The sequence below is a fragment of the Seongchinamella unica genome (assembly GCF_004354085.1).
GTDB classification, from domain to species: domain Bacteria; phylum Pseudomonadota; class Gammaproteobacteria; order Pseudomonadales; family Halieaceae; genus Halioglobus; species Halioglobus unicus.
Map to the genome: position 1 here is coordinate 806,582 of NZ_SMSE01000002.1, position 114,894 is coordinate 921,475.

109 protein-coding genes, 5 tRNA genes and 1 pseudogene (2 of these 115 only partly in view) are annotated in these 114,894 nt (G+C 59.0%); 27 read left to right on the top strand and 88 right to left on the bottom strand.

All coding sequences use genetic code 11. From position 1 onward, the window contains the following. The 12 genes and pseudogenes from E2F43_RS10765 to E2F43_RS10815 all read left to right on the top strand — a co-directional run. A protein-coding gene (locus tag E2F43_RS10765) for a hypothetical protein (protein WP_133212467.1) crosses the window boundary here: on the top strand, positions 1 to 146 show its 3' portion. 73 nt of this gene lie to the left of the window's left edge; 146 of the gene's 219 nt are visible here — the last part of the coding sequence; the start codon falls outside the window, past its left edge; its stop codon occupies positions 144 to 146. Positions 147 to 386: 240 nt separating this feature from the next. Next, a pseudogene (locus E2F43_RS19535) lies at positions 387 to 569 on the top strand (primase-helicase zinc-binding domain-containing protein); the annotation flags it as partial. Positions 570 to 632: 63 nt separating this feature from the next. After that, positions 633 to 1,193, top strand: a complete 561-nt coding sequence (locus tag E2F43_RS10770) for a primase/helicase family protein (protein WP_238946853.1) — start codon at positions 633 to 635, stop codon at positions 1,191 to 1,193. Further along, positions 1,190 to 2,356, top strand: a complete 1,167-nt coding sequence (locus tag E2F43_RS10775) for a helicase RepA family protein (protein ID WP_133212469.1) — start codon at positions 1,190 to 1,192, stop codon at positions 2,354 to 2,356. The genes E2F43_RS10770 and E2F43_RS10775 overlap by 4 nt, the downstream gene beginning before the upstream one ends. A 131-nt stretch (positions 2,357 to 2,487) precedes the next feature. Further along, positions 2,488 to 2,862, top strand: a complete 375-nt coding sequence (locus E2F43_RS10780) for a hypothetical protein (protein WP_133212471.1) — start codon at positions 2,488 to 2,490, stop codon at positions 2,860 to 2,862. A gap of 341 nt (positions 2,863 to 3,203) precedes the next feature. Beyond that, the gene (locus E2F43_RS10785; protein ID WP_133212473.1) at positions 3,204 to 3,548 is read left to right on the top strand and encodes a hypothetical protein; all 345 of its coding nucleotides are present in this window, start codon (positions 3,204 to 3,206) and stop codon (positions 3,546 to 3,548) included. Next, a complete protein-coding gene (locus tag E2F43_RS10790) occupies positions 3,548 to 4,777 on the top strand; it encodes a hypothetical protein (RefSeq protein WP_133212475.1) in 1,230 nt (409 codons plus the stop codon). Before E2F43_RS10785 ends, E2F43_RS10790 begins: the two co-directional genes overlap by 1 nt. Next, a complete protein-coding gene (locus tag E2F43_RS10795; RefSeq protein WP_133212477.1) occupies positions 4,767 to 6,617 on the top strand; it encodes a hypothetical protein in 1,851 nt (616 codons plus the stop codon). The genes E2F43_RS10790 and E2F43_RS10795 overlap by 11 nt, the downstream gene beginning before the upstream one ends. Before the next feature lie 10 nt (positions 6,618 to 6,627). Next, complete coding sequence (locus tag E2F43_RS10800) at positions 6,628 to 7,086, top strand: hypothetical protein (protein ID WP_133212479.1); 459 nt, start codon at positions 6,628 to 6,630, stop codon at positions 7,084 to 7,086. 225 nt (positions 7,087 to 7,311) lie between these two features. After that, positions 7,312 to 7,584: a hypothetical protein gene (locus E2F43_RS10805; protein ID WP_133212481.1), complete on the top strand. Its 273-nt coding sequence runs from the start codon at positions 7,312 to 7,314 to the stop codon at positions 7,582 to 7,584. After that, positions 7,574 to 7,870, top strand: a complete 297-nt coding sequence (locus tag E2F43_RS10810) for a hypothetical protein (RefSeq protein WP_133212483.1) — start codon at positions 7,574 to 7,576, stop codon at positions 7,868 to 7,870. Before E2F43_RS10805 ends, E2F43_RS10810 begins: the two co-directional genes overlap by 11 nt. Continuing rightward, on the top strand, positions 7,867 to 9,318 hold the full coding sequence (locus tag E2F43_RS10815) for a phage terminase large subunit (protein WP_133212485.1): 1,452 nt from the start codon (positions 7,867 to 7,869) through the stop codon (positions 9,316 to 9,318). The genes E2F43_RS10810 and E2F43_RS10815 overlap by 4 nt, the downstream gene beginning before the upstream one ends. 470 nt (positions 9,319 to 9,788) lie before the next feature. Here E2F43_RS10815 and E2F43_RS10820 read toward each other — a convergent pair whose 3' ends face one another. Continuing rightward, positions 9,789 to 9,977: a hypothetical protein gene (locus E2F43_RS10820; RefSeq protein ID WP_133212487.1), complete on the bottom strand. Its 189-nt coding sequence runs from the start codon at positions 9,975 to 9,977 to the stop codon at positions 9,789 to 9,791. 147 nt (positions 9,978 to 10,124) lie between these two features. After that, positions 10,125 to 10,212 (bottom strand) — tRNA-Leu (locus E2F43_RS10825). A gap of 145 nt (positions 10,213 to 10,357) precedes the next feature. Here E2F43_RS10825 and E2F43_RS10830 point away from each other — a divergent pair. Continuing rightward, positions 10,358 to 13,555, top strand: coding sequence for an AsmA family protein (locus E2F43_RS10830; RefSeq protein ID WP_133212489.1), 3,198 nt, complete (start codon positions 10,358 to 10,360; stop codon positions 13,553 to 13,555). Positions 13,556 to 13,619: 64 nt separating this feature from the next. Next, a complete protein-coding gene (locus E2F43_RS10835) occupies positions 13,620 to 14,972 on the top strand; it encodes a sodium-dependent transporter (RefSeq protein WP_133212491.1) in 1,353 nt (450 codons plus the stop codon). A gap of 3 nt (positions 14,973 to 14,975) precedes the next feature. Here the strand turns inward: E2F43_RS10835 and E2F43_RS10840 are convergent, their stop codons facing one another. The 3 genes from E2F43_RS10840 to E2F43_RS10845 form a co-directional block, all read right to left on the bottom strand. Then, positions 14,976 to 15,434 carry an LEA/WHy family protein gene (locus E2F43_RS10840; RefSeq protein WP_133212493.1) on the bottom strand — a complete coding sequence of 153 codons (459 nt, stop codon included), beginning with the start codon at positions 15,432 to 15,434 and terminating at the stop codon, positions 14,976 to 14,978. Next, positions 15,431 to 15,589, bottom strand: a complete 159-nt coding sequence (locus E2F43_RS19060; protein ID WP_165954271.1) for a hypothetical protein — start codon at positions 15,587 to 15,589, stop codon at positions 15,431 to 15,433. Before E2F43_RS19060 ends, E2F43_RS10840 begins: the two co-directional genes overlap by 4 nt. A gap of 85 nt (positions 15,590 to 15,674) precedes the next feature. Continuing rightward, a complete protein-coding gene (locus tag E2F43_RS10845; protein ID WP_238946854.1) occupies positions 15,675 to 16,664 on the bottom strand; it encodes a MerR family transcriptional regulator in 990 nt (329 codons plus the stop codon). A 61-nt stretch (positions 16,665 to 16,725) separates the two neighbouring features. Between E2F43_RS10845 and E2F43_RS10850 the strand changes: the two genes are divergently transcribed. Continuing rightward, positions 16,726 to 17,772 carry a YbgA family protein gene (locus tag E2F43_RS10850; RefSeq protein ID WP_238946855.1) on the top strand — a complete coding sequence of 349 codons (1,047 nt, stop codon included), beginning with the start codon at positions 16,726 to 16,728 and terminating at the stop codon, positions 17,770 to 17,772. Here E2F43_RS10850 and E2F43_RS10855 read toward each other — a convergent pair. Then, positions 17,769 to 18,659, bottom strand: coding sequence for a TIGR01777 family oxidoreductase (locus E2F43_RS10855; RefSeq protein ID WP_133212495.1), 891 nt, complete (start codon positions 18,657 to 18,659; stop codon positions 17,769 to 17,771). The two genes, E2F43_RS10850 and E2F43_RS10855, sit on opposite strands and share 4 nt — an antisense overlap. An 86-nt stretch (positions 18,660 to 18,745) precedes the next feature. Here E2F43_RS10855 and E2F43_RS10860 point away from each other — a divergent pair, with 86 nt between their 5' ends. Beyond that, positions 18,746 to 19,618: an NAD-dependent protein deacetylase gene (locus E2F43_RS10860; protein ID WP_133212497.1), complete on the top strand. Its 873-nt coding sequence runs from the start codon at positions 18,746 to 18,748 to the stop codon at positions 19,616 to 19,618. Here E2F43_RS10860 and E2F43_RS10865 read toward each other — a convergent pair. The 17 genes from E2F43_RS10865 to E2F43_RS10945 form a co-directional block, all read right to left on the bottom strand. Continuing rightward, a complete protein-coding gene (locus E2F43_RS10865; protein WP_133212499.1) occupies positions 19,566 to 20,024 on the bottom strand; it encodes a pyridoxamine 5'-phosphate oxidase family protein in 459 nt (152 codons plus the stop codon). The genes E2F43_RS10860 and E2F43_RS10865 overlap by 53 nt on opposite strands. A 64-nt stretch (positions 20,025 to 20,088) precedes the next feature. Beyond that, entirely contained in the window at positions 20,089 to 20,910 is an 822-nt protein-coding gene (locus tag E2F43_RS10870; protein WP_133212501.1) for an HAD-IIB family hydrolase, read from the bottom strand. 18 nt (positions 20,911 to 20,928) lie between these two features. Beyond that, a complete protein-coding gene (locus tag E2F43_RS10875) occupies positions 20,929 to 22,887 on the bottom strand; it encodes an amylosucrase (RefSeq protein WP_133212503.1) in 1,959 nt (652 codons plus the stop codon). 12 nt (positions 22,888 to 22,899) lie between these two features. Beyond that, on the bottom strand, positions 22,900 to 23,769 hold the full coding sequence (locus E2F43_RS10880; RefSeq protein WP_133212505.1) for a carbohydrate kinase family protein: 870 nt from the start codon (positions 23,767 to 23,769) through the stop codon (positions 22,900 to 22,902). Positions 23,770 to 23,789: 20 nt separating this feature from the next. Then, positions 23,790 to 25,919, bottom strand: a complete 2,130-nt coding sequence (locus E2F43_RS10885) for an HAD-IIB family hydrolase (RefSeq protein WP_133212507.1) — start codon at positions 25,917 to 25,919, stop codon at positions 23,790 to 23,792. A 269-nt stretch (positions 25,920 to 26,188) separates the two neighbouring features. Further along, positions 26,189 to 26,262 (bottom strand) — tRNA-Cys (locus E2F43_RS10890). Between the two features lie 111 nt (positions 26,263 to 26,373). After that, positions 26,374 to 26,449 (bottom strand) — tRNA-Gly (locus E2F43_RS10895). A gap of 161 nt (positions 26,450 to 26,610) precedes the next feature. Beyond that, on the bottom strand, positions 26,611 to 27,183 hold the full coding sequence (gene pgsA / locus E2F43_RS10900; RefSeq protein WP_238946856.1) for a CDP-diacylglycerol--glycerol-3-phosphate 3-phosphatidyltransferase: 573 nt from the start codon (positions 27,181 to 27,183) through the stop codon (positions 26,611 to 26,613). Positions 27,184 to 27,187: 4 nt separating this feature from the next. Next, entirely contained in the window at positions 27,188 to 29,026 is a 1,839-nt protein-coding gene (gene uvrC, locus E2F43_RS10905; protein WP_133212511.1) for an excinuclease ABC subunit UvrC, read from the bottom strand. A gap of 1 nt (position 29,027) precedes the next feature. Continuing rightward, entirely contained in the window at positions 29,028 to 30,050 is a 1,023-nt protein-coding gene (gene murB, locus E2F43_RS10910; protein ID WP_133212513.1) for a UDP-N-acetylmuramate dehydrogenase, read from the bottom strand. Then, entirely contained in the window at positions 30,031 to 30,525 is a 495-nt protein-coding gene (locus tag E2F43_RS10915; protein WP_133212515.1) for a low molecular weight protein-tyrosine-phosphatase, read from the bottom strand. The genes murB and E2F43_RS10915 overlap by 20 nt, the downstream gene beginning before the upstream one ends. Continuing rightward, the gene (gene kdsB, locus E2F43_RS10920) at positions 30,518 to 31,282 is read right to left on the bottom strand and encodes a 3-deoxy-manno-octulosonate cytidylyltransferase (protein WP_133212517.1); all 765 of its coding nucleotides are present in this window, start codon (positions 31,280 to 31,282) and stop codon (positions 30,518 to 30,520) included. The genes E2F43_RS10915 and kdsB overlap by 8 nt, the downstream gene beginning before the upstream one ends. A 20-nt stretch (positions 31,283 to 31,302) precedes the next feature. Continuing rightward, positions 31,303 to 32,283 carry a tetraacyldisaccharide 4'-kinase gene (lpxK, locus tag E2F43_RS10925; protein ID WP_133212519.1) on the bottom strand — a complete coding sequence of 327 codons (981 nt, stop codon included), beginning with the start codon at positions 32,281 to 32,283 and terminating at the stop codon, positions 31,303 to 31,305. Further along, on the bottom strand, positions 32,283 to 34,124 hold the full coding sequence (gene msbA / locus E2F43_RS10930) for a lipid A export permease/ATP-binding protein MsbA (protein ID WP_133212521.1): 1,842 nt from the start codon (positions 34,122 to 34,124) through the stop codon (positions 32,283 to 32,285). Before msbA ends, lpxK begins: the two co-directional genes overlap by 1 nt. Continuing rightward, the gene (locus tag E2F43_RS10935) at positions 34,117 to 34,548 is read right to left on the bottom strand and encodes an ExbD/TolR family protein (protein ID WP_133212523.1); all 432 of its coding nucleotides are present in this window, start codon (positions 34,546 to 34,548) and stop codon (positions 34,117 to 34,119) included. Before E2F43_RS10935 ends, msbA begins: the two co-directional genes overlap by 8 nt. Then, the gene (locus E2F43_RS10940) at positions 34,545 to 35,168 is read right to left on the bottom strand and encodes a MotA/TolQ/ExbB proton channel family protein (RefSeq protein ID WP_165954272.1); all 624 of its coding nucleotides are present in this window, start codon (positions 35,166 to 35,168) and stop codon (positions 34,545 to 34,547) included. The genes E2F43_RS10935 and E2F43_RS10940 overlap by 4 nt, the downstream gene beginning before the upstream one ends. Positions 35,169 to 35,243: 75 nt before the next feature. Then, a complete protein-coding gene (locus E2F43_RS10945) occupies positions 35,244 to 37,499 on the bottom strand; it encodes a DNA internalization-related competence protein ComEC/Rec2 (RefSeq protein ID WP_165954273.1) in 2,256 nt (751 codons plus the stop codon). A 144-nt stretch (positions 37,500 to 37,643) separates the two neighbouring features. On the opposite strand from E2F43_RS10945, the gene E2F43_RS10950 reads away from it, so the two are divergent. Further along, positions 37,644 to 38,228, top strand: coding sequence for a DUF2062 domain-containing protein (locus E2F43_RS10950; protein ID WP_133212529.1), 585 nt, complete (start codon positions 37,644 to 37,646; stop codon positions 38,226 to 38,228). Here E2F43_RS10950 and E2F43_RS10955 read toward each other — a convergent pair. The 12 genes from E2F43_RS10955 to E2F43_RS11010 form a co-directional block, all read right to left on the bottom strand. Continuing rightward, positions 38,212 to 39,453, bottom strand: coding sequence for a lipoprotein-releasing ABC transporter permease subunit (locus E2F43_RS10955; RefSeq protein ID WP_133212531.1), 1,242 nt, complete (start codon positions 39,451 to 39,453; stop codon positions 38,212 to 38,214). The two genes, E2F43_RS10950 and E2F43_RS10955, sit on opposite strands and share 17 nt — an antisense overlap. Next, positions 39,450 to 40,130, bottom strand: a complete 681-nt coding sequence (locus E2F43_RS10960; protein ID WP_133212533.1) for an ABC transporter ATP-binding protein — start codon at positions 40,128 to 40,130, stop codon at positions 39,450 to 39,452. Before E2F43_RS10960 ends, E2F43_RS10955 begins: the two co-directional genes overlap by 4 nt. Then, entirely contained in the window at positions 40,123 to 41,382 is a 1,260-nt protein-coding gene (locus tag E2F43_RS10965; protein ID WP_133212535.1) for a lipoprotein-releasing ABC transporter permease subunit, read from the bottom strand. The genes E2F43_RS10960 and E2F43_RS10965 overlap by 8 nt, the downstream gene beginning before the upstream one ends. 15 nt (positions 41,383 to 41,397) lie before the next feature. After that, entirely contained in the window at positions 41,398 to 41,634 is a 237-nt protein-coding gene (gene nqrM / locus E2F43_RS10970) for a (Na+)-NQR maturation NqrM (RefSeq protein ID WP_133212537.1), read from the bottom strand. Positions 41,635 to 41,657: 23 nt separating this feature from the next. After that, positions 41,658 to 42,737 (bottom strand): FAD:protein FMN transferase, encoded by a 1,080-nt coding sequence (locus E2F43_RS10975; protein ID WP_133212539.1) that lies wholly within the window; start codon positions 42,735 to 42,737, stop codon positions 41,658 to 41,660. Next, the gene (nqrF, locus tag E2F43_RS10980) at positions 42,737 to 43,960 is read right to left on the bottom strand and encodes an NADH:ubiquinone reductase (Na(+)-transporting) subunit F (RefSeq protein ID WP_133212541.1); all 1,224 of its coding nucleotides are present in this window, start codon (positions 43,958 to 43,960) and stop codon (positions 42,737 to 42,739) included. The genes E2F43_RS10975 and nqrF overlap by 1 nt, the downstream gene beginning before the upstream one ends. Before the next feature lie 16 nt (positions 43,961 to 43,976). Continuing rightward, entirely contained in the window at positions 43,977 to 44,585 is a 609-nt protein-coding gene (gene nqrE, locus E2F43_RS10985) for an NADH:ubiquinone reductase (Na(+)-transporting) subunit E (RefSeq protein ID WP_133212543.1), read from the bottom strand. 1 nt (position 44,586) lies between these two features. After that, complete coding sequence (locus E2F43_RS10990) at positions 44,587 to 45,249, bottom strand: NADH:ubiquinone reductase (Na(+)-transporting) subunit D (protein WP_133212545.1); 663 nt, start codon at positions 45,247 to 45,249, stop codon at positions 44,587 to 44,589. Between the two features lie 2 nt (positions 45,250 to 45,251). Further along, positions 45,252 to 46,025 carry a Na(+)-translocating NADH-quinone reductase subunit C gene (locus E2F43_RS10995; RefSeq protein ID WP_133212547.1) on the bottom strand — a complete coding sequence of 258 codons (774 nt, stop codon included), beginning with the start codon at positions 46,023 to 46,025 and terminating at the stop codon, positions 45,252 to 45,254. Next, positions 46,015 to 47,211 carry an NADH:ubiquinone reductase (Na(+)-transporting) subunit B gene (locus E2F43_RS11000; RefSeq protein ID WP_133212549.1) on the bottom strand — a complete coding sequence of 399 codons (1,197 nt, stop codon included), beginning with the start codon at positions 47,209 to 47,211 and terminating at the stop codon, positions 46,015 to 46,017. Before E2F43_RS11000 ends, E2F43_RS10995 begins: the two co-directional genes overlap by 11 nt. Before the next feature lie 3 nt (positions 47,212 to 47,214). Further along, positions 47,215 to 48,558, bottom strand: coding sequence for a Na(+)-translocating NADH-quinone reductase subunit A (locus tag E2F43_RS11005; RefSeq protein ID WP_133212551.1), 1,344 nt, complete (start codon positions 48,556 to 48,558; stop codon positions 47,215 to 47,217). 375 nt (positions 48,559 to 48,933) lie between these two features. Further along, a complete protein-coding gene (locus tag E2F43_RS11010; protein ID WP_133212553.1) occupies positions 48,934 to 50,406 on the bottom strand; it encodes a glyceraldehyde-3-phosphate dehydrogenase in 1,473 nt (490 codons plus the stop codon). A gap of 168 nt (positions 50,407 to 50,574) precedes the next feature. On the opposite strand from E2F43_RS11010, the gene mfd reads away from it, so the two are divergent. Continuing rightward, on the top strand, positions 50,575 to 54,039 hold the full coding sequence (mfd, locus tag E2F43_RS11015) for a transcription-repair coupling factor (RefSeq protein WP_133212555.1): 3,465 nt from the start codon (positions 50,575 to 50,577) through the stop codon (positions 54,037 to 54,039). Continuing rightward, a complete protein-coding gene (locus E2F43_RS11020; RefSeq protein ID WP_133212557.1) occupies positions 54,039 to 55,082 on the top strand; it encodes a CsiV family protein in 1,044 nt (347 codons plus the stop codon). The genes mfd and E2F43_RS11020 overlap by 1 nt, the downstream gene beginning before the upstream one ends. Here E2F43_RS11020 and E2F43_RS11025 read toward each other — a convergent pair. Next, entirely contained in the window at positions 55,079 to 55,840 is a 762-nt protein-coding gene (locus tag E2F43_RS11025) for an S-methyl-5'-thioinosine phosphorylase (protein WP_133212559.1), read from the bottom strand. The genes E2F43_RS11020 and E2F43_RS11025 overlap by 4 nt on opposite strands. Further along, entirely contained in the window at positions 55,837 to 56,928 is a 1,092-nt protein-coding gene (locus E2F43_RS11030) for a mechanosensitive ion channel family protein (RefSeq protein WP_133213037.1), read from the bottom strand. Before E2F43_RS11030 ends, E2F43_RS11025 begins: the two co-directional genes overlap by 4 nt. Positions 56,929 to 57,214: 286 nt before the next feature. Between E2F43_RS11030 and E2F43_RS11035 the strand changes: the two genes are divergently transcribed. Both E2F43_RS11035 and lexA read left to right on the top strand, forming a co-directional pair. Then, positions 57,215 to 57,532, top strand: coding sequence for a DUF6763 family protein (locus E2F43_RS11035; RefSeq protein ID WP_133212561.1), 318 nt, complete (start codon positions 57,215 to 57,217; stop codon positions 57,530 to 57,532). 144 nt (positions 57,533 to 57,676) lie between these two features. After that, positions 57,677 to 58,279 carry a transcriptional repressor LexA gene (gene lexA, locus E2F43_RS11040; RefSeq protein WP_133212563.1) on the top strand — a complete coding sequence of 201 codons (603 nt, stop codon included), beginning with the start codon at positions 57,677 to 57,679 and terminating at the stop codon, positions 58,277 to 58,279. Positions 58,280 to 58,387: 108 nt separating this feature from the next. Here the strand turns inward: lexA and E2F43_RS11045 are convergent, their stop codons facing one another. The 10 genes from E2F43_RS11045 to E2F43_RS11090 form a co-directional block, all read right to left on the bottom strand. Beyond that, complete coding sequence (locus E2F43_RS11045) at positions 58,388 to 58,636, bottom strand: hypothetical protein (protein WP_133212565.1); 249 nt, start codon at positions 58,634 to 58,636, stop codon at positions 58,388 to 58,390. Positions 58,637 to 58,760: 124 nt separating this feature from the next. Next, a complete protein-coding gene (locus tag E2F43_RS11050; protein ID WP_133212567.1) occupies positions 58,761 to 59,273 on the bottom strand; it encodes a DUF1285 domain-containing protein in 513 nt (170 codons plus the stop codon). 23 nt (positions 59,274 to 59,296) lie between these two features. Continuing rightward, positions 59,297 to 60,481 carry a phosphoglycerate dehydrogenase gene (locus E2F43_RS11055; RefSeq protein WP_133212569.1) on the bottom strand — a complete coding sequence of 395 codons (1,185 nt, stop codon included), beginning with the start codon at positions 60,479 to 60,481 and terminating at the stop codon, positions 59,297 to 59,299. A 16-nt stretch (positions 60,482 to 60,497) separates the two neighbouring features. Next, positions 60,498 to 62,378: a SurA N-terminal domain-containing protein gene (locus E2F43_RS11060; RefSeq protein ID WP_133212571.1), complete on the bottom strand. Its 1,881-nt coding sequence runs from the start codon at positions 62,376 to 62,378 to the stop codon at positions 60,498 to 60,500. 113 nt (positions 62,379 to 62,491) lie between these two features. After that, complete coding sequence (locus tag E2F43_RS11065) at positions 62,492 to 62,767, bottom strand: HU family DNA-binding protein (protein WP_117953033.1); 276 nt, start codon at positions 62,765 to 62,767, stop codon at positions 62,492 to 62,494. Between the two features lie 187 nt (positions 62,768 to 62,954). Next, positions 62,955 to 65,366 carry an endopeptidase La gene (gene lon / locus E2F43_RS11070; protein ID WP_133212573.1) on the bottom strand — a complete coding sequence of 804 codons (2,412 nt, stop codon included), beginning with the start codon at positions 65,364 to 65,366 and terminating at the stop codon, positions 62,955 to 62,957. A gap of 128 nt (positions 65,367 to 65,494) precedes the next feature. Next, complete coding sequence (clpX, locus tag E2F43_RS11075) at positions 65,495 to 66,787, bottom strand: ATP-dependent Clp protease ATP-binding subunit ClpX (protein WP_133212575.1); 1,293 nt, start codon at positions 66,785 to 66,787, stop codon at positions 65,495 to 65,497. Between the two features lie 111 nt (positions 66,788 to 66,898). Continuing rightward, on the bottom strand, positions 66,899 to 67,540 hold the full coding sequence (clpP, locus tag E2F43_RS11080; RefSeq protein WP_133212577.1) for an ATP-dependent Clp endopeptidase proteolytic subunit ClpP: 642 nt from the start codon (positions 67,538 to 67,540) through the stop codon (positions 66,899 to 66,901). 73 nt (positions 67,541 to 67,613) lie between these two features. Continuing rightward, complete coding sequence (gene tig / locus E2F43_RS11085) at positions 67,614 to 68,939, bottom strand: trigger factor (protein ID WP_133212579.1); 1,326 nt, start codon at positions 68,937 to 68,939, stop codon at positions 67,614 to 67,616. 509 nt (positions 68,940 to 69,448) lie between these two features. Then, complete coding sequence (locus E2F43_RS11090; RefSeq protein WP_133212581.1) at positions 69,449 to 70,003, bottom strand: hypothetical protein; 555 nt, start codon at positions 70,001 to 70,003, stop codon at positions 69,449 to 69,451. Between the two features lie 93 nt (positions 70,004 to 70,096). Between E2F43_RS11090 and E2F43_RS11095 the strand changes: the two genes are divergently transcribed. After that, a complete protein-coding gene (locus E2F43_RS11095; RefSeq protein WP_133212583.1) occupies positions 70,097 to 70,930 on the top strand; it encodes a sterol desaturase family protein in 834 nt (277 codons plus the stop codon). Between the two features lie 165 nt (positions 70,931 to 71,095). On the opposite strand, the gene E2F43_RS11100 is transcribed toward E2F43_RS11095, so the two are convergent. From E2F43_RS11100 to E2F43_RS11160, 13 genes are all read right to left on the bottom strand, one after another. Then, positions 71,096 to 71,180, bottom strand: a tRNA-Leu gene (locus tag E2F43_RS11100). A gap of 154 nt (positions 71,181 to 71,334) precedes the next feature. Further along, complete coding sequence (locus E2F43_RS11105) at positions 71,335 to 72,642, bottom strand: hypothetical protein (RefSeq protein WP_133212585.1); 1,308 nt, start codon at positions 72,640 to 72,642, stop codon at positions 71,335 to 71,337. Between the two features lie 325 nt (positions 72,643 to 72,967). Continuing rightward, on the bottom strand, positions 72,968 to 73,321 hold the full coding sequence (locus E2F43_RS11110) for a PilZ domain-containing protein (RefSeq protein WP_133212587.1): 354 nt from the start codon (positions 73,319 to 73,321) through the stop codon (positions 72,968 to 72,970). 17 nt (positions 73,322 to 73,338) lie between these two features. After that, positions 73,339 to 74,328 carry a DNA polymerase III subunit delta' gene (gene holB, locus E2F43_RS11115; RefSeq protein ID WP_238946889.1) on the bottom strand — a complete coding sequence of 330 codons (990 nt, stop codon included), beginning with the start codon at positions 74,326 to 74,328 and terminating at the stop codon, positions 73,339 to 73,341. After that, on the bottom strand, positions 74,328 to 74,975 hold the full coding sequence (gene tmk / locus E2F43_RS11120) for a dTMP kinase (RefSeq protein WP_133212591.1): 648 nt from the start codon (positions 74,973 to 74,975) through the stop codon (positions 74,328 to 74,330). The genes holB and tmk overlap by 1 nt, the downstream gene beginning before the upstream one ends. Positions 74,976 to 74,983: 8 nt before the next feature. Next, positions 74,984 to 76,012 (bottom strand): endolytic transglycosylase MltG, encoded by a 1,029-nt coding sequence (gene mltG, locus E2F43_RS11125; protein ID WP_133212593.1) that lies wholly within the window; start codon positions 76,010 to 76,012, stop codon positions 74,984 to 74,986. Further along, positions 76,006 to 76,842, bottom strand: a complete 837-nt coding sequence (gene pabC / locus E2F43_RS11130) for an aminodeoxychorismate lyase (protein WP_165954274.1) — start codon at positions 76,840 to 76,842, stop codon at positions 76,006 to 76,008. The genes mltG and pabC overlap by 7 nt, the downstream gene beginning before the upstream one ends. A gap of 11 nt (positions 76,843 to 76,853) precedes the next feature. After that, complete coding sequence (fabF, locus tag E2F43_RS11135) at positions 76,854 to 78,095, bottom strand: beta-ketoacyl-ACP synthase II (RefSeq protein WP_133212597.1); 1,242 nt, start codon at positions 78,093 to 78,095, stop codon at positions 76,854 to 76,856. A gap of 97 nt (positions 78,096 to 78,192) precedes the next feature. After that, positions 78,193 to 78,429 (bottom strand): acyl carrier protein, encoded by a 237-nt coding sequence (acpP, locus tag E2F43_RS11140; protein ID WP_066056577.1) that lies wholly within the window; start codon positions 78,427 to 78,429, stop codon positions 78,193 to 78,195. Between the two features lie 145 nt (positions 78,430 to 78,574). Further along, positions 78,575 to 79,318, bottom strand: coding sequence for a 3-oxoacyl-ACP reductase FabG (gene fabG / locus E2F43_RS11145; protein WP_133212599.1), 744 nt, complete (start codon positions 79,316 to 79,318; stop codon positions 78,575 to 78,577). Between the two features lie 26 nt (positions 79,319 to 79,344). After that, positions 79,345 to 80,280 (bottom strand): ACP S-malonyltransferase, encoded by a 936-nt coding sequence (gene fabD / locus E2F43_RS11150; protein ID WP_133212601.1) that lies wholly within the window; start codon positions 80,278 to 80,280, stop codon positions 79,345 to 79,347. Between the two features lie 210 nt (positions 80,281 to 80,490). Beyond that, positions 80,491 to 80,673 carry a 50S ribosomal protein L32 gene (gene rpmF, locus E2F43_RS11155; RefSeq protein WP_133212603.1) on the bottom strand — a complete coding sequence of 61 codons (183 nt, stop codon included), beginning with the start codon at positions 80,671 to 80,673 and terminating at the stop codon, positions 80,491 to 80,493. 14 nt (positions 80,674 to 80,687) lie between these two features. Next, a complete protein-coding gene (locus E2F43_RS11160; protein WP_133212605.1) occupies positions 80,688 to 81,215 on the bottom strand; it encodes a YceD family protein in 528 nt (175 codons plus the stop codon). Positions 81,216 to 81,311: 96 nt separating this feature from the next. Between E2F43_RS11160 and E2F43_RS11165 the strand changes: the two genes are divergently transcribed. After that, positions 81,312 to 81,887, top strand: coding sequence for a Maf family protein (locus E2F43_RS11165; RefSeq protein ID WP_133212607.1), 576 nt, complete (start codon positions 81,312 to 81,314; stop codon positions 81,885 to 81,887). Here E2F43_RS11165 and E2F43_RS11170 read toward each other — a convergent pair. Both E2F43_RS11170 and rluC read right to left on the bottom strand, forming a co-directional pair. After that, the gene (locus tag E2F43_RS11170) at positions 81,884 to 82,534 is read right to left on the bottom strand and encodes an HAD-IA family hydrolase (protein ID WP_133212609.1); all 651 of its coding nucleotides are present in this window, start codon (positions 82,532 to 82,534) and stop codon (positions 81,884 to 81,886) included. The genes E2F43_RS11165 and E2F43_RS11170 overlap by 4 nt on opposite strands. 9 nt (positions 82,535 to 82,543) lie before the next feature. Further along, a complete protein-coding gene (gene rluC / locus E2F43_RS11175) occupies positions 82,544 to 83,494 on the bottom strand; it encodes a 23S rRNA pseudouridine(955/2504/2580) synthase RluC (protein WP_133212611.1) in 951 nt (316 codons plus the stop codon). A gap of 527 nt (positions 83,495 to 84,021) precedes the next feature. Here rluC and rne point away from each other — a divergent pair. After that, positions 84,022 to 86,766: a ribonuclease E gene (rne, locus tag E2F43_RS11180; protein ID WP_133212613.1), complete on the top strand. Its 2,745-nt coding sequence runs from the start codon at positions 84,022 to 84,024 to the stop codon at positions 86,764 to 86,766. Positions 86,767 to 86,878: 112 nt separating this feature from the next. After that, positions 86,879 to 86,968: transfer RNA gene (locus E2F43_RS11185), tRNA-Ser, on the top strand. Between the two features lie 339 nt (positions 86,969 to 87,307). Here the strand turns inward: E2F43_RS11185 and E2F43_RS11190 are convergent. From E2F43_RS11190 to E2F43_RS11255, 14 genes are all read right to left on the bottom strand, one after another. Beyond that, the gene (locus E2F43_RS11190) at positions 87,308 to 87,868 is read right to left on the bottom strand and encodes a putative antibiotic biosynthesis monooxygenase (protein WP_133212615.1); all 561 of its coding nucleotides are present in this window, start codon (positions 87,866 to 87,868) and stop codon (positions 87,308 to 87,310) included. Between the two features lie 54 nt (positions 87,869 to 87,922). After that, entirely contained in the window at positions 87,923 to 88,954 is a 1,032-nt protein-coding gene (gene dmpG / locus E2F43_RS11195; RefSeq protein WP_133212617.1) for a 4-hydroxy-2-oxovalerate aldolase, read from the bottom strand. 151 nt (positions 88,955 to 89,105) lie between these two features. Continuing rightward, a complete protein-coding gene (locus tag E2F43_RS11200) occupies positions 89,106 to 90,014 on the bottom strand; it encodes an acetaldehyde dehydrogenase (acetylating) (RefSeq protein ID WP_133212619.1) in 909 nt (302 codons plus the stop codon). A gap of 74 nt (positions 90,015 to 90,088) precedes the next feature. After that, a complete protein-coding gene (locus E2F43_RS11205) occupies positions 90,089 to 90,880 on the bottom strand; it encodes a fumarylacetoacetate hydrolase family protein (protein WP_133212621.1) in 792 nt (263 codons plus the stop codon). A 98-nt stretch (positions 90,881 to 90,978) separates the two neighbouring features. Beyond that, positions 90,979 to 91,605, bottom strand: a complete 627-nt coding sequence (locus E2F43_RS11210; RefSeq protein ID WP_133212623.1) for a glutathione S-transferase family protein — start codon at positions 91,603 to 91,605, stop codon at positions 90,979 to 90,981. A 3-nt stretch (positions 91,606 to 91,608) separates the two neighbouring features. Then, positions 91,609 to 92,397, bottom strand: coding sequence for a glutathione S-transferase family protein (locus E2F43_RS11215; protein ID WP_133212625.1), 789 nt, complete (start codon positions 92,395 to 92,397; stop codon positions 91,609 to 91,611). A 4-nt stretch (positions 92,398 to 92,401) separates the two neighbouring features. Then, positions 92,402 to 92,995 carry a 2-hydroxychromene-2-carboxylate isomerase gene (locus E2F43_RS11220; RefSeq protein ID WP_133212627.1) on the bottom strand — a complete coding sequence of 198 codons (594 nt, stop codon included), beginning with the start codon at positions 92,993 to 92,995 and terminating at the stop codon, positions 92,402 to 92,404. Positions 92,996 to 93,067: 72 nt separating this feature from the next. After that, positions 93,068 to 94,372 (bottom strand): DUF1329 domain-containing protein, encoded by a 1,305-nt coding sequence (locus tag E2F43_RS11225; RefSeq protein WP_133212629.1) that lies wholly within the window; start codon positions 94,370 to 94,372, stop codon positions 93,068 to 93,070. Positions 94,373 to 94,396: 24 nt separating this feature from the next. Beyond that, complete coding sequence (locus tag E2F43_RS11230) at positions 94,397 to 96,355, bottom strand: DUF1302 family protein (RefSeq protein ID WP_133212631.1); 1,959 nt, start codon at positions 96,353 to 96,355, stop codon at positions 94,397 to 94,399. Positions 96,356 to 96,405: 50 nt separating this feature from the next. Beyond that, positions 96,406 to 98,826, bottom strand: a complete 2,421-nt coding sequence (locus tag E2F43_RS11235; protein ID WP_133212633.1) for an efflux RND transporter permease subunit — start codon at positions 98,824 to 98,826, stop codon at positions 96,406 to 96,408. Between the two features lie 7 nt (positions 98,827 to 98,833). Beyond that, a complete protein-coding gene (locus tag E2F43_RS11240) occupies positions 98,834 to 99,838 on the bottom strand; it encodes a WD40/YVTN/BNR-like repeat-containing protein (protein ID WP_133212635.1) in 1,005 nt (334 codons plus the stop codon). A gap of 36 nt (positions 99,839 to 99,874) precedes the next feature. Further along, positions 99,875 to 100,666, bottom strand: coding sequence for a 2-oxo-3-hexenedioate decarboxylase (dmpH, locus tag E2F43_RS11245; protein WP_133212637.1), 792 nt, complete (start codon positions 100,664 to 100,666; stop codon positions 99,875 to 99,877). 21 nt (positions 100,667 to 100,687) lie between these two features. Then, positions 100,688 to 102,148 carry a 2-hydroxymuconic semialdehyde dehydrogenase gene (locus E2F43_RS11250; protein WP_133212639.1) on the bottom strand — a complete coding sequence of 487 codons (1,461 nt, stop codon included), beginning with the start codon at positions 102,146 to 102,148 and terminating at the stop codon, positions 100,688 to 100,690. A 110-nt stretch (positions 102,149 to 102,258) separates the two neighbouring features. Continuing rightward, entirely contained in the window at positions 102,259 to 103,188 is a 930-nt protein-coding gene (locus E2F43_RS11255; RefSeq protein ID WP_133212641.1) for a catechol 2,3-dioxygenase, read from the bottom strand. A 256-nt stretch (positions 103,189 to 103,444) separates the two neighbouring features. On the opposite strand from E2F43_RS11255, the gene E2F43_RS11260 reads away from it, so the two are divergent. Then, a complete protein-coding gene (locus tag E2F43_RS11260; RefSeq protein WP_133212643.1) occupies positions 103,445 to 104,104 on the top strand; it encodes a GntR family transcriptional regulator in 660 nt (219 codons plus the stop codon). A gap of 126 nt (positions 104,105 to 104,230) precedes the next feature. Here the strand turns inward: E2F43_RS11260 and E2F43_RS11265 are convergent, their stop codons facing one another. The 11 genes from E2F43_RS11265 to E2F43_RS11315 form a co-directional block, all read right to left on the bottom strand. Beyond that, complete coding sequence (locus E2F43_RS11265) at positions 104,231 to 104,617, bottom strand: GlcG/HbpS family heme-binding protein (RefSeq protein ID WP_133212645.1); 387 nt, start codon at positions 104,615 to 104,617, stop codon at positions 104,231 to 104,233. A gap of 49 nt (positions 104,618 to 104,666) precedes the next feature. Further along, on the bottom strand, positions 104,667 to 105,959 hold the full coding sequence (locus E2F43_RS11270) for a DUF1329 domain-containing protein (protein WP_133212647.1): 1,293 nt from the start codon (positions 105,957 to 105,959) through the stop codon (positions 104,667 to 104,669). A 6-nt stretch (positions 105,960 to 105,965) separates the two neighbouring features. Beyond that, positions 105,966 to 106,289: a 2Fe-2S iron-sulfur cluster binding domain-containing protein gene (locus E2F43_RS11275; protein WP_133212649.1), complete on the bottom strand. Its 324-nt coding sequence runs from the start codon at positions 106,287 to 106,289 to the stop codon at positions 105,966 to 105,968. A gap of 9 nt (positions 106,290 to 106,298) precedes the next feature. Then, positions 106,299 to 107,357 (bottom strand): NADH:ubiquinone reductase (Na(+)-transporting) subunit F, encoded by a 1,059-nt coding sequence (locus E2F43_RS11280; RefSeq protein WP_238946857.1) that lies wholly within the window; start codon positions 107,355 to 107,357, stop codon positions 106,299 to 106,301. Between the two features lie 16 nt (positions 107,358 to 107,373). Further along, a complete protein-coding gene (locus tag E2F43_RS11285) occupies positions 107,374 to 107,736 on the bottom strand; it encodes a phenol hydroxylase subunit P4 (RefSeq protein ID WP_133212653.1) in 363 nt (120 codons plus the stop codon). 111 nt (positions 107,737 to 107,847) lie between these two features. Continuing rightward, the gene (locus tag E2F43_RS11290) at positions 107,848 to 109,380 is read right to left on the bottom strand and encodes an aromatic/alkene/methane monooxygenase hydroxylase/oxygenase subunit alpha (protein ID WP_133212655.1); all 1,533 of its coding nucleotides are present in this window, start codon (positions 109,378 to 109,380) and stop codon (positions 107,848 to 107,850) included. A gap of 13 nt (positions 109,381 to 109,393) precedes the next feature. Next, on the bottom strand, positions 109,394 to 109,663 hold the full coding sequence (locus E2F43_RS11295) for an MmoB/DmpM family protein (RefSeq protein WP_133212657.1): 270 nt from the start codon (positions 109,661 to 109,663) through the stop codon (positions 109,394 to 109,396). 12 nt (positions 109,664 to 109,675) lie between these two features. Continuing rightward, complete coding sequence (locus tag E2F43_RS11300) at positions 109,676 to 110,656, bottom strand: aromatic/alkene monooxygenase hydroxylase subunit beta (RefSeq protein WP_133212659.1); 981 nt, start codon at positions 110,654 to 110,656, stop codon at positions 109,676 to 109,678. A gap of 23 nt (positions 110,657 to 110,679) precedes the next feature. After that, positions 110,680 to 110,952, bottom strand: a complete 273-nt coding sequence (locus tag E2F43_RS11305; RefSeq protein WP_133212661.1) for a phenol hydroxylase subunit — start codon at positions 110,950 to 110,952, stop codon at positions 110,680 to 110,682. 178 nt (positions 110,953 to 111,130) lie between these two features. Next, positions 111,131 to 112,807 carry a sigma-54-dependent Fis family transcriptional regulator gene (locus E2F43_RS11310; RefSeq protein WP_133212663.1) on the bottom strand — a complete coding sequence of 559 codons (1,677 nt, stop codon included), beginning with the start codon at positions 112,805 to 112,807 and terminating at the stop codon, positions 111,131 to 111,133. A gap of 235 nt (positions 112,808 to 113,042) precedes the next feature. Further along, positions 113,043 to 114,020: a hypothetical protein gene (locus tag E2F43_RS11315; protein WP_133212665.1), complete on the bottom strand. Its 978-nt coding sequence runs from the start codon at positions 114,018 to 114,020 to the stop codon at positions 113,043 to 113,045. 223 nt (positions 114,021 to 114,243) lie between these two features. Between E2F43_RS11315 and E2F43_RS11320 the strand changes: the two genes are divergently transcribed. Beyond that, positions 114,244 to 114,687 (top strand): hypothetical protein, encoded by a 444-nt coding sequence (locus tag E2F43_RS11320; RefSeq protein ID WP_238946858.1) that lies wholly within the window; start codon positions 114,244 to 114,246, stop codon positions 114,685 to 114,687. 7 nt (positions 114,688 to 114,694) lie between these two features. On the opposite strand, the gene E2F43_RS11325 is transcribed toward E2F43_RS11320, so the two are convergent. Beyond that, positions 114,695 to 114,894 carry the end of a transglutaminase-like domain-containing protein gene (locus E2F43_RS11325; RefSeq protein ID WP_133212667.1) on the bottom strand. The gene runs 502 nt beyond the window's last position, so 200 of the gene's 702 nt are visible here — the last part of the coding sequence; its start codon lies beyond the right edge, outside the window — the gene reads right to left on this strand; the stop codon is at positions 114,695 to 114,697.

The window sequence follows — 114,894 nt, forward strand, 5'->3', positions numbered from 1 at the left end:
TCCTCGGCTATTCCAAACCCAATTACCTGAGCGCTGCCCTTAGTCGCGGCGATCTCAGGTTGTCTCGCTATAGGCTGGGCAAGTACACCTACCTGGATAGAGACGAGATTCTAGAGGTCATCAAGAGCCGCCGGATACCGGCCTGATGTTCGTCTACCGCATCGTTCTGGCAGATGGCCGGTCTAGTACCTGTCTGTCTGATGAACGCATATATGACCCCCTGTGTTACTTCAGAGAACGCTTTGGCTTTGACCAGGTAGTGACAGCCAGCGAAAGGAATGAAAGCGGGGACTGGGTGGACTCTGGGTTTCTACCCACGTGTTCAGATGAAGCGGAGTCAATAAATGAACTGGACTTCGATAATCTAGATTTTGATGGAGACTACGATGGTGCTGCGTGAACGAGCCAGGGGACGCTGGCGGGGCATCCTATCAGCAGTTGGGATTAATGATCGCTTTCTTAGGAACAGGCACGGCCCTTGCCCAGGCTGCGGTGGTCGGGACAGGTTTCGCTGGGATGACAAGGACGGCAGTGGGAGCTTCTTCTGTGGAGGCGGTGGTGACAGCCTCGCGGGAGATGGTTTCACGCTCATTCAACACGTTTTCAATAGTAATTTTGCGGAGGCAGCGACAATGGTCGAGGACGCATTAGGTGGTAAGGAAAGCCCGAGGATTCCCATACAGGCACCTCCCCCGCCGATCAGTGACACCTACTCCAAAGCACGGCGAATCTGGCTAGAGGCTAATACGGATGATGCCTTTGTAGCGTCCCATCCATACGCAAAGCTCAAGCGCATTGATAGGAGCTACGGAGCGGGCCGTGGCTTTGTTTCAGGCTCACTGCTGGGTCAACACGAGGACTGCATTATCGTGCCTCTCAAGACGCCTGGAGGCCAGTTCAAGGGCATTGAGTGCATAGGCCGCCCCGTATGGAATGCCGAAAAGAAGAAGTGGGAAACGACCAAGCAAACCTTTGGCAGCAAGGGCTGTTTGATCCTGGGTAATACCTTGGACAAGTCCCTCCCCGTTTACATCGTGGAAGGGTTTGCCGATGCCGTTTCAATGTGGCGCATGGTGGGCAATTGCGTTGCCGTGGCCGTATTTGGGCCTAAGAAGCGACAAGAGTTCTACGCCAACCTATTTGAACAGAAAAATCCAGATCGTCGATACATTATCGTTGAGGAGGCTGCGTGATCGAAACAATTCCAATAACACCCATCGAGGTGAACGGGGAAATGGTGAAAGACCCAAACGATCTTGAGAGACACGGCATTGGCTTGGAGAACAAGCAACGCCTCACCATTAGCATTGAGGAGGTTTTAAGGCAGGCAGAGGAGCCTATCCCCTGGGTGATAGAACACACCCTGATTGCCGATACGCTAACGCTGATCTATGGCCCGCCCAAGCAGTACAAGACATTCCTTGCCTTGGATATGTGCCTCTCACAAGCCACAGGACTTCCATTCCTGGGACAGTACAAAATTCTCAAAAAGGGACTGGTTGTATATGTGGCCGGTGAGGGAATTTCAGGCGTAGGACACAGGATAAGGGCGTGGTGCATAGACCGGGAGATGAACCCCAAGGAAGTCTGCTCTAGTACCACCCCTTTTAGGCGCACAACCGGCCCTGTGCTGATCGGTGACGGCGGTGCACAAGCCCTAGCTGATGAGATAGAAGAATGTGCTGCGGAAGCTGGAGTCCCTGTGGCGGGTATCTACATCGACACCCTGGCTAGGAATTTCGGTACGGGTGACGAGAACAGCACGAAAGATATGAATGTGTTTGTTACTCAGTGCGACCATCATCTACGCCAACGCTTTAAGGCCCCCGTAGTCATCGTGCACCACACAGGCCATGACAAGTCGGATCGCGCCAGGGGATCAAGTGTCCTACAAGCAGCCGTAGACGCCCAGTTTAAGGTCACGGCAGACTTTCCTGATGTGTTCTACGAACCGAACTTTATGAAGGACGCTGAAGCCCCTCCCCCGCATGTACTAGAGGCCAAGCTAGTCCCCCTTGGATTCAACGACCAGTTTGGCAACCCTGTGAAGTCGATTGTGCTGGGCATGACGGACAAGAAACTAGAGAAAGGCCCGAGGCTGACGGGTGATGCGAAACTCGCCCTGGAGCTTCTAGGACAGGAGCCTAGACCCTTCCAGATATGGCGTGATGACTTCATCTATGAGGCCGCAAAAACACCCGTTGCCAAGGGAAGAAACAAGGGTCAGAAGCGTGACAATCGCTCTTTGAGGCAGGCATGGCGCCGAGCCACAGAAAAGCTCGAAAAAGAGGGGCGCATTAGTGTCCTGCGTGACAACAACGGAGAGGCTGTAAGCGCTTGTATTACTAGGGTTTGAAGGTGTGTGACAACAATTATTGTCACGGTGTTTGTCACAGTGTGATGGCCCCTCGAACTAGGCGTGACATTCATCACAACCCCCTATAGGGGTGTGATTGTCACAGACGGTTGCAACAGACAGGAAATGAGATGACAGAAAAAGAATCCGGGAAACAACCCGCACCAGCCCGCGATGCCCGTGGCAGGTTTGTGCGAGGTAATGAGATAGCCAAGACGGGAGGCAGGCCACTGGGCAGCAAACACAAGCTGTCTGAGAGCTTCCTCAAGGACGTTGCGGTGTCTTGGCAGGAACAAGGCGGTGACGTACTCCAGAAGGTCGCACAGGACGACCCCAGCACCTACTTGAGGGTGATAGCCAGCCTGGTACCCAAGGAGCTTGTAACGCGCCTGGAGGCCGGTGACAGCGCGCAAGGGCTAGTGATTAACCTACTGGGCGTAGAGCATCCCATTGATGCCGAATGGAAGGATATTACGCCTGAAAATGACCGTTATGAAGATTCATAATCTCCCGGCATTTATTGCGGCATTACTCACGTTTAGCACTGTTTTTAAAGCGTTTTCACTCATTTTATGGTATAATACAGGGACTATATAATTAGTCCGTGCACAGCAGGTGCACAAGGAGTTGATAATAATGGGTGACCTACCTCTGTTTATGTCCTGGCCCAAGACTCAAGAGGTCGTGGACCTAGATCGCCGCACTATCAAGTCAATGATAGCCAGTGGGGACTTTCCTGCCCCAGTGCAGCTAACCCCTTGCCGTGAGAGGTTCCAAACCGATGAAGTTCTGGCTTGGCTGGTAGACCGCCTCAAGAATCATCGTGTCTCGTACCCGGAGGCCGCTTGTGCGTGAGAAGGATTACCCGGCAGTGCGCGATGAAGAGTACTTCACAAAGAACAAGGTCAGCTATCGAGTGCGGGCACCTTTCCCGCGAGAAGTCCCCGGAGCCGATCCTGACCAAGCCGTTCTAGTGGCGCGTGTGCGCCCTGGAGCTTTCATAAGACATCCCCTGCCCGATGACCTTGACCAGTATGCAAGCGCGACACAGGACGATCTGGCGGCGCTAGCGGCTTCCTCAGTCTACGCAGCAGACAGGAAGGGCAAACAGTGGCTAACCGTGGAAGATGTCCGTAAGCGCTTTGAGAAGCGCCTCAAGTCTAAGGCTCGCAAGAAAGCCCTGGAGGAATAATGAGTTACCTATTTGATGAACAGGTGCCAGTGTTTGATGGCCCTATGAGTAAGTTTTTGAACTCGCCAGGAATGGCTATGGCCGGTTCAGCTCTAAACAACATGATGGCTATGCGCCGTGGCCATGCTCCTCAGTCAAACCCCTTTCAAGTCCTACAAGAGCAACAGCGCCGAAATGCCTACCTGCAACAGCAGCGCATGGAAATGATACAGCGCCGAGAGGCTAGGAAGGAACAGGCAGAGATTCAACAGCAGCGCCTGGAGTTGCAGAAGCAACAGCAGATTATCGCCAATACCAAGCCCAACATGTTCAAGTCTGGCAACAACGTGGTCGCAGTTCATCCCCTCACTGGACAGTCCAAAGTGGTCTTTGAAGGCCCAGAGGATTGGCAGGTGCACGGTGATACCTCTACGGGATTTTGGCGCATCTCCCCGACTACAGGGAACCAGGAGCGACTGACTGGCCCCCTCTCTGAGTCTGGCTATTTCAAAGGCACATCCATGCAGTCCCAGATGTTCAACAAGCTCTTGCAGCAGGTTGACCCTGAGCGGCGGGAGGCGGTGGCTGTTGAGTTGATAACCCAAACTCTTGGGCGTCCCACGACTTACACCACGGCTGACGGTGTATCCCATACCCAACCGGGGATTGATGTTCAGGGCGCACTCGGTGGCGCTGTGGCCGGTTCTGAAATGGTCGCTCCTGAACCCACTCAAGCGGAGCGGGAGGCATATGGTTACTTCACCCGCATGGAAGACGCAGAGAAGCGGATTCAAGAGGTCTTCAGCAAATACCCCGACTTTGATCCTGCTGGTGATCTGAAGGACTACTCCAGCGGCAAGTTGTCTGATTTCCTCGGTACAGACACGTTCAAGTCAGAACCCTGGCAGCTATTTGATTCAGCCGTGAACGACTGGGTGGGCGCTAAGCTGCGTAAAGAATCGGGTGCAGTTATCGGAGAGGAAGAAAAGGCGCAAGAAATTGGCCGCTACTTTCCCCGCTTTGGTTCTTCAAAAGCCAAACGTGTTGACCTGGATCGCGCTCGAATGAAGGCGCTGTTTGCTATGGCAAGGTCTTCTGGTCGCGCAATAGATGAACACAGTGGCTCACCCTTTGTCTTTGTGCCCAGTGTCGGAATTGTCATGGAAGAAGATATCAAGCACACGATGGAAACGCACAATATGACCCGTGAGCAGGTATTGGAATCCTTGGGGGTAAGTGATGCCCCGTGACCTGATTAATGAAATAGAGAACCAGGATAGCGCTAAGCAAGAAACCCTCCTGGAAATGTACCTCAAGCAATTGAAGGGACAGGCTCTAGCCAGGTTGCAGGGCGCTACCTTTGGCATTGGTGATGAAGTTCTCGGCGCGGAAGCCGCCCTACTCTCGTATGTCGGTGACGACTATGACGATGATATGAGCTTCATTGACCGCTACAAGAATGAGCGGGACTTGATCCGGGCCGATATGGAAGCCTTCCAGCAAGAGCACCCCGTAATTTCAACTGGGAGTGAATTGTTCGGCGCTATGGGCGGTCCTGGCAAAGGGCTGGATAAATTTGTGCGTGGTGGGCAGACCCTATTATCTAAGGGCGCTCGCTTGGCCTTTGGTGGCGCTGCTGAAGGCGCTCTAGCCGGTGCAGGTTATGCCGATGAACTGGAAGATGTCCCTGTAGATGCGTCTGAGGGGGCTGTGACGGGCGCTCTCGCTGCCCCGGTCATGGCAACGGGATTGGGTATCGCTGGCAAGGCGTTATCCCCTGTGGCCTCTGGAGCCAAGAAGGTGCTGGACTATGTGACTGAAGCTCCTGAGCAGGCTGCTATACGTAACGTAATGCCATTGATCTACAAAGATGAGCTGCTAGAGCTTGGCCCCTTGGGGTCGATACCAGACGCCTCAGACGAAGCCAGACGCCTCTTGAGAGGCTTGCACGCCCAGAACCCCAACCTATCCGGTGAATTAGAAGGTGCACTCAAGCTGCGACAGCAAGGGACGGTAAATCGCATTGCAGAGGGGCTTGTCACGGATAACGAACTCCGGGCATTAGAGAACCAGATCAAGCGCTCTCGCTCCCGTATTGCCAAGAGCCAATATGCCAAAGCATACGAGTCCACTATCCCCCTGGAAGGTGACTTCAAGAAGGTGATGAACACTTCCGATATGAAAACCGCCTATCGGAGGGCTGAGGCAATCGCGCAGCGACTTGGAGAGGATATTCCATCACTGAAAGAGATAACGGACGGTGATGAAATTGAGTATCTCCCACTGAAGGCAGTGGATTATATGAAGCGCGCCCTGGATTCCAAGATTATCCGGGCATCACGGCAAGGCGGTGACGATTACCGCTCCCTGTTAGTTCTCAAGAGCCGCTTGACCGACTTAACGGATGAAGCCTCCCCAGAGTACGCCAAGGCCAGACAGTTCTACACGACTGATACACGCCTCCTGGACGCGCTAACCACTGGACGGGGTTTATACAAAGCCTCTCCCACAGACCTGAAAGAACAGCTCCGCTCAATGTCAGCTCCCGAGCAAAACATGTTCCGCAAGGGCGCACAGAACGCCATTGTAGAGCGCCTGAGAACAGGCAAGCGCATGGGCAATCCTGAGCTACGGCTTGCTGACTCAGAGGATCGCCTTGACGCCCTGAGATTGGCCTTTGAGATGGATGACGAATATCAGGACTTCCTGAAAGTCATTGACCGCGAGAGTGCATTCACGCAGACGCAACAGATGATCCGTGGCGGCAGTCCTACCGCCAGGATTGAAAATGATTTGAATGCTGTAGAGAGCGGCCTTGATTTCGCCACCGGAAATTACGGCGCTATGGCTAAACAGATTTTCAGCAATATCAAAGGCTCAGCCCAAGGCAAGCAAGCTGAGGAGATGATGTCCCTCCTGTCTAAACAGGGCTGGTCAGCGGAAGAGATTGACGACTTGCTCACTGGACAGCGTGACATTCCCGCATTCTTGCCTGAGAGCTATCACCAGGGGCTGCGCTCCATTCAACGATTTGGACGACATCTAACACCATATTCAATGGTGGGCGGTGTTGTACCCGTAATGCAATAGAGGAAAGACCATGAACGAGACACAACAAAAAGCCCACAGCGTGAAGGCGAGCGAAGTATATGACCTGCTAAAGAAGGCAGGCTACAAATCAGTAACCAAGGCGATGCTGAGTCAGATGACACCCCGGCAACTTGGCACGGCAGAACAAAAAGCCAAAAAGCTTCAGCTATGTCTGCAAAGCAAGGCGAGTACGGTGGATAGCATTTCAGATGATGTTTATGAAGCCGCTAATCTGGCCGCAGAATTGTCGCGCCTGGAGGTAATTGCCGATGGCGTATCGAGCGAACACTCTTTTGAGGTCAATACCTCAACGCAGAAAGCGAGAGCCGAGAGTGATGTCCGTCGCAAGTTGGAGGAACACGCGCAACGGATACTGGATAAGCGTGCCCGGATCGCCGCTAAAGCCAACTTCTCTGAGAAGGAAGTAGCCCAGGAAGACGCCGTTCTGGAGCAGTACGGCGCTATATGAGCGAGTTCTCAATCACTGATGCACAGAACTTGCGAGTCGATAAGCGGCGCGAGAAGGCCATTGTCTACGGGGATAAGAAATACTCTGTCAGTAAGCTGAAGACTGATATTGAAACACTTAACGAGTGGATATCGGAGCTGAACCAGGACAAAAAACCTGTGCCACGAAAGCTTCTCAGAGCGCTTATGCATAAAAAGAGGATACTGAATGATGCGGCGTAGCAACTTGAACAAGTACAAGGGGCATAGTCATCCCGACAGAGTTAGTTTTCGTGAACGACTAATGAAGAACGCTCAAAAGAAGGACTCGGAGAGCCGGGAGCGCCAGATAAGAGAAGAAGAGCGCTTGAGTGAACACTACAAAACCAAGGCACGAACAGAGATGTCCCTGACAGAGGCAAGGGCTGAACTTGAAAAGCAGCGCCCAGGGACACAGAGCTACCGGGATGCTTTTCGTAGAGAACTGGATGCGAGGCTGAGGGAAGAAGGTGCGGCATAACGACTGGCAGCGAGTAGAGCAACAACGGTGGGCAATAGAGCTGGCTTTCAAGCTCTCTGAGAGGCTCTACAAGGACGTTATAGCTTCGTCTTCAGACAATGCAGAGTTTGCTGCTGAGGTAATGTCAGAGGTGCTGCATGACTGTGCAGGCTATCTCAGGACTCTGGTGGGTGAAGATACGACAACAGATGTTGTGATGAATATCTTGCGGGAGCTGAATCAGTCCGTTGTTTCTAACCGCATTGCCCAGGAAGAAGCTGAAGACAATCAGGAAACCGTCCATTGACCGCACAAGTCCACTACATGCCGCAGGGGAACACCCTGAGGGAGTTTCACAGATCGGATAAATGGTGGAGGACAATAATTGGCCCGCTTGGATCGGGGAAGACACGCGCCTGCCTGACCGAAGTGCTCATCCAGATTAACGGACAGCGGCCAGATGAAAACGGGGTGAGGAAGTCCCGCATAGCGATTATTCGTAACTCCTACCCGGATTTAATAAATACCGTGGTCAAGGACTTCGCTGAGGTTGTCGAGGAGGCCGGTGTTGGGACGTTGAAGCAGACAGCACCTCCGACCTGGAACGCGAACTATAAACTCCCTGATGGGACGAAAGTGGATGCAGAGATACTCTTCCTGTCCTTTGACTCGCCAGCCGACGCTAAGAAAGCCAGGGGGCTTCAGTTGTCCGGCGCGTACTTCAATGAGCTGAAGGAACTCTCCAAGGAGAACGTGGATATGGTGGAAGGAAGGGTTGGCCGGTATCCGCCCAAGTCCCAGGTGAAGAATGCTCGGAGCTTCCTCATTGCTGACAGTAACGCCCCTGACCGCGATCACTGGGTGGCCAGGCAGTGTTTTGACGAGAAGCATGGAGACAGAGAATTCTTTGTTCAGCCTGGAGGGGTTATCAAGGACGGGAAGGAGTGGAAACTCAATCGCAAGGCTGAGAACGTCCACAACCTGCCGGACAGGTATTATGAGCGCCTCGCCCAGGGGAAAAAAGAAAGCTGGATCAGGCAGAACCTTGCCAATGAATTCGTCTACCACTCAGATGGCAGGCCAGTGCATCCCGACTTTAGCGAAACCATACACGTGGAGGAGATAGAGATAAGCCCTGCCCTCCCTTTGACTATCGGGATCGACTTTGGGAGAACCCCGGCAGCAGCGATCTGCCAGAAACAGGCCGATGGCCGCTGGTTTGTATTGGATGAAATTTGTACAGAGAATATGTCTGCCCTGAAGTTCGGTGAGTTGCTTAGGGATTTTCTGGCAAAGGATGATTACCGCAACCTGCCCTTTGAGGCGATAGGCGACCCCGCTGGTAATCAGATGGCGCAGACAAGGGATGAGACGCCCTTCGATATGCTCAAACAGAAAGGTATCAGGGCCGTTCCAGCGCCGACCAATGACTTCGAGGAGCGCACCACTGTCCTGGACGTTCTCCTCACCAAGCTTTCAGAGGGTGAGCCTGCAATAAAGGTCCATCCCCGCTGCAAGACCCTTATCCGTGGATTGGTAGGTGACTACCAGTTCAAGCGTCTACAGGTGGCCGGAGAGCGATATCAGGACAAGCCGCTAAAGAATGATGTCTCCCACGTGTGCGAGGCGTTGCATTACGGCCTACTTGGTGGCGGTGAAGGGATACTTACCAAGCGCAAAAGTAGAGAAGAGATTGAAGCGTTCAATGAAGAATACAGACGGATTCGAGAGAAAAGCCACGCTGTATTTGAGTAATTCAAGCTAGTATCAAAGCATTAGGGACTATGCTATTTTGTTTTCTCCATATGGAAGTGGAGGCAATATGAAGAAGCTCGCGTTAGTTCTAAGCTTGATAACACTACCTGCCTACTCCTGTGATCTCCCTCAGGGTAAATGGCACCTAATGTTTGCACGAACCTCTTGCACCCTAAATATCGATGGGGCAAAGATGAGAGGCACCTGCAAGGATTTACCTCGCCCCGCACTTGGAGAGGTTACTGTGATTACTCCGGCCAGGGGGAGCATTAAACTCCAGAAAGATTGCCGCATTACTGGGGCTTTTAGATTCACTGATCGCTGGAGTGACCAGTACAAGGCCACGATAACCCAGTCACGAACCAACGCCGCGTTGGATGTCTGGAACGGCTTGATACTGACTTCTGCTGTAGAAAATCCCACTGCTGATCAGTTTTACAGCTTCAGTGCATTGCTAGTGCAGTAAAGGATTAGTGCTTGGTCGGCTTAAAGGCTTTCTCGACAGCGGGCGTTAAAGTCCTATCAACAGCCTTCTCAAGATACTTGAACCAGGGTTCCTTCCGGGCCTCCGGGTCCAGTTCCTCAAGGCGATCCAGTGCCACATAAAGCGCACTTGCTAGGTCGCCATCTATCCAGCCTTGTTCGTCGTCGTCATTCATGGGGCAAGCATACACATAACTCGCATCTGCAAAAAAGCGATTCTTTCCCACCATTGTGCACCGGCTGTGCACCAGAAAAACAACCAAAAACAGGAAGTCACCCGAAACTAGCAGGTGTTTATTTAAATGTTATATATCAATGAGTTATGGTGCCCGGAGCCGGAATCGAACCGGCACGATCGCAATGATCGGGAGATTTTAAGTCTCCTGTGTCTACCAATTTCACCATCCGGGCGGTGAATCAGGCGCGCAGAACGCCCCGGGAAAGCGGCGGCATCATAGCATAATCGCAGTGGCTTCGGGCAAGCCCCGGGTCTGCTTTTATCCGCAATCGGCCGTGCTACACTTTCGAACTGAACTCCCCCCGGAACTCGCAGTGGATGCGTAAACTTGTCATATTGCTGACCCTGCTCGCGGTATTGCTGCTGTTACCGCTGCTACTGATGCGATCGGAAAAGGCCCTGCTTTACATCGCACACTGGGCTGTCGACACCTTCACCAATCTGCGGCTGGAATTGCAGCAACCGGTATTACAGCCATTGAAAGGGCGCGTCGCCGCCAGTGAAATTCACCTTTATCCCAAGGCCGAAGATGGCCCCCCCTTTCTCAGCGTTCTGGGCTTTGAAGGTGACACCAGCGCTGGCGATATCTATCGCGGGGACCTCGCCGGGAGTCGCCTCTCGGCGCGCCAGGTGACCATCTTTGTCTCTACCCGGGACGCCACCGCTGACCCGGCGCCGCTTGACTGGCTGCAGTACCTCGGATGGCTACCCGAGGAGCTGTCAGTGGAGCAGCTTCACGTGGTTACGACCTCACATAACACCCTGATCTTTCCTCTGGGCGAAATCAGTGGGAAACGGGGCGATGACAGGACCTTCCATGCTACCGCCATTGCCCGACAGGGCGGCGAGTCCCTTGGACTCGCGCTGGATCTCACCACTCTATATGAGCAGGAAACAGCCACCGGGATCGGGGTGGCGGCCCACATCACTGCTGCCGACAGCGGCAGCGAATTGCATCTCGACGGGGAGTTGCAGGGCACAACCGATGACTTTAATTACGATTTCCGCCTGGACGCAAATTTTCGCGAGGTGGCAAATTTACCGCCTGCCCTGAATCCACCTCAGGCACTGGAAGGTAAACTCACCTTGCGGGCGGTCATGGCGGGCAGTACCGATGGATTCACGCTCTCCGATGCCCTGTTCGTGCTCGACAACATGCCCGATTACGGATTAGAAGCCCACGGGCAGATGGACTATCGCTTCGGCGGCGAAAACACACTCCTGCTAACAAGTTCGGGGGAGCTAAGCTCTACGGAAGGGGTGCTCGACTGGCTGGAACTAGACCTGCGCCCTCTCGGACGCGCCCTTGGAAGCGCGACCATCACCGGCAGCCTGTCACACCCGGTGGTCGAGAACTTTATTCTCCGTAGTGAAAACGACAATGGCCTGACTGTTAATGTGCAGGGAAGCATTGATCCTCAACTCGGCGAGACTGAAGAGAACAGGGTTAGAGTGGACGTAAACGCCCCGGCGCTTGCAACGCTGGAGCACTGGATTGGGCCTCTACCGCATGAACCGGGAGAGTTCAGCGCCAGTGGCGTCATTGTCGAAGCGACCTCCGGGGTGCGGCTGGAAGAATTCGTCGCAGAATCCGGTTCTGAAGAGACCGTTTTACTGCGCGCGGAAGGTACCGCAACATCAGGTGACCTCAGCCAGAAGCAGGGACTGGAAGCGATTGAATCAATGGGCTTGAAACTTTCGCTCTACGCTCCCGACACCCTCTATCTCAACCCTTACCTGACTCAACCCCTGCCTCCGGGGTTTGAAGTCACAGGCAGCGTGGCGGTCAGTGGCAGCGGTCCGGAACTGCGACTGAAGGACGGTGAATTCAGGGCAGAATCCAGTGATATTGTCGCCTCGCTGACGCCCAGGTCCGGCACCTTACGCCTGCTGGAAGAACACATATTGAGCGGACTAGAGGGCGATATATCCGTTTACCTGAGTGACACCAGTGTCCTGTCGCAATTTTTTACCGCGCCGGTTCCCGTGCTCGGCGAAGTCAAAGGCAGTGCTCGGCTCGCTCAACACGGCCAACGGTTCAGCCTGGAGAATGTTCAGCTGCAAGTCGACAATGAAGAGGCTGCGTTGAAAGCAAGTGGCAGGATACAGGACCTCAACGGGCTGCAGGGATTGACGTTGCAGAACCAGTTTACCGGCATAAGGAGCCGGGACCTGTTGGAGACTGCCTTCCAGAATTTTCATTATTCAGGTGAGCTGGCCCAACTCAGCGGTAAATTCAAGCTGCTGCACAATGCGGATGGCTGGTCCGTCACTGACCTCAAGGTGGCTTCCACCCGAGACCAGACACCGCTCCAGCTCCAGGCTGAAGGGCGATTACTCAACTTCACCAGCACCCCCAGCGCCCGACTCTCAATGGACTTCCATCTGCGCGATCCCGCGCTGGTGGAGGCGATTAGCGGCCTGCGCACCAAGCCTGCCCGCGGAAGCGTCGAACTGATCTCCGATACCGGGGTCACTACAGCCGGCGGTCGTGTTCGCTTTGACCAGTCAGGATTTGGCTTCAACGGCGAGGTCGAGCACGCGGGCGGCAAGATCAACTCACTTGTCTTGATGATCGACAGTCCCAGCGTTCGCCTTGAGGATATCGGCATGCAGGCGACAATGAAACCGGGCGGCGACTACAGGCCGGCGGAGCAGCTGGAAGAACTGGAGCCGGGACAGCGCTTCGAGAAGGCACTGCGCCAGGCACCCGGATTCGATACCGACATTGCCATTGAATTCGACAAGGTAAGCGGTGACAACACCAATATAGAGGGCTTCCAGCTGCACTTCACCGGCGCGCAGAAGCGCTACACGCTGCGACAATTCTCTCTCGCCTACGACAGTTCCCTTACCGAAATTCGCGGCATTATTGACCTTAATGCCTCTCCACCCTTCGTCAGCCTGGCAGTGGATGCACTCGCAGTGCCCCTGGACACGCTGACAAAAGATCTCGGTATCGACTTCAATATATCCGGCATTGGCAACCTTAGAGGAGGTATTGCTTCCCAGGGCCTGAACCCTGAGCAACTGGTGGCCAGCATGGACGGTAACGTGGGCGTCGCGCTTGAAGATGCCATCATCGATGGTGCCGCTTACGACGTGCTGGCCACCGACCTGTTAGCCTGGTTTTATTCCGGTGCTGCGCTGGAAGAAAATACCTATGTTGACTGCACCATGGGGCAGTTTGTGCTCAAGGACGGCGTTGCCTCCAGTGACGGGCTCTATATTGAAACGGGCAAAATGGTCGCCACAGGTTCTGCCATGGTAGACCTCGGCAGGCGTTCCATGGATGTTAAATTCACCCCTCGCTCCAAGAGTCGCACACTCCAGGTGCCCTCCTCCATCCGCATACGCGGCAAATTTGATGACCCCAAGGTGAACATTTCACCGGTTGCGGCAGCCGTCGACGCCTACGCTGAAATGCTCACTCTGGTACCGCGCATCGCATGGCGAATTTTCGGCGGTGATCATCGCCGCAAAAAGCGCAGGCCCTGCGTTCCGGATAGTACCTGAGGCACTTCAGCTGGCACTTAAGCGTGATACAATCCGCCGCTTATAATAAATGACTGGACAAATTATGGCGTCTGCTCGAGGTGAATTTTCTTCCCGTTTCGGGTTTGTTATGGCCGCAGCGGGTTCCGCTGTCGGGCTGGGTAATATCTGGGGGTTTCCCACCCAGGCAGCCAGTAACGGCGGCGCCGCCTTTTTGCTGGTGTACCTGGTCCTCGCTTTTACCCTGGCCTACCCTGCACTGATGGCCGAATTGATCATCGGTCGCCATGCCCACGCCAATGCGGTCAGCGCATTGCGGCTCATCTCACCCGGCGCGCTGCTGCGCAAGCTCGCCGCCGCCACGGGCATTATCGGCTTTATTGTCGCCAGCCTGATTCTCAGTTTTTACGCCATTGTCGCCGGCTGGATGATCGCCTTCTGCCTCGCTTCGCTGGCAACTCTGCTGGGTATGGCAGAGCTGTCCAGTTGGCTGACCTCCTTCGGCCTCGGCCGTAACCTGCTGTTTATGCTGCTGTTCATGGGCCTGACCATCAGCATTATCTCAGCGGGAGTGCGAGCAGGCATAGAACGCTGGTCGGAGCGCTTAATGCCGGCCATGCTGATCAGCCTGCTGGTACTGGTGGGCTACGTGCTCACCCTCGACGGCGCGATGGAAGGGCTGCGGGTGTATCTGCTGCCAGATTTCGAGCGAGCTCTTTCACCGAAACTCATCATTGCTGCCCTCGGGGCCGCTTTCTTCTCCCTCTCGCTGGGTGTGGGGACCATGCTGATTTATGGCTCTTATATTTCCGACCGGGAAAATCTGCCGGTGCTGGGAGGCATGGTCACCGTGGTCGACATATCCATCGCCGTTCTGGCTGGCTTCCTGGTACTGCCAGCCATGTACGTAGCGCTGCACAATGGCGTGGAGATTTACAACGCCAGTGGCGCGCTGATTTCCGAGGACACACTGATCTTTACCGTGCTCCCGGAACTGTTTCGTACCATGGGGCTTACCGGCATTGTGGTGAGTATTGTCTTTTTTTTCCTGATGAGCATTGCCGCCCTCACCTCTTCCATTTCCATGCTGGAGGTGCCTGTTGCCTACACTATTGAGGAACACGGGGTCAGTCGTCACAGGGCAGTCTGGCTTCTGGGCGCTGCCATTGCGACGGTCAGCGCTGTCATTCTGCTTAATTTCGGTACGCTGTTCGGCTTTGTGATTTCCCTGACCACCCGCTACAGCCAGCCTCTGTTGGGTTTCATGCTGTGTGTTTTTGCCGGCTGGGTAATGCACCGACATACGCTGCTGGAAGAGCTGCGTAAGGGAAACCCGGACGTGGAACAGGGCTGGTTCTGGAAGATCTGGCCGTGGTATGTGAGGCTGGTATGCCCAGTCATAATCCTGGCGATATTCGCCCAGTCGCTCCTCGGCTGACAACTAGTTGAGGGTGAATGAGCCGGTTTCCTCGATCCTCTGGGTGGGGACAAAGCCGTTGAAGTCGATCTTCGCTGTCAATCGGTAATCCAGGCTGTCGGAGGCGTCCTTGCCCAGGGTCGCTAGCAGACGCAGCAGCGGCAGCAACTGCAGTCCCGCCTCCAATGTCACTATCTCCTCGGAATAGGGCTGCAGCACTGGCACTTCGTTGGTCACACCTGTGATCAGTTCCTTACCCTGTATTTCCACCCCGTAGCTGATTCCCGTGACGTCGAAGGCCTGCTTGTTGGGGTTGGCGATCCGCAAGCTGATCTCAAACCGGGGCGCTCCGCCACTGGATGGTAACGCATTGAAGCTTTCCAGGCTGACTTTCGGAGGGTCGATATCGGGACGAAGTGCGGCGCACCCGGTGGCCAGCACCAACATTGCCAACCACAGGCAATGCAGCGATGACCGTTTCACGATGGCCCCTGGCTGAAGAAAAACAGGCCGTACGCGATACTGCCCACCGCAAACACCGCAGCGACCCAGTCACCGGTTTGCAGATACATCCAGGTGCTGAAAGCGAACATAGCGGCAGTTGCCACCAGGCCAACGGTTTTGCCAACGCGGGTCACAGCTGTTTCTCCCAAGCAAGGAACCGCCCGGCGGTCCCGAAAGCCGGGATTCTATCCTGAACCGCCCCGACTGTAACCCTCAGGGTCAGGCGCTCTTCAGCATGGGGGCCTTCGCCAACTCCTCCTCATGCCCCTGCAGCACCAGATCGAGCGCTTTCTCCATCAGCCAGCGGGCCTGGCTGGTGTAGGCGTAAATGCAGGAGTGCACCGCAGCGTCGTTCCAGTTGTCCACTGAACATTCCGTAGAGTCAGCCTCAAACTCCGCCAGCTGCGAGATCAGGGAGGACAGGTGCTGGGGACACTCACACGCCACTCCGGTCTTCAGTCTCGCGGCTTTTTCCAACTGCGCTGCCGAGTGCAGTCGCGGCCTCGCTGCTACCAGTTCAGCCAGGCTATTGATGCCATCTTTGGTCGCCCGTTCTGCACTGCTGCGAGTCAGGTGAAACGCCAGCTCGGCCCGATCCGGCGGAAACTCCATGGTGGCGATACCCTCGGACGCCAGTTCTTCCACCCAGTTATCGCTCATGCCGGCCTGCATCACCAGGGTTGACGCAGGTTGGAGCATCTGGCGCAGTTCGTTCAGGTGACGAAATTGGCCGCTGCCCATCCGGTCGCAACCGACCACCAACAGGTCTACATCGTCCAGGTCGCGGAACAGGTCAAGGTCTAGGTCCTCCAGCCGCGAAGCGGCAAGCTGCGCGCTCACCCCCGAAAGGCATCCCTGGTGCTCGTCCAGCCAACTGCAAATGGATTCGCCAACAAAGATGACCTGCGGTTTGTCCGCCGCCGGACTGCGAGATCCATCGGTGCAGGCCTCGACCAGGCGTTCCAGCGTCTTGCGCTCGCTGGCCGCAATTTCTCCAATCCGGGCGCCCGACCTCACCAGCGCGGCCACCAGCTGCAGGTGCTCGAGATCTGCCTGCGTATACTGGCGCCGTCCGGTGTCGGATTTCTGACTCGCGCCGAGGTCATATCTGCGCTCCCAAACCCTCAATGTGTCCGGTTTGAGCCCCGTCAGCCTTGCCACGGTGCCAATGCCGTAGAGAGGCCTTGAGTGTAACGTTTGTTCTGCCATCTTTCGGTACCCGCTTGGTTGTTTAACCATGGTACGCAGCAAATGGCTGTCTGGATGACGCATGATCTCAACGCTGGAGACCGGCGTATCTACAGGCATACTTGTTCCACCGCGCTCCATGGAGTATTTTGACCCGATGGCGACTGACAATATCACCAGCACGAACAGGCCTGTTCTGGGCATTGGCGCATGCCTGGCCGGCAGGGAGGTCCGCTACAACGGGCAGACCAAGGCGCCCAATATTCATGTAAAACGGATCGGAAAAATCTTCGAAATGCGCCCCTTTTGCCCTGAAATGGCCGCCGGTCTCGGGGTACCCCGCCCGCCCATTCACCTGGTCGGCGACGAGAACACGGTTCGCGTCGTGGACGTGGAGACCCACCAGCACGATCACACAGACGCCATTGCCGGGCATGCACGCGAGGTACTGGACATGGCGCCCGAGCTGGCCGGTTACGTGCTGGTCAAGGCCAGTCCCAGTTGCGGCTATGAGCGGGTAAAGCGGTTCAACCAGAAAGGGAATATCGTTGCCCACGACCAGCAGGGTATCTTCGCCCGTGCACTTGCGGAGGCCGACCCGTTACTGCCGTTGGAGGACGATGGGCGTCTAAATGACCCGGGACTGCGGGAGAGTTTTGTCACCAGGGCACTGGTGTACCATCAGTGGAAGCAACTGCGCGCAGAGGGCCTGACTGCTGCCAGACTGATCGATTTTTACAGCCGCCATAAGTACCTGGTCATGGCCCACCATGTACCCAGCTACAAGCAACTGGGTCCCCTGTTGGCGGATGCGGGCAATAAAGACCTGGAAGCACTGGCCGAAACATTTATCGCCACCCTGATGAACGCCCTGACCCAGCGGGCCTCCCGGCGCAGTCACAGCAACGTGCTGTTTCACCTGTCCGGTTACCTGAAGAAGAAAATCAGCGCAGAAGAGCGCCAGCGCCTGAAAGAGCTCATAGACCAGTATCGCCTGGGACATATCCCCCTGGTCGTTCCCGTGACCATGCTCAAACATCACTTTGCCAACAATCCCAACGCCTACATTGACCAGCAGGTCTTCCTGGAGCCCTACCCGGACGAACTGCAGTTACGCAACGTGGTTTAGTCGGCCAGGATGTCCTCCAGGGCGGTTTCCAGAGAGGGATAGCGAAATTCAAAATCGGCCTGCTGCAGCCTTGCCGGCACCACCCGCTGGCCTTTGATCAGTAGCTCCTCGGCCATCTCACCCAGCATAATGCGCATCAGGGTAGCAGGCACCGGCAGGTTGACAAGGGTGCTGCGTCGGGCCGCCATCGCCTCACAGAAGCCCCGGCTGGTTACCGCGTCTGGTGCAGTCAGGTTGAACGGCCCCGCCAGGCTGTCTTCGCGCAACAGGAACAGGATGGCCCGAACCACATCCGTCCGGTGGATCCAGCTGAGCCACTGTCGGCCACTACCAATCCAGTTGCCGACGCCGAACCGGAATGGACGGGCCATCTGCACAAACGCCCCACCTCCACTGTCCAGTACCACTCCCAGCCGCAGCAGGCAGGTTCTCACGCCCTGTTCAACAGCCTGATTGGCCGCCGCTTCCCACTGCTCGCACAGGCCCTGGGCAAAACCCGGGTTGGCGCTTCCATTTTCGTCCAGAACTTCGTCCTCATGATGCCCGTAGTAGCCGATGGCGCTACCGCTGAGAAGAACGCCCGGCTTTTGATCACGGCCCGCTATCCAGCTGACAAGTGCCTGGGTGGTATCCAACCTGCTGTTGACGATCTCGCGTTTGTAGCGGCCGCTCCAGCGATGATCAGCCAGGGAGACGCCAGCGAGATTGATGACCGCGTGCACCGGCTTTTCCGCGGGTATTTCACTGAAGTCAGCAATGTAATCCACGCCATCGGTGCTATCGAGTGACTGCCGCGTCAGGATACTGAGTGTGTGTTGATCCTGCCGTAGTGCGGGGACCAGCGCGTCGCCGATAAAACCGGTGCCGCCGGTAATGAGTATGTGCATAAGTTTTGGCCCTCCCTGCTATATACGCAGCCGATGGCAAACAGATTAAAGATCCACCAGATGAGCGGCCAGCGTATACTGCGGCAATGAACACACCTGTTTCCTTTTCTGACCAGCTGGCGGCCTTTTTGATCCGCTACCCCAGACTCGTGCTTCTCACCGGCGCTGGCGTCAGTTCGGCCTCTGGCATTCCCACCTACAGAGACGGCGACGGCAAGTGGCTATACCGCAAACCTATCCAGCACCGCGACTTTATCACTGACGAGCTGACCCGCAAGCGTTACTGGAGCCGGTCCCTGCACGGCTGGCCCCGAGTCCGCGACGCCGCGCCCAACGACATCCATCTCGCGCTGGCCAGGCTGGAGGACAGCGACCAAATAGAACTGCTGATCACCCAGAACGTTGACCGCCTGCACCAGAAAGCCGGCAGCACAAAGGTCATAGACCTGCACGGCAGGCTGGACCGGGTCCGCTGCCTGGACTGCGGTAATCTGCAGGAGCGACAAGCGATCCAGGACTGGCTGCTGGCACATAACACCGTGACGGTAATCACAGACGAGAGGGCCCGTCCGGACGGCGACAGTGATGTGCCCGATGAACAGCTTCGGGGCTTTAAATTTCCTTCCTGCCCCGCCTGCAGTGGCATGTTGATTCCGGATGTGGTGTTTTTCGGGGGCACCGTTCCAGCCGCCCGCGTGGCATCCTGCCAGCTTGCCCTGGAAAGAGCCGACGCCCTGCTGGTGATTGGCAGTTCCCTGCAGGTGTATTCAGGTTACCGGTTCTGTCGTCGGGCCCGGGCCGCTGGCAAAGCCATCGCCATCATCAATCCAGGGTCGACCCGTGCCGACCCTATCGCGGACCTGAAACTCGCGACCAATGCGGCACCAGTGCTGGACGATCTTGTTGCTAATCTCGGGGGGCGACTGTCGGTTCCATGCGATCGCGGTAGTCCCAGCTAAAAAACCGTTGCGGGGTGACCCGGATCAGCACCTCTTCCTGCTCCCTGGACAGCAGCCAGTTCGCCAGTGAACTGTTGCTGTCGCCGAGGTAGCGGGCAATCACCAGACGCAAAACCTCGCCGGCGCCGTCTCCGCCCAGCGTGGCAGTTCCCTGGCCCCGCACACCGTGATACGGGGGTTCGTTCGGGGAAACCTCGAAACCAACCCTCGGTGAGGACTGCAAAAGCTTGACCAGCGAAGAGTCGCGGTGGGACACGCAGAGAAACTCACCCTCGCGGTAAAGAAACCAGACTGAGACTACCCGGGGGAAACCGTCCTGGCCGGTGCAGGCCAGGCGAATCGGCATCGCACATTCCTGCAGCCATAGCTCTACCGTGGGCAAGTCCCAGGGGCCTTTAATTTCCATCTTGTTACCTGTCACCCTGTTACCGGCCTAGTGCAAAGGATAGCAGACAAGCTGCCATTAGCACTTAAAAAGCGCCGTCATCCGTAAAAATGCCATAGTGATAGCAGCCCTCTATTACGCCGCTGGTATAGTAGCCGTTCAGGCCTTTGAATCCGCCCTGGGCGAGGTACACACGCAATTGCGGGTCAAGCCGCGCGGCTGAACTGACCTCCTGCAACAGTTGTTGGTCCGCATTCCTGACCAGAACACCGGAAAATCCCGCTTTCATAGGCAGGATATCGTTACCACTGTCGCCGCAATAAACCACGCTGTCTTTGCAGATGTCATGCTCCCGGGAGACGTACTCCAGGGCGGTCTTTTTTGTTGCACTTGCCGGCAGGATATCCAGCAGCCCCCTGTCCAGGGACGAATCGTAGCTATAGATGATCACCTCGTCGAAGCGGCCACCCAAGCGGGTTTCTACAGCCTGCAGCACCGAGGTATGCCGACCATGCTCCACATAGTAACTCTGCTTGAATTGATTGCAGTTGTCCGGTTCCTGTTTGCGCAGCCCCTGAATTGATACAAGACTCGCGTGCACGAGGTCAGCCTCCCAACGCGGGCTGCTTCGATGAAGCGTTTTTTCCCAGCCCTCGTCAAACTTCCACTGTCCGCCCGCGTAAGTACGTATTGTGCTGCCAACATCCGCACAGAGCACGTCCGGGTGGCGAATACCATACTCGCTGATAGCCTGCTCTGTCAGCGCAAGATTACGTCCCGTCACATAGACCAGCAGAATATCATTGTGCGATGTCAGTTGGTTAAACAGCGGGATTGCCTGTGGGTCAGCAGGCCAATGTCCGTTGGGTAAAAGCGTCCGATCAAGGTCCGTAGCAAGTATCCTCATCTCTCTCCCAGACACCCCTCAGGGAGAAACCACGAGCCAGTAAAACCGCAGGGGTGGAATTACCAGCTGTTCCCTAAAAACCGCAGGGGATTCACCCGTTGCCGCATCCCGTAAAGGTCCAATAGCGAATCTTCCGCGGTTTCTCAGATCAGCAAGGTTTAGCTGCTGTGAATGATCATTGAAATTCGCCACCACCAGCACAGATTCCTCTGGCGCGTCCAGATTGGCCCTGATAAATACAAACAGGTGCTCATTGCCTACTTCAATCAACTCACGATTGTTGAAATCTGCAAACGCAGAAAGTGTTTTACGCACAGCAATGAGTCGTTTTATTCCTTCAAATACCCGCTGTTCAGTTGTTCCATGCTGGTACCTTTTTTCAATCTTTTCCCAATCGTATGCAGGGCGATGGGTCCAGCGGCTATCTTTCTGGCGAGCCGGATTTGACAGGTACGTATAATCGTTCAGCATGCCCACTTCGTCGCCGTAGTACAAAAGTGGTATGCCACCAAAAGACATTATCAGGCCATGGAGCAGCAGAATTTTGTCGATACTGGTTTGTATCTGCTGCTCGTCGTTTGCCTCAATCGCAGCTTCAAGGCCCACCAGTGAAGCCAGCGTGCCGGAAATCCTGCTGTCGCCGGTTTTCTCGTTGCGGGCAAAGGGCTGGCCCCGCGCCGGCGAGCCATCGAACTCTCCGACAAAATATTCTAGCAGGAATCGACGGTGCGCCGACGGTTCATAGCCGACCGCCGCAATATCGACGTCATCGAAACCCAGGCCGATATCGTCGTGACAGCGGACATAGTTGAGCCATGTAGCGCGGTCCAGTTTGTCAGGCAGGTTCAAGATGCCCTGATTGAGAAGGCGGGCATTCTTTGTCGCGATGGCATCCCACAATAAAGCCATCAATGTGGCGTTGTAGGCAATTTCGCACTCCTTGGCAATAACCGCGTCTTCACCAAAGTATTTTGCTATCTCTACAGGTGCAACAATGGCCTCGGCAATAAACAACACACCGGGTGCTGTCACCTGACAGCAATCCTTCAGCAACTGGAGGATGATATGGGCCTCGTGCTCATTCTGGCAGGTCGTACCTATTTTCTTCCACAGAAACGCCACCGCGTCGAGCCTGACGACATCCGCGCCCTGGTTGGCCCAGAACAGGATTACGTCCATCATTTCGATAAATACGGCTGGATTGCTATAGTTCAGGTCCCACTGGTACTCATTGAATACCGTCATCACCCACTTGCCCATCTCTTCGTCAAAGGTGAAGTTGCCGGGAGCAGTCTCGGGAAAGACTTCCGGCATCGTTTCTTCGAACATATCCGGAACTTCACGATTCTCGAAAACGTAGTAGTAATCCTGGAACTCTTCGTTCCCCGCACGTGCCTTCTGCGCCCACTCGTGCTCATTGGAAGTGTGGTTCAGAACCACGTCGAGAGTTAACAGCATGTCGCGACGATGGATTTCCGACGACAGATCGCGCAGGTCCTGCAACGTGCCCACACTACGTTCGATTTTGCGAAAATTATTGACAGCGTATCCGCCGTCGCTGGCGCCCCTGGGGCACTCAAGGATGGGAAGGATGTGCACCAGGTTGACACCCAGCTCCTGAAGGTAGTGCAGTTTGCTGCTGAGACCATTCAGGTCACCAGCGAAGCCATCGAGGTATAGCGCCATTCCAACCCACTTCTGGGACAGAAACCAGGTGAAGTCAGCTTCCCGCGCAATATCACGCTGTTTAAGTTGGTCATCACGCGCCAGGTATTGGCGCGCAAGTACATTCACCAGATTTACCAGCTGTGTCTCAAAATCGTCACGCTCGCCATACAGTCGATGAAAAAGCGAATAGATAGCATAAAAATTGGCACCAAGGCGCGTGTAGAAGTGACGCAGGTCGCGCGAACGAAGCTCCGGCTCCATGCGATCCAGGGTCTGGTTGAGAAGCGTATGTGACTGCTGCTCGTACACGTGTGTTTTTCCTCAGTTTGAGAGGCCCCATTGGCCCAGAAAATCAGCGTAAAACGCGGGATCCTGAACGGTGGCGCCCCTTCTTCCAACGATACTGGCCGCAAATGCCTGTGCTCTTTGCAGGGAAATCTTCGCCGGCCACTCCAGCGCGATACCAAGCAGCATCACCGATGAGAATGCATCACCGGCACCGACAGTATCCACCAATTCTGGCGCCTCCGCTGCCGGCTCCCGCTCCTGTAGGCCATTGGCCAATACCAGCTCTGCCCCCTCTGCGCCATGCGTGACTATCAAGCCCTCCAGACCGTAGGAATCCAGAAAATCTGCGGCAGTTGCTACATCGGTGCTGGCCAACAGTTCAAGTTCGTGAACATTCAGTTTTACCCAGTTACTACCGACCAGAGTGGATTCGATCTCGCGGCGATGCCACCACGGATCACGAAGATTGACATCGATGAACACCTGCCGTGCTGTGATCCCGCGAAGGGCGCGAATCGTATCGGCAGACCGCTTTGAGCGCAGCGCAAGACTACCGTGATACAAAATGTCACAGGATTGCAGATCTGGCGGTTCGATCGCATCGTAAGCGCAGTTCTCAACGATGTCGTAACCTGGCTCACCGTCGACAAACGTCACCTGCACCTTTCCTGTCGGCAACGCCGCATCCGTTTGTAGTCCGTCGGTGTCCATGCCCCAGGAACGCATCGTTTGCCGAACCAGTTCACCCTCGGGGTCTTGCCCAGTGCGACTGACAAAGTAGGGTGACAGGCCAAATGCCTGAAGATGCCAGGCGACATTGAACGGTGCGCCGCCCATGACCCGTGAACCATCCGGAAAATGGTCGAAAAGGACTTCACCAAAAATGCAGATTCGGTTATTCATGCCTAATGATAGTAGCTCAGTCAGGATTTTGGGGCGGCTTGTTCGGGCTCACTGCAACGCCCGAAGAAATCATAATACTCAATGGCTTCGAGAATACCCGCTGCAAAATGACGCTCTGCAAAGTATATTCTGTTCACATCCTGCAGCAGTGACACTTCCTCATGATGACGGTTTGCCACTACTACGGCAAGGGTGTTGCCGCGCATCATATCCTCATCAGCACCTGAACCGCCGGCTACCAGGATCTTGTCCAGTGAAATATCCAGCTGCTGGGCGACAAAACGAAGAGCCTGCCCCTTGGAAGCTCTCGACGGCAAGGCATCAAGAAATTGACCGAAAGAAGTGACAATATTTGTAGTTAATTCGTGCTGGCGGAGTATTGTATTGATCTCGTCAACCGATGGCGCCTCATTCGGGTTCCAGAAATAAGACAATTTGGTCGGAGACTGTTCTTTCCTCGCCTGGAGGCTCAATCCCGGTATATGGCTGAGAAACTGCGCGACGCGACGTGGTGACCAGTGGTGATCTATGTGGTCCGCCCACACCTCGTCTTCTACCAGTTGTTGTCCATAATGGATCCGGGTACCGAGGCCACTAATGAGAATATCGGGTCGCGGAATACCGTGTTTTTTCATCACCGCCAGAGCTGAATCGATCTGGCGCCCGGTCGCGATGACGAAGGTCACCTGCTTCCGTCTGGATCTCACCAATTCCACGAGTTCCCGCAGCGCGGCTTCATCTCCGAGAAGGTTCTGGTCGAGATCTGTTACCAGCATGCGGTCCCGGTAGCGCAGGGCGCCGGGGACTGGTTGGGTTGGAACCTGTATGCCTCGCTCAGTCGGCAGCTGCCTGAGGCTGTCTACATAGGCCTTTGCATGTGCAGACCAGGAGTAATTTTCCCGAACGCGCGCTATGCCGTTCTGCGAAGCCTTTTTCCACCGCGCTGTGTCAGCGATAAACCCCAGAATCGCGTCACTTATCTGCTCCTTGTCCAGAGGATCAACCAACTCCCCGCACTGGCAGTTGCGGATAATATCGACTGGCCCCCCGTTCTCTGTTGCCACCAGGGGCAGTCCGCTGGCGGCAGCTTCAAGCAGGGTCAGACCGAAAGGTTCGGTAAGCGCGGGATTGACAAACACGCCGCCACTGGCGGCCGCCATGCGATAGATTGCCGGTACATCCTCCGGGGCATGATTTTTCGGCAATGCGACCTTGCCGTAAAGGTTGTAAGTGTCGACGGTGACCAGGATATTCATGAACGTATTCTGCGCACCTTCGTCCATATCGCGAATATCGTCGCGATTGCCGGCAACAATGAGCAGGTTGGCCACGTCCTGCAATTTGGCTGATTCACCGTAGGCTTCCATCAGGGTTGTAATATTCTTGCGTTCATCAGGCCGTGACAAGGCAAGAATGAGAGGTTTATCCGGTTCACAAAGGAACCGGTCAACCTGACTTTTGAATTCAATTTTCTCTTCGGGTTCATAGGGCCTGAAGTGGTCGATGTCAGTACCCGGCGGGATGACCACCATACGCTCGGGATCATAGTAATTGTAGAGACTGTATTGCTCTTCAATTTCCTGATGCGTGCTGTTCACCACCATTTCGGCGTTTGCCAGCGTCTCTTCCTCCGCGTCGATGCGGCGTTCCATGTGGTAGGTATTTTCGATGTGATCGCGAGATACGCCGCGAGCAAGCAGGCGTTTACGCTTGTCACGACCCAGCGAGTGACCGGTATGTATGAGGGGGACCGCGAGAAGATTTGACAGCCGCACTCCCACATAACCCGCATCCGCATAGTGACTATGTACAAAATCGGGGCGACGGTCCTGCTGATTGAGGAACTCGACCAGATTATCGGTGAAACTGTCGAGATGATCCCAAAGCTGTTCCTTGGCGATGTATTCCTCTGGACCACAATCGATGCGCACGATGCGGGCCCCATCGCACAGTGGCTCAAGTTGACGGGCATAATCCTGGCTGATTGAGGAATCTGTCAGGCGCCTAGTCACCAGATCTACCTGATCCACATCCGGGTGTGCAGCAAGGGCGCGTGCGAGGTCTACAACGTACTTGGTTTGACCGCCGGTATCGGCGTCTCTTCCCAGTTCCAGTCTCTGCCCGCGGATGAGCCCGTGGACACTCAACATACAAATGTACAAGCCTGGCAATTCGATACCTGCTGTGGCGGTTAATGCACTCGTTTGTTTACGAGTCGAACCAAAAGCATAGCATTTTACTGCGGGAGTCTCAGGAATCTTAGCTACAACAGTCCATAAACAGGCCTGTCGGCGAAATTCGCCTTTTGTCGTTGGTCTTTGCTGACAGGATATCCAACAATGGGGGCCCGGGCTGGAATCGATGGTACGGCATTCCGGCCGGCGTGCACGCTTCTGAGCTTGGGATGAACTTGAAATAATGGAGGCTCGGGTCGGAATCGAACCGGCGTACACGGAGTTGCAGTCCGCTGCATAACCACTCTGCCACCGAGCCATCGCGACTGAGAACCAGTCTAGGGAGATATTGGAGCGGGAAACGGCCGGGGTGGCGCACCACTTCGAACTCCAAAACCCTCAATGCATCGGTTAAATGCATCAGGGAAAGTGGAGCGGGAAACCGGGTTCGAACCGGCGACCTCAACCTTGGCAAGGTTGCGCTCTACCAACTGAGCTATTCCCGCACACATCGCGTTTATGCCCACCGCCGTGGTCACGGGAATCAATGTCGATTCCCGCTTCAAGCCGCGTCCCGCAAGGCGGTGCACGTTCAAGAGGCGCCTATTGTATGCACCCGGGGGCCGGTGTCAACACAAAATCAGAAATAATCTCGCAAGCGACTGAATTAAAACGAATTATCGCGCTCTTTCATCACCACCCAGGCGGCTTTCAGGTAGATAAACATGGACCACAGGGTGAGGACGGCGGCCACATACAGCACCACGTAGCACAGGGCCAGTAACCAGCTTTCATTGGTGGCCGGATCAATGGCCAGCAGAGCGGTTATCGCCACCATCTGGAACGCTGTTTTCACCTTGCCTACATAGGATACCGCAACCGAGGTTCGGGCTCCCAGTTCCGCCATCCACTCGCGCAGCGCGGAGATCACGATCTCCCTGCCGATGATGACGCAGGCTGCAAGGGTAAACAGGGGTGTACCGTGGCGTTCCACCAGCAACACCAGGGCGACCGCGACCATCAGCTTGTCGGCCACCGGGTCCAGGAAAGCGCCAAAGGCGGTCATCTGGCCCAGCTTGCGCGCCAGGTACCCGTCTATCCAGTCGGTGATCGCAGCGAAGCCGAACACCCCTGCAGCCACCAGCAGGTGATGTTCGAAAGGTGTGTAAAACACGATGGCCAGTACCGGGATCAGGCATATCCGCAGTAACGTCAAGGTGTTGGGTATATTGAATTGCAAGCCCCTAGTTCCTTTCCCCGTCATCACCTACATCGTGCAGGTGATCGTAAATCTGTGCTGCCATTGTGGCACTTATTCCGGAAATTTTCTTCAACTCTTCCACGCTGGCGTTGACCACGCCCTGGGCGCTGCCAAAGTGGCGCAGCAGCTCCCTGCGGCGCCTGGCTCCCACGCCGGGGATATCCTCCAGCAGGGAGCGTTGCCTGGCCTTGTCACGGCGGGCGCGGTGACCGGTGATCGCAAAGCGGTGGGCTTCATCGCGTATCTGCTGGATGAGGTGCAGGGCCGGGCTGTCTCCCGGCAATTGTGACTCACGGCCGGTGGCCCCGTCTACGAGGGTTTCGAATCCGGCCTTGCGGGTGACGCCCTTGGCCACACCAATCACCAGCACACCATTGATCTGCAACGCTTCCAGCACCGACATGGCCTGGGCCACCTGGCCCTTGCCGCCGTCGATAAACAGGATATCCGGCTGTGCGCCCTCCCCTGACTTGATCCGCCGGTAGCGACGCTCCAGGGCCTGTTGCATGGCGGCATAGTCGTCGCCACCGGTTATACCCTCGATATTAAACTTGCGGTAGTCACTTTTGCGCGGTCCGTTCTGGTCGAACACCACGCAGGAGGCGACCGTGGCCTCGCCGGAACTGTGGCTGATATCAAAACACTCCATGCGCTCGGGCATCTCCGGCAGCGACAGCAAGTCCTGCAGGGCCTGGAAACGGGCCTGTACGGTTTGTTTGCCGGCCAGGTGGGCCTGCAGGTTGGTCTCGGCGGTTTGTACCGCCAGCCGCAACCAGCGCGCCCGGGCATCCCGTACCCGACTGCGCAGTTTTACCTTGCGCTGGGCCTGCACTTCCAGCGCCTCGGCCAGCGCCGGGCTGCTCTCCGGTTCCTCGTTGACGATAATCTCACCCGGAATGGCCCGGGTGCCGTTAAGGTAGTACTGGGGAATAAATGCCGCCAGTACCTCCCCCGGTGTTTCCTGCAGTTTCAGCGGCGGGTAGTAGGTCTTGCTGCCCAACACCCGTGCCCCACGCACAAACAAGACCTGGACACAGGCCCGGCCGGCGTCCACGGCTGCCGCGAGAATATCGAGGTCACCTTTCACGCCCTCGATACCCTGACTGGCCTGCACATGTTGTAACTGGGTTAACTGGTCCCGGTAAACCGCCGCTTTCTCGTACTCCAGGTCAGCGGCCGCCTGTTCCATGTCATCCGCCAGTCGAACCATCAGTTCCTGGGATTTGCCGCGCAGGAACAGCCGGGTATTTTCTACCTGCGCGGCGTATTCTTCTTCCGACACCAGGTCCACACAGGGCGCGGTACAACGATCAATCTGGTGTTGCAGGCAGGGTCGGGACCGATTGCGGAAATAGCTGTTTTCACACTGCCTGACCTTGAACACTTTCTGCAGGAAATGCAGCGACTCGCGCACCGCACCGGCACTGGGATAGGGACCGAAATACTGCCCCTTGCCCTTCTGTGCGCCCCGGTGCAGGGAGATGCGCGGGAACCGGTCCGCCGAAACATGGATATAGGGATAGGACTTGTCGTCCTTGAGCAGGATGTTATAGGGGGGCCGGTGGTTCTTTATCAGGTTGTGTTCCAGCAACAGGGCGTCGACTTCGGTGGAGGTCACTGTCACCTGGATATCGTGAATCCGGCTGACCAGGGCCAGGGTTTTGTCGGTGAGTCCGCTGGCGCGAAAGTAACTGCCCACGCGGTTCCTCAGGTTTTTCGCCTTACCCACATAGAGCAGTTTGCCGTCCTCAGCATACATCTGGTACACACCGGGTCGCGTGGTCAGGGTCTTGAGGAATGCTTTGTGATCGAACTCAGTCACGTCAACCGCCGTAAATTCGAGGCTCGGGCTCCAGGGCAACACCAAAGCGCGCTTGCACCGAAGCGACGATTTCGTCCGCCAGGGCAAGCAACTCGGCACCGGAGTCACTGGCATAATTAACCAGCACCAGGGCGTGTCCGGGATGAACCCCCACCCCCCCGCGCCGCTGGCCCTTCCAGCCGGCCCGATCGATTAACCAGGCGGCGGGAATCTTGGCCCGGCCACCGCTTTGCGGGTACACCGGCAAATCGGGGTGCTGACGTCGCAATGCCTCCACCGCGGCAGCCTTTAGCACCGGGTTTTTGAAAAAACTGCCGACATTGGGCTCACGTGCCGGATCCGGTAGCCGCCTGCTGCGCACATCCACCACCGCGCGAAACACATCCTCTGGTCGCGGCTCGCTGATACCGGCCTGCTCCAGTTCACTGCGCAGCGCCGGATAGCCCAGTTCCGGGCGCGGTCGGCGGGACAAACGCAGATCCACGGCGGTGATGACCAGCTGGTCGCGCAACTCGCCCTTGAACACGCTGTCGCGGTAACCGAAACCACAGTCCCCGGCCGTCAGAGTCATCGCCCTGCCGTTCGCCGTTTCCAGCGCATGCACCGCCACCACAAAGCGATCCAGTTCCACCCCATAGGCGCCGATATTCTGGATGGGCGCGGCACCGGCAGTTCCGGGAATCAGCGCCAGGTTCTCCAGTCCGTAGAGTCCAGCCTCCAGGGTACGCTGGACCAGCGCGTGCCAGTCATGGCCTGCAGCGACCCGTAACAGTACCTGCTCCCCCTGCTCGCTGAGCAGTTCCATATCGCTGCCACGGTGACAGACCACCAGGGCGTCCAGATCCCCGACCAGCACCACGTTGCTGCCCGTGCCCAGCGGCACAACCGGCAAGCCCTCGGCGCGGGCCCAGTCCAGTGCCTCGGTCAGTTGCACCGGCGATGAAACCTCGACCAGCGCCGTTGCCCGGGACTCGAGACGCAACGTATTGCGGGCGCGAAGGGACTCAGCGCGCAGTATCTGCACCGCATATCTCCCTCAGCAACCCCTCGCTGGCTGCCTCGACCATATCCAGCACGCGGGCAAAACCCTCATCGCCACCGTAATAGGGGTCGGGCACCTCTTCGACACTGGCCTCGGGGTCAAAGGGCAGGAACAGGCCGAGATGGCCAGCGAAATCCGGGGGGCACATGGCCTTCAGGTCCGCCAGGTTCTGTTTATCCATGGCGAGGATGTAGTCGAAATCATCAAAGTCACTGACCTGGACCTGCCTCGCCCGCAGCGGGCTGAGGTCGTAGCCGCGGCTTGCCGCCTCGGCGGTGGCTCGCCGGTCCGGGGCGTGGCCGATATGCCAGTCGCCGGTGCCGCAGGAATCAATGCGAATCTGCTGTTCCAGCCCGCGCTCTTTTACCAGCGCTGCGAACACGCCGTGGGCGGTGGGCGAACGGCATATATTGCCGAGGCAGACGAACAGCACACGGGTAGGCCTGGATTCACTCATGACCCTGCTCCAGTCGTCGACGCACCGCTTCCAGGTCCTCGGCGGTATCCACGCCGGCGGGCACCGCCTCACAGGCCGGCGCCACATGGATACGCTCGCCGTGGTACAGGGCGCGCAGTTGTTCCAGTTGTTCCAGTTGCTCCAACGGCGCCGGTGCCCAGCCCACATAGCGGTGCAAAAATCCGGCGCGATAGGCATAAATGCCAATGTGCCGGTACCAGTCGCCGGCGGGCATGTCCACGGTCGGGTCGGCAAAGGCTTCCCGCGGCCAGGGAATCGTGGCCCGGCTGAAATAGAGAGCCATGCCGCGGGCATCGGCCACCACCTTGACCGCGTTGGGGTTGCGCAACTCCTCCAGCCCCCTTACCGGTTCGCTGAGGGTTGCGATGGCGGCGGCCGGGTTGGCCGCCAGGTTGGCCGCCACCTGGCCGATCAGCGCCGGCGGTATCAACGGTTCGTCGCCCTGCACGTTGACCACGATCTGCTCATCGTCCCAACCGCGCAGGGCAGCCACCTCCTGCAAGCGATCGGTGCCCGAGGGGTGGTCGGGGCTGGTCATACAGACCTCGGCGCCGAAATCCTGTGCCACCTGTTGAATTCGGCTGTCGTCGGTTGCCACCACCACCTGGCTGGCGCCTGCCCCCAGGGCCTGCTCCCACACCCGCTGTATCATTGGCTTGCCGACAATATCCAGAAGCGGTTTGCCGGGAAGCCGGGTAGAGCCGTAACGTGCGGGTATCACTACTGCAAAAGACATGTGTTTACCTTATCGGGTCGTCAGGATCGGGCCAGCGCGGCGATGTCATCGACCACCCCCGGTGGCAGGCTCGCATCGATTCGCAGGAACCAGGCATCCGCTCCGACCAGTGAGCGACATTTTACCGCGTCTTTTTCGGTCATGAGAATTGTCCGGCCCCGCAGTTGCTCAAATTCCTGCGCGCTGTACTGGTGGTGGTCGGGAAAGGTTCTCGCTTCGAACGCGATACCGAGGGTGCCCAGGGTGGCGTAAAACTGGTCGGGCTGGCCGATACCGGCCACGGCCACAATGCCCTCCCCGCTGGTGAACGCAGGCAGGGGACGCTCCTCACCGGAAACGAGATTGACCCAGGCCACGGGCTGGTAGCCGACACTGCTGGCGGGGTCCTGGCCACCGCGGTACAGCACCCGGTTGACGCACCGAAGCCGGGAGAGGGGTTCCCGCAGGGGACCGACCGGCAGGCAGTGGCCGTTTCCGGTGCCGCGCCGGGCGTCGAGCAGGGCCAGTTCGTAGTCACGCTGCAGCGCATAATGCTGCAGCCCGTCATCGGCGAGCACCACATCTACCGGCTGGGCTGCCAGCAGCGCCTTCACGGCTGCACTGCGGTCCGGATCGACCATGCAGGGCACCCCGGTGCGCTGGTAGATCAGCAGGGGCTCATCACCACACTGGGCGGCGGAGCTGTCTGCTGATACCTGGTGGGGAAACTCGTTGCCGCTGGCGCCGTAGCCACGGCTGACCACGCCGGGCTTCAGGCCCCTCGCCTGCAGCGCCTCGGCCAGGGCAATGATCACCGGGGTCTTGCCAGTACCGCCGACGGTGATATTGCCCACCACAACGACGGGTTTGGGGGCTCGGTAGGAAGACAACAGGCCTGAGCGGTATAACCAGCGGCGCACAGCGGCCACCGTCCGGAACAGCCCTTCAAGTGGCAGCAGTAACCAGAGCCAGGGGGCGCCGCGATACCAGGCCGTCTCCAGACCGCCAGCCCGGGCAGTCATTAATCGGTAAATTCCTGGTGATAGAGCTGGGCGTAGATCCCTTCGCCCGCCAGCAGCTCCGTGTGAGTACCCATCGCCACAATCTGGCCGGCATCCATCACCACAATACGGTCGGCTTTCTCCACCGTGGATAGCCGGTGGGCAATGATAATGGTGGTGCGATCCCGGGATATCCGGTCCAGTGACTGCTGGATACGATGCTCGGATTCGTTGTCCAGGGCCGAGGTCGCCTCGTCCAGGACAATCACCGGCGCATCCTTGAGAAAGGCCCGGGCGATGGCGATACGCTGGCGCTGGCCGCCACTCAAGCCGCCGCCGTCATCACCCAGCGGCGTGTCCATGCCCGCCGGCATAGCCTCAATGAAATCTTTTGCATAGGCTGATTCCAGGGCCTGCTCGACCGCATCCGGCCCTTTGTCAGCCAGGGTGCCATAGGCAATGTTATTGAACACCGTGTCCTGAAACAGGGTGACATTCTGGGACACCATGGCCAGTTGCTGGCGCAGCGATGACAGGCTGTACTCTTGCACCGGAATGTCATCCAGCAATATCTCACCGGCAGAGGGCTGGTAGAAGCGGGCCAGCAATTGCACCATGGTGCTCTTGCCGCTACCGGAACGCCCCACCAGGGCCACCGTCTCGCCGGGAGCAATGTCCAGCGACACATCCCGCAGGACCTCGGTGTCACTGCCCGGGTAGGCAAAGCTGACATGACGATAGGATATCGCCCCCCTGGCGCGGGTCACTTCCCTGGTACCCTGGTCAACCTCCTCTTCCTGGTCCAGCTGGGCGAAGATATCTTCCGCCGCGGCGAGGCCGCGTTGAATCACCGACTGGATACTGGACAGCTGGCGAATGGGCTTGCCCAACTGCCCCGCCGCCGTCAGGAATGCCACCAGCGAACCGGCAGAGAAATCCGCCAGCAGGCTGGGTTTGAGGGCAAACCAGACCAGGGCCGCCAGGGACAGGGCCAGCAGAGTCTGGATAACCGGCGTGCTCAGGGCATCCAGGAAGGCCAGCTTCAAGCTCTGTGCCCGGTTGTAGTCACTGGCGGAATGGAAGCGCCGCGACTGTTGTGCCTGCCCACCGAAGATACGCACCTCCCGGTAGGCGCCGATACTTTCGTTGGACACCTGGGTAACGTCGCCCATGGACGCCTGGATGCGCCGGCTGTAACGGCGAAAATGCTTACCCACCACACTCACCACGAGGGCAATCGCCGGGGCCACGGCAAGAAACACCAGGCACAGGCGCCAGTTGAGGTAGAGCATGTAACTCAATAGCGCCACCACCGTCAGCCCCTCCCTGACGATAATTTTCAGGGCCTTGGTCACCGCACCCGACACCTGCTCCACGTTAAAGGTGATCTTGGAGATCAACACGCCCTGGCTATGACTGTCGTAGTAGGCGCTGGGAGCCACCAGCATTTTGTCAAACAGTTCGCAACGCAGGGTGTGGATCAGGTTTCGCGCCACGTGGTTCATGAAATAGGTGCCGACGAAAAAACCCATGGAGCGGATAAACGCCAACACCACCAGGCTGATCGGAAACGCCAGCCGGGTGAATTCCAGCTTGTCCATGCCCTCTTCGTAAAACAGGCCATAGGCCACCCTCGATACCAGTCCCGAGTCCGCCTTGTCGGACTGATTCAGGGCATCAAGCAGGAACTGCATCATGTCTGCGAGCAAGACATTGCCCAGGGAATAGACGATGTATCCCGCCAGGCTGAGCGCAAACACCCACCAGTAGGGCACCACGTAAGCCAGCAAGCGACCGTACAGCTGCCAGTCGCTCATATGGCCGGCGCGCACGGGGTGCTGTTGGCGGGAATCCCTAGCCATCGGCCTGCCCCCGGGTGGGCTGACGCGTGGTGATACTCAGGTGAACAAAGCCCATCTGGCCCGCCGCATCCATGGCCCGCACGACATTCTCATGGGTGGCCTGGGCGTCGGCGGTAATAATCATGGGCAGGGTGGTGTCACCTGCCGAGATCTTGTAGATCGCCGCCTGCAGCGTGCGCATGCGATTGTCCACCAGTCCCTGGCCATTCACCCGGTAGCGGCCGCTCTCGTCGATCAGGATCTCGATCTCTTCGTTCTGGACCTCCCTGGGCTGCCCCTGGGCCTCGGGCAGGTCGACGCTGAGCTGGGTCTCCCGGGTAAACGTGGTGGAAACCATGAAGAATATCAACAGCAGGAACACCACATCGATCAGTGGTGTCAGGTTGATATTGACATCATCGAGGCGCTGGCGGCGAAATTTCAAAGGCTGCCTTCCACGTTCTCTTCACTGTGCAGGGCATCCACCAATTTGATCGTTTCCTGCTCCAGTTCAACCACGATGCCGTCGATCTTGCCGACGAAATAGCGGTGCATGGTCAATGCCGGAATCGCCACCGTCAGTCCGGCAGCGGTGGTGATCAGGGCCTCGGATATACCACCGGCAAGCACGCTGGCATTGCCCGTACCCTGGGACATGATCTCGGCAAATACCCGGATCATACCCACCACCGTCCCCAGCAGCCCCAACAGGGGGGCGATGGCGGCAATGGTGCCCAGGGTATTCAGGTAGCGCTCCAGGTCATGCACCACGTGCTGGGCAGCCTCCTGGATGCTCTCTTTCATCACTTCCCGGCCGTGGTAGGCATTGCTCAGCCCGGCGGCAAGTATTCGCCCCAGAGGCGAGGACTGCTTCAGGGTTTTCAGCCGGGCAGCATCCATTTCACCGGCCTTGAGCTGTTTCCACACAGTCGCCAGCAAATGGGGCGGGGCAATTTTTTTCGGGTTGAGGGTTATAAGTCGTTCAATACAGATCGCCAGCACCACGATGGAACACAGTACGATCAGTACCATCAACCATCCGCCAGCCGTCAACAATTCCAGCACAGGGACATCTCGCCAGTTTTTCTTAGAGAGCCCCATTATACGCACAGGCCAAGGAGTGACGGAACCGCGGAAAAGTCACATCCACCAGGCTTTGTATCCTGCGCGGTTAGCTGTTATTGACAGGGCGCCTGCGGGGCCGATTCTGAACTGCAGCGCTCCCTGTCCGGCGGTCTGGTAAACAACGGCACCGGAACGTTGCAAGCGGGCCAGGACCTGGGGGTGAGGATGACCGAAGCGGCTGGCATAGCCGGCAGCGATCACCGCCACCTCGGGCGCCACCCTGTTCAGCCAGGCCTGGTAGGTGGAGGTGTTACTGCCGTGATGGGCCACCAGCAATACCTCGCTGCGCAGTTCTCCCCCCCAGTAGCGGATCAGTTCCCGCTCCTGTCTTTCGCTTATGTCCCCGGGTAGCAGTATCCGTAATCCCGGCGTTACGATCTGCAGCACACAGGACGCATCGTTACCCTCCTGGGGCCCGGAAGGTGATAGAAAGCGAAACCGGGTTCCCCCGGGCCAGCTCCAGGCTGCACCCGCCAGACAGCGCCTGGCGCGCGCATCTGACGCTTCTCCCTGCCACAACCGGTCCACCGGCATGGCCGCCAGCACGCCTTTGAGGCCGGCACTGTGATCCAGATCATTGTGGCTGATGACCAGTTCATCAATTCTCTCCACGCCCGCATGACGTAACCAGGGCAAGACCACGGTCTGGGCGAGATTGGGCCCCGCCGGGTTACCCCCGCCAGTGTCGTAAAGCAGCACCCGGCCTGAGGCGCGAAATACCACCGCGGTGCCCTGGCCCACATCCAGCACGTCCAGTTGCGGCTCCACCCTGGCAGCGGGCCTGGCCAACAGCAGCGGCAGGATCATGAACAGGCCGCCGAGGCGCCAGCGCATGGTGAGTGGCATGACCAGCAATGCGGCGCCAATCAATGCCACCACTGTGGCGAGAGTGCCACCGGCGACAGGCAGGAATAATGCAGCCTGCCGGTCGATAAGTCCCGCAGCCGGCCAGAGGGTATCCAGCGGTTTTGCCGCCATCTGCCAGCAGGCTGCCGCCAACTCGCCGGCACCTGCGAGGGCCAGCGATGCGCCCAGCAGGGACAGGGGAATCACATACAGACCCAGCAGTGGAATCATCAGCAGGTTCGCCAGCGGAGACACCCAGCTGCTGCCCCCGAACCAGAGGGCGCCCATCGGTAACATTGCCAGCGCCATCGCCAGTTGCGGCAGCAACACCCGGCCCAGGCGCCCTCCCCGCTGCCAGCATCCGAGCCAGAGCAGCGTCGCCACCGCACCGAAAGACAGCCAGAAGCCGGTCCCCAGAAAGACCAGCGGGTTTATCAGCGACAAGAGCCAGGCGGCCAAAAACAGACTATTAAAGCCCGAGTTCCCCCGCCGCAGGGCGCGGGCCAGCAAAAAGCAGCCGAGCATCACCAGCGCTCGCTGGGTGGCAACCGAAAACCCGGCCAGGGCAGCGTAAGCCAGAGCCAGGGTGAAAGCCGCCACCTCGCTGACTGGATAGCGACCCTGGCCAACACCCAGGGACCCGAGGCAGGCGCTGGACACTTTTCCCAGCCAAAAGGCCAACCCGGCTACCAGGGCCACATGCAGACCGGAAATCACCAGCAGGTGGTTAATCCCGTAGTGTTGAAACAGCTGCCACAAGCGATAATCGATCCCGCTTTTGTCGGCAACGGTAATCGCAGCCAGCACCGCAGCGGCGACATCCGACAGATCGGCCTGGCCGATGGCATTGCTGACCCTGGCGCGCAGCCGGTGATGCCAGGCTGAGAGCGCCGGCCCGACGCCGGCGACAGGCGCGCCCCCGGCGCTGCGCACCGTTCCCACGGCGTCGATACCGCTCAGTGCATACCAGGCCTGCATGTTGAAAGATCCCGGATTGGATAGCCCCCAGGGCCGGCGCAGCCTGCTTTCAAATCGCCACCACTGGCCGGGCTTTATTTCCCTGTCGCCGTAGTAGGACAGCAGAACACGGCGGGGAGCGGCGCAATCCCGCGGATGGGCGCGGTCCACCAGGAATTCGAACCGCTGGCGCAGTCGCCCCTCTGCCACCGGGGAACGCCGCGGCAGGCTGGCTACCTGACCTGTCAGGGCGATGGACCGGCCGTGGCATGACACAGGCAGGCGCTGCTGCAACTCAAGCTGTCCCCGCAGTGAACAGACCAGCAGTGCGACCAGCAGCCCGGCCCAGAACAGACGTCCGCGCAGCACCAGGATCGCGACCGGCCCGCCGAGACATGGCCACAGCCACGGGGGCAACAACCAGGGGGAAAAGGCCAATAACACCGTGGCCGCGAGCCATCCGATCATCCATGAGCGCATCTAGAGAAGCCGCCCCGTTGCGGGCATAATAGCCGGCCCGGTTCACCATCCTGCTACCTGTGTGCCCGGGCCACCTGCACAGTGAATCACGATGCCGGGTAAAGCGACACACCAAAAACGGTCAGGCGGGCAATGCCAAAGAAAACCCTCAAATCCATCACCCCCAGCGTCGAGCGGATGCGCCAAATCAAGTCCCTGCGACTGCTCGGTAACTGGATCTATGCCGGGAACCTCTGGCATATCAATCGCTACTCCGCCTCCATGGCGTTCTTCGTCGGCCTCTTTATCGCCTTCATGCCGATTCCGGGTCAAATGCTGGTGGCCGCCGCACTGGCGGTCCTGTTTCGCTGCAACCTGCCACTGTCGGTGGGTCTGGTATGGATTACCAATCCGGTAACGCTGCCGCCCATTTTTTTCCTGGCCTACAAGCTGGGAGCGATGATCATCGGCGTACCCCTGCAGCCGCTGAAATTTGAACTGAGTTTCTACTGGCTGACGCACCGGCTGGAGGACGTCTGGCAACCGTTTCTGCTGGGATGCCTGCTGTGCGGCCTGTTTTTTGGCTCCCTGGGTTATTTTGTGATCAACATCCTGTGGCGCCTGCGGGTAGCGCGGATGATGCGGGAGCGCCGGCGACGGCGACGACGGGCAGGAAAGCTGTTGGCGGAGGCTGAAGCAGCGAAACAGGAGGAACCGCGGGCTAACGTTCCTGATTGAGCACCGCGGCGGGAGCCAGCCGGGCGGCCCGCCGGGCCGGGTATATCGCTGCAACCAGGCACATCGCCAGCGCCACCCCACTGACCGTCAGCACATCACGCAACAATAAGTCCACGGGAAGAAATGACACCGGGTACACATCCGTGTTCAGGAAGCGCACACCCAACAGTTGCTCCAGCCCCGCCACCATGCCGGGTACCAGCTGGCTCAACAGTGCGCCCAGCAGGCTGCCGCAAATGACGCCGACGGTGCCAATCATCGCTCCCTGCAGCACAAAGATCCAGGCGATGTCAGCGCCGGAGGCGCCCAGGGTACGAAGAATGGCGATATTGTCCTGCTTGTCGAATACCACCAGTACCAGGGACGACACGACATTGAATGCCGCTACCGCAATAATGGAAAACAACAGGATACTCACCAGGTCGCGGGACAGCTGGATTGCCGCATAGAGGTTGCCGTGAGTCATCATCCAGTTGGTGGCGTAGTGCCCCACCGGCAACTGGTTTACCACTTCCCACGCTATGCGCCTGACCTGGAATAAATCATTGCTTGCCAGCCGCAGGCCACTGACCGCGTCATCCAGGCCGGCGAGCCGGGAGGCGGTGTCCAGGTGCAACAGGGCGACCCCCTGGTCAAGCTCGGTTCCGGTCTCGACAATGCCCGCAAGATAGAGAGATTCGAAGCGCGTGGGGCCGGTATCACCGGTCAGTCCGCCACCGGGGACGATGAGGGTCAGGGTTTCCCCGACCCGGGCATTGAGGCGGCGGGCAATGCCGACCCCAAGCACCAGCGCATCTGCCCTGCGAACAAACGTCGTCCGCTCGGCAGTCGACAGCAATGCCAGCAGTGTGTCACTGCCGGGACCCGCCACCTCCACGCCGATGCCCTGTGCCGTTTCGATGTCTGTACCGCGCATAAACAACGCGTCGAACTGGGTAAACGGGCTTGCCTGCACCACCTGCGGATGCTGCTGGACTTCATCCCGGCGGGTGCGCCAGTCCGCCATTGGCTCATGGGAGTAAACACTGATGTGCGGCACCAGTGACAGAATTCGCTCGCGCATTTCCCGGTCGAAACCATTCATGACCGACAACACCACGATCAACAGCGCAATGGCCAGCACCAGGCCCAACATGGACAGGGACGACAAGAATGTCGACAAGTGCCCGTGGCCATGGGCAAACGTGTAGCGCCGTGCGACCCGCCTGCGCTCAGCCCAGTTCAACTGCGCAACTCCAGGCGCCCGTCCACCAGCTCAAGGGTGCGGTGCATATGGGCGGCAATCGCCGGATCGTGGGTAACGACCACGAATGCCGAACTGAGTTCGCCCAGTGCGTCTATCAGGGCCAGCACCTGGGCGGCGGAATGGGGATCCAGATTGCCGGTGGGTTCATCCATCAGTACACAGTCCGGCTCGGTCACCAGTGCCCTGGCAATCGCCACCCGCTGGCGCTCGCCCCCTGACAACTGCGCAGGCCGATGATCCAGACGGTGCTGCATGCCGACGTTTGCCAGCATGTCTGCCGCCAGCCCGAGGGCCTCCCGCCGCGCGTGGCCACCGATGATCAATGGCATGGCCACATTCTCCCGGGCATCAAACTCCGGCAGGAGGTGGTGAAACTGATAAACAAACCCCAGATGCCGGTTGCGCATCTGGCAGAGTTTGGCCTCATCCAGCTGCGCCAGGTCCTCCGAACAAAGCACTACCTGTCCCCGGGTCGGCTTGTCCAGTCCACCCAGTAGATTGAGCAGCGTGGACTTGCCGGAACCGGACGCACCGACTATGGCGATCTTCTCCCCGGCTTGCAGTTCCAGTTCTACGCCATTGAGCACCTCAACGGAGCGGTCGCCGTCGCGATAGCTGCGGCACAGTGAATGGCACTGCAGTACCGGCTCATTCATAGCGCAGCACCTCTGCCGGAGCCACCCGCGCAGCCCGACGGGCCGGATACACCGTAGCCAGCAGACTCAACAACAGGGATGCCGTTACCACGGCGATCACATCGGACCACATCAGCTGCGAAGGCAGTTTTGAGATAAAGTACACGGAGGGGTCGAACAATTTCACTCCCAGTAGATTTTCGACGAACACAGTAATAGCGGAAATATTCAGGGACAGGAATACCCCGAGGACTGCTCCCAGGCTGATGCCGACTGCCGCAAGTCCCAGACCATGGGCGACAAAAATCGCCATAATACCCCCTGCCCTGGCACCCATGGTACGTAACACGGCGATGTCGCGGCGCTTCTCCGCCACCGACATCACCAGCGTGGAGACGATGTTAAACGCCGCCACTGCCACCACCGAAAGCAGCAACAGGCTCACCATAATCTTTTCCATCTTAACCGCTTGAAACAGCGACCCCTGGGTCTGGCTCCAGTCCTTCACCCCAAGCTCCGGCGGTAACAGCCGGGCCACAGTAGCCATGGTTTCCGGTGCGGTGTAGAGGTTATCTGTTTTCAGCTGCAGGCCATCAACGCCGCTGGCGGGCCCCAACAGTTTCTGGCCACTGCGTAAACCGATGTAGGCCTGGTAGGAATCGGGCTGGGCGCCCACTTCAAATATGCCTGTGACTGTCAGGCGTTTGCTGCGGGGAAAAGCTCCCAGAGGGGTGAGCGTAAGCCGCGGCACGGTGACCTGCACACTGTCTCCCAGGCGGACCCCGAGCATCCGCGCCAGTGAGGCCCCCAGTACAACCGAAAAGCCCGGTTCTTCAAGGCTTTCCAGGCTGCCCTGGATCAAGGCTGCGGGAATTTTTGAAACCCGGGCCTGTAATTCCGGGTCAATAGCCGTCAGCACCGCGCCGCGCAACGTCCGCCCGCTGGCCAGGATCACCTTGTCGGAAATATAGGGGGATACGGCCAACACCGAATCCAGCGATTCAATCCTGCTCGCCAGCGACCGCCATTGCTCGATGCCCTCATCCCCACTGACAAAACCGTGGGGTACCAGTGACAGGATACGGCCTCGCAACTCACCGCCGAAGCCATTCATCACCGACAGTACCGTCAACAGGGAGGCGACCCCCAGTACCATACCCAACATGGATACCAGGGCGATTACCGAGGTAAAGCGATTGCGCTTGCGGGAAAAACTGTAGCGCAGGCCGATAAAAAGGGCGTAATTACCAGTGGCGTGGCCGCGGGCACTCAAACGGGCAGCAGTCCGCTACTTGGTATCAGCGGGATAGTAGAGCCCGGGATTATCGCGGCCGGCTTCACCGTCTCGAGTTTCCTCGTCACAGCGTTTCGGGTCGCCGCCGCAAATGTCGCAGGAGGTATCGATACCCAGCGCGCCCATGCCGCCGCAGGAGCCTTTTATGGGCCCGCGGCCCATGATGACACCCACGGCCATTGCTGCCATAACAATGCCGATAAAAACTGCGGTGATCAGAAAAAGGCTCATAGTCATCCTCCGTAAGCTCGGGCTTACTGTTGTCGGGCCGGGGCTTCCTGCAGGTAGGGCGCAAACGCCTCGCTATAACGGCTGCTGAAACCCTGTCCTTGCCGCTGAATCAAATATACCGCCAATCCCTGTGCCTGCGCTACCGTGAGCGCTTCCTGCTCGCCCAGTACCGTGAGTGCTGTGGCCCAGGCGTCGGCGAGCATGGCACTGGGGTGGACAACAGTTACCGAGACAAGTTCATGTGCCACCGGCTGGCCACTGCGCGGGTCGATACTGTGGGAATAGCGAACACCATCCACTTCAAAGAAGTTCCGGTAGTCGCCGGAGGTAGCTACCGCGACATTACCCAGGTAAATGGTGCGTGCAATCCCCATTTTCCCGACTTCGGGTTGTTCAATGGCGATACGCCAGCTATCGCCCCGTGGGCTGTGCCCGGACAGACGCATCTCCCCGCCCACTTCCACCATGTAATTGCTGATGCCCTCGCCGGTGAGATAGCGGGCGATTTCGTCAACCGCAAAACCCTTGGCGATGGAAGAGAAATCCAGGTATACGTCGGTATCCTTGCGCAGCCGTTGTCCCTCTCCGTCCACCTGCAGATAGTCCTGCCCAACCCGCGCCATAGCGGAGTTGATCGCCGCCTCCGCAGGAGGTTCGGGCGCCTCTCCGGGCGGACCAAACCCCCACAGGTTGACCAGCGGGCCCACCGTGACATCGTAGGCACCACCGGACTGCCAACCGATAGCCATGGCTGCTGACAGCACCTGGTAAAAGCCATCGGAAACAGGGAACCATTGACCGACCTCACTGCGATTGAAACGCGATATTTCAGAGTCCGCGCGGTACGTGGACATGCTGGCGTTGACCGACTCCAGCAGCGCCCCGACATCGGCCTGTATCTGCTGTTCATCCAGCGCAGAACCGGACGGCAGCAACAGGGTCACGGACCAGGTGGTGCCCATGGTCTGGCCGCCGAGTTTGAGCAGGCTGTCCTCGCGGGCACAGCCGGCAAGCGCAACCAGCAGCAATCCGAACAGACCGGCGCGGATGTAAAAAAGCCACTCGCAGGAGTGGCTTTTGGCTTGAGGAATGTTGCGCCGCATCAGCCGCCGAAATCGTCCAGCATGATGTTTTCCGGTTCGACACCGAGGTCGGTCAGCATCTGGATGACCGCCGCATTCATCATCGGCGGCCCACACATGTAGTATTCACAATCTTCAGGTGCCGGATGGTCCTTGAGGTACTCCTCGTAAAGCACATTGTGGATAAAGCCGGTCAGGCCTTCCCAGTTGTCCTCGGGCTGAGGATCAGACAGGGCAACATGCCATTCGAAGTTATCGTTTTCTGCCGCCAGCGTGTCGTAATCCTCCACGTAGAACATCTCCCGCAGTGAACGGGCACCGTACCAGAAAGAGATCTTGCGCTTGGAGTGGAGGCGCTTGAGCTGGTCGAAAATGTGTGAGCGCATGGGCGCCATACCGGCACCGCCGCCGATGAACACCATTTCGGCATCGGTGTCCTTGGCGAAAAACTCACCAAAGGGACCGTAAACGGTCACCTTGTCGCCGGGCTTGAGGCCAAACACCCAGGAGGACATCTGGCCGGGCGGGATACCTTCACTGCCGGGAGGCGGAGTGGCGATACGGATATTGAACTTGACCACGCCCTTCTCTTCGGGATAGTTGGCCATGGAGTAGGCGCGTATCACCGGTTCCTTGACGATGGATTCGTGCTTGAAGAAGTTAAAGTGCTCCCAGTCACCCCGGTACTCTTCCTCGATATCGAAGTCGGAGTACTTCACGTGGTGTGGTGGGCACTCCAGCTGCACGTAACCACCGGCGCGAAAATCGACGTTCTCTCCCTCAGGCAGACGCAGCGTCAGTTCCTTGATAAACGTGGCAACATTGGGGTTGGACTCTACCGTGCACTCCCACTGTTTCACCCCGAAGACTTCCTCAGGCACTTCGATTTTCATATCCTGCTTGACGGCAGCCTGACAGGACAGGCGCCAGCCCTCAGCAGCGTCGCGCTTGGTGAAGTGAGATTCCTCGGTGGGCAGCATGGAGCCACCGCCCTCCTTGATGATGCATTTGCACTGGGCGCAGGTACCGCCGCCACCGCAGGCGGAAGGCAGAAACAGGCCGGACTCGGACAGGGTCTGCAGCAGCTTGCCGCCAGCGGGAACGGTAATCGTTTTCTCGCCGTTGATTTCGATATTGACGTCGCCAGAGCTCACCAGGGAGGAACGGGCAACGAGAATAACCGCCACCAGTGCCAGCACGATGGCAGTGAACATCACCACGCCGAATATAATTGTCATATCCATATCAGTTCAATCCCGCTTAGATATCGATGCCGCCAAAGGACATGAAGCCCAGTGACATGAGGCCGACGATGATGAATGTAATACCCAGCCCCTGCAGGCCGTCGGGTACGTCCGAGTACTTCAACTTCTCACGAATACCGGCCAGGGCAACAATGGCCAGCGCCCAACCGACGCCGGCACCGGCGCCGAAGACAACGGACTCAGCGAAGTTGTAGTCCCGCTCGACCATGAACAGGGAGGCACCGAGAATCGCGCAATTCACCGTGATCAGCGGCAGGAATACGCCCAGCGCGTTGTAGAGCGCGGGCACGTACTTGTCGAGGAACATCTCCAGAATTTGCACCAGCGCCGCGATCACACCGATGTAGGACAGTAATCCCAGGAAGCTCAGGTCCAGGTCGGGGTATCCGGCCCAGGCCAGCGCCCCGTCTGCCAGCAGGTAGTTGTAGATCAGGTTGTTCACCGGAACCGTAATGGTCAGCACAACGACGACGGCGACACCGAGGCCAAAGGCCGCCTGGATCTTCTTGGACACCGCCAGGAAGGTACACATACCCAGGAAGAAGGCCAGCGCCATGTTCTCGATAAAGATCGAGCGAACGAACAAACTCAGCAAAGCTTCCATCTTAGACGCCCTCCCTCGCTACGGTGTGTTTGGACAGTTTGAAGTCAGGCTTCTCCACCTGATCTGTCTTGACGCTGCGCAATATCCAGATAAAACCGCCGATCAGGAAGAAGGCGCTCGGGGGCAACAGCAGCAGGCCGTTGGGAATGTACCAGCCACCCTCGGTCACCACCGGCAGGATATCAAAGCCCATCAGCTTGCCTGCACCGAACAGTTCACGGACCACCGCGACGCTGATCAACACCACCGAGTAGCCGAGACCGTTACCGATACCGTCCAGGAAACTGGGCAGCGGCGGGTTTTTCATGGCAAAGGCTTCGGCCCGGCCCATGACAATACAGTTGGTGATGATCAGCCCGACAAACACGGACAGCTGCTTGCTGATCCCGTAGGCGTAGGCTTTCAACAACTGGTCTACCACGATAACCAGGGACGCGATAATAATCATCTGCACGATGATTCGGATACTGCCCGGAATGTGCTTGCGAATCAGGGAAACGCCGAGGTTGGAAAACGCGGTTACAGAGGTCAGCGCCACGCACATCACCAGGGTGACCTGCAGCGAAGAGGTCACCGCCAGGGCGCTACAGACGCCGAGGATCTGCAGCGCAATCGGGTTATTCTTGAAAATCGGACTCGTCAGTGTCTCTCTTACAGTTTCCACGATCAGGCCTCCCCGGATTTCAGGTTGTTAAGGAATGGCTCGAAGCCGTTTTCACCCAGCCAGAACTCAACCAGGTTGGACACGCCGCGGGTGGTCAGCGTTGCGCCCGCCAGGCCATCAACCTGGTACTCGGCATTGTTGGCGCCAGGATCCACGGTACCCTTGATCACCGACAGTTCCATCTCGCCATCCTTGTAAACCTGTTTGCCTTGCCACAGGGATTTCCAGCGCGGGTTATCCACCTCGCCGCCCAGTCCGGGGGTTTCCTTGTGCTCGTAGAAACCAATACCCGCAACCGTATTGGCATCGCCTTCCAGGGCGATAAAGCCGTACAGGGTGCCCCACAGGCCGTATCCGTGAATAGGCAGGATAATCTTGTCGATATCACCGTCCGCGCCTTCAGCCAGGTAAACCAGCGCGTAGTGCTCACGGCGGAACACCTTGGCAATGTCCTCATCCGTGCTCAGCTTGTCGGACATGGATGAGTCCTTGGCGGCCGAGCGCTGGTCGTAACTGGCTGGATCCACCTCGTCGGTGAACTTACCGGTACGCAGGTCGACTACCCGGGTCGTCATCTGGGCGAACTGCTCTTCCACGCTGGCGCCCTCTTCCAGCATGCCCGCCGCCGACAGAATATTGCGCTTGCGGTCCAGGGACTGGTTGGCCTCTTGCGCAGGCTTCAGTACTACCGCGGCGGTGGATACGACGACCGAGCAGACAATGCAGAGAGAGAATGCAACGATCAGGGTCTTGGAAATGCTGTCATTACTGGACACGTGCAAGCCTCCTCTTGATATTTGCCTGAACCGCGAAATGATCCATCAACGGCGCGAACAGGTTGGCGAACAGAATAGCCAGCATGATGCCCTCCGGGAACGCCGGGTTAACGACGCGAATCAACACCGTCATCAGGCCGATAAGAATGCCGAAGGCCCACTTGCCGGCATTGGTCATCGCCGCGGATACCGGATCGGTGGCCATAAAAATCATGCCGAAGGCAAAACCGCCCGTTACCAGATGCCAGTACCAGGGCATTGCGAATGCGGGGTTGGAATCAGAACCGACCATGTTGAACAGGGTGCTCAGGGTCACCATGCCCAGGAAAACACCGAGAACAATCCGCCAGGAGGCGATCCGGGTTGCCAGCAGGATGAAGCCGCCTATCAGGATGGCCAGGGTAGAGGTTTCGCCCACTGAACCGGGAATCGTGCCCAGGAAGGCGTCAGCCCAGGAGAAGGTCGATTGCAGCGCCGCCATGCCGTCGGAAGCCACGATAGACAGCGGCGTCGCCGCCGTGTATCCATCTACCGCCACCCAAACCGTATCGCCTGAAAGCTGGGCCGGATAGGCGAAATAGAGAAAGGCGCGTCCGGTCAGTGCCGGATTGAGGAAGTTCTTGCCGGTACCACCGAAGACTTCCTTGCCGATCACGACACCGAAGCTGATACCCATGGCCACCTGCCACAGGGGAATATCCGGGGGACAGATCAGGGCGAACAGGATAGAGGTCACAAAAAAGCCCTCGTTAACCTCGTGTCCCCGTTTCATGGCGAACAGGACTTCCCAGAAACCGCCCACCACAAAAGTCACTGCATAGATGGGCACGAAGAACACCGCGCCGTACCAGAAACAGTGCCACAGGCTGCTGGCGTCGTAACCGCCGAGCAACTCGATCAACCAACCGCGCCAACCCTCCACGCTGGCACCGGCGGCCATCACGTCGGTGGCCTGGAAACCCAGGTTCCACATGCCGTAAAACATGGCGGGAAAAGCGGCCAGCCAGACGGTGATCATGATGCGCTTGAGATCAATCCCGTCGCGCACGTGGGCCGTACTTCTGGTTACCGAACCGGGAGAATAGAAGATGGTGTCCACTGCTTCATACAGTGCATACCAGTTCTGGAGCCTGCCACCCTCGGTAAAGTTGTGCTCGATACTGTCAAGAAACTTGCGCAATCCCACGTCTCAACCCTCCTTTTCGATCAGCGTCAGGTTATCCCGCAGGATAGGACCATATTCATACTTGCCGGCACACACATAGGTGCACAGGGCGAGATCTTCCTCCTCCAGTTCCAGGCAACCCAGGCTCTGGGCGGTTTCTGTATCGCCCACGATCAGCGAACGCAGCAGCTGGGTGGGGAGAATATCCAGTGGCATGATCGTCTCGTACTGACCCACCGGCACCATGGCACGTTCGGAACCGTTGGTGTTGGTCGTCATGGCCAGTGGCTTGCAGCCGAAGAAATTGCTCAGGTATATGCCCAGGCTGGAGTGCTTTTTCACGCCGGGAGACAACCAGCCCATGAACTCGCGTTCGCGGCCTTCCAGCAACACCGACACCTGGTTGTGATAACGACCGAGGTAGGCGGTACCGGTGGAGACACCGCGTCCACCGAGCACCGAGCCCGAGATAATCCGGTTGTCACCATCCTTGACCTCGCCCGCGCACAAAGCCTGCAGGTCGACACCCAGGCGCGTGCGCAGCAGACGCGGGTTGTCAACCTGGGGACCGGCCAGGGCAATGACCCGCTCGGTATACAGGCGGCCGTCCAGGAACAGGCGGCCGATGGCGATCACGTCCTGGTAGCCGATCTGCCACACTACCTTGCTGGCACTGACACCTTCCAGGAAGTGGATATGGGTTCCGGCGAGGCCTGCCGGGTGGGGCCCGTCAAACTGGGCCAGTTCCATATTGCCGGCGTTTCCGCTAGGCACGCTGGCCCCTGCCGCGGCACACACATAGACCTTGCCGCTGGTAAGTCTGGCGAGGATGTCCTGTCCGAGGGCAAATGCGTCGGCTTGTTCGGCAATAATGACGGCGGGATCGGGGGCCAGCGGATGGGTATCCATCGCGGTGACAAAAATTGCAGCGGCCTCGCTATCAATCGCCGGCACCTTGCTGAAGGGTCGGGTGCGCAGCGACGTCCACTGGCCACTCTCGATCAGCTGCGCTCGAATGGTCGCGGGGTCCAGGGCGGCGGCTTCCTGTGCGCTGTAAGTGCCGAAAGATTCCGCCTCATCACCTTCAATATCGATGACCACCGATTGCAGGACCCGTCGGGCGCCGCGGTTAATGGCCGAGACCACCCCGGAAGCGGGTGCGGTATAACCAACACCTTCGGTCTTCTTGTCGGTGAACAGTAGCTGGCCGAGCTTGACCCGGTCACCTTCCTGCACGGCCATGGTGGGCTTCATACCGACATAGTCGAATCCGACAAGCGCGACCGCGCGCGCCGCAGGTGCATCTTCAATAACTTGCTGGGGAGCTCCCTGGATAGGGATATCCATACCCCGCTTGATCTTGATCATACGATCTGCCTACAGAACTTGTGTGTGAGTGGACCGGGGACGACTTCAGGGAACAAATCTACTGAATAACAGCTGCAATGGCCACTGCCGCACTGGTGTTTTCTGCCACCGCGGGATGGCAAATGATGCCACCTGTCCCAAAACCGCGCGCATTATAGGGGAAGCGACCTTAAAAGGCCACATTCCGTCCGTCAGTTCTTTGATTTTGAACAGGTTTTAGTGCTGTTTGCCGACCTTCGACAGAGGCGCCGAACAGGGTGTACAGTCCCCCGCGTGGCGCCGGGCGGAGGCAATGGCCGCCGGACCGCCCCCGGAGGCGGGACAGGGCGACTAACGCCAGCCCCGGCGCGGACTGCCAGCGGCCCTGGAGCGGGGCTACCAGTCCTCTTTCGGGTACACCGCGTAGTGAATGCCGGCCATCTGCTCCAGAATCCGGTGTACCTGGCAGCTGTAACCGAACTCGTTGTCGTACCACAGGTACAGCACCGCCTGGTTGCCATTCACGATTGTCGCCTGGGCATCAAAAATACAGGCGTGGCGGGAGCCTACGAAGTCGGTGGACACCACCTCCGGCGAATTGGAAAAGTCGATCTGCTTGCGCAGGGGAGAGTGCAGGGCCTGGGTGCGCATAAACTCATTGACCTCTTCCGCGGTGGTTTCCCGATTCAGCGTCAGGTTGAGAATTGCCATCGACACATTGGGTGTGGGAACCCGGATCGCATTACCGGTGAGACGGCCGACCAGCTGCGGTAACACCTTGCCCACCGCCTTGGCGGCACCGGTCTCGGTCAGCACCATGTTCAGCGGTGCGGCGCGGCCACGGCGCGATGCCTTGTGGTAATTGTCGATCAGGTTCTGGTCGTTGGTGAAAGCGTGTACGGTCTCCACGTGGCCGGCGCTGATACCGAACTCGTCGTCCATGGCTTTCAGCGGGGGGGCGATGGCATTGGTGGTACAGGAGGCCGCCGAAATAATGGTATCGCTCGGTGCGATAATGTCATGGTTGATGCCATGAACCACGTTTTTCAGGTTTCCCTTGCCCGGAGCCGTCAGGATCACCTTGGACACGCCTTTACTTTTCAGGTGCAGCGACAGGCCCTCCTCATCACGCCAGACACCGGTATTATCGACCACGATAGCGTTATTGATCCCGTACTCGGTGTAATCGATGCTGTCAGGGCTGTCGGCATAGATCACCTTGACCTCGTTACCGTTGGCGACAAAGCTCTGGCGCTCCTCGTCCACGCGAATGGTGCCGTCGAATGCACCGTGAATTGAATCACGGCGCAACAGACTGGCACGCTTGACCAGGTCATTGGGGGCCTTGCCCTTACGCACCACAACCGCCCTCAGGCGCAGGGTATCGCCGCCGTCGGTCTTGTCGATGAGGATACGGGCCATCAACCGACCGATACGGCCAAAACCGTACAGCACCACGTCCTGTGGCTGTTCCAGTGGTTTGTCTTTGGAACCGATGTCGTCCGCCACTTCCCGGCGCACGTACTCCTCGATACTCAGGCCCTCACCGGCGCCCTTTTCGTAGTAGTTCACCGCCAGCCGGCCTATGTCGATATGGGCGGGCCCCAGGTCCAGCTTGCACAATTCGGTCAGGATGGGAAAGGTCTCGAACTCGGACAACTCGTTCGCTTCGACCTGGCGCACGTAGCGGTGGTCCTTCATGATCTCCAGCACGGAGCGATTGACCAGGGATTTGCCATAGATATAGCACTTGACGCTTTTTTCCCGGGCCAGGCTCCCTACCAGGGGGATCATGCCTTCAGCGAGGGCTTCGCGTTCTTTCCAGTCCTTGAAGTAATCGGCTGGACGTTCTCTCTTGCGGTCGTTCACGGTTTGTAAGTCCTTAGCGGTGGTAAGGGGCGCGTATTATCGTCTGATGGCAATGGCCACGCAAGCCGCCTGCGACCCATATCGACTATCGATAGCGGCAATAAACTGGTGGCCTTTGCAGGCGCCGCGCTACAATGCGCCCCCACGTTCAATTTCCGAAGCACTGGTATGTTCACATCCCTGGTCCAGGCGACGCCCTGGCCGCATCAATCCGGCACCCGCACCGCCCTCGGACCCTTTTACGGCGGCGCCGATGCGCGCTGTATCGCCGAACTGGCAGACCCCTCCCGGCTGCTGGTGGTCATTACCGCGGACACCAGCGCCGCCCTGGCCCTGGAGAGGGAGCTGCCCTTTTACCTGGACCGGGCGCTGGAGGTCCTGGCGTTCCCGGACTGGGAGACCCTGCCCTACGACAACTTTTCGCCCCACCAGGACATTGTTTCCGAGCGACTGAGCACCCTCTACCGCCTGCCGCGCTGCAAAGGCGGCGTGCTGATCGTCCCGGTGCCCACGCTGATGCACCGGTTGCCACCGACCCACTACGTGGCGGGATCCAGCCTGCTACTGGAACAGGGGCAGACCATTGAGCTGGACAGTTTCCGGCGCAACCTGGAGCGCAACGGGTATCGCAACGTGGAGACGGTGTTCGAACACGGTGAATTTGCCCTGCGCGGCTCGCTGTTCGACATTTTTCCCATGGGGTCCACCCTGCCCTACCGAATCGACCTGCTGGACGATGAGGTCGACACCCTGCGAACCTTCGACCCCGAAACCCAGCGCACGGTGGAGAAGGTAACGGCCATCAATATGCTGCCGGCACGGGAATACCCGCTGGACAGCAGTGCGATCACCCGCTTCCAGATGAACTGGTGGGACGCCTTCGATGTGGATCACGACAGCTGCCCCACCTATGTGGAGGTCAGCGCCGGACGCAGCCCCGGAGGTTGCGAGTACTACCTGCCCCTGTTTTTCGACCAATGTGCAACCCTGTTTGACTACCTGCCGGAGGATGCCGCGGTCATCGCCACCGGCGACCATCACAAGGCCGCAGAGCATTTCTGGCAGGAAGTGGGCAGCCGCTTCCAGGAATATGGCATCGACCCGCGCCGACCACTGCTACCGCCCGCGAAAGGGTTCCTCCCTGTGGAGGAATTTTACCGCCAGCTGAAACAGTTCTCGGTACTGGAACTGCGCCATACCCCGGACGCCCCGGTACACCAGAAAACCCCCGTACTGCCCCCGCCGGACCTGGCCACTGACCAGACAGTGACCTCGGCCGCGGCCAACCTGGCCCGGTTCATCGGCGAGCACCACGGGCCGGTGCTGCTGTGTGCCGAATCCGCCGGGCGCCGGGAAATTCTGCTGGAATCCCTCCGGGAACAGGGGCTGGCTCCCCCCATAGTCGCCGGCTGGCACCAGTTTCTCGCCTCGGGAGAGTCCTTTGCCATTGCCACCGCCCCGCTGGACCGGGGACTGTACTTCGGGCCCGGCAAACCCACCCTGGTCTGTGAAACCCAGCTGTTCGGCAACCGGGTCGCCCAGCGCCGCCGACGCCGGGCCAGCACCGAAGCCGCAACTGCCAATGTTTTCCGCGATATTAACGAATTGCGCGAAGGCGTTCCCGTGGTCCACCTCGAGCATGGGGTCGGTCGCTACGCGGGCCTGCAGACCCTGGCGGTAGACGGCCAGGAGGCCGAATTCCTGACCCTGGAGTACGCCCGGGGTGCCAAACTCTATGTACCGGTGGCTTCCCTGCACCTCATCAGTCGCTATGCCGGTTCCGACCCTGACCTGGCGCCCCTCCATACCCTGGGATCGGAGCAATGGGACAAGGCCCGCCGCAAGGCCAGCGAGAAAGCCAACGATATCGCCGCCCAGTTACTGGAAGTGTATGCCCGTCGTGAAGCCAGGCAGGGCTTCAGCTTCGAGCTGGATGCGGTCGCCTACGACAAGTTCAGCGCCGCTTTTCCGTTTGAGGAAACACCCGACCAGGAGATGACGATTCGCGCGGTGGTGGAGGATATGTGCAGTCCGCGGGTGATGGACCGCCTGGTGTGCGGTGACGTCGGCTTCGGCAAGACCGAGGTGGCCATGCGCGCCGCCTTCATCGCCAGCCAGAACAGGAAGCAGGTGGCGGTCCTGGTACCCACCACCCTGCTGGCCCAGCAACATTACAGTTCTTTTTGTGACCGCTTTGCCGACTGGCCGGTAACCGTGGAGGTCGTTTCGCGCTTTAAATCCAGCGCCCAGATGAAGGAGGTCTCCAAGCGCATCGCCGCCGGCAAGGTGGATATCCTCGTGGGCACCCACAAGCTGCTGCAGTCGGATTTTCGCTTCAATGACCTCGGCCTGTTGATCATTGACGAGGAGCACCGCTTCGGGGTCAAGCAAAAAGAGGCCATCAAGGCGCTGCGCTCCGAGGTCGATATCCTCACCCTCACCGCCACCCCGATTCCGCGCACGCTCAACATGGCCCTGGGCGGCATGCGTGACCTGTCGATTATCGCCACACCGCCTGCCAGGCGGCTGTCCATCAAGACGTTCGTCCGGGAACACAATATTGCCCTGATCAAGGAGGCGTTACTGCGCGAAACCCTGCGCGGCGGCCAGGTCTACTATCTGCACAATGAGGTGAAATCCATCGAGGAGAGCGCCCGCAAACTGCAGGAACTGGTTCCCGGCCTCAACGTGGGGGTGGCCCACGGCCAGATGCGGGAAACCGAACTGGAGCAGGTGATGTCGGCATTTTATCATCAGCGCTACCATATCCTGCTGTGCACCACCATTATTGAAACCGGTATCGACATTCCCAATGCCAACACCATTATTATCGAGCGTGCCGATAAATTCGGCCTGGCCCAGTTGCACCAGTTGCGCGGCCGGGTCGGGCGCTCCCATCACCAGGCTTACGCCTACCTGCTCACCCCGCCACAATCTGCCATTACTGCCGATGCCGGCAAACGGCTTGAGGCAATCGAGGCCGCGGGTGACCTGGGAGCCGGCTACCTGCTCGCGACCCACGACCTGGAAATACGCGGCGCCGGTGAACTACTGGGTGACGAACAAAGCGGGCAGATTCACTCGGTGGGGTTTTCCCTCTACATGGACATGCTGGAGCGGGCCGTTGCCGCCCTCAAGCGGGGCGAGATCCCCGACGTCGACGCCCCCCTGGATGCCGGCACCGAGGTGAACCTGCACATGCCGGCGTTAATCCCGGAGGACTACCTGCCCGACATCAACAGTCGCCTGGTACTGTACAAGCGCATTGCCGCGGCGGCCGATGATGACCAGTTGCGCGAGCTGCAGGTGGAGATGATAGACCGCTTCGGCCTGCTGCCGGAACAGGTCGGCAATCTATTCGAGGTGTCCCGGCTGCGTCTGAAGGCACAATCGCTGGGTCTTCGCACCATTGAAGCGGGTGCCAGTGGTGGTAGTATCGAGTTCAAGGAGAGCACCCGGGTCAACCCGCTGTCACTGGTCAAGCTGGTGCAGGAAGATCCCCGCTCCTACAGGCTGGCCGGCGCTACCCGTCTGCGCTTCGAGTCAGACCTTGGCGACAAGGTTCGCCGCCTACAGTTCATAGAGGACCTCCTCAACACCTTTGCCCTGGATGCCACGGAAGACGCTGCCTGATGCCAACATTGAAGTCCCTGCCCATCTCATGCCTGGGCCTGTTAGTCGCCTTTATAGCTCCCACTGCGCTCGCCCAGGAGGAGCGCTGGTACCAGGTCGAGCTGCTGATCTTCAGCCACGAAAGCGGCGCCAACGACGAGCAATGGGAACCGCTACCGGAGTTGGCGTACCCGTCCGCGGGGCGCTTCCTGGTGTATCCCGAGCAGGTTGCCGCCCGCGCCGGGGAGCACCAGGGCATCAGCGAGGTGGACGAATTCGGTCGCCAGTTCCTGCGCCCTGATCCCGAGCAACTGACGGCAACGGAAGACGCCACGCCGGATATTCCTCTGCGAGACGCGCCACTCCCTGTCACCGATGTCACCGATGCGGTGCCTGAAGACAGCAGCGAAAACATCGAAACCGACCTGGAGCCGGCCCTGCCCCTCACGCCAACGCCGTTTATCGCCCTGCCCCTGCGCAGCGCCGAGTTCTACGGCAAGGCTGCCTATATGCAACGCAGCGGTAACTACAAGACCCTGTTCCACGAAACCTGGGTGCAGCCTGTTCGCGAAAAAGGCGATGCCCTGCCCCTGATTATCGATCGTTCCGGTGATAGCGGCGACTGGCCGCGGCTGCAGGGCAGCGTCACCCTGCACATCGCGCGCTACCTGCACCTGGAGACCAATCTCTGGCTAAACACGACGGGGGGCTACCTGCCCGGCGACTGGCAGATGCCACCGCCGCCGCTGGGACCGGTTTCACTGATTGTCGAAGAGCCGGATCCTGCGTGGGGCGACGACCCGCTGCCTGAAACCGGGCTGCCGACAGAAGCGGTCGATGAACAAGTGCTGCCCGAGGACGAGGTATTGGTCGAAGAGACCGGACCTGTTTACCCCTGGCGACACGCGGTACTGATGCAACAGAGCCGCAAGATGCGCAGCAAGGAAGTTCACTACCTTGACCATCCCCTGCTGGGGGTGGTGATCAAACTCATGCCACTGGATGAGGAACAACTGCAGGCCATGGCCGATGCCGAGTTTAGCGAGGCAGAGCCCGGGCCCTAGGGCCTACCGGGTTGACCCTGGTATGTCGCTGCCAGGGCTGCCAGCAATTGCCGCACCACCGCTGCCTCCCGTTGCAGGGTAGCGCGCATCGCATCCAGCGTCAGTGGCGCATCATCCAGTCCCGCCGCCGCATTTACCACCATACACACACTGGCGTAGGCCAGACCCATTTCGCGGGCGAGTGATGCCTCCGGCATGCCGGTCATTCCCACCAGGTCACAGCCGTCATTCGCCATCCTGCGTATTTCGGCAGCGGTCTCCAGCCGGGGGCCCTGCTTAACCCCGAGTACGCCTGCCGCTGCGTGAGCTATCGCCTGCCCGCTGGCTATGTCCAGCAGGCGCTGGCGCAACTCCCGGTCGTAGGGTTCGGTGAAATCGATATGCATCAGCGTGTCGTTTTCACCACTATCGATGGTGTGTTCCCGGCCCCAGGTGTAGTCAATCAGTTGGTCCGGGATCACCAGCTTGCCGGGACGCATTGCGTCGGTAATCCCTCCAACCGCGTTCACCGCGACAATATCGGTGACCCCCTGGGAGCGCAGTGCCCAGAGGTTGGCACGGTAATTAATCAGGTGAGGGGGAATCGCTCGTGGGCTGCCGTGACGCTGGAGGAAAAATAGGCGGGTATCGCCCAGGCGACCTTCCTGGATGAGCCGGGAAGGGTCGCCATAGGGGGTTTCAATCGCGTGATTGTCGACAATTTGCAGGCCGTCCAGTTGGTCGATGCCGGTGCCGCCGATCACACCCAGCACTTTCATTGCTTGTCCTCCATGCCCATGTGCAAAATCTGCTCCACCTGCAGGGTGCGCGTGGGGAAAGCAACCTCCGCTCCATTGGCTTCAATAATGTCGTGAATTTTCAGCATCACGTCCTGTTTGATTTCATGGTATCGAACCCAGTCAGTTGTTTTGGTGAAGGTGTAAACAAAAAAGTCCAGCGAAGACGGGCCGAAGGCAACGAAGTTAACAATCAGCGTCCGCGACAAATCGATTTCCTCGTGAGTTTTCAGCATGGCCTTTACCTGCTCGACGATGGCAGCCATCCTGCCGACGTCCTGGTAGCGGATGCCGATGGTCTCGTAAATACGCCGGTTATTCATTCGTGTCGGATTTTCCACCGCGATCTGGCTGAACACGGCGTTGGGGACATAGAGGGGGCGCTGGTCAAAGGTGCGAATCCGGGTCAGGCGCCAGCCGATGTCTTCGACCGTGCCCTCGATATTGCGATCAGGGGAGCGGATCCAGTCGCCGGTGGTAAAGGGTCGGTCGAGATAAATACTCAGGCCGCCGAAGAAATTCGCCAGCAAATCCTTGGCCGCGAATCCCACGGCGATGCCACCGATGCCGCCAAAGGCGAGCAGGCCGGAAATCGACACTCCCATGCTCTGTAACACACCGAGGCCCGCGGCCACCCAGAGCGTAATACGGAGTAACTGCGCAATAGCGTGCACCGTTGCCTTGTCGGAAGAGCCGCGATCGCCGAAGTGGGCATCCAGCAGTTCCTGCTCGACCCCGTAAATCAGCCGGTGCAAAAACCAGGCAATCAATAACACCAGTGCGGTGTCATACACCTGCAGCAAACGCTGCTGGAGCCCGTCGCCGACGGTATAAATGTCCAGCGCAAGATAGCCAACCGCCACCCACAGCACCACCCGCACCGGCTTCGCCATGGCGGTTACCACCACGTCGTCCCAGTTGTAGCGATTCTGGCTCACCGCATTGTGCAGGTGTCGCACCAGCAAACCCAGGGCCATATGGGCAATACATCCGCCTGCCAACAGCACCAGGAGGGCGAACAAGTCCTGCCCCACACCCAGGGCCGCTGCGGCGCCCTCCAGCGCTTCCATCAACGCGTCCAAACAGCCTCCCCGCGTATCGCCATCGTGAGTTTTTTAGACAAATTTTTCATTTTGGCAATCAAGCTTAGTCCCAAACAGGTATATAAAAACCAGTTGCGATTGAAGTCAACTCTGGGAGTGTAACGCAACTGGTTGATCTGTTTTGAAAAGAAACTGAAACTAATCAAAGGTAATTTCGCAGGATTCGTTTATAGCATTTTCACATAATGGACAGGCGGTGACAGCGTGATATGTTGGTTTGCCGCACCACCGAAAATGTCTGAGGACAGACACCATGAAAATGCTTAGCCCCGTGATAGGAGGTTGGTACAAGGACCTGCAAACCCATGCCCTGTTTGAAGTCGTCGACTGGGATCCGACCACACTGAGCATCGAAATCCAGTTCCTGGACGGCGAAGTGGCCGAATACGACCTGGACGCCTGGCGGGAAATGCTGTTGCAGCAGGCGCAGGCCCCCGAAGACTGGCGCACCGCGTTCGAACTGGACGACGAAGACATGCTCGACCCGGACCTGCCCATGCACCCTGAAGACTGGACCAACCCGATCAATTCCATCGAGCCGGACGCCATGTACGGAGTTGAAGACCTCTAAGCCCCGCGCCCAGCTCCGCGAAACTGCCGTGGCGGCCTCCATACCGCAGTCCCCCACTGTGCCCGCCACACGCCCACCGTTGTTTTTACCGCAGATACCTGTATATAATCACAGCCACTGTACAAATAAACAGATGGGGCGCACATGGAAAAGCTCACCAACCGGCAGCAACAGGTGCTGGACATTATCCGCCACCACATAGACCACACGGGTTACCCACCGACCCGGGCCGACATCGCCCGGGAACTGGGCTTTAAATCGGCCAATGCTGCCGAGGAACACCTCAAGGCGCTGGCCCGCAAGGGCGCTATCGAGATCATTCCCGGTGCCTCGCGAGGCATCAAACTCCCCGATTCAGCCGGCATTCCCATCGTCGGCCGCGTGGCCGCCGGTAATCCGGTGCTGGCAGAGGAGAACATCGAGGATTACTGCGATCTGCCGCCGGAATTTTTCAAGCCCCGGGCGGACTACTTCCTGCGCGTCACCGGCGACAGCATGATCGATATCGGCATATTCGATGGCGATCTGCTGGCGGTACACGCCACGCCGGAGGCCAACAACGGCGATGTGGTGGTCGCCCGCATCGAGGACGAAGTCACCGTCAAGCGCCTGCACAAGGGCGCTGACAAGCACCTGCTGGAGTTGCTGCCGGAAAACCCCGATTACCAGCCGATCAAGGTGGATCTGCGGGAGCAGGTGTTCGCCATTGAGGGACTCAGCGTGGGTGTGCTGCGCCGGGGCACCTGAGCCAGTGCCAGGTTTCCAAGCGGTGCCGGGTTTGACAGTGCGCCGTGGGCGTCTGTGGGGAGCCGGTATCCAGCCTCGCTGACCGGCGATTGAAAGTTGTGACCGCGGTCAGTGCAGGACGCGGGGCGCCTCGACAGAGGACTCGATTTCCATCTCGCCCTGCTCGGCCATTTCAGCCGCTGCCTGTATGCCAGCCTGTATCATCACCTTGGCGACTTCCAGACTGTTGTCCATCATGTAAACGCGCGATTCTTCGGAGAACTGTATGGTTACGAGGGGTTCGGAGTCATCGTCAGCGCGTTGCAGTACGATTTCGCCGTCGCCCAGGTCAACGATCTCCAGTAAGGATGCAGACACTCAATAAACCTCTCTTTGTGGAAACTGCACGATCATTCTAACAGTCGGGGATTAAGCCCGATAGCACTTATTTTTAGCCTCCGGCGACCGGGTACGCACCGGAGGTATCCCGCACGTCATGCGCTTACTGCAAGCGGAGCGAGGTCCCGCCACTGGTTACCACACCGGCGCTGTCGGCGAGTTCCACCAGTCGATACCAGGCATTGCGCGTGAACAGGGCAGTCAGCCCGTGCCACAGCCTTACCGCCGCCACGTTATCGATATCAGGATCAAGGAACAGTGGGTGCTCCTCGCCAACGGTGATCGACTTCCCGGTATTCAAGGTCAACTGCAGCGCATCACCCTGCCGCTCCACATCGGTAACGACCAGGGCGTGAGCGTCCACCTGCACGCGCCATTTCTCGCCTGGGGTGACCAGATAGTACTCGCCGTCTTCCTCGCGCCGCAGGATACTGGCGAACAGGTTGCGCAGGGCCTCCCGGCGGATGGGGTCACCGTCGTGGTACCAGGTACCGTCACGGGTGATGCGAATGGGAATATCGCCGGAGAGTTGCGGGTCCCAGAGGTGTAGCGGCGGGCTGTCGAAATTACGCCCTTTGCCGACCTGGTCGGCGATAGAATCAAGTTTGTCTGTCATCTACCGCCTCCCGAAGCGAGTGGTCAGGCGCAGTCGCCTATCATGCGAACGTTGATCACGCCCTCCAGGGCGCGCATCTTGCCCAGGACCTCCTCCGTGGTGTGGCCCTCGACATCGATCAGATTATAGGCGATATCATCGCGACTCTTGTTGAGCATGTCGATCACGTTGATGTTTTCATCGGCCAGAATCGACAGCACACTGCCGAGAATCTTGGGCACATTCTCGTTGGTCACGGACAGGCGGCAACCGGTCACGCGCTCCAGCACCAGGGTGGGGAAATTCACCGAGTTGCGAATGTTGCCGTTCTCCAGGAAATCCTTGAGCTGGTTGGCAGCCATAATCGCGCAGTTGTCCTCGGCTTCATCCGTGCTGGCCCCGATGTGAGGCATCAGGATGACATCGTCGCGACCAATGAGTGGCGGCGAGGGGAAATCAGCGATGTATTTGCGCAGCTTGCCTTCGTCCAGTGCAGCCACCAGGGCATCTTCGTCAACGATCTCCTGGCGCGCAAAATTCAACAGGCAGGTGCCCTCCTTCACTGCGGACAGCAACTCCTGGTTGATCAGGCCACGAGTGGAGTCGAGTACCGGCAGGTGGAGCGATATGTAGTCACAGCGGGCAAACAGCGCGGACAGCGTATCTGCCCTGCGCACCTCGCTGGACAGTCGCCAGGCAGCTTCCACCGACAGCGCCGGGTCGTAACCCACCACATCCATACCCATGGTCAGGGCCATCTCCGCTACCATGGAGCCAATCGCGCCAAGCCCGACCACACCCAGCGTCTTGCCGACGAGCTCAGACCCCTTGAACTGTTTCTTCTGCGCTTCAAGGGTCTTGTTCATCTCGGCCTTATCGTCCATGGCCGCGAGCGTATCGACGTATTGAATTCCCTCGACGATACCGCGGGAACCCAGCAGCATGCCGGCAGCGACAAGCTCCTTGACCGCGTTGGCGTTGGCGCCGGGGGAGTTAAAGACTGGAATTCCGCGCCTGCTGCACTCGGCGACAGGGATGTTGTTAACACCCGCGCCGGCCCTGGCTATGGCGAGAACGGTGTCCGCAATATCCTCCGGCTTCAGTTTATGGCTGCGCAGCAGGATAGCATCGGGATGGGAAAACTCGCTGGCGATTTCATAACAGTCGCGAGGCAATCGCTCCAGTCCTTTCACGGAGATCTGATTCAGTGTCAGTATCTGTCTGGCCATCTTTATTTCAAACCCTTCACAGTACGTTGATATCAGCAGATTCGCGCAAACCCTGCCGATATTCGTTGTCGATCAACTGGCCGTATTCAGCGCCCACCATTTGCTGCAGAGCGCGGCGTTCGTTCTCGGCCAGATCGCTCAGTGAACCGGGGCTGACACGGGCGATCTCGTACACCAGTGCATCGCCGCTTGCGCTCACCACGTAATCCACCACCGATTCACCCTCCGCGGGCGGGGCCAGTAAGAATGCACTGGCCAGAATTTCACCGGGCACCATGTTGTTGCCACGGTCTGCGCCAAGCTCAACCTGCCATTCATAGCCCGATGACTTGGCAAAGGCCTCGACACTTTCGCCCGCACGCAGGCTCCTGGCCGCGGCGACCGCCGCCGCTTCGACCGCAGCGCGTGCACGCTCATCGGTAATACGCGCGACAATTTCTTCCTCTACGGCTGGCAGCGGCAGGACTTCCGCCGGGTGATGCGCCCTCACGCTGACCACGACCCAGTGATCGGGGCTGAGCTCAATAACATCACTGTTATGCCCGGCGTTGAGAACGTCTTCAGAAAACGCGGCGGCCAGCAGACCGGGTTCGGCAAACAGTCCTTGCTGGTGGTTCCTGCTGACCTTGTCACTGCGCTTCACTTCCAGGGACAGTTCTCCGGCCGGCGCGTCCAGGTTTTCGGCATTAAATGCCAGGTCCTTCAAGGTTTCCACGGTGAGCAGCAGTTCCACCCGGGCCTCGGCCATAGCCAGCTGCTCTTCCAGTTGTGGCCGCATCTCTTCCAGTGGTGGGGGTTCTCCCTCGCGACGCTCAGTGACCTTGATGATATGGACACCCGCTTCAGTCTCTACCGGCTCGGAGACCGCATTCACGTCCAGCTCTGCTATCGCCTGTTCCATTTCGGCCGGGAATGCCTCACCGGCTGTATATCCCAGGTCACCCCCAAACGCAGAGGAGCCGATGTCATCGGATGACTCGCTCGCCACCTCGGCGAAATCAAGCCCGGAGGCCAGCCGGGACTGGGCATCGGCAATGCGCTGCGCGAATGCCTCGTCACTTTCATCACCGCCCTGTTCGAACAGGATATGGGAAACCCTGGTCTCGGTCTGGTACTGACCATTGACGATTTCTTCCCGATAAGCGTCAACGATCGCCTGTTCTTCAACCGGGGCCCTGAAATCTTCCGACCGCAGTTCGATGTAATCCAGTTCGACGGCCTCCTCCGACAGAAACTCCTCCGAATGCTCGGCATAATACGCCTCGATATCTTCAGGGCTGACCTCAATTGCACTGGCGAAACGCTCCAGCGGGATCGTCAGGTAGCGCAGATCACGCTGCTCGCCCACGATTCGGGCATTCAATTCCAGTTCGGCGGGCGTGGCAAACTCGCTGCCCGCCAGGCCCGAGCGGGACTGTCCCAGGGTCATATCTTCTACCATGACCTGTTTAAAGGAGTTGGGGGTATATCCGGCCTCACCCAGTCGCGCCCGGTACATTTCCGGCGAGAACTGGCCATCCAGCTGAAACTGCTCCATGGAGGCGACCACCGCGCCCACCTGGGAACCTGACACGGCCAGATCCATCTCGCTGGCTGACTGCAACAGCAGCTTGCGCTGGATCAGCGACTGCATTGCCTGCTGGGAGAGTAACTGGTCGTCCAGCATGCTGGGGTCAATATTGTCGCCCATCATGGCAATCAGCTGGCGCTTCTGGTTGTCGATCGCCTGCTGCAGTTCCAACGGGCTGATCTGCTCGCCATTCACCTCGGCGACGGAGCTGTTGCCACCACCCAGCAAAATGGATTCGAGCCCAAAGCCGGCAAAGGCCAGAATAATGATGCCGACGATTATCTTCGCCAGTGTTCCCTGTGAGTTTTTGCGTATGTCTTGGAGCATGGGTTGTTCTCTCGAATACTTAAAAAAAAAGCGCACCCTAAGTGCGCCTTTTTATGCTTTCAAGGTCTCATCGTTGTGACAAATCGCGACAGTCGCAACGAGCTGGGAAAGCCTCAGGAGTTAACGGCATCCTTGAGGGCTTTACCCGCCTTGAAGCTGGGTACTTCAGAGGCAGCAATCTCGATGGTAGCGCCGGTTTGCGGATTGCGACCGGTGCGAGCGCTGCGGTGCTTGACTGAGAAGGTGCCGAAGCCAACCAGGGAAACCTGGTCGCCCTTCTTCAGTGCGTCGGTGATGCTGTCTACAACTGCGTCCAGTGCACGGCCCGCGGAGGCCTTGGGCAGATCGGCTGCGGCTGCAATTGCGTCGATGAGTTCAGTTTTGTTCACACTTATCCCCTTGGAATATTTGGTCGGTTTAATTGTAATCTTGTTGCCCGGGGGTGGGCTAAGAAATCGTTTGTCTCGTTCTGCCGAGATGAGGCCGTAACCCCTGATAATACTGGGTTTCAGCCCTCAGCACCGACGCACGACTTTATAACAGAGCGGGAATCCCGGTCAACAAAGAACCCCCCCGTTAATGCGTATTTATGCGATTTTTTTCCTCTTCCGAGCCCTCCTTGCCCGCAGCAATGCTGCTGGCGAGGTATTCCTCGTCGCTGAGTGGCTCGGGCATGGACTCCAGGGCAATGGAAAGTACCTCGTCAATCCACTTCACCGCGCGAATATTGAGGTGTTCCTTGATGTTGTCCGGAATTTCCTTGAGGTCCCGTTCATTCTCCTTTGGAATGATGACTGTCTTGATGCCTCCCCGGCGCGCCGCCAGTAGTTTTTCCTTGAGCCCGCCGATCGGCAAGACCTCACCACGCAGGGTGATCTCACCGGTCATGGCAACATCCGCGCGAACAGGAATTTCCGTCAATACGGATACCAGCGCCGTGCACATGGCGACACCGGCACTGGGGCCATCTTTTGGTGTGGCGCCTTCCGGCACGTGAATGTGCACATCGTGTTTCTCATGGTATTCGGCGGGTATACCCAGCATTTGCGAACGGCTGCGCACCACGGTTGTCGCTGCCTGAATCGATTCCTGCATCACGTCGCCCAACGAGCCAGTCTTCACATGACGACCCTTACCGGCAACGGCGACAGCTTCAATCGTCAGCAATTCACCGCCCACGGACGTCCAGGCAAGGCCAGTGACCTGGCCGATCTTGTTCTCTTCCTCGGCAATGCCGTAGTTGTACTTGCGCACGCCCAACAGGTCGCTGAGCATTTCAGGAGTGACCGTGGTACCGCTTTCGGCCTCCTCGAGGGTAATCGCCTTGACCATTTTCCTGCAGACCTTGGCGATTTCCCTTTCCAGGGAACGCACTCCAGCCTCGCGGGTGTAGTAGCGAATGATGTCCGTGACCGCTTCCGCTGAAATGGTCAGCTCGTCCTTTTTCAGCCCGTTCAGCTTCACCTGCTTGGGAATCAGGTAGCGCTCGGCGATATTCAGCTTTTCGTCCTCGGTGTAACCGGGAATGCGGATGACTTCCATCCGGTCCAGCAGTGGGCCGGGAATGTTCATGGTGTTTGAGGTGCAGACAAACATCACGTCCGAGAGGTCGTAATCTACCTCCAGATAGTGATCATTGAACGCGTGGTTCTGTTCCGGGTCCAGCACTTCCAGCATCGCCGACGCCGGATCCCCGCGGTGGTCCATACCCATCTTGTCGATTTCGTCGAGCAGGAACAGGGGGTTTTTGACCCCGGCCTTGGCCATTTTTTGCAGCAGCTTGCCGGGCATGGAGCCGATGTAGGTACGACGGTGACCGCGGATTTCCGCCTCGTCACGAACGCCACCCAGGGCCATGCGCACAAACTTGCGATTGGTCGAGCGGGCGATGGATTCGCCCAGCGAGGTCTTGCCGACACCGGGAGGCCCCACCAGGCAAAGCACCGGGCCCTTGACCTTGCGAACGCGCTTCTGCACCGCCAGGTACTCGACAATGCGGTCTTTGACTTCATCCAGGCCGTAGTGATCCTCGTCGAGGATACGTGTGGCACGCTTGAGATCGTGCTTGACCTTGCTCCGCTTTGCCCAGGGGACACTCACCATCCAGTCAATGTAACTGCGTACCACTGAAGCCTCAGCAGACATGGGAGACATCATCTTGAGCTTGCCCAGCTCCGCCTCCGCCTTCTCCCGGGCCTCTTCGGGCATCTTGGCCTCATCGATCCGCGCTTGCAGTTCGTCCAGTTCGTTTGGCGCCTCATCCATCTCGCCAAGTTCTTTCTGGATAGCCTTCATCTGCTCGTTGAGATAATACTCCCGCTGGCTCTTCTCCATCTGCTTCTTGACCCGGCCACGGATGCGCTTCTCGACCTGGAACAGGTCAATCTCGGCCTCCATCAGCCCCATCAGGTGCTCCAGACGGGCGCGAATACCGGAGATTTCAAGGATTCGCTGCTTTTCCTCCAGGTCTACGCTCATATGTGCAGCGATGGTGTCCGCCAGGCGGCCGGGCTCATCAATGCCGGTGAGGGACGTCAGCACCTCGGCGGGTACCTTCTTGCTCAGGTTGACGTATTTTTCAAACTGGCTGTTCGTGGAGCGCAGCAGCCCTTCCACCTCGTCTTCGGGAATTTCGTCACTGATGATCTCCCGCACACTGGCCACGGCAAACTCGCCCTCGTCGTCCACGCTGTCAATCGCCGCACGGAAGCCCCCTTCCACCAGCACCTTGATGGTACCGTCGGGGAGTTTCAACAGCTGCAGGATATTGGAGACTGTCCCCACCTGGTAAATGTCATCGGCGCCGGGATTGTCGTCGGCGGCATTGCGCTGGGCGACCAACAGCACCTGCTTGTCATTAGCCATGGCGTCCTCGAGTGCCTCGATGGACTTCTCACGACCGACGAACAGCGGCAATACCATGTGGGGATAAACCACCACATCGCGCAGCGGCAGCAGGGGAAGTTCGATAACAGAGGATGAACCCATAATAATCTCCGGGTTGGGCGGGAATAGAGTGTCGTACCTCGATTAATGGGGGCAGAAACCGAGATTACAACCGCCAGGGGTATGCCCCGGCAGGTCAACCGCCCGGCAGGTAGCCGGGCGCCGCCTCACTATTCTTCAGTTGACGCCGCGCGTGCTGTCGGTTCGTGGTTCTGGTAGACCAGCAGGGGTTCGGAATCCCCGCGGATCACAGACTCATCGATGACAACCTTGCTGACATCATCCCGCGATGGAATGTTGTACATGGAATCCAGCAGAACGCCCTCGAGAATGGAGCGCAGGCCCCGCGCGCCGGTTTTGCGCTCCATGGCTTTTTCGGCCACCGCACGCAAACCGTCCTCGCGGAAATCAACCTCCACGTCCTCCATCTCAAACAGCTTACTGTACTGCTTGGTGAGGGAGTTCTTGGGTTCCGTGAGAATTTTGACCAGCGCGTCGACGTCAAGTTCCTCCAGGGTTGCAATCACCGGCAGGCGACCGACAAATTCTGGAATCAGGCCGTACTGCACCAGGTCATCGGGCTCCAGTTCGAACAGCAATTCACCCACATTACTGGTCTCGTCCTTGGTCTTCACCTCGGCATTGAAACCTATACCGCCCTTTTCCGAGCGATTGCGGATGACCTTGTCGAGGCCGGCAAAGGCACCGCCGCAAATGAACAGAATATTGGAGGTGTCCACCTGCAGGAACTCCTGCTGGGGGTGCTTGCGTCCACCCTGGGGGGGAACCGAAGCCACCGTCCCTTCAATCAGTTTGAGCAGTGCCTGCTGCACCCCCTCTCCGGAGACATCCCGGGTGATGGAGGGGTTGTCGGATTTACGCGAAATCTTGTCGATTTCATCGATGTAGACGATACCCACCTGGGCCTTTTCAACATCGTAATCGCATTTCTGCAACAGCTTCTGGATGATATTTTCCACGTCTTCGCCCACGTAACCGGCCTCGGTGAGGGTGGTCGCGTCGGCGATCGTGAAAGGTACGTCCAGCAACCGGGCCAGCGTCTCCGCCAGCAGGGTCTTGCCGGAACCGGTGGGGCCGACCAGCAGGATATTACTCTTGCCGAGTTCGACATCCTCGCCGCGGCTCTGGCCATGGCGCAAGCGCTTGTAGTGATTGTACACGGCAACAGAGAGCACCTTTTTGGCACGCTGCTGACCAATCACGTACTCATCGAGAATAGCCTTGATTTCCTGGGGCACCGGCAAGTGGTCCTGGGAAGACTCGCCGTTGGACTCCTGTACTTCTTCGCGGATGATGTCGTTGCACAAATCGACACATTCATCACAGATAAACACCGAGGGACCGGCGATGAGTTTGCGCACTTCATGCTGGCTTTTGCCGCAGAAGGAGCAGTACAACAGCTTGCCGCCGTCGTCGCCGGAATTGGTGGTTTCGTCACTCATTAAGCCGCCCTACGCGAAAATAGCTGAATTTGCATCGTCTTAGCCCCTAAGATGATGTTTTTTCCGGTGTTTTGCAAGCCCCCGAGGGGGCCAAAAGCAGGTTATGCTGGCCTACTCGCCAGCACTCCCCCTGCGCGTCACAACTTCGTCCACCAAACCGTAGCCCTTGCTTTCCTCGGCATTCATGAACCGGTCCCGTTCGGTATCGCGCTCGATAACCTCCAGGGGCTGTCCGGTGTGCTCGGCCATCAGCTCGTTGAGCTTCTTGCGAATGATGAGGATCTCCCTGGCGTGGATCTCGATATCGGTCGCCTGGCCCTGGGCACCGCCCGAGGGCTGGTGGATCATGGTACGGGCATTGGGAAGGCAGTAGCGCTTGCCCTTGGCGCCGCCACAGAGCAGGAAAGCCCCCATGGAAGCGGCCTGGCCAACGCACATGGTGCTGACATCGGGCTTGATGAACTGCATGGTGTCGTAAATTGACAGGCCCGCGGTGACGCTGCCACCGGGAGAGTTGATGTAGAGATGGATGTCCTTGTCGGGATTCTCGGACTCCAGAAACAGCATCTGGGCGACGATCAGGTTGGCCATGTGGTCCTCGACCGGGCCGACCATGAAGATCACCCGCTCTTTCAGCAGTCGGGAGTAAATATCGTAAGAGCGTTCTCCGCGGGAGGTCTGCTCCACCACCATGGGTACCAGCCCCAGGTTGTCGATCGATTGAGAATTGCGCCCGTCTGGCTGAAATGGCATAGCGTACCGTCCCTATATAGTGATTATGCAGATAAAGGGCGGCGCTCAGGCGCCGCCTCGCGGAGAGACGCTATCAGGCTTCGTCCTGGGCTGCAGGGGCAATCGCCTCCTGATAGCTGCACTCCTTCTCGGTTATCTTGGCACTCTCGAGGAGTTTTTCAACCACCTGATCCTCAAGAACCTTGGATTCAACTGAGGCAAGCTGTTCCTGGTTGGAGTAGTACCAGTTGATCACCTCTTCCGGCTCCTGGTAAGTGGACGCCATTTCCTCAATGGTTTCACGTACCTTCTCCGGGTCAGCCTTCAGTTCCAGCTTGGCGATCAGCTCCGACAGCACCAGTCCCAACTTGACCCGCTTCTCGGCATTCTCGGTGAACATATCGTCTGGCAGCAGGGACTTGAGATCCATGTTCTGGGCGCCTGCACCGCCGAACTGCTGGAACATCTGGTTGCGCAGGGCGTCCACTTCCTGGGCGACCAGGGCACGGGGAATTTCGACGGTTCCGTGGGCGGCGATCACAGCGTCCATGACCTGCTGCTTCACTTTACCCTCGACAGCATTTTTCAGCTCGCGAGTCATGTTCTCCGCCACTTCCTTGCGGAACTGCTCTTCTCCGCCCTCTTCCACGCCATACTGGGCGAACAGCTCTTCGTTGAGCTCGGCAGGGACCATTTCCTCCACCTTGTTCAGGGTGACCTTGAACTCTACGGCGGCACCTTTGAGGTCCTCGTTGTGGTAGTCCTCAGGGAAACTCAGTTCCAGGGTCTTTTCCTCACCGGCTTTCATGCCGACAATGCCGTCCTCGAATCCGGGAATCATACGACCGGAACCCAGTTCGAGCTCGGACCCTTCGGCGCTGCCGCCCTCAAAGGCTTCCCCGTCCCTGGTGCCGACATAATCGATAACGACCTTGTCGCCCTCCGCGGCTGCGCGCTCCGTCTCCTGCCAGCTGCCCTGCTGCTTGCGGAACACTTCAATGATGTTGTCCACGTCCTCGTCGGTCACTTCAGCGACCGGCTTCTCGACCTCGAAGTCCTTCATCTCGGCGACCTCAACCTCCGGGAACACCTCGAAGGTGGCGACATACTCCAGATCCTTGCCGGCATCCAGGGACTTGGGCTCGATGCTGGGCTGGCCAGCGGGACGTAACTGTTCCTGAACCACGGCTTCCTGGAAGGACTGGCTCATGACTTCACCAAGAACTTCCTGACGCACGCCCGCGCCAAAGCGCTGACGCATGACTTTCATTGGCACCTTGCCGGGACGGAAGCCAGGCATACGTACATCCTTGGCAGCCTTTTTCAGGCGCTCGTCAACCGCACCGTCTATGCGGGCAGCGGGTACACCCACGGTCAAACGACGCTCCAGTCCAGAAGTCGTCTCAATAGAAACCTGCATGGTTTATCCTCAATCTTTAACCAGATCTAGAGTACCTTTGGCACTCTGTTGTAAATACAGCCGCCGGTTATTTCACCGCGACTGCGCAATTTTTGATTGACCCGCTCACGGGAACCGCCAACTACTGGCCGCCCTCACCTGCCCTGGCGGGTGCGACCACGGCTGTGTTCCGCGCCAGCACCAACAATTAGCCCCTTTAAATCAATATGTTAACTGCACCTGCAGCGACCACCAGGGTGACAATTCGAGTCCTTCGAAGCCACCTGACTGGCAGCCAGGCCAGATTCAGGCGCAACCGGGGCGAAGTTAATTAAAGGCGCGGAATTATACCTAGAAAAGCGTCATAGTAAAGGGAGTCGTGGCAGGCATGCACAGGAGAGCCGGACGGCGCGATAAGTGCGCCCGGCGCGTGCATCAACCCAGCGGGGTCGGATTACCCCGGGGGAAATGCCCCCGCAGAGTGCGAGGGAACATTTCGAGGGTGCTAGCGATTGAACAAAGTCTTGCGGCTATGTATTGGGACAAGCGTTCATGGTCACCGTTGCCCCAGGAGGAATCTGCGTACCGACGTCTGCATCGGTCACTACCTGCACCTCCGGGGGACAGTTCAGTCGATAACCGAGGACTTCGAGGGTGGCCGAAGCGCACTGGTTCTCCAGTGTTCCACCACCTATGCCACTACGCTGGTCATGGAAGAGCTCCTGCCCGCCGGCACAGAGGCTACTCTCAGTGGGCACGACTGCGGTGGTCGTGGCAGTGGCGTTGTCCACACCCAGCCCCGTTAACGCCAGGCCTCCGCCGAGGAGCGTCACGCTCAGCACCTTCTGGGTCATGCCTTTCTGCTGCAGAAAGCGCAAAGCGATGACCGCCATCAAAAGACCGAGGGCAATCATCGCCGAGGTCCCCATTGCCGGGACCGCGGCGACCGCGCCAGGGGCTGCGCCGGGGGGGCCCAGGATAACGCCTGTACTTCCCCCTGCGTGGGCTACCGTGGAAAAGACCGAGGCCAGAGAGGCCAGGGAAACCAGAAATACCGATTGCCTGAATTTTGGGTACGATGCCATACTGATATCCTTGTTATTGTTACAGATTCTGTCACAGCATTTTTACGACATCGATATCCTAATCCACTAAATCCGGATAAACAAGGGGGACATTTGGAGCAGGTCGCCACCATCGAGGAGCCCCTGATCTCGATCTACGTGTTTACCGCCATCGTGTATGCGGTACTGATCGTCGCTGAATCCCTATTACCCCGCCGGGACCCGGGAAATACACTCATCTGGCGCTGGACCAACAACTTCAGTATCGGCATCCTGAGCTGGTATCTCAGCGCCGTCGTCGGTACCTGGATGCTGATCTGGGCAACTCAGGCAGACCTGTTATCGAACTACCGGCTGAGCGACTATTTCGGCAACAGGCCAGTACAGGGATTTCTCGCCCTGCTGGTCATCAGCCAGCTGGTCAGCTACTGGTTCCACCGGGCCTTCCACCGCTTTTCCTGGTTGTGGCCGCTGCACGCGGTTCACCATGCCGATACGGAATTCGATGTTTCCACCTCCTACCGCCACCACCCCCTGGAACCCCTGGTCAGCCTGCCGGTCATGGTGCCGATCGTTTTACTACTGGGGGTCAATGCGGAGAGCGCCTTCTCCTACCGCTTGTTTGCCGTCGCCGCCACGCTTTTCAGCCACAGCAATATTCGCATCCATCAATCCCTGGAGAGACCGTTGCGACGGGTGTTTCTCACCCCGGACTTCCACCGGATTCACCACTGCTCGGAGCAACAATACACAGACAGTAATTTTGGCAGCCTTGTGCCCTGGTTCGACTACCTGTTCGGCACCGCGCGCCATCGCCCCGCTGAAGACCAGCCCCACATGGAACTCGGGCTTGAGTACTTGCGAGAACCACGGGAGTGTCGCCTGGACCGGCAATTACTGATGCCCCTGAGCGTGCCCAGGGCGATTAACCAGCATCAGGAGCCTTGACCGCATCGCCGAGTCACTGCCATGGGCAGGGGATCGGGCCGAATTCAACGTGATAGCCATACGTCAGATATGCGGTGGGGGGTGGCCAGAGGTGGACCGAACAAGGGCCTCGGTTTACCGGCAGGCAGGCGCTTCAACAGGAGGCCGCATGCCCCTTGTGAAAAATGGTGCGGAAGGAGAGACTCGAACTCTCACGCCTTGCGGCACTGGTACCTAAAACCAGCGCGTATACCAATTTCGCCACTTCCGCAGATGCCTGACCCTGAGCTGGCAGAACTCGAATCGCCTCGAAGTTAAGCCCTCTAACTCTTTGATTCCTGTGGACTATATGCACTGGAAAAGCAACATACCCCAGGGTCACAACGGCGCCGATTCTGGCACAAAGGACAGCCCGGTTCAACCACTCAACGACAGGGCTGCGCCAACAACAGCACCAGGGCTTCATCCGGGTCCCGGTGAGCCAGGGGAAAATGTCCGCCACAGGGCAACAGCGCCCCCTGCTCCGGGCCCAACGTGGCCTCCGCCAGCGACAGTTCGCCAGCGACCACCATCAGCAACTGGTAGCTATCATCGCAATCGACGACAAGGTCGGCCCCCGGCGCCAGCGTGATCCTGCGAACCTCGAAATCGGGAAAATCCACAATACGCTCGATGGTAACGCCGCTTTTTGCCGGCAACGCGGTGAAGTGATCAGTATCGGGTGGGGTGAGCCGCATCTTCGATACCGCGATCGTGGTATCCCAGTGCTCCTGGGTAAGCACTTTCTGCGCAAAGGACAGAATCTGCCGCTCGTATACCGGCGTCTGGAACTCAATGGTCCGAACGCCGTGCTGCAAGGAATGGGGCATCAGCAGCGGCACCACCACCACGTCGCCGACCCGGAGCTCGCGCATGAAGGTAAAGGCATTCATTTGCTCGCGCAGTTCCGCTTCGCTCTGCTGCAGGACTTCGTCGACGGCAACCCCTTGCGGGAGTTCATCGATCTGCCGCCTGACCACCTCGTAGGCCTGAACCGCTGTCAGATAGTGCTGCCGGAATTCCTCCTCACTGCCCGCCTCGCCCAGTTTCACCGGGTCGAAGCCATAGCGGATGCCGCCGACGCCGTCGGGCCACGCGCTGCGGTCCACGTGGGTTACCACATAGACCTCGCGCTTCTTCTCATGCAGCTCAAAGTACAGGTCGCCTGTCACTTCCCGCGGCAAGGGGTCGAGAATCTTCAACAGCACCAGCGGCGCCTCGGCGGACCCCGCCTGCTCCCGGGGGAACAAGGCCTGCACCCAGGGTATCGGCAAGGAATAGCGTCCATCGGAGAACCGGCACAGGCCACGCTCTTCCGCACCGGTAAACCAGATCTCCTGTCCCCAGGGCTTGGGAATACAGACCGGCGTCAGCAGTAAGGGCTGGCCGGGGCGGAATACCGGCAGCCCCTGCTGGGTCGCCCAGGCGCACAGGCCGACAGCGGCAAGCTGGTCTTCAACAGGTTGAGTTTCAGGCCCGGTCACCGTGCACTCGTAGCCGTCACCTCCCGACCGCTTGCGGTAGATAGCCACCAGGGGCTGGTCTGCGGGCGTCGGCAGCCACCACTGCTGGAGGCGGAAATCGACCAACAGCAGATCGCCCTCGCCGGCGCCATCGAGCCAACGCGACAACGCGTCGACCGGGCCCCCGGACACTCGCTTGATGCTGACTTTTCTGGACTGGGTTACTGACACCTGGCGTACCTCTTGCCGGTCTGTGCGGTGGGCCGTATATAACCGTTTATAATTAGCTAAGCTATTGATATTCCCAAATATGTTAAAAAACGATCAATTCACTTGTGGAAAATTACCAAATTTGAGCGATACTAAGGATGTGGCTACCTATCCCCTAGTTTAGTCGGGTGGTCGCGGGAGCATACCCAATGCTCTCAAAGGGAAGCAATTCCTTTATGTTTCACTCCTAATGGTCTTATTGGGTCCCTTTCGGGACCCATTTTTTTAAATTTCATTTCAATAAATTCAAAGACTTAAGGGCAACTTTAAAGAATTTACTTCAGGCTTACATGGTGTGAGTGGGCCGGTCAGAGCCAAGCGAACCTGCCAGGTGATTCTCGATCTTGGCATTGGCTGCCGCATCCTGTTCGCTGAATTGCACACCGATGCCGGCGGTTCGATTGCCCTGGGCGCCTCGAGGGGTTACCCACACGACTTTACCGGCAATGGGGATTTTTTCCGGCTCATCCATCAGGGTCAACAGCATGAAGACCTCGTCGCCAAGCGCGTAGGCCTTGTTGGTAGGGACAAAGAGGCCGCCATTTTCGAGAAACGGCATGTAGGCAGAATACAGTACCGCCTTGTCCTTTATGGTCAGCGACAGGATGCCATTGCGGCTGTTTTGTCTGGCGTCGTTCATGCCCCGTTCTCCCCTGTTTATCGCCTGATACTACCACCGGCTGCAGCGCTGCCCAATACAGACTGCAGCTTTTCCAGTAAAACTTCCGTGAGTAGCTGCCGGTTGGGGTTGGCTCCGCCGCGCACGGCTTTCTGGATACCGCCCAATTCATCCAGCAGCTCAAAAGCGCGTCTGCCCTGGATGCTGTTAAGGGCTGCGCTGTCCAGCTGCTTCAGGCTGCCTCGCAGGGTGCCGGCAACCTGTTCCAGCACCTCGTCCATGGAGGACTGGGCCAGCATCTGGCCCGCCTCGGGTGCGCTGAGTTTGCCCCCTACCAGGCCGCGGCAGGCGACCCGCGCTGCGATCAGCGCTTCACTGTCAGCGCTTTGCTGCATCGCCTCGGCCAGCATGGGCATACCGTCGGCCAGTTCCAGCAGGTATTCACTTTGCTGGCGACTCCCCGTGACCTGGTCCAGCCACTGTAGCGCTACATCCTTGCCTGGCAAGGGTAGCTTGACGATCTGGCAGCGGGAGCGGATTGTCGCGGGGACCGCGTGCAGCTGGTCACAGGCCAGGATGAGAAAAGTCCCCGGCGAGGGCTCTTCCAGGGATTTGAGCAGGGCGTTGGCCGCGTTGGTATTCATGGCATCCGCCGGCGCTATCACGATCACCTTGCGAGCGCCGAAGTTGGCCGTTTTAGTGGCGAAACTGACGGTGTCACGGACCTGGTCAATCCTGATCGCCCGGCTCTTCTCTTCCGGTTGCAGCCAACGAAGGTCGCCGTGGCTACCATTGGCACTGAGCTCACAGGCATGACAGGTGCCGCAATTGAGCCCACCACTGGGCGCCTGGCACAGCAGCAGGCGGGCCAGCGCCAGCGCCAGACGGCTTTTACCGCTGTTGGCGACACCCGACAGCAAAAGTGCGTGTGGAAGACTGTTATCACTCAACTGCTGGTTGAAGCGTGCCCAGGCCTCGCCCTGCCAGGGCATGGGTGCACTGGTGACAGGCAGGCCGGTTAACTCCATCACGGGTGCCGTACCCCCCAGCAGGTGGCCAGCTCATCACACACTTCCTGCAGCTGCTGCTCCACCTCCGTCAGGGGCCTGGCGGCGTCGATCACCCGGTAGCGGCCGCTGCCTTCCCCGGCAAGCTGCAGGTAGGTGGCCCGCACCCGCTCGAAAAACTCGACCTGTTCCTGCTCGAACCTGTCGAGCTCCGCACGCTCCCGGGCCCTCGACAGACCGACATCCACCGGCGCGTCCAGTAGCAGCGTGTAATCGGGCCGAAGATCGCCCTGCACCAACTGCTCAAGCTCGCGAATGGCGGCCATGGGAAGCTGCCTGCCACCGCCCTGGTAGGCATAGGTCGCATCGGTAAAGCGATCGCAAAGCACCCAGCGCCCTGATCCGAGCGCCGGTTCCACGACCTCGGCCAGATGCTGGGCCCGGGCGGCAAAAATCAACAGCAGTTCTGCCGTGGGCGCGACTTCCTCCTGTCGGGGCCGCAACAACAGCTCCCGGATATCCTCGCCCAGGGCGGTACCACCGGGTTCCCGGGTGACAACCAGATCAATACCCAGCTCGGTCAGGTGTTGCTCGAGAAAGGCCATGTTGGTCGATTTACCAACGCCCTCGCCGCCCTCGACAGTAATGAATAATCCTCGTGAATCCATGATCTCTCTTATTCTGGTGGCGGGCTCGAACGATAATCCTCGCGCCGCTGCAGCTGGTATTTACGCACGGCGCGCTGATGCTCGGCAAGCGTGTCGCTGAAGTAGTGCCCGCCATCACCCCGGGCGACAAAATACAGCGATGACCCCTGGTCCGGATGCAGTGCAGCATGAATGGCGTCGCGTCCCGGCAGGGCGATGGGCGACGGCGGCAACCCCCGGTGACGGTAAGTGTTGTAGGGATTGCTGTCGTCCTGCAGATGCTTGCGCCGCAGGTTGCCATCAAAACTGTCACCGAGGCCGTAAATTACCGTCGGATCCGTCTGCAGGCGCATATTCAGCTTCAGCCGGCGGACAAACACACCCGCGATTTCGTCGCGCTCGTGTTGCAGCCCGGTCTCGCGCTCGACGATGCTCGCCATCACCAGTGCCTCGTAGGGCGAGGCATAGGGTAGCCCGTCCTCCCTGGCCTGCCATTCCTCATCGAGAATACGGGCCATGACGGCGTGGGCGCGCTCGAGTATATCGTAATCGGTGGCGCCCCGTTCGAACTGGTAGCTGTCGGGGAAAAACAGTCCCTCCGGACGCGCATGGGGAGCGACCAGTTCCAGCAGTCGGGGATCGTCCGGGCCTGACAGCACCTGCTTTAATTCGCCGGTAGCCGCAAGAATCCCGAGCGCCCGGGACAGGGTTATGCCCTCCGGCAGAGTCACCCGGTAATTGATGACCCTGCCCTGCTGCAACAGTCCCAGCAGCCCGGCAGCGGTGGTTCCGGTCGGAATACGGTATTCACCGCGCTTTATCTGCTGGTCGAGGCCGGTCCAGCGACCGTACAGGCGCAGCATCCAGCCATCGCCATAGACGCCATCTGCCTCGAGCTGTGCGACCACTGAGCGCAGTGTTGCCCCGGCGCCGACATCGAGCAGGTAGCCCCCGGCCGGAACTGCCATCGGTTGTTGCCACCGCTGTTGCAACACATTGGCTGCCAACGCGGCAACGGCAGCGGACACCAGCAGGAATAGCAGCAGCCGCTTTAACACGACATCGCGCCCACGTATTCTTCGTGCAATGCCCGGCAAACGGAATGGTCATGCCACTGGCGCGGCCCCAGGCTGGTAACCGGCTGCAGGCCGCGGATGCTGTTACAGACGAACACCTCGTCCGCCGCGGTCAGTTGCGCGGGTGAGATATGCGTCTCGGCAACGGGAATGGAAATAGCCGGAGCGAGTTGCTCCAGCACCAGCCGTCGGCGCGTGCCGGCAATGCCGCAGGTTTCCAGGGCCGGGGTAAGCAACTGGCCCCGCTCCAGCATGAACAGATTACCGGCGCTCACCGAACACACATGTCCCTGGGCATCGAGCACCACCAGTTCATCTGCAGGGAGGTCTGCGAGCTGGTTGGCCACCAGGACCTGCTCCAGCCGGTTCAGGTGTTTGATCCCGGCCAGCAATGGCTGGCTGGACCAGTGCAGTTGCGCCCAGTCCAGGGCGACAGGCGCACCTGGCTGACAGCGATCCTGGTGCAGCGGTGCAGCGGTAATAACGACTCGCGGCCTGGCATCGGCCGGCGCCGCATAGCCGCGCGGCGCACTGCCGCGAGTCACCGTAAGCCGCAACGCGGACCACGGATAATCCTGCAATTCGCCAGCGGCCTGCTGCAGGCAGTTGCGCACCCTGTCGAGACAGTCGGGAAATGCCAGCCGCTGGAGGCCGGCGGCCAGGCGATCCAGGTGCAGGTGCTGGAATTGCGGAACACCGGCGCGCAGCAACAGGGTTTCAAACAGTCCGTCGCCAAAATCCAGGCCCCGGTCAGGCAGCGGCAGTGCCGATGCCCGTTCGCCGTCCACCCAGATCAGCGCAGTTGCAGACACCGCCGAACCGGTCAGTCGGGCTTGCTGAACAGCAGGGACCCGTTGGTGCCGCCAAAGCCGAAGGAGTTGGACAGCACGCTGTGAATCTCCCTCTCCTGTGCCGTGTGGGGCACGTAATTCAGGTTGGCGCCCTCGTCCGGATTGTCGAGATTAATCGTCGGCGGACACACCTGGTCTCGGATCGCCAGTACCGAGAACACCGCCTCAACGGCACCGGCCGCACCCAGCAGGTGCCCGATCATGGACTTGGTGGAGCTGACGGCGACCTGTTCCGCGGCACTGCCCAGTACGGTCTCCACGGCCCTGCTCTCGGCGACATCACCGGCGGGAGTAGAGGTGCCGTGGGCATTGATGTAGTTAATCTTGTCCACCGCGATACCGGCGTCGCGCACCGCATTCGCCATGGAAGCTGCGGCTCCGCGACCATCCTCCGGAGGAAGCGTCATATGGTAAGCGTCACCACTCATGCCAAACCCGGTCAGTTCCGCATAAATCGTCGCACCGCGGGCTTTTGCCGACTCGTACTCTTCCAGCATCATGACGCCGGCACCGTCGCCGAGGACAAAACCGTCGCGATCCCGGTCCCAGGGACGGGAGGCAGCCTGCGGATCGTCGTTGCGGGTGGACAGCGCCCGGGCAGCGGCAAAGCCGCCGAGCCCGACCGGGGTGGTCGCCATTTCAGCACCACCAACCAGCATCGCGTCCGCGTCCCCAAGGGCAATCAGGCGGGCACCCAGGCCGATATTATGAGTGCCGGTCGTGCAGGCGGTCACCACAGCGAGGTTGGGACCCTGCATGTTGTACTTCACCGACAGGTTGCCGGAAATCATATTGATGATGGAGCCCGGCACAAAAAACGGGGAAATTTTCCTGGGCCCGGACCTGGCAACGATCTCGGTATTTTTTTCTATCTGGCCAATGCCGCCAATGCCGGAACCAATCGCACAACCGACTCGCGGCGCATTCTCCTCAGTGACTTCGAAGCCACTGTCCTCCAGCGCCTGGATACCTGCTGCCATACCATACTGGACAAAGGCATCCATCTTGCGGGCGTCTTTGGGAGCCAGGTAAGCGGATATGTCGAAGTCGCGCACACTGGCACTGAACTGCGTGCTGTACGCGGAGACATCGAAACTTTCAATCTGGGCCGCGCCACTTTTCCCGGCGAGAATATTTGCCCAGGTTTCGGCGACCGTATGGCCAACAGGGGTCACAACACCCAGACCTGTCACAGCGACTCTTCTGCCAATCAAGTTAGCATCTCCTCTACGATAGGATTTTCAGGAAGCATAAAGAAGAAAAGCCGCTCTATCAAAAAATAGAAACGGCTTCTCGAAGGAGCTGCTTGGATCAGGCGAGGTTTTCGTTGATGTAGTCGATCGCCAGCTTGACAGTGGTAATCTTCTCGGCTTCCTCGTCGGGAATTTCAGTCTCGAATTCCTCTTCAAGGGCCATCACCAACTCCACGGTGTCCAGAGAGTCCGCGCCCAGGTCCTCGACAAACGAGGCCTCAGTCTGCACTTCTTCTTCTTTCACGCCAAGCTGCTCCGCTACGATTTTCTTAACGCGTTCTTCAATGCTGCTCATGATTTTTTTTCACTCCTGAGATTTAGTGCTGATTCAAACCCTGTAACTCGGCCTGAGCGCGCATTTTACTCTGTTTTGTCCAAGAGTTATAAATATTTTTTTTGCGCGCTGCAGAATGGGACCTATTGGCTGCCATTTCAAGCAGTTAGGCCATATACATGCCGCCATTTATATGCAGTGTTTCGCCGGTGATATAACCCGCCGCATCGCTGCAGAGGAAGCCCACCAGCGCGGCGATCTCCTCCGGCTGGCCCAGCCTGCCGAGGGGTATCTGCCCCAGCATGAGGTCACGCTGCTGGTCGTTGAGCTCGCGTGTCATGTCGGTATCGATAAAGCCCGGCGCCACGCAATTGACCGTCACCGAGCGCGAGCCCAGTTCCCGTGCCAGCGCCCGGGAGAATCCCTCGGCACCCGCCTTGGTGGCCGCGTAATTGCTCTGACCCATATTACCCATGGAGCCCACGACCGAGGTAATGTTGACGATGCGCCCCCAGCGGGCCTTGGTCATGCCACGCAGGCAGGCCTTGCTGACCCGGTACAGCGCGTTGAGGTTGGTATCGATCACCTCACTCCATTCATCGGCTTTCATCCGCATCAGGATATTATCGCGGGTGATGCCGGCGTTATTGACCAGCACCAGCGGCGCGCCAAACTGGCCTGTGATCGCCTTGAGCACCTCGGCCACACTGCCATCATCGGCGACGTTGAGCTTCATCCCACAGCCATCGTTGCCCGCCGCCTTGAGGTAGGCACTGATGTTATCGGCTCCCCCATCACTGGTCGCCGTACCCACCACGGTGTAGCCATCGGCAGCCAGTTGCTCGGCAATGGCCTTGCCAATTCCGCGGCTGGCACCGGTCACCAGGGCTACCTTCTTTTCTTCACTCATTCTCGATCTCCTTTGGGTGGGTGGGCTCAGCCCAGTTCCTGCTTCGCGGACGCGAGGGATTCGGGGTCTTCCAGCGAGTAGCTGGCCAGTGCCTTGTCGATACGTCGGTTGAGCCCACTCAGTACCTTGCCCGGCCCACACTCGACAATGTTGGTCACCCCGGCGTCAGTCATCGCCTGTATGCAGCGGGTCCACTGGACAGGGCTGTAGATCTGTTGGACCAGCAGTGCTCGAATCGCCTCCGGATCTGATTCCGTCTGTGCATGCACATTATGCACCACCGGGATTTCCGGGCTGTTGATATCCAGGTCGGCCATGGCCTCGGCCAGACGCTCTCCCGCCGGCTGCATCAGTTCGGTATGGAAAGGTGCGCTTACCGGTAGCGGCATCGCCCGCTTCGCCCCGGCTTCTTTTAGCGCCGCTATGGCGGTGTCGACCGGCCCGGTATGGCCGGCGATTACCACCTGCCCCGGCGAATTGAAATTAACCGCGGCCACAACTCCGTCGGTGTCGGCACAAATACGGTTAATGGTGTCGTCATCCAGACCGATGATCGCCGCCATGGCGCCCTCGCCGACCGGGACCGCCGTTTGCATGAACTGGCCGCGACTGCGCACCAGGCGAACGCCGTCCGCAAAGCCCAGGGCTCCGGCACACACCAGTGCTGAAAATTCACCGAGACTGTGGCCGGCCATCAGTGCGGGACGCGCCCCGCCCTGGGATTGCCAGGCCCGCCAGAGAGCAACCGAGGACGCCAACAGCACCGGCTGGGTTGTTTCGGTGAGGTTCAGCGCATCCTGTTCGCCGTTCTGGACCAGGTCCCACATATCGTATCCCAGGGCATCCGAGGCTTCGGCGAAGGTATCCCGGACCGCTTCAAATTGCTCATGGGCAGCGGCAAGCATGCCCACTTTCTGGGAACCCTGTCCCGGGAAGACGAAGGCGAGTGACTTTTCTGACATGGTGTATTCCTGACGAGTCGCGTTTAGGGAGAACTGCCCGGTGACCGCGCAGGGGCGGTCGCGGCAACTGGAGACAGCCAGGCCGGGCGCGCGGTTTTTTCAGGGGGCAGAAATGTTGACAGCGCTCCGATTGGAAGCGCTGTCGCGATGGCGGAGGCGTTGGCCTCCGCGGATAGTGCAAACGGTACTGGTGACCGCCTGGACAAGTCGTTAGTCGTCGGAACCGGTTTCGACGACTTTCTTGCCACGGTAGAAGCCGTCGGCGCTCACGTGGTGGCGACGATGGGTTTCACCGGAAGTCTGGTCCACAGACAGCGTGGATCCTGACAGCGCATCGTGGGAACGACGCATTCCGCGACGAGAGCGGGTCTTCTTACTTTTCTGAACAGCCATGGCTAACTCCTGATTTACTTGTCCGTTTTCAACTGCGCCAGTATGTCGAAGGGATTGGGCTTGCTGTCACCCTCCTCCTCGTCAGGAGCCGGCCCGGTATAGTCGGACAATATCTGTTTACAATCTTTGGTCTCGTGGTAATTGAAGGGAGGCAGCGCCAGGATCAGCTCATCCTCCACCAGTTCCCACAAATTACTGCCCTCTTCCGGGACGATCAGCGGGTCCAGGTGACGGGGAAGATGCCGGGCCTGATCGTCGGTCCAGACAATCCCCAGCGTGTTTTCTCCCGCCAGTTCCAGGGGCATGGCCTGCAGACAGCGCTGGCACTCTACCGACACCCTGGCCTGGTAGTGAACGCCGATTACCGCCTGCTTTTCCTCGTCCCGGGAAAACGTCAATTCCGCCCTGATTTCCCCCTGCTCTGAGGCCAGCAAGGCCACAAAACGCGGTAAATCCACGGGTTTTAACGCACCGCTAATGCTCACTCCACGGGCCGCTGCCTTACGGACATCCAGCGTATTCGGGAGGGGCTCAGTCAACATAGGCGCGCATCATAGTGACGCAACCCCCCTTTGTCAAAAAAAATTCTATAAAATACAAGCAGTTCTCCCACTTATTCACAGGAATATTTCACCCCGATGGATTTGATTCTCGCCTCCACCTCTCGCTACCGCCAGCAACTGCTGAATCGACTGGCAATTCCCTTCCGTTGCGAGGCACCGGAGGTGGACGAAACGCCGCTGCCTGGCGAGGAGCCGGCGGCGCTCGCCAGCCGCCTGGCCCTGGCCAAGGCGCACGCCATCGCCGCACGCTTCCCCGAGGCCCTGGTCCTGGGTAGTGATCAGGTGGCGAGTATAGATGGCGACTGTATTGGCAAGCCGGGTGGCCACGACGCTGCCGCGGCGCAGCTTCGGGCCAGTTCCGGGCGCCTGGTCTCCTTTTATACCGCCGTAGCACTCGTCAATCGTGGGCAAGAACTGGCCCTGACCCGGCTGGTGCCCTTTGCGGTGGAGTTTCGCCCGCTGGCAGAGGCGGAGATACAGTCCTATCTCCACCGGGAGCAGCCCTACGATTGCGCCGGCAGTTTCAAATGCGAGGGCCTGGGAATCAGCCTGTTCCAGCGCATGGCCGGCGACGACCCCACCAGCCTGGAAGGCCTGCCGCTGATCGCCACCAGCGCCCTGTTGCGGCAGGCCGGAGTGCCCTGCCCCTAAAACCGGGATCCGGACAGAGCCGGCAGGTCCAGCAACGCCGGTAGCTCATCGACAATCGCCAGGGGGGCATGACGGGCCAGTCGCTCGATCGAGTGTACACCGAAGCTGACCCCCACCGAGGCAACGCCGGCATTGCGGGCCATTTCCAGATCGTACTCGGTATCGCCCACCATGATCACATCCTGGGGGCGGCAGCCGCGTTCCGCCAGCAACTCGGTCACCATCAGAGGATCCGGTTTGGAGCGGGTTTCATCGGCACAGCGGGTCGCATCGAACAGGTCTTCCAGCCCCAGCCTGGCCAGCATGCGATCAAGCCCCCGGCGACTCTTGCCCGTGGCCACGGCCAGCGCGAACCCCCTGCCCCTGAGTTCGTGCAGGGTCTCCAGGGCACCCGGGAACAGCGCTGGCGGCGCGGTTTCACTGCCGACGTAGTGACTGGCGTAACCCTCGATGAGCAACGCCAGCCGCTCCGGCGGTTCCTGTGGAAACAGTACCTCCATGGCCCGCGGCAGGCTGAGGCCGATAATATTGGCCGCTTCGGCCTCGCTGGGCACCGGCAATCCCATCTCCAGGGTTACCGCCTGGACCGCGCGGACGATCTGGCTTACAGAATCGCACAGCGTTCCATCCCAATCAAATATAACCATTATTAATAATTACTTACGGAGTTTATCTAAAACTGATTCGAGTTCGTCATCGAGCCCCGCCTGCAGGTCCAGGCGCCCCACATCAGGCAGCCTGAGGCGCAGCTTGAACGCGTGCAGGAACAGGCGCTTCAGCCCCAGTTGCTGACACAGGGCCTCACCCCTGTCGGAGCCGTACTTGTCGTCACCCAGGAGCGGGAAGCCAGCGTGCTGGGCGTGCACGCGGATCTGGTGAGTTCGCCCCGTCACCGGCTTGGCTTCGACCAGCGTCGCGCCATTGAAACGCTCCACGACCGTAAATTCGGTAATGGAGGGCTTTCCCTCACGTGCCACTCGCACCATACGTTCTCCCGACTGCAACACGTTTTTTTGCAGCGGAGCCTCTACCCGCTTCAGCGCCCGCGGCCATTTACCGGCCACCAGCGCCAGGTAACGCTTGTCTACCTTGTCCTCCCGCAGCTGGCGGTGGATCTCACGCAGGATCGCCGGACGCCGGGCCACCATGATCAGGCCCGACGTGTCCCGGTCCAGGCGGTGCACCAGCTCCAGATAGCGATCATCCGGGCGCGCCTGCCGTAAACATTCGATCATGCCGAAATTCAGCCCGCTACCACCGTGGACGGCCAGCCCGGAGGGCTTGTCAATCACCAGCAACCCGTCGTCCTCATAAATGACCCGCTCGGCAAGCTGCTGCGACCAGTAGCGCGGGATAGTCGGCGGCTCGGAAGGGGCCGGCACTCGCAGCGGGGGAATTCGCACCAGGTCACCGGTAACCAGCCGGTAATCCGGTTTCACGCGACCCTTGTTGACCCGGATCTCGCCCTTGCGCAATGCCTTGTACAGCCGCGTACGCGGCACCCCGCGCAGTTCCCGGTTAAGAAAATTGTCCAGTCGCTGGCCGCAGGAGTCCTCATCCACGGTGAGGTGGCGGACAGCTGGCCTGTTTTGTTCGCTATCTGACATAAGCTACGGAATTCGTTTAATTTTACAGCAATCGGTGCTATAGTCCGCGCCGTGTGATTAACGCCGTCCGTGGACTATCCGGTGCCGGCGATAAAACAGACCACTGGCGATGTTTGGGCCTGCCGAAGAATACGCATGGTACCGCCAGCCAAATCACACGACGGACGTCGATGCGAGACGGGCAAAACCCGAATCAACAACGCATACGTGACGATTACTCAAACCGAGCAGATACGACTGCCGGGACACAGAATCAGATTAAACAGCGTCGTCGCCAGCCCCAGGTGCTGCGACACTAACAAAAAGGCGGAGTGAGTACCATTCCCCCGGCGCTGATACGGCCACATAACGTGGTAATGTAGAAAAGAATACCTGGATGCCGGGAGTGGCATTCAACCCCTCGTGCCCACAAGGCACTTAAAACACGCAAGGTAGCGTGTACGACCGCCCTCCCCCAAGGCCTTGCTTTATGGCCTGCACACTGATTCCTGCCCCGCCAGGCCTGCTCACTATAGGCTTAGGCACTTATGAAAAAAATGTTAATCAATGCGACTCAACCCGAGGAGTTGCGCGTTGCACTGGTCGATGGCCAGCGTCTCTACGACCTGGATATCGAGAACCGAACCCGCATCCAGAAAAAATCCAACGTCTACAAGGGCAAGATAACCCGCGTAGAACCCTCACTCGAAGCCGCGTTTGTCGACTTCGGCGCGGAGCGTCACGGTTTCCTGCCGCTGAAAGAGATCGCCCGCGAATACTTCTACCGCAAGCCCGATGGCGATGGCCGGGTCAAGATCAAGGATGTGGTCAAGGAAGGCACCGAGATCATCGTCCAGGTCGACAAGGAAGAACGGGGTAACAAGGGTGCCGCCCTGACCACCTTTATCTCCCTGGCTGGCCGCTACATGGTACTGATGCCGAACAATCCCCGCGCCGGTGGTATCTCCCGGCGTATCGACGGGGACGACCGCTCGGAGCTGCGCGAGGCGCTCTCTGCGCTGGAAATACCCAACGGCATGGGCGTCATCATCCGCACTGCCGGTGTTGGCCGCTCCTCGGAAGAACTGCAGTGGGACCTGAACTATCTGCTGCAACTGTGGGAAAAGATTACCGAGGCCAACAAGGAAGTAAAACCCGCTACCCTGCTGTTCCAGGAGAGCAACGTTATCATCCGCGCTATCCGCGACTACCTGCGAGACGACATCGACCAGGTGCTGATTGATTCACCCGATGCCTACCAGCAAGCCGATGACTTCGTCAGCCTGGTCATGCCCCAGTTCAGGAACAAGTTGCGCGTCTACGAAGACAGCATCCCCATGTTCAACCGCTTCCAGATCGAAAGTCAGATCGAAACCGCGTTCCAGCGCGAAGTTCGCCTGCCTTCCGGCGGTTCCATCGTCATCGATCCCACGGAAGCCCTGGTCAGTATTGACATCAACTCTGCCCGCGCCACCAAAGGCAAGGACATCGAGGAAACCGCCCTCAAGACCAATCTGGAAGCCGCCGACGAAGTCGCGCGCCAGTTGCGCCTGCGCGACATGGGTGGCCTGATCGTGATTGACTTCATCGACATGCTGGCCGCAAAGAGCCAGCGCCAGGTGGAAAACCGGATGCGCGACGCGCTCAATATCGACCGCGCCCGCGTCCAGGTGGGTCGTATCTCACGCTTTGGCCTGCTGGAAATGTCGCGCCAACGGCTGCGCCCCTCACTGGGCGAAACCAGCGCCAAGGTTTGCCCGCGCTGTACCGGGCAGGGCACGATCCGCGACACCAAGTCCCTGGCCCTGTCTATCCTGCGCCTGCTGGAAGAGGAAGCGATCAAGGACCGCAGCGCCGAGGTGCGTGCCATCGTGCCGCTGGATGTGGCCGCCTACCTGCTCAACGAGAAGCGCGTCGCCCTTGGCGATATCGAGCGCGATGCCAAGGTGCGTGTGCTGGTAGTACCCAACCCCAACCTGGAAACCCCGCATTTCGAAGTACAGCGCCTGCGCGACGATGAAGTCGAGGGTGACCACGAGATCAGCTACAAAATCGAAATAGCCGCGCCGGATGTTGATTCCATATCCGACACGCACACGGCGGCCATCCCCCAGCAGGAAGCTGCCGTCAAGGCGCTCACACCCCGTGGCCCGGCGCCGGAACCGACGGCGAAGCCAGCGGAAGCGCAGCAGAAACCGCAACCGCGCAAGCCGAGGCAGAAACAGGCTCCCAAACCGCAGCCAGGGTTGCTGGCGCGCCTGTGGAGTACCCTGTTTGGCGGCACCGAAGCCGAGCAACCCAGGGAAGCGCCGAAGAAAGCCCGGTCCGGGCAGCAACGCCAGGACCAGGGCCAGAAGTCTTCCCAGGGCAATCGCAACAACCGCAATCGCAATAACCGCAATCGCCGCGGCCAGGGCCAGCAGGCCAGCGGAGAGCGCCAGGAAGACAACCGCAATCAGCCGCAGAGCAAACAGCGTGATGGAGAATCCGGCGAAAGCCAGAAGCGCCAGCGCAGTGACGAGCAACGCAACGGCCGCAACCGTCGGCGCAGTAATCGCGACAACCGGGATAATCAGGGCGGCAGGCAGGACGCCGCAGCCGAAGCGGCCAACGATGGCCAGCAGGCAGAAACCGCGCAAGCGGAGGAGCAGCGCGAGGGACAACCCCGCAAGCGTCCATCGGACATGAAGCGCGGTGAACCGCAACGTCGCCGCCGTAATCGCGGCCGCAAGCCGGCCGAAGGGCAGGAAAGCACTGCGGTGGAAGCGGTTGCGACCGTTTCAGAAGCTGCAGTTGCCGACAAACCCGAAACGGCGCCGCAGACCCCGACCGCAGAAGAGCAGAAGCCTGCCGCTCCTGTCGCCAGGGCCGAGGCCGAGCAACCCGCTCCCGCGGCAGAGCCGGTGCAGGCAGAAGTGCAAGCAGAGCAGCCCAGTCCCGCCCCGGAAGCAGCCCCGGCACCGGCCGAAACACCGGCACCGGAAGCCCCCACTGCGGACGCTACGCCAGCGGAGCCGGTTGCGGCTCCAGCTGCCGCGGCACCTGCCAGCGAGCCACCTGCGCCTGCCGCCGCCCCCGTTGGCATCACCGCTGACGGCCGGGCAGTGAACGACCCGCGCATTGAACCCAGGCCGGTTGAGTCAGTGGCAATCACCACCGGCCATCCGCAACTGTTCAGTGACCAGGTGGCGCCTCCGGCGGAGCACAGTGGCAGGGTTGCAGCACGGGCCAGTAACGACCCCCGTGGTCCCCTGCCCGCCATGCCCATGGCGGAAGCCGCATCGGGTCACTGAAATCATTGAAATACAGGCACAAGAGGCGATTCACCTCTTGTGCCTCATTTCGATAACGGTATAATCTCGCCTGCTTCGCTACCAGGCGAAGGCACAAACAATCTGGTTTTTCGGTGGGCTGGCTGAGTGGTCGAAAGCGGCGGTCTTGAAAACCGTTGAGGGTTTATCCCCTCCCGGGGTTCGAATCCCTGGCCCACCGCCATAAAAACGCCTCAAGCGCTCTATATACAGCGCTTGGGGCGTTTCTCTTTGCGCACCCCAAGAACAACCCAAACACAGATCGTCTATGCCTGCCGGGTCCCTTATCCGTCCGGCGAGAGAAAAGCTGGTCTATACGACGTACAGCAGCAGGAAAAATGCACCTGTACTCCCGATCGGGTTGCGGCGAGTACTGCAGTCGAAATGCGCCCGGACAGATCGCCGCTCGGTTAGCCGGAACTATTATGAACAGGCATTAGCCACTTCAGAAGCCCGATTGGCCGCCAATCCGGGGCTCTCCCGTTACGAACACCTTATTCTCTAAGTCTTATTCACGCCTTGATTAATCCTTTGGGTTGAACAACCATGGCTTCAGTAACCGCGTCACCCGAGGCATCACCAGGTAGGTCATTAACAGTACCTGCAGGAGCACAGTCAGCAACAGCATCAGTGCCCCCGGCAAATCCCCAGTCAGCGGGGCCAACAGCAGGTTGATCACTGTCAGCATTACATAGACCACGACGACAAGTACAAGCGCCATCTTGTGCGGGGACGGGTGGGCGGGTAGCTCCGGCAGGCTGAACCAGAATTCCAGGCCGGTACCACGATGCACTTCATCCTGTCCCTCGGTTATACCTTCCAGACGGGCAAGCCACTGCGCCCGCACCTCGGACTCTTCCCAGTCCCGCGAGTGTCGATAGGTGTCAAAACGAAAAATGGAGACATATTCGCGGGAGGCGCCCGTGGGACGAATCACGTTGACACCCATGTGCCCCGGAAAACCAACTGCCTCGGCCGTAATGGCGCGCACCCACTGCTCGTAATCCCGCTCACGCCCGGGCAGCACCCGACGGACGATGGAAATCGTTACCGGGCCGGAGTCTTCTTGCTGAGCATTGCTCATGGCTGGCTCCCGCGCGAAGGCTGGCGGGGCACATCCATGCCCCGTCGCGTTTGGTCAGATAGTGCCATGCTCTTTGGCCATATCCAGAGCCAGGTCCTCGATCATGTCTTCCTGGCCGCCCACGGTACGGCGACGGCCCAGTTCCAGCAGGATGTCTCGGCTGGACAGGTTGTACTTCTCGGCAGCGCGCTTGGCGAACAGCAGGAAAGAAGAGTAGACACCGGCATAGCCCAGCGCCAGCGCGTCGCGGTCGACCCTCACCATGTGGTCCATCAGCGGCACGATCAGGTCCTCGGCGATGTCCATCACCTTGAAAGTATCGACACCGGTCTGGATGCCCATGCGGTCACAGACAGCGATAAACACTTCCAGCGGAGTGTTGCCAGCACCGGCACCCAGGCCCGCCATGGAGCCGTCGATACGGTTGGCGCCGGCGGCAACGGCAGCGATGGAGTTGGCCACGCCCATGGCCAGGTTGTGGTGGCCGTGGAAACCGATCTCGGTCTCCGGGTTGAGTTCGGCTCGTGCCAGGGCCACGCGGGCAGTCACATCATCAGGCAGCATATAACCGGCAGAGTCGGTGATGTACACACAGTTGGCGCCATACTCTTCCATCAATTTGAGCTGCACTAACAGGTCTTCCGGCTCGATCATGTGGGCCATCATCAGAAAGCCGACCGTGTCCAGCCCCCCGATGCCCGCCGCCATGGTGATGTGCTGCTCGGAGACATCCGCCTCGGTACAGTGGGTCGCCACCCGGATTGTGGAGATACCACAGTCCACGGCCATTTTCAGGTGATCGACGGTACCGATACCCGGGAGCAGCAGGGCCGATACCTTCGCGTTTTTCATCTCCTTACAAACGGCGGTCAGGTATTCCTCGTCGGAAGCCGCCGGGAAACCGTAATTCACCGAGGTACCGCCCAGGCCGTCGCCGTGGGTTACCTCGATCAACGGCACACCCGCCTCGTCCATCGCCTTGGAAATGGTGACCATTTCCTCCACCGTGATCTGGTGGCGCTTGGGGTGCATGCCGTCACGCAGGCACATGTCGTGGACGGTAACTTTCTTGCCTTTCAAATCCATCGTTCAGTCTCTCTCTTAAAGCACGCAACCAGGTGGCTGTGCTGCTGTGTGCTGTTCAGGACTGTGTGAGGCAGGGATGCCGAGCACAAGCCTACGTGGACGTATTCGCGGCGGGTCCTGAACAGCACACAGCAGGACCGACGCCTACGGATCAAGCAGCGCCGGGTATAAATTTCCCTGCCAGGATTTCCTCAGCGTACATCTCCGCGGTGCGCAAGCCCGCGGCAGTCATGATGTCCAAATTACCCGCATATTTGGGCAGGAAATCGCCCAGGCCTTCAACCTCCATGTAAATCGACACGCGCTTGCCGTCGAACACCGGGCCGTTCTTCAGGGTATAGCCGGGCACGTATTTCTGTACCTCGGCAATCATCTCGTGGACAGACTGAGTGATCGCTTCCTGGTCGGGGTCGTCATGGGTCAGGCAGTGCACGGTGTCGCGCATGATCAGCGGCGGCTCTGCCGGGTTGATGATAATAATGGCCTTGCCGGTGTGAGCGCCGCCACAGACCTCGATGCCCTTGGCGGTGGTGCGGGTGAACTCGTCGATGTTCTTGCGCGTGCCGGGGCCGGCAGACTTGGAACTGACGGTGGCGATGATTTCTCCGTAGGTGACTTCCTGTACCCGGCTCACTGCTGCTACCAGGGGGATGGTGGCCTGGCCGCCGCAGGTGACCATGTTTACGTTCATTTTCTTCTGCGCCACGGCATCCGCCAGGTTCACGGGCGGCACGCAGAAGGGGCCGATAGCTGCGGGGGTCAGGTCGATCATCACTGCTCCCTGTGCGTTTACCTTGCGGCTGTTCTCTGCGTGCACGTATGCGCTGGTGGCGTCGAATACTATCTGAACGCCGTCTTCCTGCATGCTGGGCAGCATGCCGTCGACGCCGTCCGCGGTGGTTTTCAGGCCCATCTCCTTGGCGCGGGCGAGGCCGGGGGACTCGGGATCGACACCAACCATCCACACGGGTTCGATGTATTCGCTGCGCTGGGCTTTCATCAGCAGGTCGGTGCCGATATTGCCTGGGCCGATGATGGCCGCCTTGATCTTTTCGCTCATTTTCTCTCCTTCCTCATCCCCACGGAAGCGGGGTTCACCGTGAAGATGGCAACAATAGCCGTGACCACAGTGGCTTAAACAAACTTACAACTGCAGCCGCCTATGCCCTCGATTTCCAGCGACATCTCGTCACCAGGTACCACCGGGATCAGGGGCGCCAGGGAGCCGGACAGGATTACCTCGCCGGCCTTAAACGGGATTCCGAACTCACCCAGAGTGTTGGCCAGCCAGGCGACGGCGGTGAGCGGATTGCCCTGCACGGCGCTGCCGAGGCCCTCGGAGTTGAACTCGCCGTTTTTGTGAATGGTCATTTTCAGGTTCGGCAGGTCGTAGTCGCGCGGGTCGACCTCGTTCCTGCCCAGCACATAGACACCGCAGGAGGCGTTGTCGGCCACGGTGTCCTCGATCTTGATCTTCCAGTCGTCGATTCGTGAATCGACGATCTCGAAGCAGGGAATGATGGTGTCGGTGGCGTCCAGCACATCGGCCTCGGTAACGCCGGGGCCGACCAGGTCATTTTTCAGGCGGAAGGCGATTTCGCCCTCGGCCTTGGGCCGGATCAGGTTGCCGGCGACGGGAATCTCGGCGCCGTCGGGGAAAACCATGGCATCAGTAAGGAAACCAAAATCGGGTTGGAATACGCCCAGCATGTCCTGCACGGGCTTGCTGGTGACGCCGATCTTCTTGCCGATGATCTTCTCGCCGTCCATCCGCACCCGCAGCGCCACCATGCACTGGCTGATGTGGTAGGCGTCCTTGATAGTGATGTCACTCTCGCGCTCGGTTAGCGGCGGCACGGTGCTACCGCTGCGCAGGGCCCGGTAGAGTTCTCCTCCCAGGCTGTCGATTTTAGCTTGATCCATCATGTTGTTGATTACCTCAGTTGATTGCGGCGCGACTTTACTCGTTTACCCGCCGCAAGGATTATGAACAGTTCAAATGAAAGTCAGTTTTCGTTCCTTCGCTACGCATCCACCGCGATAAAGGATGTGGGGTACGCAGCATGCCAGGATGGCCGCTTGGTCACCCCTGTAAACCAGCTGTAAAGCGCTGGAAACTCACGTTCGATCGGGCTACCGTAGGCAGCGGCCACCCCCGCCCTGGCTGCCAGCGCGCACGCCGCTGCGCTGAGCGTTGCCGAGCTGTCAGCAATCACACTGTCGGCCGTGCCTTCCAACCACTGCTGGCAATCGCGCCAGCGCTGTTCACTGGCATCGATCAGTTCCCAGTCCCAATCTGGCGGGGCTTTTGAGCGTTTCTCAAACACCAGGTCGCGCAATGCGGGGCCCACACACTTGTCGGAATAGGCGTGCAGCAGCCTGACCCGGATCTGTTCCAAAGTGCCAGCAGGCAGCAGCCTGCCCTGGCCATAGGCCGCATCCAGGTAATCGATTATTATCGCCGATTCCCAGATGAAAACATCACCATCCACCAGCACTGGCACCGTGCCGACGGGACTGAGGCGACGCACTTCCGGGTGCGGCGCGCCCAACTGGCTGGCTACAGACTTGTAGTCGACACCAAGCTCCGCCAGTGCCAGGCGCACTTTCCAGCAGAATGGGCAGTCCGTGCGCTCGTATAATGTAATCAATGTTTACTCCAGATGGGCGGCTATCTTGCTCCAAACCGCCGCCCCTTTATCCTGCAGTTCGATCATCACCTCAGCCGGGAAATCAGCAGCGACTCCCTGCCGGAAAGAAGCGCGCTCCCGGCAACGCGCAAACCAGTCCGCCACACGCGGACAGTCCGCTTCGTATAGCGGGGTCCAGCTGAACTGCAGCAAGGTCTGGAAGTACGGGACCAGGCACACGTCCGCCAGGGTAAATCTGTTACCCACAACCCACGCCTGCTGTGACAGGGCCTGTTCCATGTCGAGAATGGTCTTGCGATAGATCTTGACCGCGTCTGCCACATCGGGTGCATCGAGGCCAAACTGCACCAGGCGTTTCTGACGCTCTCGCCGCGGTTTCTCTACCACCCGGTCCATAATCGCATTTCGCTCCTCTTCGCTCTTCTCCATCAAGGCCGGGCGCATCACCATTGGCCACTGGATAGTGCCGCAGGACGGGTGCAACTTGACGTCAACGTGCTTCATCCAGAAGCGCATCTGTGAACGCGCATACGGATTCCCGGGACTCAGGTCAACATCGGGAAAAATGTCGTTCAGGTACTCGCAAATGATCGATGACTCGATCACCGGGCGACCGTCGTGCACCAGGGTTGGCACCACGCCCAGCGGGTTCAACTTCAAATACCAGGGCTCCAGGTTCTCCTTGTCCTGCAGGCTGACGTGGTGGGCGGTCCACTCCAGGCCCTTCTCAGCCAGTACGATGCGCACTTTCTGTGCGCAGGGGGACATCGGATGGGTGTAGAGTTCCAACATGTGGTTACAGCCTCCTGAGGCGCGACGCGTTAAGGTGATCGAGCACGTACTCGATTCGGTCCGAGCCCCAGAACAATTCCTCTCCAATGCGGAAGCTGGGGACACCGATCAGGCCCAGCTCCTGCGCCTCGGCCCAGTTATCCTCCATCTGTCTGAGGTAACCGGCATCGCTGAAAGCTGCCTGCAGCGCCGCCCGCTCAAGACCGATGTTGTCACCTACCTGCAACAGCACCTGCTCATTGCCGATGTCCAGGCCCTCGGCCCATTCGGCACGCATCACCTCCACTATCCACTCGCGCAGTACTCCCTGCTCTTCGGCCAGCAGTGAGGCCGCGCCGGCCATGGTCGGATCGGTGGCGATCGGCGGTGGGTTCATGGGGATGCCCATTTTCGCAGTGATACGGCGCACATCCTGCCGGGTGAGCGGTACTTTTACCTTGGCCCTCTCTGGCGATGAGCGCCCGGACCAGCCGCCCAGCGGGCGCCACACCATCCTGGTGTGGTAGTCGTCGAAAATACGGAACAGTGTTTTCGAGGCGATATAGCAGTAGGGGCTGCGAAAGTTGAAATACAGTGTTACATCAACGGGTTCAGTCATTGTCATGCTCTTTGAAAAATGCCAGCTCCCGGTACCGCAGGGCGAGAGCTGGCCAACACCACGGAGTGGAGCCTAGCGGCCCTTGGCGCGCATATTCTGCACGGTGAACAGCTTCACCTGGTTCAACTCAGGATCAACCTGGCCCTTGAACTGGCCGGTGGTGCAATGACCCGCCTGAATATCCAGCATGGAGAACGCATCGTCAATGGAGACGCCGGTGCCCTTGTTCTTTTCCAAGTGATGATCGGGATGCGCCTGGCCAATCAGCCAGGATTTCCACAGATCGCCCTTGCGATCATAGATCAGGGTGCGCGGCAGGGTGAATGTCTGGGCATCGACGTAGTGCACACGCTTGCTGATCGGGTGGTTCTCATCGATGGGGTCGGACTCAAGCACATATACCTTTCGCAGCTGCCAGGTGATCTTGGGGAAACAGCCCCCCTTGCCGCCAAAATCTACGAATTGGTAACCATCGCTTTCGACAAGGTCTGTCGCCAGTTCCAGATCGTTGTGATTGAAGAAGGGCAGCATGATGTTCTTGGTGCCCTTGTAGGTCCAGTTCATATCCGAGATACGGCCGTTGTAGCCTTCGAAGTCCTCGATCATGATGTCGGCGCCGAGGAAGGCATCGGTGATCTGCCCCGAAGACAGGCGACGTACGCGGCGCTGGAAGCCCAGGTACAGCCAGGTGTTGTCCGCGGTCTGGTCATCCGAGGAGCGGTGAATCAACAGTTGGGTGTTTTTCACGTCAAACGGCTCAAGCACCTGCACGTAGATCGCGCGGAACAGGTCTGAGGGGTTATCGGCGAACTCCGGCACCGGATCGTGCTGCACCCGATGCTTGTAGTTCAGGAAGTGGAAGTTGTACTTCAAGGTACGCTCCACCTTACCGGACTCCAGGTCGCGGTATTTCCAGTAGAACGGATAGATCGCGGCGCTATCGCCCCAGTTGTAACCGTACTTGTAGTTCCAGGCCAGCTTTTCGCCGGCGCGCGGGTCATCGGCGCTGGGTTCCTCGGGGAAAGGACGGCCGGCAACGAAGCCATTGATCTGGCCGAGCTCATCACCAAGAGAGACCTTGCCCATGCCGCTGCGCGTTGCTTCCACGTAGGCAGGGTAGAGATCAAAGGAAGTGGTTTCCGCCACCTGCATTTCCCACCAGCCGTTCTTCAGCTGCTCGTAGGTAGCGGGGTCCAGTGCATCCTTGAACTGGTCTGCGTTGGATGCATTGATCGTCATGCCCACTTCCAGGCCGGGAAAGCTGGGGGCGCCGTCCTTGTAAGGATAGAAGGAGTTGTCCACCACATCGGCCATCGCTGACTGGCTGGAGCCGATAGCGGCGGCCAGGGCCAGGGTTGTTGCTGTTTTCTTGAACATTGTCATATCTCCGTATTATCTCGATTAGAAGCGGTAGCGTAGGGTGACCTGGAATTCGTCTTCCTCACTGGCGCTACCCAGCGGGCCAGAGCGGAAACGTCCCAGCGGCTGCACACCGCTCAGGCCGACAGAACCTGATTGCATCGGGTCGGCGTGGGCCGGGCTTGCGGTAAAGGGCGGGAAGGGGTTACAGGTGCGGCAGTCGTCAAACTCCTGATCACCCATGCCGTCGCCAAACTTGATGTTGAAGCCCACGATCAGGCGCCAGTTGTCGTTGATCAGCCAGTCGACAGAGGGAGCGACGGTACCCGCCTCGGCCTCGTAATCGTAGGCCATGATGATCTGGGGGCTGATGGTATCGGACTTGTACCACCCCTTGATCAACAGGGTCGCGATGTAGTTGTCCTCCCAGTCGGGCATACCGATATCACCCAGCGGCGCCTTCTCCAGTTCGTGGTCCAGCAGGTGCTGGCCGAAGACCTGGCCGGAAATCAGAAAGGCCCGCTTCTTGTTGAGAAAGGGGATAAAGGTATTGCGATCTACACCCAGCACCCAGCGCATCACGTCTGATTCGGAGTACAGGTCGGGCTCAATGGAGTTGGCGAACTCCTCACCCTGTGTGTAAGTGGCCTCAACCCGGAATACCGTCTTGATCGCGTCGATGTAGAAATCCAGGGAGCCACCGAACAGGTCCACTTCCGGGAAATTGATATCGAATGCGATCAGGTGATCCCAGTCGGCGATTTCGCCGGTAAAGGCATTCATCGACTCGATATCACCACGCAGCGTCGGTAACTGCTGGTAGTAGTGGTAGTAGTTCAGGGAGAAGCCTACACTCTTGTAAACACCCTCCAACTTGATACCTCCCTGGTCGTGGCCGGAGGGCATATCAACCTTGCGGATACCGATGACCCCAGGAGCGAAGTCCGCCGCGATCAGGCCGGGATCGTCCAGACCGATGGCGCCCGCCGGGACGAAGTTGGAGACGGTACAGCCGTTCTCCCAGCAGTTGTTCATGGCGCGGAAGAAAGAGCCCGCATCGAGGATGGAATACGGCGTGCCACCCTGCCCCAGGTCATTGGGGCGGAACTGGTCGAAATTCCAAACTACCTGCAGGTTCAGGTCATCAAAGATATCCGTGGCGCCCCAGCGATACTCCGCCGTCGCAATCCACTGCGGGATACGTATATCCTCCAGTTCGTCGTAGATGTTCTGGCGCGAGAAATCCACCGGGTTGATCACGTCCAGCACCCGGAACAGGTCGGTGCGCCCCCAGACCACTTGTTGCTTGCCGACACGGAAGAACCATTCGGACATATCACCGGTGGGTACGCTGCCTTCAAAATACAGCTCGCGGATGAAATCCAACTCGTCATTGAATTCCGGGAAGCGCAGGTCGTTGGTGTCGTAGTCCATGTAGTCGTCGAGACCACAGCCGCGGGAATCCTTGTCACAGGGACGCACCGGCACACCGATGGTGACACCGCCCATGGGGTCGTGCATGTCCTCGCCGAGAACCTTCAGTCCCCGGTTGGGGTTGCTGGAAACGTCGTACAGGAAGCCCGGCGGAATGGCGCCGGGCGGACCGCCATTGCCCAGGATAGACTGCCCCCAGGGCGAGTCTGTGCCGCCGTAGATTGCCTGGGCGGTAGTACTGCCGAAGTTCTCGAACGAACGCGAGCCGCCGGCATCGTGGCCGTAATCTTCCGAGTTGAGATCGTAGACCGCGTCATAGGTAGCCCGCAGGGTACCGCTGACGCGGAAATTGTTCATGCCGAACTTCTTGCCGAAGTCCTTACTGAACTCGAACTGCCCCGTGTTGCGAGATTTGGACAGGCCCACGCCGTCGCGGTAGAACGTCGCGTTCTCCACAAAACCCGCTGTATCCCACTGTTCATCCTGGGCATGGGCGCCAGTGGCCCCCACACCCGCCAGGAGCGTGGTACTTCCCAGCGCGGTAAGAATCTTGCTTATCTTTTTCATCGGATTCCCTCTAGAGGTGTGTATTTGGTGACCGCTTTTGGTCGTTATTATCAAGCCGCTACGGGCTTTGCCTGAATCTCGTCATCCAGTAGTTCTGCCTGGACAATAAATTTCGGCCTGAACCTGACAATCCAGGCGGGTACCAGGTTGGCCGCTGCCCACGCGTTCAGGATCAACATCACTACCAGCAATAGGGCCGCATCAGCCTGGAAGCGCAGGTCGGATACGAAGGCCCACATCACCACGCCGCCAATCAGTGCTGTGGCGGTAAAGGCGATGGCCTTGCCGGTAGTGGCAATGGCATGGCGGATACCGGCCCCGAGGTCGCCCTCTGCCCGGGCGGTTTCCTCCCGCACCCGGTCCATCATGTAAATCGAGTAGTCGATGCCCACGCCGATACCCACCGCAATGATGGGCACCGTGTTGACATCGATGCCGATGCCGACAATGCCCATGTAGGCGTAGGTAGCCACGGTGCAAAAGGTCATCACCAGGAACATCAGCCAGCCCGCGTGAAAGGACCAGTAGAACAGAGTGACGAACAGGAAGATCAAGGCCATGGCTGCGGGAATAATCACCAAGTTGCTCTCGAAGGCCGCCTCGTTGATCGCGGCGGTCACGCCGATGGGGCCGCCTGCCAGGCGAACCTCAAGACCCTCGACCTGGTTGGCCGGGTCGTCGATCCACTCCTTCGCCATGTGGATAGCCCGGCGCAGGGTCTCGCCCTTATGATCTTTGTAGAAGAACACCAGGTTGGCGGTCTGGTCATCGGTGTCGACGAACTCCTTGAGCGCGCCGGGAATCGGGCTGGAGGCCATGAAGGCGAACATCAGCCCGCCGACGTAGCTCGCCTCGTCAGGGATCACCGCCCAGCGCGGGTCGTCGTTGTGCAGAATCTGGTTCACCTGCTTGACCAGGTCCGGCATGCCCTTGCTGCCGCCCATCTCCGGGTCCTGCAGCATATGGATCTGCAGGTCTTCCAGCGCGCGCAACACCTCCGGCCGTTTCATACCGCCGGGTTCGTCCGTATGGGCGACAATGTACATCTCCTCCGAGCCCGGGAAGTTGTCATTGATATTCTTTGACGACACGTTGTAGTCGTGGTCGGGATAGAGAATCGGCGAACCCGGCTCCGACTCACCAATTTGCACTTTCGAACTTAGCAGCCCGCCACCCGCGTATACGGCAAATGCGAGCAACAACACAGCCAGCGAGCCGCCCTTGCTGGTAACAAAGCGCGCCAGCGAGGCGAACACCCCGGCCTGGGCCTTGTCGGCGGCGTCTACGCTGACCTTGCTCAGGGGCAGCAGCGACAGGATCAGCGGCACTGCCATCAACACGGTGATCACCACGGTGCCCGCCCAGATGGAGGCGTAGATGCCAAGCTTGACGTTGATCGGCGACGAACCCAGTGAAATCAGCAGCAGGCCCACCGCATCGGACACGATACCGAGGGTACCCGGGCGAAACAGGGTTTCGAAGGTGCGTCTGGCGGCGTCGTGGCTGTCGGCCGCCTCGAGCGCCTCCAGGTAGTAACGCTCCACCAACTGGATACCGTGGGACATCGCCCTCGCCGTGATCAGAAAGGGGATCACCAGGGTCAGCGGATCCAGGTTGTAGCCCAGCAGGGAGACAATACCGAGGCCCCAGGTAGCAGAAATCATCACCCCGATCAGGGGCAGCAGGATGCCGTAGCCGCGGGTGCGGAAATAGGCCACTAGCAGCGCCAGCAGGATGGCCATGGTGAGCAGAAATATCTGCATGATCTGGCCCAGGTAGCTGTACACCCAGCCCATCAACACCGGCTGGCCAGTAGCGTATATGTGTACACCCTGAGCCGCCTCGTCGACACGCAATTGCTCCACCTCGTCCTTGAGCTCGCCGAGCTGACGGAAAATCTCCACGTAATCCAGCTGCCCCTCATTGAAAGTGCCGCGGATCAGAGCGGACTTGAGGTCTGGTGCCACCAGCAGGCCGTAGACCGTCGGGTTGGCCATCACGTCCAGGCGCAGCTGCTCCAGTTGTTCCTGGCTCATGTCGGGGTAAAGCGGGTCGTAATAAGCCTCGGAATTCATATTGCCCATCTCTGTCATCCAGTTCTTGCGAACCGTGCGATGAGTGAGGCTGCGCACCAGGTTGTGGTTCACGCCGGGCAGGGAATCGACCCCCTGGGTCAGGCGATGGATGCGCGATAGGGTGTCGGAGTTAAAGATATCGCCCTCCTCTACCGAGATGGCCATGACCACGTTGTTGGCGCCACCGAATGTGTCTTTTACATCGTTGTGCAACTGGATATAGGGGTGTTCCTGCGGCAACAGGTCGGCGAAATTGGAGTACATTTCCAGGTAGGGAATACGGCTGGCGAAGAATAAAGTTGCCAGCAGGATTACCGACAGGAATGTCTTGGGGTGATAGAACACAAATACCTCTATCAACCTGAAGAACCGACTGATTACGCTATCTTGTTTCACTTTGCTATTACCTGTTGTTGTTTGTCAGCGCTTCAGCCTCGGCCAACGGGATAACCGCCAGCGTGCCGCCGCCCCCCGCCACCAGCAGAGTGCCATCGCCGAGGGTATCGACGCCGCGCATGAACGCCAGTACCTCAGGGGCGCCCGCGAACAGCTGCCACTCGCCGTCCTGCAACTCCACCAGCTTGGCGCTGCCGCCCACGGCGAATACGCCGCGTTCGCTGGCGTGCACGTTATAGATCGGCGCGGAAGTCACCGTTTGCTGGCGCTGCCAGCTCACACCCCCATCTGTGGTCTGCCAGACCACGCCGTCCAGGCCGCCGGCCCAGCCGGTGTTCGCATCCAGGAAGTCGACACCCATGGGATAGAATTCATTGGGGATGGGCTCCAGAGTTACCCAGCTGTCGCCGCCGTCAGTGGAGGTCAGGACCGTGCCGAACTCACCCAGGGCATAGCCTTTCTGTTCATCAACAAAACGCACTGCTGTGAACTGAAGGTCTTCGTAGAGACTGAATTCGGTCCAGTCCTGCATGTCGCCCTCAGCCCAGAACAGGGTGCCAAAGGCAGCGGAAACCCAGAGCCGACCATTGGGGGCGCAATGGATTGAGAGCACGGCCTCGGGTGTATCAATGGCGGAGGACTGCCACTGCTCGCCGTCGCGACGCCATACGCGTCGATCGGTATCCAGGGCGTAGAACTGACCTGAAGGACAGGCCGTGATACCGATAAGGGCAGGGCGGCCCGGAAGCTCGCTGCGCTGCCAGTTCTTGCCGCTGTCGGTCGAGGCAATCACTGCACCCACAGAGCTGACCACCATGACCTCGCTACCTGAGTGAGCAACAGCCTGCAGCATGTCGTAGCGGCGCAGGTCTCTAGCGCCTTCTGCCTCTACATGCTCTAAATTGAGCGGAGCCTCGCAGGCTGCCAGCACGCTGCCCAGGAGCAGCATACCGACACGGTAAGCCGAGGCGCCTTCGGTTATTTTCGACAGGATTGTTATTGCTATCTTCATCTCTGTTCCCGCTCGTCCTGTAGCGCTAAAAGGCCGCTAGACAAACCTCATATTGATCGAGCCCATGTCGTGGTAGCGCACGGTGATGTTGTCGCCCGCCTCTACCGCCACCGCCGCTGTGACGCCACCGGTCATGACAAAAGTGCCGGCGGGCAGTTCCTCGCCTCGCTCGCCGAGCATATTGGCCAGCATGGCCACGCTGGCGGCCGGGTCACCCAGCACCGCGGCGCCAGTCGCCATCTCGACGATCTCGCCGTTCTTCTCCATCACCACGCCGCAGGTGCGCAGGTCCATGTGATCCAGCGGGCGGCTGTGACCACCGGTGACGAAGCGCGAGGAGGAGGAGTTGTCGGCGACCACGCTCTTGATATCGAACTTGAAGTCGCGGTAGCGGGAGTCGATGATTTCCACCGCGGGCAACACGAAATCAGTGGCGGCTATCACGTCCGCCACATGGATTCCCGGGCCTTGCAGCGGCTTGTTGGTGACAAAAGCAATTTCCGCCTCCACCTTGGGGTGAATCAGTTCGGAAGTCTTGATGGCGGCGCCATCGGGGCAACTGAAGTAGTCGGCGAGGAAGCCATAGCAGGGTTCTTTCACCCCCATCTGCGCCATCTTGGCCCAGGAGGTGAGGCCCATTTTCATACCGACGATCTTGGTACCACGGGCCTCCTTGAGGCGACGGATTTCCCACTGGATATCGTAGGCATCCTCGAAGTCCATATCCGGGTAGTCGTCGGTAATCTTGGTCACGTCCTCGGCCTGCAGTTCGGCGTTCTCCAGGTGCTCGGCCAGTTGGGTGATAATTTCGGGGCTCAGTGTGCTCATACTTTAGTACCTGACTCGTATTCAGATCTTGATGCAGATGTTCTGCATCTCGGTGTAAAACTCCATTGAGTGCTCGCCGCCCTCGCGACCTATGCCGGATTCCTTGGCGCCGCCGAACGCGGTGCGCAGATCGCGCAGAAACCAGCTATTGACCCAGGCGATACCGCAGTTGATCGCGGTGGACACGCGCAGCGCGCGGGACGTATTCTCGGTCCAGATCGCCGCTGCCAGGCCGTAGTCGGTGTCGTTGGCCAGGGCCAGCGCCTCATCCTCGGTGTCAAAGGGGCGGATGTGGCAGCAGGGCCCAAAGATTTCCTCGTTGACCACACGGGCATCGTCCGCAAGCCCCGTCCAGATCGTGGGTTCCACCCAGGCGCCACCGGCCAATTCTTCCGGCATCTCCGGTATGCCGCCGCCGTGCACAACCGTGGCACCCTCCTCCACAGCCAGCTTGTAGTAGGACAGGACCTTCTGCTGGTGCTCCCGTGAGATCAGCGGCCCCATGTTGACACCCTCTCCGTCCGGCAGGCCGAGTTTGTACTTGCCAGCCTCTGCGGCAAGACGCGCGACAAACTCGTCGAAGATCGGCCGCTCGACGTAGACTCTCTCGGTGCCGAAACAGACCTGGCCGCAGTTGGCAAAGGCCGAGCGCAGCGTGCCCTCAATCGCCTTGTCCATATCACAGTCGGCGAACACCAGCGCCGGGTTCTTGCCGCCGCATTCCATGGACACGTCGCGCAGCCCCTTGGCAGCCGCCCGGGTGATCACTTCACCAGTGCGGGTTTCTCCGGTAAAGGTGATGGCATCCACACCGGGGTGTTCAGTGAGGAATGCACCGGCAGAATCAGGGCCAAAACCGTTCACCACGTTGAATACCCCCGGGGGTACGCCGGCCTCGTTCATCACCTCGCCAAGCAGTGTTGTAGTGGTGGGTGTTTCCTCGGAGGGCTTCACCACCACTGTGTTACCGCAGGCCAGCGCCGGCCCGACCTTCCAGGTCATCAGCAGCAGCGGTAAATTCCAGGGACTGACGACCGCGATCACCCCCTTGGGCTTGCGCACCGCGATATTGAAGGCGCCCTTGCCATCGGGCGTCGCCATCTGGAAGGCCTCGGTGGCGAAATTCTTCACAGCGTCGGCAAACACCCGGAAATTTGCGACGCCGCGAGGGATATCGATATGGCTGGCGATGCTGTGGGGCTTGCCGGTGTCGGCACACTCGGCTGCAAGGAATTCATCAAAACGGGCATCGATACCATCGGCCACCCTGTGCAGGATTGCTGCACGCTCGGCTTCCGACATCCTGCCCCAGGGCCCCTTGAGCGCTGCTCGCGCAGCCTGCACCGCCGCATCCACGTCCTCCCGCGCGGCCTCGTGCACGGTACCGATCAACGCCCCGGTGCAGGGATTGATATTGTCAAACAGCTTGCCTGCGGAAGAATCGCTGTAGCTGCCGTTAATAAAGTTTCTTACTTCGTTCATTGTCGTTTTGGTATCCATATGTCCAGCGCGTTTTCATAGGCCGAGTGAAGCCACCCCTGCGCACTGTGCGCAGGACAGATTTCAATCAGTTGTCTCTGGGATTCCCGGCGTCAGGTCACCACGCCGAGGAAATTCTCATTCAGTTCGCGGTCATGGTAGAAAATCGCCTTACCCAGCTTGTCCGCATCCCAAGTGGTGACCGGGTGGTCCGGGTAGGTGTAGTCGCCGCCGCAGAACACCTCGGTACGGTTGCCGGAAGGATCGAAGAAGTAAATGGTCTGGCCGTGCGTCAGGCCGTGCCGGGTGGGGCCGATATCCAGCGAAATGTCGTGCATGGAGATCAGGTCCGCGGCACGCAGCACATCGCCCCAGGTTTCGAGGTAGTATGAGGTGTGGTGCAGCTTGTCTTTCTCCGGGTGGCGGATAAAGGCGATGTCGTGGGCCTTCATCGACACACTGAGGAAGGCCGCCAGGCGGAAGTCATCGTTGTCCCGGTCGAGAACCTGCTCGGACAACTGGAAACCCAGCACATTAGTCAGCAGGTCCACCGTGCCATCGAGGTCATCGCCGTACAGCAGGGCGTGATCGAAGCGGGTGGCGCGCATGCCCTTGAGGTCTTCCGGCCAGGCTTCGGGGTTGTTTTCGTCGACACCCCACTTGCCGGTCTGCTCTTTTTCGGCAAACAGTTCCAGGTGGTGCCCTGTGGGCACCTGGAAGCGCACTCGCTCACCGCAACCGTCCAGTTCGCCGGCGGGGATGGTCTCGACCTCACAGCCATAGTCGATCAGGTCTTGCTTACGCGCCGCGAGAGTCTCAGCGTCGGTAACCTTGAAGCCCATAAAGTCCATGCCGGCCTCCTCTGCGAGGCGCAGCACTACCGACCATGCGTCGATTTCGGTCCAGCCCTTGAGGTAGACTCGCCCCTGTTTGTCGCGCTGGACCTCGACCAGGCCCAGTCGATCGCGGTAGTGCTCTACCGCTTCATCCATATCCAGTACCCGTAGTTGCACGTGGCCGGGTCGCATAACGCCTTTTTTCATAATTATATTCTCCGTTTATTTCTGTGCTGCAGATATTCAGACACAATCTTTTTATCGATATTTAATGTGAATAACGATAGTTTATATTTTCCCCTTTGCCAAGCTTTTATCGATATTTTATTTTTTATATATATTTTAAAGCTAATTCGTTTTTGATCTAAAAAAACCTTCGATTATCGATGTAACTCCAAGTATTCTCGTAATCGAATTACAACTGAGTAAATTTTCACTTTCCCGAGGCACAATAAAGAACCACATGGAAGCGACAACTCTCACTGACCAGGCCTACCAGCGACTGCGCCAAGACATAGTCCACGGTAGGTTCGAGCCTGGTGACAAACTCGGTATCGAGTTCCTCAAGCGCACTTATGAAGTAGGTGCGACTCCCCTGAGGGAAGCCCTCTACCGCCTCAGTTCCGATGGGTTTGTACAGGTAAAGGGGCAGCGGGGCTTCCGTGTGGCCGACATGTCGCCCACCGAACTGGAAGACATCACCAACCTGCGAGTAGTTCTCGAAGGCATGGCACTCGCCCAAAGTGTGGAAAACAGCGATGATGAGTGGGAGTCCCGAGTTGTCGCCACCTTTCATCACCTGACCAAGGCGGAAATGCAGAAAGAACCAGACATCCACGAGTGGGAGGTACGCAACCGAGAATTCCACCTCGCCCTCGTCTCTTGTTGCGAATCCCCGTGGCTGATGCGCTTCCACGAGATTCTGTACGACCAGCACAAGCGCTATCGCAACCTGGCCCGGGTTGACCGCAGCACCCGGCGCAACGTCCACGCCGAACATATCGCTATCTGTGACGCAGCACTGGCCAAGAACATTACCGCCCTGTGTGAGGCGAACGAACAACACATCCGCCGCACCGCAGAAATCACGCGCAAGTTGTTGGAAGGTAACCTGGAAGGATAGGTCCTGCACCTGGGCGGGACGTTCAAGCATCACCCGCCCTCCAGCTGTTGCTGCAGCGCCAGGCCTTGGGCACTGCATCACTGGCGACCGCGTCGAGCCGCTTCGGGGGCCCTGGCAGTGAGACCTTCACGCCGTCGCCCTGGCGATATCCCGGTCCTGTTCGGCGGTGGCGCCAGAGACGCCCACCGCACCGATCAGTTCGTCACCGTCGAACAGTGGCACCCCACCATGGAATACGGCAAGCCCGCCGTTGCTCAGCTCCATGCTGCCCAGGTTTTCATCCACGATGAGCTTGCCGAAATCGCCGGTCTCCATGGGAAACAACACCGCAGTGCGGGCCTTGCGCTGCGCCACATCGATGGCACCGCGAATAGCGCCGTCCATACGGTGGAATGCTTTCAGGTGCCCGCCGGCGTCGACCACCGCGATACAGACGGCAACGCCCAACTCACTGGCCCGACTCTGGGCCTTGTCGAGCAGGCCCCGGGCCTGTTCGTCATCGATTTCATTCATGCTTGTGTCTCCTCAACCCTGGTCTGGACCTGAATGAAGCGCACTGCGCTTACCGGCCCATCTGGCGCATGTAGCTGGTGTTAAACAGTTTGTGGCGCAGCGGTTTGGCCGCCATCCGGGATTTCAGCGACAGCGTGGTGCAGTGCTCGGCCTGCAGGTCGACCATACTCACGCCATCGGTAGCAGCACCCTGCCAGGCCTCGTTCTCGGCGGTATGAAAAGCCGAATGGCTCTGGGCGACAATACCCAGTTTCCAGAGCTTGCCTGTGCGGTCGTAGATACGGGTCAGCGCCGGGGTGAAGGTGACTGCATCAATGATGTAATGGCGCCGCGACAGTGGATGGCGCCCGTCCTTCGGCTGGGCCTGAAGCAGGTGGACCTTGCGCAACTGCCAGGTCACCTCGGGAAAGCAGTGGCCCTTGCCGGCAAAGGCAATATCCCGGTAACCGTCCTGGTCCATTTCCTGCTGCGCCAGGTCAAGCTGGTTGTGGGCGTACATGGGCAGTAGTTGCTCCGAGCTCCCAAGGTAGGTCCATTCCATATCCATGATGCGCCCGTTATAACCGAGGAAGTCCTCGATCATGATGTCGCTGCCGAGGAAGGCGTCGGTCTTCTGGCCGGTGGCAATGCGCTTCACCCGACGCTGGGTGTTCAGGTACATCCAGGCCTGCTCCGGCTCGGTGTCGTCCTGCGCCCGGTGAATCAGCAACTGGGTGTTGCGTATATCCTGGGGGCTGCTGACGCGCAGGTAGATCGCCGAGTAGAGGTTAGCAGGGTTGTCTTCCAGCGCGGGCAGCGGTTCGTGGGAATGGCGGTGGGTGTAGCGCAGGATCGCGCCATACATGGCGATAGTCCGTTCGAGCTTGTCCTTGCGCATGTCGCGGTAACGCCAGATAAAGTGCGCTGTCTCGGTCTCATCGGGCGCATAGGTGTAGCGCATATTCCAGGCGGCCTTCAGCCCCGCCTGGGGATCCTCTTCATCCAGGCCGACAAAGGGACGTCCCCCGGCATAACCCGGCAGCTTACCGCCATCTGGAAGCAGCCCGGTTTTTCCAAGACTCGCGCCCGTGGCCTCCAGGTAACGTGGGTGGACAGGGAACTCCAGTTGCGGGCCGAGTTCGATCTCGAAATGGCCGGCACCAACGCTGTCCACCACAGTTTCATCCAGCCAGGGAGCATACTGCTCGACATTGGCACTGCTGATCTTATTTCCCGCTGCCAACAATGGATCGGCAGCGCCTTCCAGCGGCGGCGCAAACTCCAGCTCCAGCGTTGGCTGCTCCTGGGCCAGAACGCCCGGAACCAGCAGCGTAGCGGCGAGCACAATCGCGCCGGGTAACATTCGCTTCTAACTTTCCTGTGTTGATTGCGAGTCCGGCGGCGTCAGCACCTCTACCTCCAGGTCGTCGCGGGGATAGACCCGGCAGGCGAGCACTATCCCCCCTACCATGTCCTCCTCGGTGATGTGCTTGATGCTCATCTTCTTCGCCTCATAGCTTCCCGACAGCACACGCACACGGCAGATGCCACAGCCACCGCCGCGGCAGCCCACCGGGATCACTTTGAGCAGGGGCGCACCGACCTGGAAGGTCTGCATGCCCTGCAACAGGTGCTGCTCTTCTTTGCAGCGAAAACTCTCGCCGCTATCCAGCAAACTTATTGTGTGCTTCATAGGTTCTGTTTAGATCTTCTTGAACAGGCCGCTCTTCGCCGCCCCCTCGGCGCCATCGGCGGCGGTGAGAAAGCGTTCCATGTAGATGTCCCGCTCGAACAGCCGTCCCTGCATCAGCGCGGTGATCGCCGCGTCGATCATCGGCGGCGGGCCACACAGGTAGGCCTTGTGGCCGTTGAATTTGCCGTCGAAGTGGGCGATGGCCGCCTCGTGCACGTAGCCGGTGAAGCCGCCCCATTCGTCGTCTGGCAGTGGATTGTCCAGCGCCGGCACATAGCTGAAATTAGCGTGCTGCGCTGCAAGCTGTTCGAACAATTCGCGGTTGTACAACTCGCCGAGATTGCGCGCGCCCTGCAGCAGCGTGATGTTGCGGCTGTCGCCCTCCTCCAGTAGTTCCAACACCATCGACTGCGGGCTGGACAGGCCCGATCCGCCGGCAATAAAAATCAGGTCCTCGGGCGCCGACTTACGGGTGAAAAACTGGCCGTAGGGGCCGGACACATCCAGCGTGTCACCGACCTGCAACGTGTCGTGTATATAGCCGGTGCCGGCGCCCTCGGGTACGCGGCGCACATGCAGCTCCAGCACCGTGTTGTTCGACGGCTTGTTGGCGATGGAGAAGGCCCTGGCCCCCTCCACCCCCGGCAGTTGTAGGTTGATGTACTGGCCCGCCTGGAACTGGATCGGGTGATCCAGCTCGAATCGAACGCCCTTGATAGTGGGCGACAAATCGTCGATGGCTACCACCGTGGCCCTGAAATCCTCGATCGGGTAGCCGAGAAAATCCGGATCCACATCGATATCCGCCTCGATCACCAGGTCACTTTCCGGGGTGGCGCAACAGGCGAGGATCTTGCCCTCATCCCGCTCCATGTCCATCAATGCGAAAGGCGAGGCATTACCCAGGTCCACATCGCCCTCCACCAACTGGCACTTACAGGTGGCGCAGGTACCGTGGCCGCAGGCAAAAGGGAGCCACACGCCCTGGCGCAGAGCCGCATCGAGGATGGTCTGACCCTCTTCCACTTCCACCACGTCACCTGTGGGCTCAACGGTTACTTCATACATCACTTATCCCCCGAGCTCAGCTGCCGCTGCCGCCGATGCCGTCCAGGCCCGGCGTTGCAAAGCGCACGATGGACTTGTGGTCTATGCCCTGCTCCGCAAGCCCCTTGTCCATATCCGGGGTAAACGGTTCGCCGTTGAGGTGCCATACCACGCCGCTCCAGTCGATCTGGCCGAACTCGGGATGCAGGCTGAACGCGCCGGGCATCAGTTCCCCAATCACTTTGCCGAAGGGCATGTCCGGCGGCACCGGTAAGGCCACCGGTGAGCAGAACATCAGGTGGTGGTCCCAACCCAGGTACAGGATCTGGTTGCCGTGGAAGTTCGCGAGCGCGTCGAGGCGCTCGCCGCGGTAGTTGTCTACGATTGCTGCTACTGGCATTTGTTTGTTCCTCATTTTCAGCTGCATTCATCCCGGAACGCTTTCATAGGTTTCCCTGGATTCCCGCCTGCGCGGGAATGACGGAGGGAGATACGGGTAGGCGGCTGTGGGTCAGCTCGCCTTCTTCAGTTTTTCTTCCGCGGTTTCCAGCCCGTGCCAGTCGTTCCAGCGCGCTTCATCGGGGGAGCCCTTGTAATCCAGGTTGTCGGTACCGAGGTTGATGCGGTAGTAGCCGCCCAGCACGTCTTCCATCTCGGCGCCGCCGCAGTGGCCCTGGTAGATCTGGTGCACTGGAAGCCAGGACTGCACGTACTTTTCCGGTTCGAAGTCGAAGATATCCTTGCAGCCATCGGAGCAGAAGTTGTAACGGTCCCCGTCGTACTCGCTCTGGCGATAGGACACAAGGGTCGGGTCATCCATATCGGTGAACCCCATCGGAATCTGGCAGGTCTGACATAGCATGGGCAGGGTTGGGTTGTAGTAGCGTTCGCCCGCCTCTTCCATCCTGCGCCACTGCTCATAGCGCGGACGGTAGTACTTGTCGAAAGTGTTGGGGTACTTCTCCGACAGCCAGTCCATTTCTTCTTCTGTGGGCAGCCAGGTGTGGAAGGCGGCCGCGTGGCCATAGTTGTAGAAGATGCTCCAGGCCTGGTGGGACAGGTGCTCCTTCTCGGCGATGGCGGTGGCCGCGTAGTCAGGCATTTTTATGCCGTAGCGGGCGAGGTCCTTGAACAGGGCGCTGGCGGCCTCCTCAAAGTACACTTCGAAGGATTCCTGCCAGGACATCACCTTGTTGGGCAGCATGTAATCCATCATCATCGCCACCAGGGTCAGCACCCGGTAGCCGCGCCACAGCCACTTGTTGATCCAGCGCTGCACGATGGGCACGTTGTCCTCGTGCTGCTCCAGCATGAACTTGATGATCTCCAGGCCCAGAGTCATGTGCCGCGCTTCGTCGGACTGTGCGGAGAAGCCGAAAGTCACCGTAGCCATGTCGCCGTTATAGGCAGCGCCGGACATGAACGGCACGAACAGGAGATTGGTTAGCACGTATTCGAAGGAGAAGCCTATCGCCACCATGAACTCGAAAGGGCCAGCGGAGCGGGCGTCGTCAAAGAAGCTCTTCGGCACCGACAGATACCACACGCGATCGTGCATGTGGCTGAAATCCTGGAAGCCATCGAAGTGCTTGTTGTAGTGGCTCATGGCGTGGATCTGGGTTTGGACATGACGCAGTTCATCCAGCGACTGCATCTGGCAGGCGACCCGAGCCCCGACGCCGCCAAACTGGCGGCCGACATGGGCAAAACCGTTATAGGCCTGGTATTCCAGCGGTGACACACCGGTGAGGAACAGCTTGATCGCATTGACGTAGCGGGCATCCGCCACATTCTGCTGACCGTTGTTCTGGGCGAAGGCGTCGAAGATGGCGTACAGTTTCTTCTCTTTTTCCGCCTGGTACTTCCAGTAGGCGTCCATGGTCAAGCGGAAAGGATCCTCCCACTTGCTCCAGTCGGTGATCTTGATCCCCTCGAAGGACTCCTGCTTGAAGATTTCTTCGTAGTCGCGGTAGCTGTACTCCCACTCCAGATCGCGGGTGAGGAGGCGGTACTTGTCTTTCAGGTTGAGTTTGCGTGCGGTCATTGTATTTTTCTCCTCACTGGTTCCAGGTCAGGGTCAGTTGGTCGTCGTCCTCGTCGACGTTGCCCCCAAGGGTGATCAGGTTCACGTGCAGGGCCTGCACTTCCCAGTCGCGCCCCATCTTTTCTTCCACCGTTTCGCGCTTGATGGCGAGGAAGCCCTCGTTCTCAATGCGGATCATGGCGGGCTGGTAGATCACGGTGGCGTCCGGGTTGTCTTCCTCGATGGCCTCCACGATGTAGTGGGACTCTTCGTTGTCCTGCAGTGCGATATAAACTTTCGACATTACCTTTTCCCCTTACAAACCGGCTTTGGCCAGTCGCTTATCCAATGCTTCGATGCTGGCTGCAACCGCCTCATCACCTACCGCAACTTCTCCCAGCGGTGAGAGATCGGCCACGGCCTTTTCCCGCCAGGCAGCGATCCAGCCCCCCAGCACTTCGCGGTTATGGTCGGATTCGGCGGCGAGGCTCTTGAGGGTGGCGTCCACCCAGCGCGAATTGTCCTTGTGCCACTCCTGCATAAACTCGATCAGCATGGCGAGGTCGGAACCGCCCTGCTCGGTGATGACTGCGTCGAATTGGCGATAGATCAGGTCGTAGACCAGGGTGTCCAGGACCACGTCCTGGGCGATGAAAACTTCGCCCCAGTCTTCCAGGGTGAGGGTGTTTTCCACGTAGCGCCGCAAGCCCTGCCAGGCAGGGTCAGTCATCCAGTGGTCCTTGGCGGTGGCCAGTGCCTCGCCGGAGTTGCCGTCCAGCAACAGGCCGATGCGCGACAGGTACTGAGCAACGCCCAGGCGGTCCATGCCGTTGTAGAGAAAGGCCTGAGTAACCACAGTGGATGTACCGTAGGCGCAGCACATCACGTTATTCATATTGGCGGCCAGTTCCAGGTGACGCAGCGGCACCAGGCAACGGATGATTTGTTCACGTATCTCTTCCGGCATACGTTCGGCCAGGCCGCGCTTGTCGAAGAAGCTGTAATTGCTCTCGGTCACTTCCTGTAATTTGGCGCGGGCCTGCACGTAAGTGCCGTAATAGTACTGGCGCGGGTCGCGGAAGGCGTACCAGTCCTCCATTACCAGGGCGGTTCGGCTGGTGTCGTTCAGCAATTTGTCTGGCTGCCACAGGGGGCGGTAGTGAAAATTGTGCTCCGGGGCGATGTCGTAGCTGGCCTCCTGGTAGCGCGATGCCGGCTTGTCACCAAAGCGCCGCCTCGTGTGTTCGAAGGTGTGGCGTATCGGTTCCAGGGTCGCGGTTTTTATCTCTATGGTCATTGGCTTTCCTGCTGGGTCGGGTTTCAGGGATTCGCTCGGTCGTCGCCGTAGCGCCACTTCTCCATGTCGGCATCCACCGCGGCGGCTTGCTCGTCAGTCATCATTTCCACACGATTGTGCTTGCAGAAGACCTCGAAGGCAGTGCGCGGCAGCACCAGTTCGACGTAGAGGGAGGGGTCGCCAATGGCGAAATCAAATTCGATAAACTTGTCGTCCACCACCTGGCGCACGCGCACGTAGCGCTTCAGGTCGGTGAAAGGAACGTCTTCGTCCCTTGTGATGCTCTCTGGTGCCATTGCGGGCTCCGGCTGGTCTTATTCGTTATATACTGAATGCTTTAAAGCAAGGGCCGTGCCAGGTCGCAAATATATATATATATTAATAGTTTATATATTTTTGGAGTACAAAAAAGTAGCTGAGTTGCCGGAAGACTTCATGAAATGATGAATCGTTTCATGAGGCTGATTCATCATTTCATGAAATTTTTGGGCTGCCGTTTTTTTTCAGCCGGTAGTCCAGAGTGGCCCGGGACAGCCCCAACAGCTTTGCCGCTCGGGTGATATTGCCGCTTACCCGGTCCATGGCGCCGGCAATCATCTGTGCCTCCACATCGGCCAGAGGGCACTCCTGGTTGAGCAGTGTAGCCACCAGTCCCTCCAGCGGGGCTTCGGCGGGTCCCGCCTTTACACTGGCCCCGCCGGGCGGGGCAGTATCCTGCAGGTGGGGGAACAGGTGTGAATGCTCGATCTCCCCTCCCTGGTGAGCGAGAATCACACCGCGCTCAATCACATTGCCCAGTTCGCGGATATTGCCCGGCCAGTGGTAGGCGCGCAGGGCCGCCATGGTACGGTCGGTAACCCCAGCCACCAGTTTGCCGTGCAGGGAACTGTACTTGTCCACGAAGTGACGCACCAGGTCGGGCAGGTCGTCGATACGCTCCCGCAGCGGCGGCACCGTGACCGAGTACACGTTGAGGCGGTATAGCAGATCGGCGCGGAAACGCCCCTCCGCCACCGCCTGCTCGAGGTTCTCATTGGTGGCTGCCACCAGGCGCACGTCCACCTTGCGGGTGCGGGTATCCCCCACCCGTTCCAGTTCACTCTCCTGCAGCACCCGCAGCAGTGCCGCCTGGGCCTGGGGTGACAACTCCCCCACCTCGTCGAGGAACAGGGTCCCGCCGTGGGCGCGCTCGAAACGCCCGGGACGCGAATGGTCGGCACCGGTATAGGCGCCCTTCTCCACCCCGAACAGTTCCGCCTCAATCAGGTCGGCAGGTATGGCGGCACAATTGACCGCAACGTAAGGCTTGTCGTGGCGCGGACTGCCCTGGTGCAGAGCCTTGGCAAACATATCCTTGCCCACACCGGTCTCACCCAGCAATAGCACGGTGACCTTGCTCTCAGCCGCTCGCGCGAGTAGTTCGCGCACTTCCAGGAAGGGCGTGGAGCAACCTATCAGGTCGCCGAAGCCCCGCTCGGTGATCAGGTTCTCACGCAGGGCGGTGACCTGGGACTGCAGCGAGAACAACTGGTCGGCAATACGGTCGGGACGGTAGTAGCGAAGCAGTTCTTCAGCGTCGTCCCATTCCTCCGCCGGGCGCCCTTCGATACGGCACATCTTCTCACCGCAGCCCATGCAGCCCAGTTCGCGGAACAGGATCTGGCGGCCGACAAAGCGCGAAGTGAAGCCGCTGGCATAGCCGATCTGCGACCAGCATACGGGTTCGAAACTGACTCCGTACTCGTCCAGGAAGATTTCTGCTTCGAAGGAGTTCTGCCACTCGAATACGCCGTGGAAGGTGTGCTCCTCCTCGTCCAGTTCCAGGCTTACAGGGGTCACCTTCACCTGACCGGTGACCATGTGTGATTGGGGTCCCACGGAAAACACATCGAACAGGGGAGCGTCGGGGCGCAGGCGGCGCGCGGTATCGGCGTCGCGCTGACCGGCCACGTAGCCCATTCGGATCAACAAGCCCTTGGCGCGGTCGATACCCAGGGATTCGATCATCTCCTTACGCAGGGCCTGCAGCTCACTTGAGCGCAATAAAACCATGCGCTCTTCCGCGAGCCAGATGCGGCCCTCTTCGGGCTCAAAGCGCAGCAGGTCCTGTATGTCGTCTAGCGCCGGAAGATCCGGCAATGTGCTGGTCATGGCAGGCTCGTCATATCTTCATTATGCAAAACCTCTCCAACTTACACCGGCAGAAGCGGGTTTTCAAAGCAGGCGCTCAGTCCAAAGCCCGTAAGCTAGTAGAAAACAACCTCTCTCAGTGTCGATTTACTTGAACATTATCCTCTATGATTCAATAAACCAGGGCTGGTGACCAGTTACCGGCGTCGATTACTGGGATGGTGACCCGGACGCGAGCTAATCAGGACGGCCGGGCTCAATACTCTCCGGGCGGAGAATCATTGTCGCCCTCCAGCGAATCAGGGGGTGAGGCGATAAACAGTTCCACACCGGCCTCGACATCAGCATCGGTGATCTTGAAGGTCACGGTGGGATAGACGACCCCCTCTTTGTGTGCAGTCACCCGATAGGTGCCGTTTACCGGCATGTTCAGCCAGGTGACACCCCCATCCACCGACACGTCCTGCTGGTTCAGGTCGGGAATCACCGACTTGTTGAAGTATATCGGGCCGATAGCGTCCGGAGTTTCCGGGCTCAGTGAGACCAGGGCACCAGGGTCGCCGTGGGGCAAGCGGTCATCATGCATGGAGCCCCAGGACTTACCTACGGTAACCACCATCGCATTGGAGAAAAAGAAATTTGGGTAGCCATTGCTGCGCATCATCTTCTCGACAAAAGGCAGCATTCCGTACTGGTAGTAGTAGGGATCAATGAACTGGATGGCAAAGTCGGTGTTGTCATTGTCATCGATAAGGTTGACGTTGGTCTTGGTGGTAATCCAGTCCTCCTTCTCGAATATGAATGAGAACTCCAGGTCAAGGTCGCGGTCCTTTAACACGTACATGGTCCACCAGCCGGTGTCATCCGTTTGCAGGTCGAGATCACGGGTTTCAGGGTATTCAGCAATCCACACCCGGGTGCCGGGAACCGTTGCGTGATAGTCGATGTACTCCGGCGGCTGGAGTTGGATATCGATGCCAAAATGGTTGGTCTTGCCGGACAACTTGACCAAGCTCACAGCCGGCCCCAGGATGTCGTCCTGCAGGGGCACGTCGGGGTTTGCCTCGTGTTGGTCGACGATATCCTGCACCAGACGCCGTGAGAAACGCTTGTCGGTAAACACCAGGATATTGTCCTGCAGTTCAACACCGGGATCATCGTTGTCGCTATCGCTGCAGCCCGCAACCAAGGCGCTGAATACAGCCAGCACCAGTCCCGTTTGTAACAATCGCATTAAGCTTTCCATGACATTGCCCTCCCTGACTTTTTTATTCTGTCCAGGTTTTGTCCGGTTAATGTTAGCATCGACAACACTGGAAAACCAATAACAAAACACTGCTGCGGCAGGGCCGGGAATGAATATCCACGATAAGATAAGTCGCTCCTGTTAATACTGATGGCCGGTATGACGCCCGCCTATCAGCGTCACCGCCCACACCAGCGAAAATGGATGCACTATGGATGACACCCAGCAAAAAAACGGCCTCGACGACTTCGCCCGCCGCTACCTCTACCTGCTTGCCGCTGCTGCGGCTGTCGCTCTTCTGTGGTGGCTATTGAGCCTCGACTACCGCGCCGCTGAGTTGAATGACCTGCTGGCGGCCGACGAAGAGCTGGCCGCCTACCCTTACCAGTTTCAGGTACTGTCGCTGGACAATGGCATTGCGCGCATGTCCAGCCCGCGCTCGGCGCAGATGTCCGCGATCCAGGGGCTGCGCATCCTGTTTCCGCAACTGAACGATGCCAGCGCGGATTCGGAGGAGATGATGGCGGCGCAGGAAAAGCTGGCGCAGACCCAGTCGAGGGCCGCCGGGCTGGTCAGCGCCGAGGCGGATGTGAAGCGGGTGGTCTGGGTGCTCGACGAAGCCTGGCTGGGCAGCCATGGGGTTTACGTCCAGTAAGCCGGCTCTACTGCGCGACCTCGCGCTCCACATCCTGCTCCCAGTCCTTCGCGGTGACGCCCTGGGCCCTGTCGAGCTGGCTCATCATACCGGGATAGTGTTCCCTGAATACCGCCATGATTTCATCGAAGGGCAGGTCCGGGTATTCGCCGCGATCGTTCAGGTACTCCATGTGGCGGTTACCGGCCCGGTCGAACGGGTGGTACA

Excerpts from the sequence above, each read along its gene's own strand:
- dmpG (WP_133212617.1), bottom strand. The coding sequence starts at position 88,954 with ATGGATTTGAAAGGCAAGAAAGTTACCGTCCACGACATGTGCCTGCGT.
- clpX (WP_133212575.1), bottom strand. The coding sequence starts at position 66,787 with ATGAGTGACGAAACCACCAATTCCGGCGACGACGGCGGCAAGCTGTTG.
- E2F43_RS11275 (WP_133212649.1), bottom strand. The coding sequence starts at position 106,289 with ATGAAGCACACAATAAGTTTGCTGGATAGCGGCGAGAGTTTTCGCTGC.
- E2F43_RS10975 (WP_133212539.1), bottom strand. The coding sequence starts at position 42,737 with ATGCGGCGCAACATTCCTCAAGCCAAAAGCCACTCCTGCGAGTGGCTT.
- acpP (WP_066056577.1), bottom strand. The coding sequence starts at position 78,429 with ATGAGCAGCATTGAAGAACGCGTTAAGAAAATCGTAGCGGAGCAGCTT.
- E2F43_RS11215 (WP_133212625.1), bottom strand. The coding sequence starts at position 92,397 with ATGTTGGAACTCTACACCCATCCGATGTCCCCCTGCGCACAGAAAGTG.
- rne (WP_133212613.1), top strand. The coding sequence starts at position 84,022 with ATGAAAAAAATGTTAATCAATGCGACTCAACCCGAGGAGTTGCGCGTT.
- E2F43_RS11255 (WP_133212641.1), bottom strand. The coding sequence starts at position 103,188 with ATGAAAAAAGGCGTTATGCGACCCGGCCACGTGCAACTACGGGTACTG.
- E2F43_RS10945 (WP_165954273.1), bottom strand. The coding sequence starts at position 37,499 with ATGATCGGATGGCTCGCGGCCACGGTGTTATTGGCCTTTTCCCCCTGG.
- tmk (WP_133212591.1), bottom strand. The coding sequence starts at position 74,975 with ATGGATTCACGAGGATTATTCATTACTGTCGAGGGCGGCGAGGGCGTT.
- E2F43_RS10870 (WP_133212501.1), bottom strand. The coding sequence starts at position 20,910 with ATGAGGATACTTGCTACGGACCTTGATCGGACGCTTTTACCCAACGGA.
- E2F43_RS11290 (WP_133212655.1), bottom strand. The coding sequence starts at position 109,380 with ATGACCGCACGCAAACTCAACCTGAAAGACAAGTACCGCCTCCTCACC.
- fabG (WP_133212599.1), bottom strand. The coding sequence starts at position 79,318 with ATGAGTGAAGAAAAGAAGGTAGCCCTGGTGACCGGTGCCAGCCGCGGA.
- E2F43_RS11295 (WP_133212657.1), bottom strand. The coding sequence starts at position 109,663 with ATGTCGAAAGTTTATATCGCACTGCAGGACAACGAAGAGTCCCACTAC.
- E2F43_RS10850 (WP_238946855.1), top strand. The coding sequence starts at position 16,726 with ATGATCTCAACGCTGGAGACCGGCGTATCTACAGGCATACTTGTTCCA.
- E2F43_RS11315 (WP_133212665.1), bottom strand. The coding sequence starts at position 114,020 with ATGCGATTGTTACAAACGGGACTGGTGCTGGCTGTATTCAGCGCCTTG.
- E2F43_RS11190 (WP_133212615.1), bottom strand. The coding sequence starts at position 87,868 with ATGAGCAATGCTCAGCAAGAAGACTCCGGCCCGGTAACGATTTCCATC.
- E2F43_RS11060 (WP_133212571.1), bottom strand. The coding sequence starts at position 62,378 with ATGCTCCAAGACATACGCAAAAACTCACAGGGAACACTGGCGAAGATA.
- E2F43_RS10860 (WP_133212497.1), top strand. The coding sequence starts at position 18,746 with ATGAACACACCTGTTTCCTTTTCTGACCAGCTGGCGGCCTTTTTGATC.
- E2F43_RS11285 (WP_133212653.1), bottom strand. The coding sequence starts at position 107,736 with ATGCCAGTAGCAGCAATCGTAGACAACTACCGCGGCGAGCGCCTCGAC.
- E2F43_RS10790 (WP_133212475.1), top strand. The coding sequence starts at position 3,548 with ATGAGTTACCTATTTGATGAACAGGTGCCAGTGTTTGATGGCCCTATG.
- E2F43_RS11310 (WP_133212663.1), bottom strand. The coding sequence starts at position 112,807 with ATGACCAGCACATTGCCGGATCTTCCGGCGCTAGACGACATACAGGAC.
- E2F43_RS11280 (WP_238946857.1), bottom strand. The coding sequence starts at position 107,357 with ATGTATGAAGTAACCGTTGAGCCCACAGGTGACGTGGTGGAAGTGGAA.
- lon (WP_133212573.1), bottom strand. The coding sequence starts at position 65,366 with ATGGGTTCATCCTCTGTTATCGAACTTCCCCTGCTGCCGCTGCGCGAT.
- lexA (WP_133212563.1), top strand. The coding sequence starts at position 57,677 with ATGGAAAAGCTCACCAACCGGCAGCAACAGGTGCTGGACATTATCCGC.
- E2F43_RS10915 (WP_133212515.1), bottom strand. The coding sequence starts at position 30,525 with ATGAGTGAATCCAGGCCTACCCGTGTGCTGTTCGTCTGCCTCGGCAAT.
- E2F43_RS11270 (WP_133212647.1), bottom strand. The coding sequence starts at position 105,959 with ATGTTACCCGGCGCGATTGTGCTCGCCGCTACGCTGCTGGTTCCGGGC.
- E2F43_RS10950 (WP_133212529.1), top strand. The coding sequence starts at position 37,644 with ATGCCAAAGAAAACCCTCAAATCCATCACCCCCAGCGTCGAGCGGATG.
- kdsB (WP_133212517.1), bottom strand. The coding sequence starts at position 31,282 with ATGTCTTTTGCAGTAGTGATACCCGCACGTTACGGCTCTACCCGGCTT.
- mfd (WP_133212555.1), top strand. The coding sequence starts at position 50,575 with ATGTTCACATCCCTGGTCCAGGCGACGCCCTGGCCGCATCAATCCGGC.
- dmpH (WP_133212637.1), bottom strand. The coding sequence starts at position 100,666 with ATGAGCACACTGAGCCCCGAAATTATCACCCAACTGGCCGAGCACCTG.
- E2F43_RS10880 (WP_133212505.1), bottom strand. The coding sequence starts at position 23,769 with ATGAATAACCGAATCTGCATTTTTGGTGAAGTCCTTTTCGACCATTTT.
- E2F43_RS10960 (WP_133212533.1), bottom strand. The coding sequence starts at position 40,130 with ATGAATGAGCCGGTACTGCAGTGCCATTCACTGTGCCGCAGCTATCGC.
- E2F43_RS10885 (WP_133212507.1), bottom strand. The coding sequence starts at position 25,919 with ATGTTGAGTGTCCACGGGCTCATCCGCGGGCAGAGACTGGAACTGGGA.
- fabD (WP_133212601.1), bottom strand. The coding sequence starts at position 80,280 with ATGTCAGAAAAGTCACTCGCCTTCGTCTTCCCGGGACAGGGTTCCCAG.
- holB (WP_238946889.1), bottom strand. The coding sequence starts at position 74,328 with ATGGAGTTAACCGGCCTGCCTGTCACCAGTGCACCCATGCCCTGGCAG.
- nqrE (WP_133212543.1), bottom strand. The coding sequence starts at position 44,585 with ATGGAAGCTTTGCTGAGTTTGTTCGTTCGCTCGATCTTTATCGAGAAC.
- rluC (WP_133212611.1), bottom strand. The coding sequence starts at position 83,494 with ATGTCAGATAGCGAACAAAACAGGCCAGCTGTCCGCCACCTCACCGTG.
- E2F43_RS11005 (WP_133212551.1), bottom strand. The coding sequence starts at position 48,558 with ATGATCAAGATCAAGCGGGGTATGGATATCCCTATCCAGGGAGCTCCC.
- E2F43_RS10800 (WP_133212479.1), top strand. The coding sequence starts at position 6,628 with ATGAACGAGACACAACAAAAAGCCCACAGCGTGAAGGCGAGCGAAGTA.
- clpP (WP_133212577.1), bottom strand. The coding sequence starts at position 67,540 with ATGCCATTTCAGCCAGACGGGCGCAATTCTCAATCGATCGACAACCTG.
- E2F43_RS10865 (WP_133212499.1), bottom strand. The coding sequence starts at position 20,024 with ATGGAAATTAAAGGCCCCTGGGACTTGCCCACGGTAGAGCTATGGCTG.
- E2F43_RS10845 (WP_238946854.1), bottom strand. The coding sequence starts at position 16,664 with ATGGCAGAACAAACGTTACACTCAAGGCCTCTCTACGGCATTGGCACC.
- nqrF (WP_133212541.1), bottom strand. The coding sequence starts at position 43,960 with ATGGATATGACAATTATATTCGGCGTGGTGATGTTCACTGCCATCGTG.
- msbA (WP_133212521.1), bottom strand. The coding sequence starts at position 34,124 with ATGGCTAGGGATTCCCGCCAACAGCACCCCGTGCGCGCCGGCCATATG.
- E2F43_RS11225 (WP_133212629.1), bottom strand. The coding sequence starts at position 94,372 with ATGTTCAAGAAAACAGCAACAACCCTGGCCCTGGCCGCCGCTATCGGC.
- E2F43_RS11090 (WP_133212581.1), bottom strand. The coding sequence starts at position 70,003 with ATGGCATCGTACCCAAAATTCAGGCAATCGGTATTTCTGGTTTCCCTG.
- E2F43_RS11205 (WP_133212621.1), bottom strand. The coding sequence starts at position 90,880 with ATGATGGATCAAGCTAAAATCGACAGCCTGGGAGGAGAACTCTACCGG.
- E2F43_RS11200 (WP_133212619.1), bottom strand. The coding sequence starts at position 90,014 with ATGAGCGAAAAGATCAAGGCGGCCATCATCGGCCCAGGCAATATCGGC.
- E2F43_RS10770 (WP_238946853.1), top strand. The coding sequence starts at position 633 with ATGGTCGAGGACGCATTAGGTGGTAAGGAAAGCCCGAGGATTCCCATA.
- tig (WP_133212579.1), bottom strand. The coding sequence starts at position 68,939 with ATGCAGGTTTCTATTGAGACGACTTCTGGACTGGAGCGTCGTTTGACC.
- E2F43_RS11305 (WP_133212661.1), bottom strand. The coding sequence starts at position 110,952 with ATGGCACCAGAGAGCATCACAAGGGACGAAGACGTTCCTTTCACCGAC.
- E2F43_RS11055 (WP_133212569.1), bottom strand. The coding sequence starts at position 60,481 with ATGGCCAGACAGATACTGACACTGAATCAGATCTCCGTGAAAGGACTG.
- E2F43_RS11220 (WP_133212627.1), bottom strand. The coding sequence starts at position 92,995 with ATGACTGAACCCGTTGATGTAACACTGTATTTCAACTTTCGCAGCCCC.
- E2F43_RS11030 (WP_133213037.1), bottom strand. The coding sequence starts at position 56,928 with ATGGAAGCGCTGGAGGGCGCCGCAGCGGCCCTGGGTGTGGGGCAGGAC.
- E2F43_RS11050 (WP_133212567.1), bottom strand. The coding sequence starts at position 59,273 with ATGACAGACAAACTTGATTCTATCGCCGACCAGGTCGGCAAAGGGCGT.
- E2F43_RS10830 (WP_133212489.1), top strand. The coding sequence starts at position 10,358 with ATGCGTAAACTTGTCATATTGCTGACCCTGCTCGCGGTATTGCTGCTG.
- E2F43_RS11025 (WP_133212559.1), bottom strand. The coding sequence starts at position 55,840 with ATGAAAGTGCTGGGTGTGATCGGCGGCACCGGCATCGACCAACTGGAC.
- nqrM (WP_133212537.1), bottom strand. The coding sequence starts at position 41,634 with ATGAGCCTTTTTCTGATCACCGCAGTTTTTATCGGCATTGTTATGGCA.
- E2F43_RS11170 (WP_133212609.1), bottom strand. The coding sequence starts at position 82,534 with ATGGTTATATTTGATTGGGATGGAACGCTGTGCGATTCTGTAAGCCAG.
- E2F43_RS11320 (WP_238946858.1), top strand. The coding sequence starts at position 114,244 with ATGGATGACACCCAGCAAAAAAACGGCCTCGACGACTTCGCCCGCCGC.
- E2F43_RS11165 (WP_133212607.1), top strand. The coding sequence starts at position 81,312 with ATGGATTTGATTCTCGCCTCCACCTCTCGCTACCGCCAGCAACTGCTG.
- E2F43_RS11035 (WP_133212561.1), top strand. The coding sequence starts at position 57,215 with ATGAAAATGCTTAGCCCCGTGATAGGAGGTTGGTACAAGGACCTGCAA.
- E2F43_RS11110 (WP_133212587.1), bottom strand. The coding sequence starts at position 73,321 with ATGAACGACGCCAGACAAAACAGCCGCAATGGCATCCTGTCGCTGACC.
- E2F43_RS11265 (WP_133212645.1), bottom strand. The coding sequence starts at position 104,617 with ATGAATGAAATCGATGACGAACAGGCCCGGGGCCTGCTCGACAAGGCC.
- rpmF (WP_133212603.1), bottom strand. The coding sequence starts at position 80,673 with ATGGCTGTTCAGAAAAGTAAGAAGACCCGCTCTCGTCGCGGAATGCGT.
- E2F43_RS11240 (WP_133212635.1), bottom strand. The coding sequence starts at position 99,838 with ATGAAGATAGCAATAACAATCCTGTCGAAAATAACCGAAGGCGCCTCG.
- E2F43_RS10795 (WP_133212477.1), top strand. The coding sequence starts at position 4,767 with ATGCCCCGTGACCTGATTAATGAAATAGAGAACCAGGATAGCGCTAAG.
- E2F43_RS10855 (WP_133212495.1), bottom strand. The coding sequence starts at position 18,659 with ATGCACATACTCATTACCGGCGGCACCGGTTTTATCGGCGACGCGCTG.
- E2F43_RS11160 (WP_133212605.1), bottom strand. The coding sequence starts at position 81,215 with ATGTTGACTGAGCCCCTCCCGAATACGCTGGATGTCCGTAAGGCAGCG.
- lpxK (WP_133212519.1), bottom strand. The coding sequence starts at position 32,283 with ATGACTGCCCGGGCTGGCGGTCTGGAGACGGCCTGGTATCGCGGCGCC.
- E2F43_RS10835 (WP_133212491.1), top strand. The coding sequence starts at position 13,620 with ATGGCGTCTGCTCGAGGTGAATTTTCTTCCCGTTTCGGGTTTGTTATG.
- E2F43_RS11300 (WP_133212659.1), bottom strand. The coding sequence starts at position 110,656 with ATGACCATAGAGATAAAAACCGCGACCCTGGAACCGATACGCCACACC.
- E2F43_RS11250 (WP_133212639.1), bottom strand. The coding sequence starts at position 102,148 with ATGAACGAAGTAAGAAACTTTATTAACGGCAGCTACAGCGATTCTTCC.
- E2F43_RS10820 (WP_133212487.1), bottom strand. The coding sequence starts at position 9,977 with ATGAATGACGACGACGAACAAGGCTGGATAGATGGCGACCTAGCAAGT.
- E2F43_RS11230 (WP_133212631.1), bottom strand. The coding sequence starts at position 96,355 with ATGAAAAAGATAAGCAAGATTCTTACCGCGCTGGGAAGTACCACGCTC.
- E2F43_RS11020 (WP_133212557.1), top strand. The coding sequence starts at position 54,039 with ATGCCAACATTGAAGTCCCTGCCCATCTCATGCCTGGGCCTGTTAGTC.
- E2F43_RS11260 (WP_133212643.1), top strand. The coding sequence starts at position 103,445 with ATGGAAGCGACAACTCTCACTGACCAGGCCTACCAGCGACTGCGCCAA.
- E2F43_RS10780 (WP_133212471.1), top strand. The coding sequence starts at position 2,488 with ATGACAGAAAAAGAATCCGGGAAACAACCCGCACCAGCCCGCGATGCC.